Consider the following 115,343-nt stretch of genomic DNA (forward strand, 5'->3'; position numbering starts at 1 on the left):
CATGGATGGCCCCTCTCGCCGTGCCCCTGGAGCAAGGATGGAGGGAGGGTAGTTTGGCGGAGCCAAACCCGGATGCAGGGGCAAGCCCTTTGGTTCCTTTCGGCGCTTGAGAAAGGGACTCGTCCGGGGGNNNGAAACCAGAAGCATCCGCAGAACTCGGCAAGCAGCCTGGCTCAGGACGTTCTAGCAACACTTAACGCAGACATAGCCAATGAGTTCGCCCCTACATTAAAAGCGAGCCCACCCCACGACAGGTTCAAGAAAAAACGGAATGAACCCGCCGGAATTTTTCGTTTGCCCCGAAGCCCCGGTGCTGCTTGGATAAGGGCAGTTTTCCCTATGTCCGGAATGCCCCCAATGCCTGCCAACGAACGCCTGTTTGCCCTGGTCGCCAGCGTGATCGGCGAGCCCGCCGCCCGCTGGGTCGAAGCCCACGTGGAAATCCCCACGAGCCTGTCTGCCTTTCCATTCAGTGACGCCGCCGTGCACCGCGCCTGGCTGGCCGAGGCGCTGAACCTCTGCCTGTTCCACAAACTGGTGGAGGCAGTGCCCATTGGCCGTACCTATGTGGAGGAGCAACAGGCCAAGGGGCGCCAGGTGGTGTTCGACCATGGTGCCATTCGCACCGTCGACTGGCCGGACAACGGCGCCCTGCCCCGTGGCCGCCAGGCATTCGCCCGGTTGCTGGAGCCCCTGGGCTTCGCCAATGTGCGCACCTATCCGCTGACCAGCCTGAAGATGACCGGCTACGCCTACCGGCAGATGGATCTACCGGAGGAGATCGCCCAGTTCTTCGTCTCGGAACTGCATCCGGGCCGCTTCAGTGAAAGTTTCCAATTGGCGGTGAGTCGCGTGGTGGGCGACAGCCGTGACCCGCTCGACGCCGGCCACAAAACCATCCTCGATACCCTCTGGCGCCAGCGCCAGTGCAGCTTCGCCGAGGCCATGCACCTGCTGCCAGCGCTCTATCGAGCCTTCGACCGCCAGCACGGGGTCGTGCATGACCAGGACTATCACCTGCTGCGCGAGGAAAGCGTGGAAATGGCCTGGATCGCCACCGAGGGGAATATGTTCAACCACCTCACTGACCGCGTCGTCGACCTGCAGGTGGTGGTGGATGAACAGAACGCCAAGGGCCGACCGATGAAGGCCAGCATCGAAGTCTCGACCTCCGGCCGGGTGATGCAGACCGCCTACCGCGCGGTACAGGTGCAGCGGGATTTCATCGACAGCAGCGGCCGCGCCGTGCAACGTGAAGTGCCGGGCTCCTTCGTCGAGTTCATCCAGCGCAAGGTCGACCCGGAAACCACCCGCCTGGACCTGAACTTCGACAGCAGCAACGCTCAGGGCATTTTCAAGATGACCGCCGGTTCGTAGGGGCAAACTCCCTCCGCACAAATGAAAGGGCCGCTACACGGAGCGGCCTTTTCGCATTCACCTGGAGGTCAATCGACCAGGGCCAGGGTTCCCTTCATCATCGACACGTGGCCCGGGAAGGAGCAGAAAAACTCGTAGCCCTCACCGGCCGCCAACTTGGCCACGTCGAAGGTCACGCTGTCGCTCTCGCCGCCGCCGATCATCTTCGTATGGGCGATGATGCGCGCGTCGTCAGCCTTGAGGTAATCCTTGTCGAGGCCGACCGTGATGCCTTCGGAGGCGATCAACGTGGCATCGGCGGTCTTGCTCAACACCCAGTTGTGGCCCATCACGTTCCTGGGCAGCTTGCCGACGTGCTTGAGATTCACGGTAAAGGTCTTGCAGCTTTTGCTGACCTTGATTTCCTTGGTGTCGAAACTCATCTGGTCAGTGCCTTGCACATCCACGGCACATTCAGCGGCCAGCAAAGGCGCACTGGCCAGGGCCAGCACGGATGCGACGGCGAACTTGCGAATCATTGGTGTCTCCTTGACGTTCCGGGCAATATGCCCGGGCCGAAGACTGCCCCAGGGTAGCGCCTACCCCCATGACCTGAGGCAATGAACCTCCACTTCAGCCTTCAAGGGAACTGCTTCATGCTGTCCTTCTTCATTGCCGCCATGCTGCTTGGCTTCGTATTCAATGCCGCGCCCGGCGCAGTCTTCAGCGAGACCCTGCGGCGCGGCCTGCGGGACGGTTACAAGCCCGCACTGATGGTGCAGATCGGCTCCCTGGTGGGCGATGCCACTTGGGCCGCCCTGGGCCTTACCGGCCTCGCCCTGCTGCTGGACAGCGCCACGGTGCGCTACCCACTGACCATCGCCAGCGCCCTCTACCTGGGCTGGCTAGGCCTTCAATCCCTGCGTGACGCCCGTCGGCCCCCGCAGCCCTCGGCCGAGCAAGGGGGCGCCAGCGGCGGCGCCTTCGCCTCAGGCGCGGCGCTGTCGCTGACCAATCCGCAGAACATTGTTTACTGGGCCGCAATGGGCGGCGCCATGGCCGCGATCGGCGTAGCCGAGCCAACGCCGACCCACCTGGCGGTATTCTTCGCCGGCTTCATGCTGTCTTCGCTGCTCTGGTGCTTCATCTGCGCCGGTCTGGTGGACTGGTTCCGCCGGGCCGCATCCACCCTCTGGCATCGACTCACCTACCTGGCCTGCGGGCTCTGCCTGCTGGGGCTATCGGGGATGACAGCGGCGGAGTTGCTGAAGCTGGCCTGATCTATCACCTCAATCGAAGCAATCAACCGGCGGACCACTGGACGCCGCTCTAGCATGGCGCCATTCATCCAGAAGGAGAGACGCCATGATCTTCCTGCAAAGCCTGCTCGCCGCCTATGCCGCCGGGGCCTGCGGCGCTTCCGCCGATTAACCCTTCCCCCTACCGTTCGGAAGCTGACCCCTTACACAGCTTGGAGCACGAGGGCGAAGCCGGTACTCTTGCGCGCTTTTTTCGCACCAGGAGTCCCCCATGTCCTTGCGTTCCATCTGTGTGTTCTGCGGCGCCAGCCCCGGCGCCAAGCCGATCTACCGTGAAGCTGCCGCCCTCCTGGGACACACCCTGGCCGAACGCGGCATCACCCTGGTCTACGGCGGCGGCGCAGTCGGCCTGATGGGCACCGTGGCCGACGCAGCCCTGGCTGCTGGCGGCGAAGTCATCGGGGTGATTCCGCAGAGCCTGATGGACGCCGAGATCGGCCACAAAGGCCTGACCCGCCTGGAAGTGGTGGACGGCATGCACGCACGCAAGGCGCGTATGGCCGAACTCAGCGATGCGTTCATCGCCCTGCCCGGCGGCCTGGGCACCTTGGAAGAGCTGTTCGAGATCTGGACCTGGGGCCAACTGGGCTACCACAGCAAGCCCCTGGGCCTGCTGGAAGTGAACAGCTTCTACGACAAGCTCACCGACTTCCTCGACCACTTGGTGGAAGAACGCTTCGTGCGTGACCAGCATCGCGGCATGCTGCAGGTCGGCGGTCACCCTGAAACCCTGCTGGACCGCCTGGAAGCCTGGCGCCCCAGCAGCGCACCCAAGTGGGTCGACCGCAAGCCGCACTGACCGCGTGCTCGTCCCGGCCTTAGACTATCGGGACGAACCCATGAGCAGGAGCGCCCCATGGAAGACGACGAGCGGATCAAGGTCTACTACAACAGCGCCTGCCCGGTGTGCAAAGCCGGGATCGAAGGCCAGATGGGCAAGACCACCGCCTGCCAGGTGGAGTGGGCCGATATCCACCAGGACAACAGCGCGGTGGAGGAAATCGGCGAAAATCTCGAGTACGCCCGCGAACGCCTGCACCTGGTGGACGAACTGGGCGTCAAGCACATGGGGATGGACGCCTTCATCGTGCTCTGGCGCCACTCGCCGCGAGAACGCTGGAAGGCGTGGTTATTCTCCCTGCCGGTGATTCACGGCCTCGCGCAACTTGCCTACAAAGCCTTCGCCCGCCTGCTCTACCGCTGGAACAAGGCCAAGCATCACTGGTGACATGGATGACCCCTGCAATCGAAACCCTGGCGACCCTCTCTCCCACCGACCGCCAGCGCCTGGTGGAGGTCTGGGAAGGCGCAGTGCGCGCCACTCACCACTTCCTCTGCGAAGACGACATCCAATTCTTCAAGCCCCTGGTGCGGGATGCCTACCTGGATTCGGTGCGACTCGCCTGCCTGCGAGATGCCGATGGCTGCATCGCCGGTTTTGTCGGCACCAACGGGGAGAAGGTGGAGATGCTCTTCGTCGATCCGGCCCAACGCGGACAGGGAATCGGTCGCGCGCTGATGGAGCACGCAATGGCGCTTGGCGCGCGCAGCGTCGACGTGAACGAACAGAATCCCCAGGCGGTGGGTTTCTACCTGCGCCTGGGGTTCGTGCAGTACGACCGCTCGGAAGTGGATGGTTCGGGTAAGCCGTTCCCGATCCTGCATCTGCACAGGCCCTGACCTGCAGTGGCGTAAGGTGGATGTCGCTCTTTACATCCACCTGCTGGGTCAAGCCTTGCCCGGACGGTGGATCGGTGAAGCGTGATCCACCCTACCCAACTGTAGCCAAGCAGGCCGAAGGCCTGCCACAGGTCAAGCCTGCGGCTGCTGCATGATGATGGTCTGCGCCGGCATGGGCGCGGGGAAGTCGGCACCACCCAGCGAGTCCTTGATCACCCGGTTGGCATCGAAGTACACCTGCCAGTAGTGGTCGTTATGGCAATGAGGCCGCACCGCCAGCACCGGACCCACCAGGTTGAACTCGAGGATTTCCACATCCACCGGCGGATCGCCCAGCACGTTGGGGATCGCGGCAATACGCTGCTTGAGCAACGCCACGGCCGCCTGGTAGTCGGCGGCGCCGGAGAGCTGGGCCTTCAGCTCGACCCGGCGGAAGGTGTTGTGGCTGAAGTTCTGGATGTTGTCGCTGAAGATCTTGTTGTTGCCCACCAGGGTCATCACGTTGTCCGGGGTGTTGATGGTGGTGGCGAACAGGCCGATCTCCTTCACCGTGCCAACCACGCCGCCTGCGCTGATGAAGTCCCCCACCTTGAACGGCCGCAGGACGATGATGAAACCGCCCGCCGCCAGGTTGGCCAGCAGTCCCGACCAGGCCATACCGATGGCCAGGCCGACCGCCGCGATCAGTGCTGCCAGGCTGGTGGTCTGGATGCCGAAGAAGCCGAGGATACCCACCACCAGGAGGATGTTCAGGGTCACGGTGATGAACGAACCGACGTAGCGCAGCACCGTCGGGTCAACCTTTTGCCGCTCCAGAGAGCGCTGGACCAGGCCGACCGCAAAGCCGATGAGCCAGCGACCGACCACCCAGAAGGCGATCGCCGCGAGAATCTTGATGCCGAAGGTGGTGGCGTACTGCGTGACCGTGGTCATGAACGCGCTGACCTTCTCGGTACCTACATCAACGAGCGTTGTTTCATCCATGGCAAAGCACCTTGCAGGAGAGAAGTGGCCCCAAAAAAGCTAGCACGGCGCCGGCAAAGTGCTTGCCCACGCCGCAGTGGGCTTCACTCAGGATGGAGCGAGCGGCACTTCGCGGGCCTGTGAAACCCATTGATCGCGCCTGATGGGTATCGCTCCGCTCCACCCATCCTACGAAGGGCAAGGCGTCAGATCGCCAGCTCCCAGAGCGGCATGACAGTCACCCGCACTTCGGGATCATGGCTGCCGCCGCCGAGGATGACACCGCGCAGGGGCGAGACATCGGAGAAATCACGCCCCCAGGCCAGGGTGATGTGTTCCAGGTTGGGCAGGATGTTGTTGGTAGGGTCGAAGTCCACCCAGCCATTGCGTGGGCAATACACCGATACCCAGGCGTGGGAGGCATCAGCGCCGATCAGGCGCGGCTGGCCGGGGGGCGGCTGAGTCAGCAGGTAGCCGCTGACGTAGCGCGCCGCCAGCCCACGGGAACGCAGGCAGGCGAGCATCAGGTGGGCGAAATCCTGGCAGACGCCACGACGGCGCTCCAGCACTTCGGTCAGCGGCGTCGCCACCTGGGTCGCCTCGGCATCGAAGGCGAACTCGCTGAAAATCTTCTCCATCAGTGCCGCCGTGCCCTGCAGCAGCGGCCTGCCGGCGGGGAAGCAGCCCGCGGCGAACTCGGCGAACTGGCGCTTGATACGTACGTATGGCGACTCCACCCGATAACGGCAGGCGTCCAGCTCAGTGGGGGACAGCGCCCGGCCGGTGTATGCCAGGGTTGCCGGCACCTGCTCCCAGGGTGGCGAGGCGGCCAGGTCCGACGGGCCGTGGGGCAGCACCTCGACCTGCAGGCGGGTATTCACCTGCAACTCGTCGTGGGGACGCTCGAAAGCCAGGCGCGTCAGCGGGTTGCCGAACACATCCAGCAGGTCCTGGCGCAAGGTCGGCTCGGGGGTGACCAGCAACTGCTGGCCGCTGCACTGCTGCCATGGGCAGTCCCGCGGCCACAGGTGGACCAACTGCTGGGACAACGACACCGGCGCCGAATAGCGGTAGTGGGTGTCGTGGAACACCTGGTAGCGGGCACCCTGCACGGGGGCGATGGAGTGGGCTTGTGCACGCATCAGGTAGATACCGTTTGCTGGCTGACGTCGTCGACGTGGGCAAAATAGCGTAATCCGAGCCGATCGGAGACCAGTCCGACGTTCTGTGCGATTTCCCGCAGCAAGCCGGCCAGCCCGGCAAGTACCTCATCCAGGCTCTCGCTCCCGAACAACGGGTCTTCCAGAGTCGCCAGGTCGAAGGCCAGCAGGCGCCCGATCAAACCACTCAGCACCAGCTCCTGGGGCGCGCCGAATTCAAGGTGCAGGCGTCCCAGGGAGCGCTCCAGCGCCTGCAACTGAAAACGCAGGGCATGGGGGTTCTGCTCGTGCAGCAGGAGCAGGTCGAGCACCGGGATCAGTTGCGGTGAAGCCAGGTAACGCGAGCGGTAGGTGATGGTGCTGTTGCCCAGCTCCAGCAGCCACTCCAGGGCACCTTGATCCCAGGCGTCTCCACCTTCGAGGAAACCGGCGATGCTGTCGGCATAGAACTGCACCCGCTCGATGCGGCGGCCGATCATCAGGAAACGCCAGCCATCGTCACGGGTCATGTCATCCAGGGCAAAGCCGGACAGCGCGGCCAGGGACATCAGCAGGCGGTTGAGGAACTCCAGCGCCTCGCCCAGATCGGTGCGTTTCGGATCAAGCGCCTGGGCCTCGCGGTGCAGCTCCAGCACCGCGTGCCAGTTCTCCCGCGACAGCCGGCCACGGACCTGAGCCGCCGCCCAATGCAGGCGGCGCAGGTTGGCGCTGACGCTGCTCGGCCATTCGTCGTCCAGTAGCGCCGCCAGCAAGCGCTGTTCCAGGGGCGCCTCACCCGGGGGCAGCAGGCCAATGGCGCCAGCCAACTGCAAGGCCGATTGCAGCGCCCGTTCATCCCCGTCGGCATCCACATACCGCGACAGCACGACGCGCAATAGGCGCGCACCGTCATCGCAGCGTTCGCCATAGCGGCCGAACCAGTAGAGGTTCTCCACCACCCGCGACGGCAGATAGGGGTCCTGCCGGATCAGGTCGCGCACGCCGAGGGTGCGCGGACGTAACGGCTCACCTACGACCGGCAAGTCGGCCAGCACCCAGGTGTCCTTGCTGGCGCCACCGCGCTGCATGGAAACCACTTCGGCGTCCGCCGCCGAGGCCACCCGCGTCAGACCGCCGGGCATGACCCAATAGTGGCCATCGGCGCTGGCCACGGCGAACACGCGCATACCGATGGCCCGCGACTGTATTTCCCCCGTTTCCCCATTCCCCTGCCAGATCGGTGCCTGGGACAGCTGGGCCATGCGCTGGGCGACATAGGCATGGGGATGGGCCTGCAGGCGTTTGCGCAGGGCCAGCAGCGCACCGTCTTCCAGGGCGTGGCCGAACAGCGGCTCGAAGCTCTGGCTGGGGAACGCCGGTTTGATCACCAGTCCGGCCAGGCCCTCCAGCGATTTGCCCAGCACCTGCCCCTGGCCGCACCACCAGGTGCCCACGGTGGGCAACAGCAGGTTCTCGCCCAGCAAATACTGGCTGGCCTTCGGCAGGAAGCCCAGCAACCCCGGCGACTCCAGCACACCGCTGCCCAGCGCGTTGGCCACCAGCACCCGCCCCTTGCGCACCGCGTCCAGCAGGCCAGGCACGCCCAGGGCAGAGTCCGTGCGCAGCTCCAGCGGATCGCAGTAGTCGTCATCGAGGCGACGCAAAACGGCATGAACGCGCTTCAGGCCGCCAAGGGTCTTGAGGTAGAGGGTGGCGTCGCGCACCGTCAGGTCATGGCCCTCCACCAGCGGGAAGCCAAGCTGGCGCGCAAGGTAGAGGTGTTCGAAGTAGGTTTCGTTGAAGCGGCCGGGGGTCAGCAGAATCACCAGGGGCGTCTCGCCATCGCTGGGGGCCTGGCGGATCAGGGTTTCCTGCAGGGTCCGGAAGTAGCCGGCCAGGTACTGCACGCGCAGGTCGCGGTACAGCTCCGGCAACGCGCGGGAGACGATCTGCCGGTTCTCCAGGGCATAGCCAGCACCGGACGGGGCCTGGGTGCGGTCGGCCAGTACATGCCAGCGACCGTCCGCATCGCGGGCCAGGTCCACCGCATAGCTGTGCAGGAAAATGCCTCCCGGCGGCTGCACGCCCTGGCAGGGCCAGAGGAAGTTGGGATGACCGTAAACCAGTTCGCTGGGCAACAGCCCTTCGGCCAACAGGCGTTGCTCGCCATAGAAGTCGGCCAGCACCGCATTGAGCAGACGCGCGCGCTGTGCCACGCCCGCTGCGATAGGCTGCCACTCTTCAGCCGAGAGCAGGTTGGGCAGCAGGTCCAGCTCCCAGGGGCGGTCGGTGCCCTTGGGATCGGCGTAGACGTTGTAGGTGACGCCATTTTCCTGGATCTGCCGCGCCAGCAACTCCTGACGCTGCTGCATCTGCGCCGGACTGCTGCGCTCGAGCTGCTGGAACAGGCGCTGCCAGTGCGGGCGCACCTGGCCCTCGGCATCCAGCAGTTCGTGGTAGGCCGTGGCGGTCAGGGGATAGTTGGCTAGCAGATCGGACATCAAAGTGCTCGGCAGATGGGCAGCAGGGAAACTTTAGCGGACAGCGCGACGCCCGGCCGCCATGCCGGCGGCCGGGGCGCCACGCGCACCGCTTAGCGGCGACGCAGGTCCAGGGTCATGGGCAGTTCGTCGTCGGCTCGTGGTGGAGTGACCTGCAGTTTGCCCGGTGTGTGCCCATGGCGGAAGAAGCGCGCCAGTCGCCGGCTTTCCGCCTCGTAGGCGTTCACCGGGAAGCTGTCGTAGCTGCGCCCGCCTGGATGAGCGACGTGGTACTGGCAGCCACCCAGGGAGCGCTGCATCCAGGTGTCCACCAGGTCGAACACCAGGGGCGCGTGAACGCCGATAGTGGGTTGCAGACAGGAAGCCGGTTGCCAGGCGCGGTAGCGCACACCGGCGACGAACTCGCCGCCCCGCCCGGTGGGCCGCAACGGTACCGGCTCGCCATTGCAGGTGAGCACATAACGGTCCGGAGCCATGCCGGTGACCTTCACCTGCACCCGCTCCAGCGAGGAATCCACATAGCGCACGGCACCGCCGCTCGCGCCCTCTTCGCCCAGTACATGCCAGGGTTCCAGGGCCTGGCGCAGCTCCAGGTCGATGCCCTTGACCTGGAAATCGCCGTACTTGGGAAAGCGGAACTCGAAGTGCGGTGCGAACCATTCAGCGCGCAGGGGATAGCCCGCGGCGTTGAACTCGTGGACCACGTCCTCCAGGTCCTGCTGGACGAAGTGCGGCAGCAGGAAGCGATCGTGCAACTCAGTCCCCCAGCGCACCAGTTTCGGTGGCGCATAGGGTTCGTCCCAGAAGCGCGCCACCATTCCCCGCAGCAGCAGTTGCTGGGCCAGGCTCATGCGTGCATGGGGCGGCATCTCGAAGGCGCGCAGCTCCAGCAGGCCGAGACGACCGCTGCTGCTATCCGGCGAGTAAAGCTTGTCGATGCAGAACTCGGCGCGGTGCGTATTGCCGGTGACATCCACCAGCAGGTTGCGCAGCAACCGGTCCACCAGCCAGGGCGGGCAGTCGGTGCCGGGTTCGGGCATCTGCCTGAAGGCGATTTCCAGCTCGTAGAGCGCATCGTTGCGCGCCTCGTCCACCCGTGGCGCCTGGGATGTGGGGCCGATGAACAGGCCGGAGAACAGGTAGGACAGCGACGGATGGTTGTGCCAGTAGCTGATCAGGCTGCGCAGCAGGTCCGGTCGGCGCAGGAAGGGCGAATCCGCCGGGGTGGCGCCCCCCAGGACGAAGTGGTTGCCGCCGCCGGTCCCGACGTGACGGCCGTCGACCATGAACTTCTCGCTGGACAGCCGGCATTGCCGCGCCGCCTCGTAGAGGAATTCGGTGCGTTCCACCAGTTCGTCCCAATTGGCCGAGGGATGGATGTTCACTTCGATCACACCGGGGTCGGGGGTAACACGGAAGTTGGTCAGGCGCGGGTCGCCGGGCGGCTCGTAGCCCTCCAACAGCACCGGGCAGCCCAGTTCGCCGGCCGTGGCTTCAATGGCCGCCACCAGCTCCAGATAGGCCTCCAGCTCGCCCAGGGGTGGCATGAACAGGTAGAGCCGCCCTTCGCGGGGTTCGGCACAGAGGGCGGTGCGCGTGATGCCGACTGCAGACTGGTGACGGACCGGCTCGCGGAAATCACCCTGAACACCCGGCGCGCCATCACGCAGTTGCTCCCGGATCAGCGCGGAACGGCGCAGCGGCGGGAAGGCCTGGCTGGGATCGGCCGGGTTCACGTAGGGGTAATCGACCTCGTTGACCCAAGGCTGGGAATCCAGCGGCAGGCGGTAGCCCAGGGGTGAGTCGCCGGGGATCAACCGGCAATGCTCATCGCGCAGGTACCAGCGGCCGCTTTCCCAGGCGTCCCCGGCCGCGTTGCGTCCCAGCGGCAGCACCTGGCCAACCTCCTCGCCGAGGCCGCGCTCGAACACCCTCCGCAGGCGCTCGCGCTCCAGCGGGTCGGCCAGGCGGGCATCTTCCGGCGTGACGTTGCTGGGCAGCGTGCGCTCGCGCCAAAGGTAGTAGAGCCAGTCCTCGAAGGCCGGAAACTGATGCTCGCCCGATACGCCGAGGCGGTTGGCCACGCGACTGAGGAAGCGCGCCGCAAGGCGGGTGTCGGCACCGTAGCTGCGGCTTTCGTCGGCATACAGGGCCGGGTCCCGCCAGATGGGCTCCCCGTCCTTGCGCCAGAAGCAGTTCAACGACCAACGTGGTAGCTGCTCGCCGGGGTACCACTTGCCCTGACCGAAGTGCACCAGGCCCTGGGCCGCATAGTGGCCGCGCAGGCGGTGGAACAGGTCGGCGGCCAGCCGGCGTTTGTTCGGCCCCAGGGCAGCGGTGTTCCATTCCGGGTCGTCGGGGTAGTCGATGGCGATGAAGGTGGGTTCGCCGCCCATGGTCAGGCGAACGTCGCCCGCCGCGAGGTCGGCATCGATACGCGCCCCCAGTTCGCGAATGGCCTGCCACTGTTCGTCGCTGTAGGGCTTGGTCACCCGCGACGCTTCCCAGACCCGCTCGACGCGCATGTCGTGGGAGAACTCGCACTCGCTTTCATCCACCGCGCCGCTGATGGGCGCCGCCGAGGACGGCTCCGGGCTGCAGGCGAGCGGAATGTGCCCCTCCCCGGCGAACAGGCCGGAGGTCGGGTCCAGGCCAACCCAACCAGCGCCCGGCAGGTAGACCTCGCACCAGGCGTGCAGATCGGTGAAGTCCACCTCGGTGCCACTGGGGCCATCGAGGGACTTCTGGTCGGCGGTGAGCTGAATCAGGTAACCGGAGACAAAGCGCGCCGCCAGGCCAAGATGCCGCAGGATCTGCACCAGCAGCCAGGCCGAATCGCGGCAGGAACCGGACGCATTCTTCAAGCTCTCTTCCGGGCTCTGCACTCCGGGTTCCATCCGGATCAGGTAGCGGATATCCCGCGACAACTGCTGGTTGATCGCTACCAGAAAATCCACGCTGCCCTTGGGTGTGAGGTCGATGCGCGTGAGGTAGTCGGCGAACAATGGCGTGGCTGGCAGGCGGCTCAGGTAGGGCGCGAGTTCGCGCTGGTCATCGGTGGTGTAGCTGAAGGGGATCTGCTCGGCATAGGGCTCGAGGAAGAAGTCGAAGGGGTTGAACACGGCCATTTCGGCAACCAGGTCCACTTCCACCGTCAACTCGCGGGTCTTTTCCGGAAACACCAGACGCGCCAGGTAGTTGCCCTGGGGGTCTTGCTGCCAGTTGATGAAGTGCTTGCCCGGCGCCACCTTCAGCGAATAGCCAAGGATGCGCGTGCGGCTGTGGGGTGCCGGCCGCAGACGGATGATCTGCGGACCGAGGTTGACCTCACGATCGTAGCGATAGTGGGTGACGTGATGCAGTGCGACATGGATCGACACGGCGTGCCTCCTGCGAGCCTGGGCGATGCTGGGAGTCGCGCAAGACTTGTGCCAGCCCCCAAACCGTGAATTTCGGCCCCTCCGAGCACCGGAAAAGGGCCGCCTGTGCACCCGAATGCACCGGCCGCACAAAAATGGTTCGCGGCCGGAAGACGGGTGAGGTTCAAGCCTAGCGGCCGAAGATGAAGGAGAAGGGAATTCGCGAAAGGCTGGTTAGGCTGATTGGGTATAAGCAGCTACCGAGCGCGACGACATCTGTAGGGGCTCAACACCCTCCCGGCAACCCGGCGATCCACCGCGTCAACAGCTCCAGCCCTTCGCGGTGGGCGGTCGAGCGGCCGAGCTCGGGCATCATCACGCTGGGGTCAGTGCTCTCGACTCGATAGATCAGCACCGAGGCGTCTGGCTGGCCGGGGTGGATGTCCACCAGACGATTCCCGGAACCCTTTCCCGCCGCCACCGGCTGCTTGCACAGGCCGTAGGGAATGCCCAGTGGAGTGGCCGGGTCCAGGTAGAGCCCCGAAGTGCGCGCCGGCCCCTTGGGGTTGTGGCAGTGAGCGCAGTTGATGTCGAGGTAGCTGCGCGCTTGCTGCTCCAGGCTTTCCCCCGGGCGCGGCGTACTGGCCTGCGCATTGCGCGGGATGCTCTCGTGCGCCGGCAGCCCCTGCAGCAGCCCCCGGCGCTGCCAGCGTTGCAGCTGGTTTTCCAGACCCTCCGGATACGCCAGGTCACGGTTCAGGTGACGTGCCTTGGGGCCCAGGGGCTGAACGCCTTCGCCGTGGCGCTCTTCGTGGCAGCCGGCACACTGGTTGGCGTCGGGCACCTGGTAGTCCACCGCCAGCGTGCGCCCATGCTCGTCGTGCAGTTTCAGTGCTGAGCTGGCGCCTGCCCACTCCAGGGTCGCGTCCTGCTGTGCGTCGTCCCACACATAGGGCAACGCCACCCAACCCTGCCGCTGCCGCAGCAGCACGCGGGTTTCCATCAGTTTCACCTTCGCCAGCGCCAGCCCCTGGTTCGGGTCGCGCTCATCAAGTGAGGCCTTCAACAGGTGGCCCTGGCCATCCTTCGGGTAGTAGAAGGTCTTGGTGAGCACGGTGCCGACCGGGAAATCGAAGCGCTCCGCGCCATAGCGGGCAGCCCGGCCCGGCGGCAGCCAGACGGTGCGCAACTTGTGGGTGTAGTCGCTGAACAACGGCGTATTGAGGTCATAGGCCAGGGCCTCGGCGGCCAGCTGCAGATGGCCGTTGGCGCGCTGCACCATCCCCCAGCCACTGAGCTTTTCCGGGTAGGCCTCACCTTCAGGCAGGTAGAGCGGATCAGGTTGCTGGTCGCAGCCGACCAGCAGCACCAGCATCAGGCCGAGCGCGCGCCTCATGAGCCTTTGTTCTCCCCCGCGCTGGCCAGCACCACTTCAGGCAGCGGCGGCAACGTGCAGCGGTGGGCGCTCATGTCAGTGCTGATGTTCTTGAAATTATTCGGGCCGTCGACATTGACCAGGGTGGCCGCACCGTTGTCGACGCAAATGCCCAGTTCCGTTGGCAGCTTGCCGCTCACCAGTTTCACGGGGTTCACGTAGCCGTCCCAGAGAATGTCCGGCAAGCGACCATTGAGGCCGAACTTGGCGAGTTTGAGGGCTTTCAGTTCGAGGTGGTCGGGGCTGTCGCCAGCAGGGCCGAAGCGATTGCCATGGATGGCGATGCGCTCTGGGTAGGGGTCGAAGTCCTCACTGGTGGAGAGGTCGCTGTAGCCGGTGCTGAAGTAGCTGCTGACGATGACATTGGCGGTGCGGTGATGGCCGATGTCGTTGTCGAAGATTTCCACATCGTCGTTGGAGTTGATCACCACGCCGGAACCGGCCGGCACGCTGGCCACCGGAGTGCCCTTGTGGCCGAAGTTGTCGTGGTTGTTGCCCTCGACCCGGTTGCGGTAGATGCGGGTGCCGTGCCCGGGCTGCTGCAGGTTGGGCATGTTGAACACCAGGATACCGCCGGTGTTGCCGGTGGCGACGTTGCCGTAGACGTCGGCGCCGATGGTGTTCTCGATCTCAATGCCGGCGACGTTGCGCTCGGCACGGCTGTTGCGCACAACCACGTTACGCGATTGGCCGACGTAGATGCCGGCATCGGACGCGCCGATGGCCACTGCGCCTTCGATCAGGGTGTTCTCGGTCTGCACCGGGTAGATGCCATAGGCGCCGTTCTCGGTGGCCGGGCCGTTGGTCCATTCGGTGCGCACGTTGCGGATAACGATGTTCTTGCCACCCACCACCTTGAGGGCGTCGCCCTTGCTGTCTTCCAGGGCGAGGTCTTCGATGGTGAAGTCCGAGGCGTCTACCAGCAATCCTTCGGCGCCGGCCTTCTGGCCCTTGAAATTGAGGATGGTCTTGTCCATGCCGGCGCCCTTGAGGGTCACGCCGCTCACTTTGAGGCTGAGGCCGCGGTCCAGTTGCCAGGTACCGGCGGGGATCACGATGACGGTGCCGGGCTTGGCCTTGATCAGGCGGGCCTGGAGGTCTTTCTGGAAATCGGCATGGGCGACGGGGTCTTCGCCCTGCTCACCGCAACCGGCAATCAGGAGCGCAAGGGCCAGGAGGGAAATCGAACGCATGGGCAGGCACCGGACTCTTCTTATTAATATTGGCACTATAGTGCCAATCAGCCTTCTGATAAGAAGTTTCCGATCAACTGGTAAGAAAAGTCAGTGCTACGCGCACATACAGAAACGCCAGCCCGAAGGCTGGCGTTCTGATCAGCGAGGCGCTACTGGCCGCTTGGCCGGCTTTTTCTTGCCACCGCCCTTCTCGGATGCGGCAGCCTTGTTCTCCGCCTGCTTGCGGGCGAAGGCCGCGGCCTTGGCCTGCTCGCGCTTGTCCCAGGGCTTGCTGCCGTCGCTGGCGCGGGGCGGCAGGCCAGTGTGCTGGGTAAGCACCTTGCCGACCTTCTTGCTGCCGGCCGGGGTGGAGTTCTTGCGACGGGCGCTGTGGTACTCGTCGGTAGCGGGCTGGTAGGCCGGAATCAGCTGGTGCTTGCCGTTGCCGATCAGGTCACCACGGCCCATGCGTTCCAGCGCTTCGCGCAGCATCGGCCAGCCCTTCGGGTCGTGGTAGCGCAGGAAGGCCTTGTGCAGGCGGCGCTGCTCCTCGCTCTTGACGATTTTCACCCCTTCGCTCTTGTAGGTGACCTTGCGCAACGGGTTCTTGCCCGAGTGGTACATCGCGGTGGCGCTGGCCATGGGCGACGGGTAGAACGCCTGCACCTGGTCGGCGCGGAAGCCGTTGCGCTTGAGCCAGAGGGCGAGGTTCATCATGTCCTCGTCCGTGGTGCCGGGGTGTGCGGCGATGAAGTAGGGGATCAGGTACTGCTCCTTGCCCGCTTCCTTCGAGTATTTCTCGAACATCTGCTTGAAGCGGTCATAGGAGCCAATGCCGGGCTTCATCATCTTGCCCAGCGGACCTTCCTCGGTGTGTTCCGGGGCGATCTTCAGGTAGCCGCCGACGTGGTGGGTCACCAGTTCCTTGACGTACTCGGGGGACTCCACGGCCAGATCGTAGCGCAGGCCGGAGGCGATCAGGATCTTCTTCACGCCAGGCAGCGCGCGGGCCGAGCGATACAGCTGGATCAGCGCCGAGTGGTCGGTGTTGAGGTTCTCGCAGATACCCGGCCAGACGCACGACGGCTTGCGGCAGTGCTTCTCGATCTCCGGGCTCTTGCACGCGATCCGGTACATGTTGGCGGTGGGGCCGCCCAGGTCGGAAATGACGCCGGTGAAGCCGGGCACCTTGTCACGGATTTCCTCGATCTCGCGGATGATCGACTCTTCCGAGCGGTTCTGGATGATGCGGCCTTCGTGCTCGGTGATGGAGCAGAAGGTACAGCCGCCGAAGCAGCCGCGCATGATGTTCACCGAGAAGCGGATCATCTCGTAGGCCGGGATCTTCTCCTTGCCGTACGCGGGGTGCGGGACGCGCGCATAGGGCATGCCGAAGACGTAGTCCATTTCTTCGGTGCTCATCGGGATCGGCGGCGCGTTGAACCAGACGTCCACCTCACCGTGGCGCTGCACCAGGGCGCGCGCGTTGCCGGGGTTGGTCTCCAGGTGCAGCACACGGTTGGCGTGGGCGTAGAGCACCGGATCGTTGCGCACTTTCTCGAAGGACGGCAGGCGGATGACGGTCTTGTCGCGGGTCAGACGCGGGCTGGGCAGCAGCTGCACCACCTTGGCTTCCTGCGGGTCGTCTACCGGGCCTTTTTCCTGCTCGATGGCGCAGGCAGCGGTGTCCTGGGTGTTGACGTAGGGGTTGATGATCTTGTCGATCTTGCCCGGTCGGTCGATGCGGGTGGAATCGATCTCGAACCAGTCCGCGGGGGTGTCACGACGGATGAACGCAGTGCCACGCACGTCGGTGATGTCTTCGATCTTCTGGCCGCAGGACAGGCGCTGGGCAATCTCCACCACAGCACGCTCGGCGTTGCCGTAAAGCAGGATGTCAGCCGTGGCGTCCATCAGGATGGAGCGGCGCACCTTGTCCTGCCAGTAGTCGTAGTGGGCGATGCGGCGCAGGGAGGCCTCGATGCCGCCAAGGATCACCGGCACGTGGGTATAGGCTTCCTTGCAGCGCTGGCTGTACACCAGGCTGGCGCGGTCCGGGCGTTTGCCGGCGAGGCCGCCAGGGGTGTAGGCGTCGTCGGACCGAATCTTCTTGTCCGCGGTGTAGCGGTTGATCATGGAGTCCATGTTGCCCGCTGCCACGCCGAAGAACAGATTCGGCTCACCGAGCTTCATGAAGTCGTCTTTCGAGCGCCAGTCCGGCTGGGCGATGATGCCCACGCGAAAGCCCTGGGCTTCCAGCAGGCGACCAATGATGGCCATGCCGAAAGACGGGTGGTCGACGTAGGCGTCGCCGGTCACGATGATGATGTCGCAGGAGTCCCAGCCGAGCTGATCCATCTCTTCCCGGCTCATCGGCAGGAAGGGCGCGGGACCGAAACACTCGGCCCAGTACTTCGGATAGTCGAACAGCGGCTTCGCAGCTTGCATATTTTTTGACCAGCGGGCTTTTTCACGGGGCGCGGAATATAGCACAAAAATTGAGCAAATCCGACGCTGCCGCTAGGTTTCCTCAAGGCCTGAATGCAACTCTGTAGGAAATGGCGTACACAGTGATCACAAATTCTCCAGATCGCTATACTTCGGCCGACACAGATACCGCCAAGCCGCAGTGGAAAAAACTTACAAGGAGCATGTGCGGTGCCACGTCCGATCCTGACCCTCCTTCTGCTCCTTTGCTGGCTGGGCCTGACATTGCCAGCCCAGGCGGCCTTCGAACTCACGCCGCAGAGCAGCGGTGCGACGCTCAACGGGGCGATTGACCTGCTGGAAGACCCGGATGGCACGCTGGACATCCAGGACATGGCCGCCCCCGAGGTGCAGCAGCGCTTCACCCCGGCCAATGGTCGCGCGACCGTCGGCCAGAGCCGCAGTGTCTGGTGGGTAAGGGTACAACTCAGCCGCAGCAACGACGCGCCGCAGCAATGGTGGCTGGAGAATTCAGGCATCACGGTGTATCGGGTCAGCCTGTTCCTGCCGGATGGCCAAGGCGGCTGGAGTCGCAAGGAGACCAGTGAGGTCCTGCCCTTCGCTGAAACCCGCGACTATTCCTACAGGCGGATGCTGTTCAAGCTGCCGGAAATCGGCGCCCAGCCCCTGACCCTGTACTTGCGTAGCTACGACCCGGCGGGCAACTCCTTCCCGCTGAAAGTCTGGCAACTGGATGATCTGAAGGAGCTGAAGTCCACCGAAAACCTGGGTTTCGGCCTGGTTTACGGGGTGATCCTGGCGCTCCTCCTGTACAACCTATTCATCCTCGCAGCGCTGCGCGACACCGCCTACCTCTGGTACGTGCTGGCCACCGCGTCGGCGCTGATTTTCATCCTCAGCATGACCGGGCACGGCTTCCAGTATTTTTGGTCGGATGCGCCGGTACCCGTCTGGCTGGACCGCATCACCCTCCCCTCGCTCTGGGGCATCTTCGTGATGCGTTTCACCCAGGAACTGCTCTACACACGCCGGGGCCTGCGTTGGGCCGATCGCCTGTTCAACGTGGCCTGCGTGCTCTACGCCATCGCCATCGTGATCAACGTCTTCGGTTACCGGGCCGAGGGCGCGATACTGATCGCCATCACCCCCATCGTCACCGTACCCACCGCCCTGATCAGTGCCGTGATCCGTTGGCGCCAGGGCTTCATTCCGGCGCGCTTGTACCTGATCGGCTACGGCACCGTGCTGATCAGTACCGCAATACTGGTGATGCGTGCCGCCGGGTTGATCGAACCGATCAACTTCACCGCCTACATGTTCCCCGTTGCCGTCGCCGCGGAGTCGATCCTGTTCTCCTTCGCCCTGGCCTACCGTATCCAGATGCTCAAGCAGGAGCGCGCGGCCGCCCTCGAGCAGGCCGACCGTGAGAAGGCCGCCCGCCTGGCGCAGATGCAGGCCAGCGCCGACGAACTACAGACTGCAGTCACCACGCGTACCGCCGAGTTGGCCGCTGCCAACCAGCGCCTCAGCGAGCGCGAGCGGGCGCTGGAGCACGCCGCCTTCCATGACTCCCTGACCGAACTGCCGAACCGCCGCTATCTGATCGAGCGCACTGAGTCGGCCCTGGCCAACGCCAAGCGCCACGAAGAGCCGCTGGCACTGATGCTGATCGACCTCGACCACTTCAAGCCGATCAACGACCGTTTCGGCCACGACGCTGGCGACGAAATGCTGCGAACCATCGGTCGACGCCTGCGCGAACAGGTGCGCGGCGGCGATGCGGTAGCGCGTCTGGGCGGTGACGAGTTCGCCGTGCTGATCGGTGGGCCGGACGCCGAAGCCGAGGCTGTCGATGTGGCCCATCGTCTGCTGGAGGAACTGGCGGCCCCCATGTGCTACGGCGCAGAGAAGCTGTCAGTGAGCATCAGCATCGGCGTCGCCCTCTACCCGCAGCATGCCCGGCATTTCTCCGGGCTCTACCAGACCGCCGACCAGGCCCTGTACAAGGTCAAGGCCCGCGGCCGCTCGGGTTTGGCGGTGTTTGGCGAAGATGGCGAACTGTCCAGCGAAGCCAGCCTGCAACTGGATGTGCTGAAGATTCGCAGCGGGTTGCTGTAGGGACCACGTCACCACCCATTCGCTCCCACCGCTCGAACCACCCGAGCGGTAAGGCGTTCACGCAGGACGAATCAAGCCAAATAGCGGCGTGGCACGCGCGCGGTGACCTTGGTCAACAGCTCGTAACCGATGGTGCCGCAGGCCTGGGCCAGTTCATCCACCGGCAACTGAGCGCCCCAAAGCTCCACCGGATCACCGACGCGGGCCTCTGGCATGTCGCTGAGATCCACCGCCAGCATGTCCATGGATACACGCCCTGCCAGGGGTACACGACGACCATTGACCACGACCGGAGTGCCATTGGGTGCATGACGCGGATAGCCATCGGCATAACCGCAGCTGACGGTGCCAATCCGCGACGGCTGAGCCGCTTCCCAGGTAGCGCCATAACCGACCGTTTCCCCTGCTGCGATTTCGCGTACGGCGATCAGTTGAGCGCTGAGGCTCATGGCGGGTTTCAGGCCTAGGTCGGCAGCGCTGAGATCGGCAAACGGCGAGGCGCCGTAAAGCATGATGCCGGGACGCAGCCAGTCCATATGCGCGGCAGGGAGGGTCAGGATCGCCGCCGAGTTAGCCAGACTGCGCTGGTCGAAGTTCAGGCTCAGCAGGTCGAGGAAGCTGTCCAGCTGCACCTCGTTGAGGCTGTGGCCACGCAGGTCAGCGCAGGCGAAGTGGCTGATCAGGTTGAGTTCGGCCACCTGGGTAGCGCCACGCAAGTGGCCATGCCAGCGGCGCAGCTCGTCTGCGGCGAAGCCAAGGCGGTGCATGCCGGAATCAAGCTTGAGCCAGACGTTCAGCGGCCGCGCCAGCTCGGACGCGAGTAGCGCTTCAGCCTGCTCCAGCCCTTGCACGACCAGGTCCAGTCCGAGCTGGGAGGCCAGTTGGTACTCGGCCGGCTCGAAGCAGCCTTCCAGCAGGAGGATTCGTGCTTCGTCGTCCAGGGCGCGGACTTCGGCAGCCTCTTCCAGGCACGCCACGGCAAATCCATCAGCCTCACCGTAAAGACTGCTGACGACCTCGCGCACGCCATGGCCGTAGGCATTCGCCTTGACCACCGCGAAGGCCTGCCGGCCAGGTGCGCAGCGCTTGGCCAGGGCGTAGTTGTGGCGAATGGCGGAAAGGTCGACGGCGGCGATCAGCGGGCGCATGGAGACAGGCTCATGAACGAAAACGGGCGCCCATCATACCGCCTGGACGCCCGCGCTCATTGATCCACGACTTATTCGTCTTCGAAGTTGTAGGCACCAGGTGCCAGGTTCTCGAAGCGCGAGTACTTGCCGAGGAAGGCCAGCCGCGCGGTACCCAATGGGCCGTTACGCTGCTTGCCGATGATGATCTCGGCGACGCCCTTGAACTCGGTCTCGGGGTGATAAACCTCGTCGCGGTACACGAACAGGATGATGTCTGCGTCCTGCTCGATCGCACCGGATTCACGCAGGTCGGAGTTGATCGGGCGTTTATTCGGGCGCTGTTCGAGTCCCCGGTTCAACTGAGACAAGGCGATCACCGGGCAGTTGAACTCCTTGGCCAGGGCCTTGAGCGAGCGCGAGATCTCGGAGATCTCGTTCACCCGGCTGTCGCCGCTGGAACCGGGAATCTGCATGAGCTGCAGGTAGTCGACCATGATCAGGCCGATCTCGCCGTGCTCGCGCGCCAGGCGGCGGGTCCGGGCGCGCATCTCGGAGGGCGAGATGCCGGCGGTGTCGTCGATGAACAACTTGCGGTCATTGAGCAGGTTGACCGCGGAAGTCAGGCGCGGCCAATCGTCGTCGTCCAGGCGGCCAGCGCGAACCTTGGTCTGGTCGATGCGGCCAAGGGACGCGAGCATACGAATCACGATGGATTCGGAGGGCATTTCCAGGGAATACACCAGGATCGCCTTGTCGCTGCGCATCAGGGCGTTTTCCACCAAGTTCATGGCGAAGGTGGTCTTACCCATGGACGGACGGCCGGCGACGATGATCATGTCGGCCGGCTGCAGGCCGCTGGTCAGGTTGTCCAGGTCGTTGAAGCCGGTGGACAGGCCGGTGATGGCATCGCCGTTGTTGAACAACTCGTCGATGCGGTCGATGGCCTTGACCAGGATGTCGTTGATGCCCACCGGGCCGCCGGTCTTCGGGCGTGCTTCGGCGATCTGGAAGATCAGTCGCTCGGCTTCGTCGAGGATCTCTTCGCCGGTACGTCCCTGAGGGGCATAGGCGCTATCGGCGATCTCGGTGCTGATGCCGATCAATTGGCGCAGTGTGGCGCGCTCGCGAATGATCTGGGCGTAGGCCTTGATGTTGGCTACGGACGGCGTGTTCTTGGCCAGTTCGCCAAGATAGGCCAGGCCGCCGACCTGGGGGAGTTGGCCTTCCTTGTCCAGTTGCTCGGACAGGGTCACCACGTCGAACGGCATGTTGCGCTCGGCCAACTTGAAGATGGCGCGGAAGATCAGCCGATGATCGTGGCGGTAGAAGTCGCCATCGGACACCTGGTCGAGCACGCGCTCCCAGGCATTGTTGTCCAGCATCAGGCCCCCGAGGACGGCCTGCTCGGCCTCGATGGAGTGCGGCGGCACTTTCAGGGCGGAAGTTTGCAGGTCGAACTGTTCCGGGACGGAGATATCGTTCATGGGCTCGGAAAATCTTGGGGTAGAAAGACATCGGGCACGTCATCGCTTTCGCAATGACGTGCCCGATGTTAGCGGCCCTGCACCTGAGTGCAAGTCCACTTCGACGGCTTGCTTAGCCAGCGATCACGATCAGCTTGACCGCAGCTTCGACGTCGGTGTGCAGGTGCAGAGCAACGTCGTACTCGCCAACTTGGCGAATGGTGCCGTTCGGCAGGCGGACTTCGGCCTTGGCAACCGGAACGCCAGCGGCGGTCAGGGCGTCAGCGATGTCGTGAGTGCCGATGGAACCGAACAGCTTGCCTTCGTCGCCAGCGCTGGCAGTGATGGTCACTTCCAGTTCGGACAGCTGGGCAGCGCGAGCTTCGGCGGTGGCCTTCTTGTCAGCAGCCTGCTTTTCCAGCTCAGCGCGGCGAGCTTCGAACGCAGCAACGTTCGCGGCGGTAGCAGCGGTGGCTTTGCCTTGCGGCAGCAGGTAGTTACGGCCGTAGCCGGACTTTACGTTCACCTTGTCGCCCAGGTTGCCCAGGTTGGCGATTTTTTCGAGCAGGATGACTTCCATTTGAGTCTTACCTCTTAACTTTTAACCTTCACCGTTCGCGGGGCCGGCGCCATTCTTGCGCGCCTTGCGACCACGAAAATCAATCAGACTGTCGACGATGGCCAAAACCACCAGTATTGGATAGATCAGTTGCATGAACAGCAGCAGCGACACGTAAAGCCCCACCAGCCAGAAACCGGCCAGTCCACCCTGCTTCGCCAGGCCGTGCACCAGGGCAAGGCCGGCGAAAGCCAGCGGCACGCTGCAGATCGGCGTCAGCATCGCCAGCTCCAGGCCCAGGTTCGGACCCAGCAACATGGCGGCCAGCAGGCCGAAAGCCAGTGCCGCCGGCAGTTTCACGGCGCGGAACTCGCCACCGAAACCACCGGGGTTGTACAGGGCTGCCTGCCAGTAGCGACCGAGCATCAGGCTCAGCACGCTGACCAGTTGCAGCAGCGCCGCAATCAGGCCGGTCAGGACCGGCGCAACCATGGCTCCCAGGCGCGCTCGCTCGTCTTCCGCCAACTGCGAATAGACGGTGCCCATCACCTGCGGCATGAGCTTCTGCAGCTCACCCGCCATGGCGGTAATGGGCTCGCGGAACACCGCGCCCAGCACCAGGCCGTACAGCAGACCCAGCACCACGCTGATCATCAGCACCCGCGTCCAGGACACGCTGGAACGCAGTACCAGGGCCAACCCCAACGCACCGAGCAACACCATCAGGGTGCGCGGTTCGCCGAAGTACCACCAGCCGAGGGCCGGCAGCAGAGCCCAGGCAATAATGCCGAGAGCATCGTTCATACCACGCCGCAGCAGCACCAGGCTGCCGGCGGCTGCGCTCAGCCAAAACATCATGGGCAGGGCCGCAGCACCCGCCACCACCAGGGTGGCTTGCATGCGACCGCGCATGATGAACTCAGCCAGAGCGCGCATTGCGATCTATTCCTTACCTAGGTCGACCGACCGAGATCAACGGCCGTGGCTGTCGGTGTAGGGCAGCAGGGCCAGGTAGCGGGCGCGCTTGATAGCGGTAGCCAGCTGACGCTGATACTTGGCTTTGGTGCCGGTGATACGGCTCGGAACGATCTTGCCGGTTTCGGAGATGTAGGCCTTCAGGGTGTTGAGATCCTTGAAGTCGATCTCTTTCACGCCTTCAGCGGTGAAACGGCAGAACTTACGACGACGGAAGAAACGTGCCATGAACTTGGCTCCTCAATAGATCCGTGGATTACTCGTCAGCGTTGTCGCTGTCATCGCCTTCGGCGACAGCGTCAGTCTCAACGCGCTCACGGCGCTCACGGCGCTCGCTGCGGTTTTCCTCGGCCTTGAGCATCTCGGACTGGCCAGTGATGGCTTCGTCGCGGCGGATGACCAGGTTGCGGAGGACGGCGTCGTTGTAGCGGAAGTTGTCTTCCAGCTCGGCCAGGGCTTTGCCGCTGCACTCAACGTTCAGCATCACGTAGTGAGCCTTGTGAACGTTGTTGATGGCGTAGGCCAGCTGACGACGGCCCCAGTCTTCCAGGCGGTGAACCTTGCCACCGTCTTCTTCGATGAGCTTGGTGTAGCGCTCAACCATGCCGCCAACCTGCTCGCTCTGGTCCGGGTGAACCAGGAAGATGATTTCGTAATGACGCATAAATGCTCCTTACGGGTTGTAGCCTGCCAACTTAGTGGTCAGGCAAGGAGTGAATATCTCGTTTTGGCTTGCCGAGCCGAGGGCGCGCAGTAGCCTGCCCTCACGGCAAGGGGCGACATTCTAGAGAAGGGTCGAATGCCGCGCAAGGTAAATTGGCGAAACTTTGAACAGCCCGGAGCAGCAGAAAAACTGCCCCGGGCGACCCCGCACTACGTGCGGGTGCGGCGCTGGCGCACCGCTTCGAAGAGGCAGACCCCGGTGGCCACCGAGACGTTGAGACTGCTGACGCTGCCGGCCATGGGCAGCTTGACCAGGTAATCGCAGTGCTCGCGGGTCAGGCGGCGCATGCCCTTCCCTTCCGCGCCCATGACCAGCACGGTCGGCCCGGTCATGTCCTGTTCATAGACCTCCTGACTCGCTTCGCCGGCAGTGCCGACCACCCAGAGACCCTTCTTCTGCAGTTTCTCCAGGGTGCGTGACAGGTTGGTCACCGCCACCAGCGGCATGACCTCCGCTGCGCCGCAAGCGACCTTGCGCACTGTGGCGTTGAGGGTGGCGGACTTGTCCTTGGGTACGATCACCGCCAGTACGCCTGCCGCGTCGGCAGTGCGAAGACAGGCTCCGAGGTTGTGCGGGTCGGTAACGCCGTCCAGGGCCAGCAGCAGGGGCGCGCCGGAAGTGCGCTCGAGCAACTCGTCGAGCATGTTTTCGCCCCAGACCTGGCTGGGACTGACCTCGGCCACCACGCCCTGATGGACGCCTTCTGCCCATTCGTCCAGCTCGTGGCGATCCTTGTGGCCAACCGCAATGCGATGTTGGCCGGCCAGGTCGAGCAGGACCTGGACTCGCGGATCATTTCGACTTTCCGCCAGCCAGAGCTGCTTGACGCGTTTGGGGTGATGACGCAGCAGCGCCTCCACGGCATGCACGCCGTAAACCTTTTCCAACTGACTCATTTCTTGACCTTGCTACTGGGCGCCTTGGGTTTCGGCGGTCCCTTACGGTGTTTCGAGGGCTTACTGGCGGCCTTGGCCTTCGCCGCCTTGGCTTTCTTCTTTGGCGGCTTCGCGCCAGCCCCGGCAGCGCCGTTGCCCGGCTTGTCCAGCGCCTTCTGCGCAGGGCGCGTGCCCTTAGTCGCTTTGGCACCCTGACGGGCCTCGCTGAGCAAGGCCTGCTTCATGGCCCTACTCTTGCTCACATCGGTATTGCCAAGCAGTTCTTCTGCTTGGGCGAGCATTTCCGGCGACACTGCCGGCAGTGCCTGGACCTTGCCGGCGCGCTGGCGACGCGGCGCCACGGCTGCCCTCGGTTCCTGCTGGGGAGTGTCTTGCTGGGCGTGGCGAGCAGCACCCTTAGCGCCCCGACTGCGGCCCTTGCCGACCTTAGGCTCGGCAGCCTTGGCCCTGCCTTTGACCGGGACGGACTTGTCGGTGCCACGATTCTTGCGGCCGACCGGTGCGGAGAGGACGTTGTCGGAGAGTTCGAAATCGATCTTGCGCTCGTCCAGATCGACCCTCGCCACCACGACTTCCACCGTGTCGCCCAAGCGGAAGCTGCGACCGCTGCGCTCGCCGGACAGGCGATGGTGGATTGGGTCGAAGTGGTAGTAGTCGCCCGGCAAGGCCGTGACATGCACCAGGCCTTCCACATAGATGTCGATCAGCTCGACGAAGATGCCGAAGCCGGTCACTGCCGAGATTACACCGGGGAAGGTCTCACCCACGCGGTCACGCATGTACTCGCACTTCAGCCAGTTGGTGACATCGCGCGTGGCTTCGTCGGCGCGGCGCTCAGTCATCGAGCACTGCTCGCCAAGTTGCGCCAGGCGAGCTTCGTCGTAGGGGTAGATGCGCGCCTTGGGCATGGCTGCGGCACCGGCGCGACGAACATGCGCGCTTTCTCGCTTGGAGCGGATCAGTCCACGGATGGCACGGTGGACCAGCAGGTCCGGATAGCGCCGGATGGGCGAAGTAAAGTGGGTGTAGGCGTCATAGTTGAGGCCGAAGTGCCCTTCGTTATCAGGGCTGTAAACCGCCTGACTGAGGGAGCGCAGCATCACGGTCTGGATCAGGTGATAGTCAGGGCGCTCGCGGATCGTTTCCAGCAGGGCCTGGTAGTCGCTCGGGGTCGGCTCACTCTTGCCGCGATTGAGCGTCAGGCCCAGCTCGGCAAGGAACTGCCGCAGCTTGTCGAGGCGCTCGCTCGGCGGCCCCTCGTGAACGCGGTAGAGCGCCGGAATTTCGTGCTGCATGAGGAAACGTGCAGTCGCCACGTTGGCGCAGAGCATGCACTCCTCGATCAGCTTGTGAGCATCGTTGCGCTGAGTCGGCAGGATCTCTGAGATCTTGCGGTCGGCGCCAAATACGATGCGGGTTTCCTGAGTCTCGAAGTCGATTGCGCCACGGACCTGGCGAGCCGCCAACAGCACCTTATAGAGCTTGTAGAGCTGCTGCAGGGGCGTGACCAGATGCGGCAACTGTTCGGCGAACAGCTTGGCCTCAGTGGAGTCCGGGGTTTCCAGGAACTGGCTGACCTTGGTGTAGGTGAGCCGCGCATGCGAATGGATGACCGCCTCGTAGAACTCGTAGCCGGTCAATTTCCCGGCGCGGGATAGGGTCATGTCGCAGACCATGGCCAGGCGATCCACCAGCGGATTCAGCGAGCAGAGGCCATTGGACAGCACCTCTGGCAACATCGGGATGACCTTCTCCGGGAAGTACACCGAGTTGCCGCGATTGGTCGCCTCTTCATCCAGCGCCGAACCCACTTTTACGTAGTGGGAAACGTCGGCGATGGCGACGATCAGACGCCAGCCGCCGCCTTTGCGGGCTTCGGCGTAGACGGCGTCGTCGAAGTCGCGAGCGTCCTCGCCGTCGATGGTGACCAGGGCCAGGTCACGCAGGTCGATGCGTTTTTCCTTGTCCTTCTCTGCCACCTCGGGCTTGAGCTTGGCGGCTTCCTTCAACACGGCGGCCGGCCACTCATGGGGAATGTCGTAGCTGCGCAGGGCCACTTCGATTTCCATGCCCGGCGCCATGTAGTCGCCCAGCACTTCCACCACTTCGCCCTGTGCGAGACGGAAGTTGCTCGGCCACTGCTCGATCTTCACCTGGACGAACTGGCCATGCTTGGCCGCACCCTGCTTGCCGGCGGGCACCAACACTTCCTGCTGAATTTTCGGGTTGTCCGCCACGACCCGTGCAATACCGCTCTCCTCGAAGAAGCGGCCCACCAGGGTTTCATGGGCACGCCCGATGATCTCCACCAGCGCCCCCTCGCGGCGGCCGCGTCGATCAAGGCCGGAAACCCTTGCAAGCGCGCGGTCACCATCGAATACCAGGCGCATCTGTGCTGGGCTCAGGAACAGGTCGTCACTGCCATCATCGGGAATGAGGAAGCCGAAACCGTCGCGGTGGCCACTGACACGACCACAAATGAGGTCGAGCTTGTCCACCGGCGCATAGGTGCCGCGGCGCGTATAGATAAGCTGACCATCGCGCTCCATGGCGCGGAGTCGACGGCGCAGGGCTTCCAGCTGCTCGTCCGTGGTCAGGCCGAATTCTTCTACCAGCTGCTCTCGGCTGGCGGGGGCACCGCGCTCATCGAGGCGCTGCAGGATCAACTCGCGGCTGGGGATGGGGTTCTCGTATTTTTCCGCCTCACGAGCGGCCTCGGGGTCGAGGTTCTGCCAATCGGCCATCAGGGGGTGATCACCTTTTTATCCATAGAGGGATTTGCCATGTCTCTTATTGAAGCGCGAATTCCGATTGTCGGTCAGCTTAGTCCGAAGAATAATTTTTTTCGCGCTCAGGGGTTTACAACACAAAAGTCGGCTCGTATAGTTCGCGCCCACAGCGTCACTGAGACGTTGTGAAGGAAGCAGATGAGCAATCATCGCATCCAGTGCCCAGGTGGCGGAATTGGTAGACGCACTAGGTTCAGGTCCTAGCGGTGGCAACACCGTGGAAGTTCGAGTCTTCTCCTGGGCACCACTCTTCTGAAGCCGAGCCGCAAAGCTCGGTTTCTTGTTTAACGGATCGTATGGTTCCGTGTCGTTCAACGATGAACACCGTATAAGTCGATGAGCAATCATCGCAATGTGCCCAGGTGGCGGAATTGGTAGACGCACTAGGTTCAGGTCCTAGCGGTGGCAACACCGTGGAAGTTCGAGTCTTCTCCTGGGCACCACTCTTAAACAAAGCCGAGCTCTGCTCGGCTTTGTGCTGTCTGATGCTCGGAAAACCTCGATGGCTTCCAGATCAAGGGGCCGAGCCTGCGCCCGCCCCTATCCTCTGAACGCATCCTACGCCTTGAACTGCCCCAGACTGGCCTTGAGCTGATCGGCCAGACCGGCGAGCACACGCCCACTGCTGGCAGTCGCCGCCACCGCTTCAGCCGCCAGACTGGCTTCGGAATGGATCACGTCCACCCGACCACGCACCCCATCAGCGCCCGCCGCCTGGTGCTGGGCAGCGCGCGCGGCAGCCTGCACCGCTCCATGCACTTGCTCCACAGCCTGTTGCACGCTTTGCTGCAAACGCTCGCTATCGCGCAACGCCTCCAGCCCCTCCACCGCACGCTCACGCGCCTGAGAGATAGCCGACACAGCTTCGCGCGCACCGGTCTGCAATGCAGTGATGTGCTCCTGGATATCGCCGGTGGACTGCTGGGTCTTGCTCGCAAGCGCCCTTACTTCGTCAGCCACTACGGCAAATCCACGCCCACTTTCCCCCGCCCGCGCAGCCTCGATCGCCGCGTTCAGCGCCAGCAGGTTGGTCTGCTCGGCGATACCATGAATCACCGACAACACCATCTCGATCTGTTCGCTCTGCCGCGCCAGGCGCTCGATCACCTCGGACCCGCTTTGCACCCGCGCTTCCAGGTTCTCGATCAGACCACCGACCTTGCGCGCGATAGCCGCATTGTCCTGGGCAGCCTGGCGAATTTCGCCTACCTGGCGCAGGGCATCCTGCATCGCATGACTTTCGGCCTGAGCCTCAGACACCATGCCCGCCAGCACACTCAGGCTGCCTTCCACCTCACTGCGCTGGCGCTGGGCCGCGGCCTCGGCGGACTGACTACGCTCCGATAGCGCCTTGATCTCCACGCCCGTGCGCTGCGCCACATCGCCCGCCTCACGAACGATGGGCTGAAGCTTGTCGACGAAACGGTTCACCGCAGCGGCCATTTCACCCACTTCATCACGGCTGTCCAGCTGAACCCGACGCGTCAGGTCACCTTCGCCGGCCGCCAGATCGTTCAGCGCAGTGATCAACAGACGCAGGCGAACCACCACACGGCGCCCCAACACCACGGCCAGCACCAGCAGCACGCCAAGACCGACCAGCGCCAACCCCAAGCCGATGCGCCAGCGCAACTCACCCGCCGCCGACTCCACAGCTTGACGAGTGCCAGCGCTCATGTTGCCAGCGGTCTCGCGAGCCGACTGCAGGCGAGCCGTCAGGGCCGCGCTACTTTCGGTGGCAGCACCGGAGAGGCTCTCGCCCACCAACTCGCCACCACTGGCAATCAGGGTGGCGAAACGCTGGTCCAGCGCCTTCAACTGCTGTTCGACCGAGGCGGTGGACACCCCCATACGCACCTTGCCGATTTCCACACCATTTGGGCTGATGGAGGCATCCACCAGGTAGACCGAAGGGTCGCTGGCTGCAGCATTCAGCACCTTGTCCAGCGCCCGATCACCCTGCCCCTTGGCCAACAGGGCCTTGATCTGCGGATTCTCGCGATTGAGGTAACGGGTCAGATGCTGACCATTCGCGTCGTCATAGATGATGAAGAGCACATTGGGATTGCGCTGAGCACGACGAGCGAACTCGGACAGCGTCGGCACGTCGTTATCCCACATGGCACGCGGTGCTACGGCAGCGAGTAGCTGGGCGAGATCGTTGGCCGACTCCTTGAGGTTCTGCTCCAAGGTCTGGCGCAGCTGGGCCTGCTCCTGCTGAAGACGCTCACGGAGACCTGCTCCCAGACGCTCGCGCGTCTTGCCGGAAAGCGCACTCAAGCTACCGGCAACCTCCTGCCCGGCGAGCCCCAGATCATCCGCCAGGCGCTGGGTATCGCTACCCAGTCGCACGCCCAACTCATCCACCAGGGAGTTCACAGTGCTCCGCGTCAGGGCAACGGCCACCAAAACCTGCACCAGCAGGGCAATACCCAAGGCGATGAATACGGGACGCAGTAAACGGCTTTGCAACAAAGACAGGATGGCTGACACGACTTGTAGCTCCTTAACGACCGTTACCGCTATAACGGCGACAACTCGGATTTATAAAGTGCCAGCAAGGTACGTGCCGACCAGCAGCGCGACATTTGCGACCACTGAAACGACGAAGGGCCGCACGAGGCGGCCCTTCTGGGGGGGTCAGAAGACTCAGGCGTACGGGTAGCGCAGGATGATCGTCTCGTTACGGTCAGGACCAGTGGAGATGATATCGATGGGGGCCCCGACCAGCTCTTCCACACGCTTGATGTAGGCGCGGGCGTTGGCTGGCAGCTCTTCCAGGCTCTTGACGCCGACGGTGGATTCGCTCCAGCCCGGCATTTCCTCGTAGACCGGCTGCAGACCGATGTAGCTGTCGGCATCGGTAGGTGCATCCACCAGGACCTCGCCGCTCTGGTCCTTGTAGCCCGTGCAGATGCGGATGGTTTCCAGGCCGTCGAGCACGTCCAGCTTGGTCAGGCACAGGCCCGAGATGCTGTTGATCTCGATGGCGCGACGCAGGATCACGGCATCGAACCAGCCGCAGCGACGGGCACGACCGGTGGTCGAGCCGAACTCGTGGCCACGCTTGGCCAGGAAGGCACCGGTTTCATCGAACAACTCGGTCGGGAACGGGCCGGAACCCACGCGAGTGGTGTAGGCCTTGGTGATGCCGAGGATGTAATCCAGATACAGCGGACCAAAGCCGGAGCCGGTAGCGGTACCGCCAGCAGTGGTGTTCGAGCTGGTGACGTAGGGATAGGTACCGTGGTCAATGTCCAGAAGCGAGCCTTGCGCGCCCTCGAACATGATGTTGGCGCCCTGCTTGCGCAGCTGGTGCAGGCGCGCAGCCACGTCGACCATCATCGGCTTGAGCAACTCGGCATAGGCCAGGGCCTCGTCCAGGGTCTTCTGGAAGTCGACCGCCGGCTCCTTGTAATAGTGCTGGAGAACGAAGTTGTGGTAGTCCAGCAGCTCACCCAGCTTGGCGGCAAAGCGCTCGCGGTGGAACAAATCGCCAATGCGCAGGCCGCGACGAGCAACCTTGTCTTCGTAAGCCGGACCGATGCCACGGCCGGTGGTGCCGATCTTGGCATCGCCACGGGCCTTTTCGCGCGCCTGGTCCAGCGCCACGTGGTAGGGCAGGATCAGGGTGCAGGCCGGGCTGATGCGCAGGCGCTCACGCACCGGTACGCCTTTCTCTTCCAGCTTGGTGATTTCGCGCAGCAGCGCATCGGGCGCAACCACTACGCCGTTGCCGATCAGGCACTCGACGTTCTCGCGCAGGATGCCGGACGGGATCAGGTGCAGCACGGTCTTCTCGCCATCGATCACCAGGGTGTGGCCAGCGTTGTGGCCGCCCTGATAGCGCACGACGGCGGCAGCCTGGTCGGTCAGCAGATCGACGATCTTGCCCTTACCCTCATCACCCCACTGGGTGCCCAGGACTACGACATTCTTACCCATAACACTTGTCCTCTTCGCAGAAGCTCGATGCCGGCAGCCGCCGGCGGAAAACACGGAAACTCGTTTGTGGCCTACCAACTACGCCGGCCATGCAGCCACTTTCCTCAGGAAAGCGCGGCCACCTGCCAGCGCCCATCACGCAGGACCAGAAGGCGATCGCAATCAGCCTCTTGCGCACACGCCACTTCCTGACCCGGCAAGGCCTGCACCACACGATGCCCTTCGGCACGCAGACGCTTGACCTCGTACCAGAGGTAAGGATCGTGACTATCCGGCGCCCAGATGCCAGGCAGCGGTTGATCCAGCGCCATGCTCCCCAGGGTTACCAGGGTCTTCAGGTCGGTGGAGAAACCAGTCGCGGGGCGGGCACGACCGAAGTCGGCGCCGATGTCATCGTAGCGACCGCCCTGGGCAATGGACTGCCCGACGCCCGGCACGAAGGCGGCAAACACTACCCCAGTGTGATAGCGGTAACCACGCAGTTCACCCAGGTCGAAATAGAGCGGCAGCTCGGGGTAACGCAACTCCAGCGCATCAGCGATGGCGATCAGCTCATCCAGCGCGACATGCACATCATCGGGGGCGTCCATCAGTACGCCCTGAGCGAGATCCAGCACCTCGCGACCACCACAAAGCTCGGCAAGGGCGCGAAGCATGGAAGCCAGCTCGCGCGGCAGGTCCGCGGTCAGCTCTGCCACTTCGTCCACAGCCTTGCGCTGCAACGCGTCGAACAAGCTGCGCTCGACTTCGCCAGAGAGACCTGCAGCCTTGGCCAGACCACGATAGATGCCGACATGGCCGAGATCCATATGCACATCCGGCACAACAGCCAGCTCGAGCATTTCCAGCATCAGGCTGATGACTTCCACATCGCTCGCCGGGCTTGCATCACCATAAAGCTCAGCACCCAACTGGATAGGGCTACGCGAGGTGGACAGCGCGCGCGGCTTCGCATGCAGCACGCTGCCGGCGTAGCACAGCCGGTTCGGGCCTTCGCGGCGCAGGGTGTGAGCATCGATGCGCGCCACCTGCGGCGTGATATCAGCGCGGAAGCCCATCAGGTGGCCCGACTGCGGGTCGGTCACCTTGAAGGTGCGCAAATCAAGGTCCTGGCCGGCGCCGGTCAGCAGGGACTCGAGATACTCAATGTGCGGAGTGACCACGAAGTCGTAGCCCCAACGCTGGAACAGGTCCAGCACCTGGCGGCGGGCTGCCTCGATGCGCGCCGCTTCGGGCGGCAGTACTTCTTCGATACCGTCTGGCAGCAGCCAGCGATCTACCGTTGCCATTTCGCCAATCCCCTCTCAACCGGGCGGCAAGCCATCAGTGAAGCAGATAAAGGAGGCCGGTCCCCAGCAACATGCTGGACAGGCCCATCAGGCGGAGATGGCGGTCCTTGAACTCCGCCAACCCAAGCACCGCGGCGCGCCAACGGCGCGGATAGAGGAAGGGCAGGATGCCTTCCAGCACCAACATCAGACAAAAGGCAATGCCAAGTTCCTGCCACATGATTCCCGCGGACGCAAAAAAGCCGGGATTTCCCGGCTGACCCATAATAACACGTTTTCCCTGGCGGTCACCCCAGCGGACGATGAGCGTCCGCTGGGGGACCGATTCAGCGTGCGGCCTTGTCCAGATAGCGGAAGAATTCGCTATTGGGATCCAGCACCATCACATCACCCTTGTTGGAGAAGCTTTCGCGGTAAGCCTGCAAGCTGCGGTGGAAGGCGTAGAACTCCTGGTCCTGGCCATAGGCCTTGGCGTAAATGGACGCTGCCTTGGCGTCACCGTCACCGCGGGTTTCCTCAGCTTCGCGATAGGCCTCGGCCAGCAATACGCGGCGCTGACGGTCGGCGTCGGCGCGAATACCTTCCGCCAGCTCCGAACCCTTGGCGCGGTGCTCGCGGGCCTCTCGCTCACGCTCGGTGCTCATCCGCTCGAAAACGCTACGGTTGACTTCCTTGGGCAGGTCAATTGCCTTCACCCGCACGTCCACCACCTCGATACCGAGCTCCTTGTTAGCCATGCGATTCAGCGCGGCCGTGATGTCCGCCATCAGCGCATCGCGCTCGCCGGAAACCACTTCATGAAGGGTCCGCTTACCAAACTGGTCGCGCAGACCAGCCTCGAGCCGGCGAGACAGGCGCTCGTCGGCGATCTGCTTCATACCGGAGGTCGCGGTGTAGAAACGCTCGGCATCAGCCACACGCCACTTGGCATAGGCATCCACCATTACCGCTTTCTTCTCGAGGGTAAGGAAACGCTGGGTCGGGGAATCCAGAGTCAGCAGGCGAGCGTCGAACTTGCGCACCTGATTGACGTACGGAATCTTCATGTGCAGGCCGGGCTGTACGTCAGCTTCGACGATGCGGCCGAACTGCAGGAGAACCGCTTTCTCGGTCTGCGACACGATGTAGAGACTGCTCCACACGATCATGGCCAGCACTACACCGCCGATCAGGGCAAACAGCGATTTATTGCTCATCAGCGACTCTCCCTGGAACGCAGATTGCGCTGCTGCAAATCGGTGGAAACACGCGAACCGAGATCACTGCCACTTGCTGTGGCAGATGCGGCTGGCGCCACCGGGGCGGAGCTACCGCCACGATTGTCGATCATCTTGTCCAACGGCAGGTAGAGCAGGTTGCTCTGGCCTTCCTTGCCGGTCACCAACACCTTGCTGGTGCTACCGAGGACGTCTTGCATGGTCTCCAGGTACAGGCGCTGGCGAGTGACTTCCGGGGCCTTGTGGTACTCGGTGAGCAACTTGCTGAAGCGGTCGGCCTCACCCTCAGCCCGGGCGATCACTTCGTCGCGGTAGCCGTTGGCATCTTCGATGATGCGCTGGGCCTGACCTCGAGCCTCGGGCACCACTGCGTTGGCATAGGCCTCTGCCTGGTTCTTGGCGCGCTGCTCATCTTCGCGGGCACGAATCACGTCATCAAAGGCTTCCTGCACTTCGCGCGGGGCCGCCGCACTCTGCACGTTGACCTGGGTAACCGTGATACCGGTGCGATAGGTGTCGAGGAAGCGCTGCAGGCGCTCCTTGATCTCGCTGGCCATCAGCTCGCGACCCTCAGTCAGCACCTGGTCCATCTCAGTGGAGCCCACCACGTGGCGCAGGGCGCTTTCAGTGGCATGCTGCAGGCTGACCTCAGGCTGATCGACGTTCAGCACGAAATCCTGGAGGTTGCTGATCTTGTACTGGACGGTGAGCGGCACCTCGACGATGTTCTCGTCCTCGGTGAGCATCTGCCCCTGCTTGCTGTATGCGCGCTCGCGGGTGACGTTCTCCTGGAACTTGCGATCGATCGGCGGAAAATAGATGTTCAAGCCGGGGCCGACGGTCTCGTAGTACTTGCCGAAGCGCAGCACGACGGCCTGCTCCTGCTCGTCCACCACATAGACGGCACTGTACAGCCAGACCACGGCAAGCAGGGCCAGGCCAATACCGAGCAGGCCAAAACCGCCTGATCTGCCGCCGCTGCCATCGCCGCCGCCACGTTTCTTGCCGCTGCCGAACAGCCCATTCAGGCTGTCCTGCAGCTTGCGGAAGGCCTCGTCCAGGTCCGGTGGCCCTTTGCGGTCGCCACCACGGCGCCCACCCCAGGGATCCTGGTTATTCGAGTTGCCACCCGGCTCATTCCAAGCCATAGCGCTCTCCATACTGATAAAGCAAAGACGCGCCCACGGCGCGCCCGCCCATGCTACCCAAGCCCGCGGCCCGCCGCAAAACCACCTAAACGGGCTTTATTGCAAAGTGTGTTGCTCGAGAAACTCGCTTGGCTGCCAACCTTCACGACTGACCAGCCGGTTCAGCTCGACACGCGGCAGGCGCACAGCCAACAACGCATCCCCTGCTTCATTGTGCTCCTCGGTCTGCACAGCGCCGAGAGCAAAGAACTGAGCCCGCAACCGGCCGAATCGCTGCGGCAAGCGCAAGGTACCCACAAACAGGTCGTCACCCAGCAGCTCAGCCACGGCCTGCTCGAGCAACTCGAGACCACTGCCATCACGTGCCGACAACCAGACGCGCTCCGGCTTGCCTTCTTCGTCGCGCTGGATGTGCGGCTCGACGCACTCCAGCAGGTCCACCTTGTTGTAGACCTCCAGCATCGGTAGGCCTTCAGCGCCGATCTCACCCAGCACCGCTAGCACCTGCTCGATCTGCGCCATGCGCTCAGGCTCATGGGCATCGATCACATGTAGCAGAAGATCGGCGTTGGCGGATTCCTCAAGGGTAGCCCGGAAGGCCTCCACCAGCTTGTGCGGCAAGTGGCGAATGAAACCCACGGTATCCGCTAGCACGATCGGTCCCAGATCGTCCAATTCCAACCGGCGCAATGTCGGATCAAGGGTGGCGAACAACTGGTCGGCCGCATAGACCTCAGAGGAGGTCAGGGAATTGAAAAGCGTGGACTTGCCGGCGTTGGTATAACCAACCAGGGAAACTGCCGGGATATCCGCACGCTTGCGCCCGCGACGAGCCTGCTCGCGCTGGCTGCGGACCTTTTCAAGACGCTGTTTGATCTGGCGAATGCGCACTCGCAGCAGGCGACGGTCGGTTTCCAGCTGGGTTTCACCCGGGCCACGCAAGCCGATACCGCCTTTCTGGCGTTCAAGGTGAGTCCAACCGCGCACCAGGCGCGTGCTCATATGTTCAAGCTGGGCCAGTTCGACCTGCAGCTTGCCCTCATGAGTACGAGCGCGCTGGGCAAAGATATCGAGAATCAGACCGGTACGATCGAGCACCCGGCATTCGAAGGCGCGCTCAAGGTTGCGCTCCTGGCTGGGTGTAAGGGTGTGATTGAAGATGACCAATTCGGCTTGCTCAGCCCTGACCAGGTCATGCAACTCGTCGACTTTGCCGCTGCCGATCAGGTACTTCGCCGTTGGCTGGTGACGGGAAACGGAGACGAATGCCACCGTGTCCGCACCGGCCGAACGTGCAAGCTCAAGGAATTCCTGCGGGTCTTCGCGCGCCTCGGGATCTTGGCCTTCCAGATGAACCAGGATGGCCCGTTCACCACCACCAGGGCGTTCGAAAAACAAAGCAGTCTCCTATCAGGCGTTACCCGGCTCAGGCTGCTCTTGCTCGGAAGCGCTGGGCAGACGTACCGGACGACTCGGCACCACAGTGGAAATGGCGTGCTTGTAGACCATCTGGCTGACAGTGTTCTTCAGCAGAATCACGAACTGGTCGAAGGATTCGATCTGGCCCTGCAGCTTGATGCCGTTTACCAGATAGATGGAAACTGGTACGCGCTCCTTACGCAGGGTATTGAGGTAAGGGTCTTGTAGCGAATGCCCTTTTGACATATGCCGCACTCCTTTAGGGATCTAGTTTTCAAATGACAAGAAAGATGAACGGTACCCGCCCTACCCCCAAGGATAGACGGTAACCGGTGAGGTCTCAGCTCAATATGGAGACCGACCTCAGGTATTTCAAGGTGCGCGGCAGATTGTCGCAAGCCAGGCTGTCCAACCAGTGCAGGTCGGACCAACTGCGTAACCAGGTGAACTGTCGCTTGGCGAGTTGGCGGGTGGCAATGATACCGCGCTCTTCCATCTCGGCCCGAGTCAGCACGCCATCCAGATAATCCCAGGCCTGACGATAACCAACCGCTCTTATAGACGGCAGTCCTGCATGCAAGTCACTTCTGCAGCGCAGCGCTTCGACCTCTTCGATGAAGCCCTGTTCCAGCATCAATCGAAAACGTTGCGCAATTCTTTCGTGCAAAACCTGACGTTGCGCGGGAGCAATGGCCAAGTGCGCGACAGTATACGGCAAATGCGCCGTTCCCGGCGTGTTCCCGGCCATATTTTGCGCAGCCTGGCGCTGTCGGTGAGCAGTCATGGTGAGCCCACTGACCTTGTAGACTTCCAGTGCCCGGGTCAGGCGCTGGGGGTCGTTGGGATGAATTCGCGTCGCGGACTCCGGGTCCACCACCGCCAATTCGCGATGCAGAGCCTCCCAGCCGTCACGGGCTGCGCGGGCTTCCAACTCGGCGCGCACCGCGGGATCGGCGCCAGGCATGTCCGCCAACCCTTCCAACAGCGCTTTGTAATACAGCATGGTGCCGCCCACTAGCAGCGGAATCTTGCCCTTGGCGGTGATTTCCTTCATGCCGGCGAGGGCATCGGCACGGAATTCTGCAGCTGAGTAACTCTCGGCCGGGTCGCGGATATCGATCAGGCGATGAGGAAACTCGGCCAATGTGGCCTTATTCGGCTTGGCGGTGCCGATATCCATGCCACGGTAGATCAGCGCCGAGTCAACACTGATCAACTCGCACGGCAGCGTTCGCGCCAGCGCCAGGGCCAGATCGGTTTTACCGGCAGCCGTGGGGCCCATGAGAAAGATTGCCGGCGGCAGCCGTTCAGTCATGTTCAGCGGCCGCGCAGGAACAGCTTGTCCAGGTCATCCATACCCAGCTGCGTCCAGGTCGGACGCCCATGGTTGCACTGACCACTGCGCTCAGTGTGTTCCATGTCGCGCAGCAAGGCATTCATTTCCGGCTGAGTCAGGCGGCGATTGGCACGCACGGCGCCGTGACAGGCCATGGTGCCGAGTAGCTCGTTAAGGTGCGCCTGGATACGATCACTGGTGCCGTACTCCAGCAAATCGGAGAGCACGTCGCGCACGAGTTGAGAGGCTTCGGCCTGCTTCAACAGCGCCGGAATCTGGCGGATGGCCAGGGTTTCCGGACCAAGGCGCTGCAGTTCAAAACCAAGCCGGCGGAACCACTCGCCATGCTCTTCAGCACAATCAGCCTCGCGCTGGCTGACGGCGACGGACTCGGGCACCAGCAGTGGCTGCCCCTTGAGCCCCTCACTGGCCATGGCCACCTTCAAGCGCTCGTAGGTGATACGTTCGTGGGCTGCATGCATATCCACCACCACGAGCCCCTGGGCATTCTCAGCGAGTATGTAGATACCCTTGAGTTGGGCCAATGCGTAGCCCAAAGGCGGGATATCACCCTGCGACTCAGGCAGCGCAGGCGGTGCGGAAGAGGTTGTCAGCGGCGCGAAAAACTCACGATAGGCACCCTGCGCCTCGGCAACCGGCACAGCTGGCTGCGAACGCGGAGCCTGGTAGCCGCCACCTGCGGGCGGACGCCATGCAGGCTCAACCGCTTGCTGCTCCAGCACATTGGCCGCCAGACTCATCTCACCCTGGGGTCCGAATTCGCCGGCAGCGCTGCCGGTCGGGCGCATCACGATTTCGGTGGCGCCCGGAGCAGCCAACTGGTCCTCGGGACGAACCTCACCCAAGGCGCGGTGCAGGGTGCCATAGAGGAAGTCATGAACCATGCGACTGTCACGGAAGCGCACCTCGTGCTTGGTCGGGTGCACATTGACGTCAACCACCGCCGGATCAACCTCGAAGAACAGCACAAAGGTCGGGTGCCGCCCGTTGTAGAGCACGTCGCGATAAGCCTGCCGCACCGCATGGGCGACCAACTTGTCACGCACCATGCGGCCATTCACGTAGAAGTACTGCAGGTCCGCCTGGCTGCGGGAGAAGGTTGGCAGCCCGACCCAACCCCAGAGATGCAGGCCGTTGCGTTCGACTTCGATGGGCAGCGCCTGCTCAAGGAAGGCCGGACCGCAGACAGCCGCGACACGACGGGCTCGGGCAATGGCATCGCGCGCCTCGTGCAGGGCGAAGATGGTCTTGCCGTTGTGGCGCAGGTGGAACGCCACGTCGAAGCGGGCCAGGGCAAGGCGCTTGATGACTTCCTGCAGGTGGTCGAATTCGGTCTTCTCTGCACGCAGGAACTTACGTCGCGCAGGTGTATTGAAGAACAGGTCGCGCACCTCCACCGAAGTGCCCACGGGATGGGCGGCCGGCTGTACCCGGGCTTCCATGTCGCGACCTTCGGTTTCCACCTGCCAGGCCTGATCAGCGTCGGCGGTACGAGAAGTCATGGTCAGGCGCGCGACGGAACTGATCGACGCCAGGGCCTCGCCACGGAAGCCCAGGCTCATCACCCGTTCCAGGTCTTCGAGATCACGGATCTTGCTGGTAGCGTGGCGAGCCAGGGCGAGGGGCAAGTCATCTGGAGGAATACCACCACCGTCGTCACGCACCCGCAGTAGCTTGATACCGCCCTGCTCCACCTCAACATCGATACGCCTGGCACCGGCATCCAGGCTGTTCTCCAGCAGCTCCTTGATAACGGAGGCGGGGCGTTCAACCACCTCACCGGCGGCGATCTGGTTTGCCAGCCGCGGACTCAGCAGCTGGATGCGCGCCAACTCACTCATGGCTGCGCCGCCAGCGCCGCCGCCGGGATAGTCAGAGTCTGACCGACCTTGAGGTTGTCGCTCTTCAGAGAATTGGCACTACGCAGGGTGGCCATGCTCACCTCATAACGCTGAGCAATCAGGGCCAGGCTCTCACCAGAGGTCACCACGTGCTCACGTGGACCGATGGCGATCTTCCCCTGGTCACGCAGCCAAGCGATATAGGTACCCGGCGGAGGGTTCTGCTGGAAGAACTGCTTGATACCGGTCTGGATCGATCGTGCCAGCGCCTGCTGGTGGCTTCGGTTCGCCAGCTTTTGGGATTCGTTGTGGTTGGAGATGAAGCCGGTTTCCACAAGGATCGACGGAATATCCGGCGACTTCAGCACCATGAAACCAGCCTGCTCCACCCGGCGCTTGTGCAACGGGGTGACTCGGCTGACGTTACTCAGCACCTTTTGTCCGACGTTGAGGCTGGAGGACAGGGTTGCCGTCATCGACAGATCAAGCAGCACACCAGCGAGCATGCGGTCCTTGTCGTCCAGACTGACGCTGCCCACGCCACCGATCAGGTCGGAGCGGTTTTCATTGTCGGCCAGCCAGCGCGCGGTCTCGGAAGTGGCACCACGATCAGACAGGGCAAACACCGATGCACCGAAGGCACTACGACTGGGCGCAGCGTCGGCGTGGATGGAGACGAACAAGTCGGCACCTTTCTTTCGGGCGATCTCGGTACGCTTGCGCAGCGGGATGAAGTAGTCGCCAGTACGCACCAATTCGCCACGGAAACCCTTCTCCTGGTTGATCTGGCGCTGCAGCTCCTTGGCGATGGCCAGGGTCACGTTCTTCTCGTGCTGCCCCTTGGGCCCGAGGGCGCCCGGGTCTTCACCACCGTGACCAGCGTCAATGGCAACCACGATATCGCGCTTGCCACCCGGCACTGGCGGCAGCTTGCTGGGGGCCGGCTGGGTCGGCGTCACAGGAGGCTGAGGCGTGCTTGGCGCGGTAGCGACCTGAGGGGCGCTGGCCTCAGCAGCGGCGGCTTCCTGATCGAACAGGTCCACCACCAGGCGGTTGCCATACTGCTGGTTGGGCGCCAGGGAGAAGCTCTTCGGCGTCACGGCGGCTGACACGTCGATCACCACCCGCAGATCGGCGGGAGTGCGCTGGGCGGAACGGACGCTGGTGATCGGCGTATTGCTGAGGGACAGTTGCTCCAGCTTGGTGGCCAGCTGGGCGCCATTGATATCGATGACGATGCGATTGGGTGCAGTCAGGGTGAAGACGGAATGCTGCACCGGTCCGGACAAGTCGAAAACCAGGCGGGTATTGTCAGGCGCGCGCCAAAGCCGCACCCCGCGGACCTCCGCGGCAGCCAGGACATCAGCGGCGAACGCCGCAAGCAGAACCCCAATCCCGGCAAACAGTGCGCGCGAGCGCATACCCCACCCCATCTTTGTTTTCATGCTCCTAAGGCCAGGGCGGCACACCATGCTTCGCCGCGCTTAGTGTGTGGCGACAACCGCAGCGAACGGCCGCCCGCTTGCTGCGTAATGTTAATGTCCAGGTCAGCCTTTGGCAAAATGCCGGCGCCCCGCTGCGGCCACTCGATCAGGCACAGGGCATCGCCTTCGAAGTAATCGCGGATACCCAGAAATTCCAGTTCCTCCGGGTCGGCCAGGCGGTATAGATCGAAATGGAAGGCACGCTTGTCACCGATGTCATAAGGCTCCACCAGGGTGAAGGTGGGACTTTTCACCGCACCGGCGTGGCCCAGGCCGCGCAGGATGCCGCGAGATAGCGTGGTCTTGCCCGCGCCGAGGTCACCATGCAGGTAAAGAATTCCACGCCCCTCGGTCAGGAGCGCCAGGCGAGCACCGAGGGCCAGCATGGCTTCCTCGCCTTCGGCATGCAGGATCACTTCAGGCACGGCGCAAACTCCTCGAGCAACTGACGAATGGTCGGAATTAGATCACTGGCCGCCAGCCCCCTGCCCGCTCGGGCCAGGCTTTCGCCAGCATTGGCATGCAGCCAGACGGCCAAACAGGTGGCGGCGTAGCCGTCCATCCCCTGGGCCAGCAGTGCGCCGACCAGGCCGGCGAGTACATCGCCAAGCCCGGCCCCGGCCATCACCGGATGCCCACGATCACAGAGTGCGAGACGACCATCAGGGGCGGCCACCAGGCTGCCGGCCCCCTTTAGCAGGACCACGGCATCGAACTTCTGCGCCAGCGCCAAGGCCGTACGCGGTCGGTCGGCCTGCACTTCAGCGGTCGGGATCCCCAGCAGGCGCGAGGCCTCCCCCGGATGGGGCGTGATCACAGCACCAACAGGCAACCTGGCCTGTCCGACTGCGAGCAGGTTAAGCGCATCGGCATCCCAGACCTGGGGCACTCCCAGACCCGCCACAACACTGAGCAGACTGCGCCCCCAGGCGCCCTGCCCCAACCCAGGCCCCACCACCAGCACGTCGGCCTTACTCGCCAGCGCCAGCAGTTGATTGGCGGAGCTCACCCCCGCGCTCATCAGTTCCGGGCACCGCGCCAGGGCGGCCGGCACGTGTTCGGGCCGGGTCGCCAGAGACACCAACCCTGCGCCACTGCGCAGGGCGCTTTCCGCCGACAGCAGCGCTGCACCACCCAGGCCGCGATCCCCCCCTACCACCAGCAGATGGCCGAACTGACCTTTGTGGGCAGTGCGTGGGCGTGGTGCAAGGCGTTGCAGACTGCCGACCGCCATGCGCTCTGCGACTCGCGACGTGGCCGCAAGCAAAACCGGATCGGCCTGCAGATCATCGAACACCAACTCGCCCACCAGATTCGGCGCATCGGCAGTGAACAGGCCGATCTTGAGGCCGATAAAGGTCACCGTCAGGTCTGCTCGCACTGCGACGCCCTGTATGCGCCCGGTGTCGGCACAGAGGCCGGATGGGATATCCACGGCCAGCACCGGCAGGGCACTGGAATTGAGCTGGCGAATGGCCTGGCCGTAGGGTTCGCGCACCGCGCCGGAAAGCCCGGTGCCCAACAGGGCATCAACTGCCACGCCATCCAATGTCGCGCATTCACTCCAAGGCTGGATGGTGATGCCAGCGGCAATGGCCTCATCCCGCGCCAGTACGGCATCACCGGTGAGGGCATCGCTCGCCCCAACGGCTAACACCTTGACCCGCCAGCCAGCACGCTGGGCCAGTGCCGCGATCAGGTAGCCATCGCCGGCATTATTGCCGTGGCCGGCCAGGACGCTGAGGCTGCCTGCTTCGGGCCAACGCCGGCGCAGGGCCCGCCAGGTCGCATGAGCGGCACGCCGCATCAGCTCGAAGCCCGGAGTGCCGGCGGCGATCAGGCAGGCGTCGAGATCCCGCACCTGGGCGGCGGAATGAAGCGAAAGGGGCAGGTCGTCGCGGGAAGGAAGCATTGGATTCGGCTGTGGCTGCGAGGTCTGGCAGAATTATATCCACCTCGACACCGGTTTCCCGCCCCAGCATGACCCTTTCCTCGCAAGATCTCGCCTCCCTCGCCCAATCCATCAAGGACTGGGGCCGAGAACTGGGCTTCCAGCAGGTGGGCATCACCGGCGTGGAGCTCGGTGAACATGAACGACACCTGCAGCGCTGGCTGGACGCCGGGTTCCAAGGCGAGATGGACTACATGGCCGCCCACGGCAGCAAGCGCTCGCACCCGGACGAACTGGTGCCCGGCACCCGGCGGGTCATTTCCCTGCGCATGGACTACCTGCCCGGCGATACGCGCATGGCCAAGGTTCTGGGCCAGCCGGAAAAGGCCTATGTCTCGCGCTACGCCCTGGGACGCGATTACCACAAACTGATCCGCAAACGCCTGCAGCACCTGGCCGAGCGCATCGAGAAGGTCATAGGTCCGTTCAACTATCGCGCCTTCGTCGACAGCGCGCCGGTGCTGGAGAAAGCCATCGCAGAGCACGCCGGTCTGGGCTGGATTGGCAAGAACACCTTGGTCCTCAACCGCAAGGCCGGCAGCTACTTCTTCCTCGGCGAGCTCTTCGTCGACGCCCCGTTACCGGTGGATGAGCCCCACGGCAGCGAGCATTGCGGCCGTTGTTCGGCCTGCCTGGACATCTGCCCTACCGCCGCCTTCGTCGGCCCTTACCAGCTGGATGCGCGGCGCTGCATTTCCTACCTGACCATCGAGTTCAAGGGCAGTATTCCCGAAGACCTGCGCCCGCTGATCGGCAACCGGGTGTTCGGTTGCGACGACTGCCAGATGGTCTGCCCCTGGAACCGCTTTGCCCACCCCTCAGGTGAGGGCGACTTCCAGCCCCGCCACGGCCTGGACAACGCCGAGCTGGCTGAGCTGTTCCGCTGGAGCGAGGAAGAGTTCCTCAGTCGCACCGAAGGCTCTCCCCTGCGTCGCGCCGGGTACGAACGCTGGCTACGCAACCTGGCAGTGGGACTGGGCAATGCGCCGTCGAGCATCCCGGTACTCGAAGCCCTGAAGCTGCGCCGCAAATACCCATCTGAGCTGGTGCGCGAGCATGTGGAATGGGCGCTTGCCCGGCACCGGACAAGCGCGACGTGAGTCAGATCTTGATGAAATGCTCACGATAGTGCCGCAGCTCGGCGATAGAGTCGCGGATGTCGTCCATAGCCAGGTGGCTACTGCTCTTCTTCACGCCGTCACGCACTTTGGGCGCCCAGCGTGCGGCCAGCTCCTTGACCGTGGAGACGTCCAGGTTGCGGTAGTGGAAGTAGGCTTCCAGCTGCGGCATGTGGCGATAGAGGAAGCGGCGATCCTGGCAGATGCTGTTGCCGCAGATCGGTGACTTGCCCTTCGGTACCCACTGCTCGAGGAAGGCCAGGGTCTGGGCCTCGGCTTCGGCCATGCTGATACGACTCTCGCGCACACGTTGGGTCAGGCCGCTCTGGCCGTGCTGGCGGGTGTTCCATTCGTCCATGCCAGCGAGGATTTCATCGCTCTGATGGATCGCGATGGTCGGGCCTTCAGCGAGTACATTCAGCTCGCTGTCAGTAACGATTGTGGCCATCTCGATGATGACGTCCGTATCCGGATTGAGGCCGGTCATTTCCAGATCGATCCAGATCAGGTTCAAGGCATTCTGCATAGTCGGTCTCCAAGGCGAGGCGCGCATTCTAGCTTAGAGCCTGCGGTTACGGGCTGCGTGCTAAACTCGCGCGGTTTTTAACAAGCGGACCCACCATGGCAAAGCGCCAACTCACTCGCCGGCAAAGCTGGCGCATCGAGAAAATCCAGGAAGAGCGCGCAGCCCGCGCAGCCAAACGGGAGTCCCGCGCGCTCGATGAGCTCGAAGGCGGCGACCTGGGCCCAGAGCAGACCGGCCTGGTGATCGCTCACTTCGGCGTCCAGGTGGAAGTCGAGGCACTGGAAGGCGAACAGGCCGGCCAGATCATGCGCTGCCACCTGCGCGCCAATCTGCCAACCCTGGTCACCGGGGATCGCGTGGTCTGGCGCTCCGGCAATCAAGGTATCGGCGTAATCGTTGCCCAACTGCCGCGCAGCTCAGAGCTATGCCGCCCGGACATGCGTGGCCTGCTCAAGCCAGTGGCAGCCAACGTTGACCAGATTGTCATCGTCTTCGCGCCCCTGCCCCACCCCCACGCCAATCTGATCGACCGCTACCTGATCGCCGCCGAACACGCAGGCATCCACCCGCTGCTGCTACTGAACAAGGCCGACCTGGTGGATGAACAGAACAGCGCCATGCTCGACGATCTGCTCGGCGTCTACCGCCAGCTAGGCTACCCGCTGCTGGAGGTTTCGGCGCGCGAAGGTGGCGGCATGGAGGACCTGATGTCGCGGCTCGATGGCCATATCAGTGTGTTCGTCGGCCAGTCCGGCGTGGGCAAATCGTCCCTGGTGAACAGCCTGCTTCCAGGCGTGGATACCCGAGTGGGTCCTCTTTCCGAACTCACCGGCAAGGGCACCCACACCACCACCACTGCGCGATTGTTCCACTTCCCCGGTGGCGGTGAGTTGATCGACTCACCCGGCATCCGCGAATTTGGTCTGGGCCACGTCAGCCGTGGCGACGTCGATTCCGGCTTCATCGAGTTCAATGACCTGCTCGGGACCTGCCGCTTCCGTGACTGCAAGCATGACCGCGAGCCCGGCTGCGCCCTGCTCAAGGCCCTGGAAGAAGGACGCATCCATCCACAACGCATGGCCAGCTACCGGCACATCCTTGCCAGCCTGCCCGAGGACGAATACTGATCCTGCACGCTAGGTCGTATTGAGCAATATCGATCCCGCAATACGCCCCAAAAACAAAGAGGCCACGCAATGCGTGGCCTCTTTCGTATGCGGCGGGATCACTGCCCCTTGGGCTCGTCCATCCTCAGCACACCGTCTTCGAAGATGTTCAGTTTCTCTCTTAGCTCGCGCGGTTGTGTGGGCTCCACCGGGTCAGTCGCCGGCAATTGAGGCATCGCCCCGTCACTGACTGGGGGCTCGGCTTGCTGAGGCTGCTGATCGGCAGGATTGTCACCCTCTCCCTGCTCGCCCTCGATGGCTCGCTGGGCCCTCTTGGTCAGGACGATGATATCGATGCGGCGGTTGACCGGATTGAAAGGGTCCTTGCGATCGAACAATGCGGACGAGGCATACCCCACCACCCGCGCCACCTGCCCTTCCGGGTAACCACCGGCGATCAGGGTCCGACGTGCAGCGTTGGCACGACCGGCGGACAGCTCCCAATTGCCGAAATCGCCATCGCCGGTATAGGGCTTGGCGTCGGTATGGCCGCTGATGCTGATCTTGTTGGGGACCGCCTTGATGGTCTCCGCCAGGATCAACAGAATGTCTTCGAAATAGGGCTGCAGGCGGGCACTGCCAAGGTCGAACATAGGACGGTTGGCAGCATCCATGATCTGGATACGCAGGCCGTCCTGGGTGATCTCGAAAAGTATCTGGTCCTTGAACTTGCGCAGCTCGGGGTTCTCTTCGACCTTGTTCTGCAACTCCTGCAGCAACAGCTCCAGGCGCTCGCGTTCGATCTGCTCGGCCAGGGTTTCGACCTGGCTGGCGTCAACGGGCGCGGTATCGCTGGTGTCGGTTGGCACCTCTTGGGCATCAGGGGCGTCCTTCAGCTCCGGATTGAGAGTGCGATCAGGCGCTGGCGTCGGCGTACCCCCCAAGTCGATGACATAGGGGCTGGCACTTTCGGTGAAGCCAATGGGGTCCTTGAAGTAGCCGGAGATGGCTTTCTTCTGCTCGGGCGTGGCCGAGGACATCAGCCAGAGCACCAGGAAGAACGCCATCATCGCTGTCGCGAAGTCGGCGAAGGCGATCTTCCAGGCACCGCCGTGGTGACCGGCGGCGTAGCGCTTGACGCGCTTGACGATGATCGGCTGGTTGTTCTCCATGACTCAGCCTTCAGCTGCCGCGCACGGCTTGTTCCAGCTCGGTGAAGCTCGGGCGATGCGCCGGGAACAGCGTCTTGCGGCCGAACTCAACTGCCAGCGACGGTGGCATGCCGGAAGCTGAAGCCACCAGGCAGGCCTTGATAGCCTCGAACACGTTCAGCTCTTCGCGCGCATCGTGCTCCAGGGACACCGCCAGCGGGCCGAAGAAACCATAGGCCGCGAGGATACCGAGGAAGGTACCCACCAGCGCCGCCCCCACGTGCTGGCCAAGGGCGGCCTGCTCGGCTTCGCCCAGCATGGCCATCGTGACCACGATACCCAGTACCGCAGCGACGATGCCGAATCCCGGCAGGCCATCGGCGATCCGGTTGACGGCGTGGGCAGGGTGTTCCAACTCTTCCTTCAGACTGGCCAGCTCCATGTCGAACAGGCCTTCCAGCTCATGGGGCGCCATGTTGCCGGAGGACATGATGCGCAGGTAATCGCAGATGTAGGCAGTCATCCGCTCATCCTTGAGGATGCCCGGGTACTTGCTGAAGATGGGACTGGCGGCGGCGTCCTCAATATCGGCCTCGATGGCCATCATCCCTTCGCGACGGCTTTTGTTGAGGATTTCATAGAGCAAGCGCAGCACTTCGAGATAGAAGCCGTGGGTGAATCGGGTGCCGAACATCTTCAGCGACTTCTTGAACACGATCATCGTCGTGCTGCCGGGGTTGGCCTGAAGGAACGCTCCAAGCGCGGCGCCACCGATGATCAAGACCTCGAAAGGCTGGATCAAGGCGGCGATCTTGCCGTGAGACAGGATGTACCCACCGAGCACGCTGGCGAATACGACGATGATGCCGATTATTTTTGCCATAGGAAGGAAGCTTGAAGAGTCAGTAGAAAGGGTTATGAAAAGAGCCCCTTCTAATTATCGGAAGATATGCGCCAGACTATAGCCTGTTCAGGCGAAAAGCCAGATTGGCGGCCCTCTATGTCAACCGCAAAGCCCTTGCCACGCAGCCTCGACGGCTGGATCAAGCACCTCGATGGAGTGCGCCTGCCCGTCCCCGCCGCCGCCCATGAAAAAGTCCGCCGCGCCCTCGGCGACAGCCGCCGCTCCCTGCGCGATATCGCCGACCTGACTCAGGAAAGTCCCGCCCTTGCCCTCAGCCTTCTGCGCGAGGCCAACGCCGCCGGCAGCATGCTGAGCAGCCCGGCGGAGAGCCTGGAAGTCGCCCTCAGCCGTCTGGGCCTGAAGCGCGCGGAAGTGTTGCTCAACCGCTTGCCGGCCATCACCGAGGAAGAAATCCCTCACTCGCTGCGCCAATTGCAGTTGATCAGCCAGCACGCCGCCCAGCAGGCCAACGGTCTGTTCGCGGCCCGGCTGGCGCGCCTCTGGCAGGAAATCCACTGGTGCAGTCTTTTATTCCTCTCCCCCCTCTGGCCGCTGCTGGCCACGCATCCGGAGCTCTTCGCCACCTGGGAAAAGCGCGTACTGGGCGAAGGCGAGCCGGCCACCAGGGTCGAGCGCGAGCTGCTTGGTGTGCCGCTGCTGCGACTCTGCCAGGCCCTGGCGGAACACTGGAAGTTGCCCGACTGGATTGTCGAGGGCTACCGCCTGCTGAATGACGATCGTCGCCTGCTGGTGAAGGCCCTGCATATCGCCCGCGACAATGAACACCCCCTGCACCAGCAGCAACAACTGGACGCCAATCCAGCCCTGGGTCGCTGGCTGACCCAACCGGGCAACACCGTCCTGCTGGCCAACGGCCTGGCGATTTCTGCCCATGCCGGCTGGTCCGGCGGCCACAGCCTTCGCTGGCAGCGCCTCACTGGGCTGTTCATGAAGATGCCGCTCGACGAACTGCAGCAGCATGTCCACCAACAGGCGGCGCAGAGCGGGCGCCTGCATGCCCGCGGCGACCTCTGGCACCCCGCCGAAGCGCTGCTCTGGCCCTGGAACCAACATCGCCTGCATCGTGAACCAGTCACAGCACCAGCACCTACTGCGGACGCCCTGGACGACTGGCGCCGCCACTGCGGTGAGCTGATTCGCGAACCCAGCCCTTTCACCAACGTGGTGCAACTTTCCGCCTGCGCCCGAGATGCCCTGGAAAGCGGTGGCATGCGTCGGATCCTGGTACTACTGGCCGACCGCAATCACAGCCGTCTACTGTCCCAGCAACAGGCCGGACTGCCAAAGGAGGCCAACGGCCTGCAACTGGACCCCAACCAGAGCCAGGTGCTGCGACGCCTCCTCACCCAACCCGGACAATTGCGCCTGGGGCCCGACAACATGGCGCAGTTTTCTGCCCTGCTGCCCGGCCAGCTCAAGAGCCTGTTCCCGGGGCATCACTTGTTGCTGCGCTCCATCGCGGTGAACGGTCGGGTTGTCATGCTGGTGGTGGCGGACCAGGACGGCGCGCCTTTCGCCGAACTCAGCCTGCGGGCCTTCGCCAAGACAGCCCAGTGCATCGAGCGCGCCCTCGCCACCTTCGCCAGACGCGGCCGCTAGGCTTTCCTATACAATCCGCCACTTTGTTCATTCACGGAGGCTTTCATGTCTGCCTTCTCCAACCTGTCACTGGTAATCGAGCCGGCCGAACTGGCGCCCCTGCTTGGTGCCAGCGAGCTGATCCTGGTCGACCTCACCAGCGCGGCCCGCTACGCTGCTGGCCACATCCCTGGCGCACGCTTCGTCGATCCGAAGCGCACCCAGCTCGGCCAGCCGCCGGCACCCGGCTTGCTGCCGGCCAAGGCCGACCTCGATGCGCTGTTCGGCGAACTCGGCCACCGCGCCGAGGCCACCTACGTGGTCTATGACGACGAAGGCGGCGGCTGGGCCGGACGCTTCATCTGGCTGCTGGACGTGATCGGCCACCATCGTTACCACTACCTGAACGGTGGCCTGCACGCCTGGCTGGCCGAAGGCCGGGAAACCACTGAAGCCACACCCACGCCAGTGGGTGGTCCGCTCGCCCTGACCCTGCACGACGAACCCACCGCCACCCGCGAATACCTGCAGGGCCGCCTGGGCGCCGACGATCTGGCCATCTGGGACGCCCGCGGCCCCGGCGAGTACAACGGCACCAAGGTGCTGGCCGCCAAGGGCGGGCATATCCCCGGTGCGGTCAACTTCGAATGGACCGCTGGCATGGACCCCTCCCGCGCCCTGCGCATCCGTACCGACATGGCCGAAATCCTCCAGTCCCTGGGCATTACGCCGGACAAGGAAATCGTCACCCACTGCCAGACGCACCACCGCTCGGGCTTCACCTACCTGGTCGCCAAGGCCCTCGGCTATCCGCGGGTCAAGGGCTATGCCGGGTCCTGGTCCGAGTGGGGCAATCATCCGGATACCCCCGTAGAGCTCTGACGCCCTACCCGCCAAGGAACCCCAATGAAAGAACGCCTATTCATCATCAGCCAGTACCTGCTGCCGCATCACCTGCTGTCGCGCCTGGCCGGCTGCATCGCCGAGTGCCGCGTGCACTGGTTCAAGAATGCTTTCACCACCTGGTTCGCCAAGCGCTACCAGGTGAACATGAGTGAAGCCCTGGTCGAAGACCTCACCGCCTACGAGCACTTCAACGCCTTCTTCACCCGCGCCTTGAAGCCTGGCGCCCGACCATTGGACGAAACCCCCGGGGCCATCCTCTGCCCGGCCGATGGCGCCATCAGCCAGATGGGGCCGATCGAGCACGGCCGCTGCTTCCAGGCCAAAGGCCACAGCTTCAGCGTACTGGAACTGCTGGGTGGCGACGCCGAGCGCGCCGCGTCCTTCATGGGGGGCGAGTTCGCCACCGTCTACCTTTCGCCCAAGGACTATCACCGTGTGCATGCCCCCCTGGGCGGCACGCTGCGGGAGATGGTCTACGTACCGGGGCGGCTGTTCTCGGTAAACCAGAGCACCGCCGAAAACGTGCCTGAACTCTTCGCCCGCAACGAGCGCGTGGTGTGCATCTTCGACACCGAGCGCGGCCCGATGGCCGTGGTGCTGGTGGGCGCGATGATCGTCGCCTCGATCGAAACCACCTGGGCCGGCCTGGTGACGCCGCCGAAGCGCGAGCTGAAGACCTTCAGCTATGACGAAGCGGCGCGTGCGCCCATCAAGCTGGAGAAGGGCGACGAACTCGGTCGCTTCAAGCTGGGCTCCACCGCGATTGTCCTGTTCGGCCCGGACCAGGTTCGCTGGTCCGAGAACGCCTGGCCCGGCAGCCAGGTACGCATGGGCCAGTTGCTAGCCCTGCCCAAGGACGCCTGATCGAAGCGAATCCTGGCCGGACCGCCCGGTTCGGCCAGGCGCCTATCAGCCAAGCACTGCGCACGGCCAAACGGCCAACCCGTCCACAGGCCGACCCTTTGGATAGGCTGCCAGCGTGCAAGGATGCTGATAGAGTGCCGAGATCCAACCCAATACACCCCACACGAGAAATCGGAGAAACCGATCCGGATGGACCACCAGAGCCCTCACCTGCTGTTGCGCGCACCCGCGCCTAGCAAACAGAGCCTGTCCTTCTGCGATGCCACCCCTCGTGAGCTGAGACGCTGGATCTCCCACCTGCCCAAGGCCAACCTCGGCGAAACCGCTCGCCAGCTCTATCAGGCCCTGGTGGAACTCAACCAGTTGATCACCCCGACCGAGAACCGCCTGCAGCTTCTCGAGTTGATGCGTCCGGAAGTGCATTTCGTCTGCCAGCATCTGGAACGGCACTTCATCGGCCAGTCCATTGTCCTGGACGAGCGCCCGCGCAAGGTTGCCAACCTCTGCCAGGCCCTGCAGAACCACCTGGCCATCGGCTACAAACTGATCATCGTGCAGGAGTCTCCGCGCCCCAGCCGTGACCGCGAGCGCGCACAACTCCTCGCCATTGCCCTGCAACGGGCAACCCACAGCCTGAACGGCCCACTGATCCGCTCCAACCAGCTCTACTGCCCGGTTCCCGAAGGCCTCTGGCTGGAACTGCACCAGCTCTATCAGCTGGCTCAGAGCCGCCAACTCCATCGAGTCGCCGTGCGCGACCCGCTTGCCCGCCACACGCAAGGGCTCAGCGTTGAGCAGACCTACCTGGTGGCACTGCTGCTGGGTTGCGCCCGCTGCAACCAGATGCGCCAGAACGGCATCGCCCGCCTGGCGGAAATCCTCGAACCCTGGAGCACGCTGGTCAAGCTGCAGTCGGCCGAGCTGCCCTCCAGCCTCTTCGCCGTGGCCCCCCAATTGGACGGACCACCGCGCTACAAGTCGCTGTTCCAGGAGGTCGACCCACGCACGCTGCTGGGCCTCGACCCGCTGCCGCTGGTGGATGCCATCAAGGAATACCTGCTTCTGCCGGCAGAACAGCGCAACCAGGCACGCCTGCCGCTGCCTGAGGGCCTGACCCTCGATCTGCTGCAGCACCTGAGCTCGGCCTGGGGCGATATTTCCGAGCGCACCTTTCAGCGCAACCCCGGCCAGGGCGGCCTGACCCTGTGCATCGGCATGAGCGCGCTGCACTTCTTCCTGGCAGGCAGTCGCCCTTTCAGCGAAGTGCTCAAGCTGCCCGAGGATGTCGGCCAGGCGGTGTTCGACACGCTCGGCAAGCAACCTGCCAAAGACATCTGGGCCAAGGCCTTCGACGCGCAACCCACCCAGGGCTGGCAGCCGGGCATGCCGATGGAAGAAATCGAATACACCAGGCCCGTTTCCGAGAGCAGCCCCCCTCCGCCCCAGGCCAGCACGGCACCGGAAAGCTATCCGACCTTCAACGTCGCGGTGGTCAACCACAGCCCAGGCGGCTACTGCCTGAGCTGGCCCAAGGAAGTCCCCAGCCAGCTACAGGCCGGCGAACTGATCGGTGTTCAGGACGCACCCGACCAAGGCTGGAGCATCGCCATAGTGCGCTGGATCCGCCAGGTAAGAGGTGGCGGCACCCAAATGGGCATCGAACTGGTGGCACCCCAGGCCCAATCCTGCGGCGTGCTGCTGATGCGCAAAGGCGAACAGACGAGCCATTACCTGCGGGCCCTGCTGCTGCCGGCCATTGGCGCGATTTCCCGCCCAGCCACCCTGATCACCCCGCGCCTACCCTTCCAGGAAGGCAACAAGGTGCAGATCAACCTGCATGGCGACGAACACCGCGCGGTGCTCACCCGACGCCTGACCAGTACTGGCAGTTTCAACCAATTCGAGTACCGGGTTTTCGAACAACCGACACCGCCGCAGGGGAAACCGGTCACAGGCCCCGGCAGCCTGACGCAAGGCAGCGAGGAAGATTTTGACTCGCTATGGAAGTCGCTGTAGATTCCCGACACACCACCATTCGTCGCCTATTCGCGCTCGTTCGGCGCTAAGCACAGGCCATGGCCATCGAAAAGAAAACGATCCGCCTGCTGATCCTGGAAGACTCGCAGAACGAAGCCGAGCGCCTGGTCAGCCTGTTTCGCAACTCAGGCCGCGCGACTCGCGTCCATCGCATCATTTCCGCTGACGACCTCAACGAGGTCCTGCAACAAAGCTGGGACCTCCTGATCGCCGCACCCGAAAGCGAGCACCTGAGCCCGGGCGAAGCCCTCAACAGCATCCGGCGCCAGTCCAAGGACATTCCGTTCATCCAACTGGTGCAGGACAACGACTCCGACCTCATCACCGAGGCTCTGGCGCTAGGCGCCCAGGACGCACTGCCCCAGGGCGAAGACGAGCGACTGGTCCTGGTCGCCAACCGCGAGCTGGCCAACCTCGAGCAACGCCGCGCCCGCCGCGCCGCCGAAGTCAGCCTGCGGGAAGCTGAGAAGCGCTGCCAGCTGTTGCTGGACAGCTCGGTTGACGCCATCGCCTATGTCCACGACGGTATGCACATCTATGCCAACCGCGCCTACGTCGAGATGTTCGGTTACGACGATGGCGACGAACTCGAAGGCATGCCGATGATCGACCTGATCGCCGGCGTCGACCAGGCCGGTTTCAAGGACTTCCTGAAGAACTACCGCGACGGCGAAGGCAGTGGCGAACTCACTTGCAATGGCTGCAAAGTGGACGGCCAGAGCTTCCAGGCACGCATGAATTTCTCCCCTGCCACCTATGATGGGGAGCCCTGCATCCAAGTGGTCATCCGCGCCGAGACCGACAGTGCCGAGCTGGAGGAAAAACTGCGCGAGATCAGCAGCCAGGACCTGGTCACTGGCCTGTTCAACCGCTCCCACTTCAATGAAATGCTCGACACCGCGGCTGAACGCGCGGTCAAGGCCAGCCAACCTTCGAGCGTCGCGTACATCCGTGTCACCCGCTACTCCAGCCTGCTCGCCGAAATCGGCATTGCCGGTGTCGACCTGCTGCTCACCGACCTCGCCAACTTGCTGCGCGCCCATTTCGCCGGCGATGCGCAACTGGCCCGTTACGGCGACGACGTATTCGGTGTCCTGCAACAGGGCATTACCCCGGAACAAGCCGAGGAAAGCCTGCAGAACCTGCTGAAGAAGATCGACGTCCACCTCTTCGACGTCAGCAGCCGCACCGTGCAGGTCAGCCTGTGCATCGGCGTTGCCGGCCTCAGCGAGACTACCCCCAAGGCCCAAGACGTGGTGGACCGCGCTCATCGCTGCGCCGACGAACTGGGCGACGAGAACGGCCTCAAACTGTACAACCCAGCCGATGAGCTGGCCGCTGCGGCCAACCGTGGAAGCCTGGTGGCGATGGTCCAGCAGGCCCTGGAGAACAACAGCTTCCGCCTGCTGTTCCAACCGATCATCAGCCTACGCGGGGACAGCTTCGAGCACTACGAAGTACTACTGCGTCTGCTCAGCCCCCAAGGCGAAGAAGTGCCGCCCGCCGATTTCCTCGACGCTGCCAAGGAAGCAGGCCTGGCAGAGAAGATCGACCGCTGGGTGATCCTCAACTCCATCAAGCTGCTCGCCGAACATCGCACCAAGGGACACAACACCCGACTCTTCGTCCACCTGTCCGGCGCCAGCCTGCAGGACCCGACGCTGCTGCCGTGGCTCAGCGTGGCGCTGAAGGCGGCACGCCTACCGTCCGATGCCCTGATCTTCCAGTTCAGCGAGCCCGACGCCATCGCCTATCTGAAGCAAGCCAAGGCACTTACCCAAGGCCTAGCCGAACTGCACTGCCAAGTCGCCCTGAGCCAGTTCGGCTGCGCGCTGAACCCGTTCAATACCCTCAAGCATCTCTCCATCGACTTCGTGAAGGTGGATGGCTCCTTTACTCAGGACCTCAACCGTGCAGAGAACCAGGAGGCCCTCAAGACCCAACTGGCGAGCCTGCACGCCCAAGCCAAGATGACCATCGTGCCCTTCGTCGAGACGGCCAGCGTCCTGGCCACCCTCTGGCAGGCCGGCGTTAACTACATCCAGGGTTATTACCTGCAAGGCCCCAGCCAGGCGATGGACTACGACTTCTCCTCCGGAGACGAGTAGCCCATTCATTCGACTGCCGGACCAAGGCCAGCCACTACCTTGAAGCCCATGAAAAAGCCGCCCGAAGGCGGCTTTTTCATTCCCGGCGCGACATTCAGTCCCTGCCGTCGCGGTCGCGGAAACCCAGCAGGTAGAGGATGCCATCCAGGCCCAGCGTGGAAATGGCCTGCTTGGCCGATTGCTTGACCAGCGGCTTCGCGCGGAAGGCCACGCCCAGCCCAGCCAGACCGAGCATCGGCAGGTCATTCGCACCATCGCCGACAGCAATGGTCTGCTCCAGGCGCAGGCCCTCTTTCTCCGCCAGTTCGCGCAGCAGGTCGGCCTTGCGCTGGGCGTCGACGATGGGCTCGATAGCGACACCGGTCAGCTTGCCGTCGACGATCTGCAGCTCGTTGGCGAATACATAGTCGATGCCCAACTTGGCCTGCAGTTGCTTGGCAAAGTAGCTGAAGCCACCAGAGAGGATGGCGGTCTTGTAACCCAGGCGCTTGAGCTCGGCGAACAGGGTTTCCGCCCCCTCAGTGAGTCGCAGGGAGGCGCCGATCTCTTCCAGCACGTCCTCGGACAATCCCTTGAGTAGCCCCAGACGCTCCTTGAAGCTGGCACGGAAGTCCAGCTCGCCGCGCATCGCACGCTCGGTGATCTCGGCAACCTGGTCGCCCACACCGGCAGCTTTGGCCAGTTCGTCGATCACTTCGGCCTCGATCAGCGTCGAGTCCATGTCGAACACCGCCAGGCGACGGTTGCGACGGAACAGCGAATCACGCTGGAAGGCAATGTCGACATTCAACTCCTGAGCCACGCTGAGGAACTCGGCACGCAGGGCCACCGGATCCGCCGGCTCGCCGCGCACGGAAAACTCGATGCAGCCCTTGCTTTGGTCGGCGGGAGTATCCAGGCGCATGCGGCCCGACAGACGGTCAATGTGGTCGATATTGAGGCCGTACTTGGCAGTGATGGAGCTCACCCGCTGCAACTGCTCGGCGGTCACCTTGCGGGTCAGCAGGGTGACGATGTAACGGCTCTTGCCCTGGCCGTCCACCCACTGCTGGTAGTCCGCCTCGGGCACCGGGGTAAAGCGCACCTGCTGATCCAGCTTGTAGGCTGTGAACAGCACGTCCTTGAGCACAGCCGAGGCTTCGGCGTTATCCGGAATTTCCACCAGGATGCCGAACGACAGCGTGTCGTGAATCACCGCCTGGCCGATATCCAGGATGTTCACACCGCCCTGGGCCAGCGCTCCGGTAATAGCCGCCGTCAGACCGGGACGATCCTCGCCCGTGATGTTGATCAGGACAATCTCGCGCAAGGCGCACCTCACTCAACGCATGAAAAGGCGCACATTCTACCCACTTTCACAGCCCCCGCAGCATGCCCGGCGCTTTGCCCTGCAAGGGGCGCTCGCTATACTGCGCCACAATTTCGTCCGAGAAGAGCCGCGCTCTGTGAACCGGCCCACGCCTGTCAAACCCGACAATTTCTTCCTGCTGATCTTCCACGCCCTGCGCCAGCGGCGCGTGCCAATTGCCTTGCGCATTGCCAGCCACAGCCTGTTGCTGGTGGCCCTGGCCCTGGTGATCTACGCCTGGGTCATGGGCATGCAATTCAAGCAGGCCATGCAACAGCAAGCCGATGCCCTGGGCCAGAGCCTGACCGCGCAGACCGCGGCCTCGGCCACCGAGCTGCTGGTGTCCAACGACATCCTCAGCCTCAACGTGCTGCTCAACAATCTGGTGAAGAACCCGCTGGTGGCCCACGCGGCGATCTACAGCGTGGACAACCGCATCCTTGCCGAAGCTGGCTCGCGGCCCAAACAGGGCCTGCTGGGTGAGACCGAGGGCCTGTACTCCACCCCCATTACTTTCCAGGAAGTCATTGCCGGCCATCTGCGCCTGAGCCTGGATATGGAGCAATTCCAGCAGCCAATGACCATCAGCCTGCAGAGCATGGGGCTGCTCAGCCTGATCCTGCTGGCCCTGACCCTGTCGCTGAGCCTGCGTCTCGGCCGGCACATCTCGACGCCCCTGTTGCAACTGCGCGTCTGGCTGCGCGACCCGGATGACCCTGCCCCAGGCGCCGGTCGCCAGGACGAGATCGGCGACCTGGCTCGCCAACTGCAGGCTCGCCTGGTGCCGGAGAAGCCGGAACCCATCCCGGAGGAAGACTACGCCGAGGTCGACGAGGACTACCTGGAGGACGAGCAGGACGACCAGGAGCACTTCGAGATCCGCGACCTACGCGATGACAGCTTCGACGGCGAAGACGAATCCCCAAGCGAGCTGTTCACCCCGGACGAGGAGGACCCTTTCGCCGATCTGCGCGAGGAAATGGCCGAGCCCGCCCCTGCACCCGAGCCGGCTGCCCCGGATGAACGGCATAACAGTGCCGTCCTGGCCATTCAGTTGGGCGCCCAGGACCAACTGCGTCGCCTGCCACGCGCGCGCCTGATGGATTTGTTGCAACGCTATCGCGACTGCCTCGACCAGGCCTCCCGCCTATACCACGGCCAGTTGCTGACCCTGAATGACGGCAGCAGCCTGATGCTCTTCCACAGCCAGGACGGCGGCGAGGATTACCTGACCCACGCGCTGTGCTGCGGCGAGCTGCTGCGGGCCCTGGGACATGCCCTGCAGATTGAAGTTGCCGACAGTGGCATCACCCTGCAACTGCAACTGGGCCTGACTCTGGGTGACGATTTGTCCGGCCTCGGCCAGGGCGATCTGCTGCTCAACGACACCACCCAGAGCGCGCTGGCGCTGAGCCAGCACAGCCGCAACTTGCTGCTGGTGGAACGCGCCGTCGCCGAGGACGACCTGGTCCGCCAGCGTGCCCGCATCCGCTCCATCACCAGCCCGGAAGGTGCCTGCTGCGTCGAGCGTCTGTTGGAACCCTATCCTTCGCTGCTGGAGCGCCAATTGGCACGCATGCACGAAGCCCGGGCGCACTGAACACCCGAACGACCAGAAAGCCCGCGAATGCGGGCTTTTTTGTGTCCGTTCGAATCGTACCGCCTGACGATTGAGCCCCCTCAAAGGGCAATTACCAGGGCGGCTGGGACTGACGCGGCTGGGCAACGCGGCGCCCGATGTATCGATTCCAGACTGCACGCCTTGCTGGGGCGCGCTGCACGTGCCGCCACGATACGGGACCGCATATCTGCTGCCAGAGTTGGGCGGCCGCGGAGAGCCTCGACGCGCAGGCAAAAAGAAGCCCGCATGTTGCGGGCTTCTTTCAACATCCGGCGATCAGAAGCGGAAGACTTCCACGTCGGTGCGCACGGGCGCCGCCATGGGGATCTTTGGCGGCTGGGCCTCTTTGGCTTTTGCCCGAGCAGCGGGAGCAGCCGGTTTGCGCGGGGCCTCAACGGCGACCGGCTGACCTTCCAGCGGCTTGACCGCAGCGGCCAATTGCGCAGCCAGTTGCTGCAGCAGTTGGCTCTGGGCCCGTACCTGATCGGCTGCGGTACCGACATGCGGCTCCTCCAGGCGCACCAGGCGGCTGTCACGCAGCTGACCGGCGCGGTCCAGCAGGCGCCATTGCGCCTCCAGCACAGCAGGGCGCTGGGGGCCAGAATCCAGGCGACTGATGGTCAGCAGCACCTGAACTTCGGGCGTAAAGCCGGGATTGCCGGGAGCCAGCACCAAGCGCTGGCTGTCCAGGCGCCAGGACAACTGACGCAGCAGCACCTGATCGATGTCCGCAGCCAGGCTGCCGGCCCAGCGGCCGTCCGGGGCGGCGGTCAGGCTGCCGTCGGTCTGGCGCTGCAGGAGGGTTTCACGCTGAAGGTAGTCAGCCACGGTCACCGGACCGAGCAGCACCTGCATCCCAGCCTTTTTTGACGGCACCTCCGGGGTGCCTGCATCGAGTTGGAACATTGGAATCGGGGGGCTATGCACACAGCCGGCGAGGCCCAGGAGGCCCACCAGCATCACAGCCAAGGGAAAACGCACGGTCATCAATCTCACCCACGGCCGCCTTTTGGGCAGCCTGCAGTCGAATTCATTCGTCCTCACCACCATCTGGGAATGGCGAGGGGACATATCATCCGTCAATGTGACGCAGGACTCCAGAGCCCCACGTCAATTCGCCGCCTCCTGCGTCAGGCCAACGGCTCCACCTGCAGCGCATCGACCCGCTGGAAGCCGCGCGGCAGCTTGTTGCCACGGCGGCCGCGCTCACCCTTGTAGTGCTCCAGATCATCGGCCTTGAGTGACAAGGTGCGCTTGCCAGCCTGCAAAACCAGGGTTGCACCAGCCGGCAGCACCGCCAGATCGGTGAGGTACTCCTCACGGCTGGCCACGCGATCGCCGGGGATGCCGATGATTTTGTTGCCCTTGCCCTTGGCCAGCTGCGGAAGATCGGCAACCTTGAACAGCAGCAGGCGACCTTCGGTGGTCACCGCCGCCAGCCAGTCTTCTTCGACGCTCTGCACCGGCCGCGGCGGCACCACCTTGGCACCGTTGGGCAGGCTGAGCAGCGTCTTGCCTGCCTTGTTCTTGGCCTGGAGGTCCGCACCCTTGACCACGAAACCGTAGCCAGCGTCCGAAGCGATGACGTACGTGGCGTCGTCCTCAGGCAGCAACACACACTCGAAACTGGCCCCCGGCGGTGGCGTCAATCGGCCGGTGAGCGGCTCGCCCTGGCCACGGGCCGAAGGCAACGAGTGAGCCGCCAGCGAGTAACTGCGCCCCGTGGAATCGATGAACACCGCGTACTGGTTCGAACGACCCGGCGCAGCGGCCTTGAAGCCATCTCCGGCCTTGTAGGACAGCCCGGTGGCATCGATATCGTGCCCCTTGGCGCAGCGTACCCAGCCCTTCTCGGACAACACCACGGTCACCGGCTCGGTAGGCATCAGCTCGGTTTCCGACAGGGCGCGCGCCTCAGCGCGAGCGACAATGGGTGAACGACGATCGTCGCCGTAGGTCTCGGCGTCCTCGATCAGTTCGTCACGCACCAGCTTCTTCAGCTTGGCGTCGCTGCCCAGCAGGGCCAGCAGGCGCTTCTGCTCCTTCAGCAACTCGTCCTGCTCGCCGCGAATCTTCATCTCTTCCAGTCGCGCCAGCTGACGCAGACGGGTGTCGAGGATGTAGTCGGCCTGGATCTCGGTGAGGCTGAAGCGCTCCATCAATACCGGCTTGGGCTGGTCCTCGGTACGGATGATGTGAATCACTTCATCCAGGTTGAGGAAAGCGATCAGCAAGCCGTCCAACAGGTGCAGGCGCTTTTCCACCTTGTCCAGGCGGAACTGCAGGCGCCGCCGCACGGTTCCGATGCGGTAGGTCAGCCACTCACTGAGCAAGGTGCGCAGGTCCTTGACCTGGGGCTTGCCGTCCAGACCGATGACGTTTGTGTTGACCCGGTAGCTGGACTCCAGATCGGTGGTGGCGAACAGGTGCTGCATCAGCTCGTCGGCGTCCACGCGGTTGGAGCGCGGGATGATGACAATGCGGGTAGGGTTCTCGTGATCCGATTCGTCACGCAGGTCGGCCACCATGGGCAGCTTCTTGGCCTGCATCTGGCCGGCGATCTGCTCCAGCACCTTGGATCCGGAGACCTGGTGCGGCAGCGCGGTGACCACGATGTCACCGTCTTCCACTCGGTATACGGCACGCATGCGCACCGAACCGCGACCGGTTTCGTAGATCTTCAGCAGTTCGGCACGGGGCGTGATCACCTCGGCTTCAGTAGGGAAGTCAGGCCCGAGAATATGTTCGCAGAGCTGCTCCACCGTAGCGTTTGGCTCATCCAGCAGGCGTACGCAGGCGGCGGCCACTTCCCGCAAGTTGTGCGGCGGCACGTCGGTAGCCATGCCCACGGCGATGCCGGTGGTGCCATTGAGCAGCAGGTTCGGCAAGCGCGCCGGCAGGGTGGCGGGTTCGTTCAGGGTGCCGTCGAAGTTTGGCACCCAGTCCACGGTTCCCTGCCCGAGTTCGGACAGCAGCACTTCCGAGTAGCGTGACAAGCGCGCCTCGGTGTAACGCATGGCAGCGAATGACTTGGGATCGTCCGGGGCACCCCAGTTCCCCTGGCCATCCACCAGCGTGTAGCGATAGCTGAAAGGCTGGGCCATCAGCACCATGGCTTCGTAGCAGGCCGAATCGCCGTGGGGGTGGAACTTGCCGAGCACGTCGCCGACGGTACGCGCCGACTTCTTGTGCTTGGAGTCGGCGTCCAGGCCCAGCTCGCTCATGGCGTAGATGATACGGCGCTGTACGGGCTTCAGACCGTCGCCAATATGCGGCAGGGCGCGATCCATGATCACGTACATGGAGTAGTTGAGGTAGGCCTGTTCGGTGAAATCGGCCAGAGAGCGGCGCTCAACGCCTTCCAGGCTCAGATCGAGGGATTCGCTCATGCGTGCCTCACGGAGAAGTGACTTGGCGCAGCACCAGGGTGCCGTCGCGCTGGGTGAATTCGAGTTGTTTGAGGGCGCTCATGCCGAGCAGCACCTCATCGCCGTCCATGCCCGGCACAATGATCGCCGGCACCTGGGTCAGGCGGATGTCACCCAGGCGCAGTTCCTGCAACTGGGTGCGCTGGCCGGTGACGCGGCCATTGGCGGTACTCAAGGTGACAGACGCACCGGGCGCCAGGCCGAGGCGCTCGGCCAGCCGGGCGGGCACGGCCACCTGGGTAGCACCAGTGTCGAGCAGGAAGGTCACGCCCTGGCCGTCGATGCGGCCATTCAGCAGATAGTGGCCCTGGCGACTGCTCGCCAGCCGCACTTCGACGTAGCCGTCGCCGCGCACCGACGCAGGCTCGCGATTGGGGTTGTGCTGACGCTCCTCCCAGATGCCGAAGAAACGCGCGGCCAGGATAAGACCGATGCCCCAGGCGAGCACCAGCATGACCCTTCCCGCACGTCTGCCCGGCGTCTGCGTGGTCATTTCGCGCTCCAACCGCCGTTGGGCGCAGTGAAGCGCCAGACGATGGGACGACGTTCACCATCGGCGCGGATCTTGCCGCCGTTATCGAGGCCGACCCAGGCGCCTTCGACATCTATCCACAGGCCTTCGGACACACCGAAGGGCACACCGTAGCGGCGGGTGTCGGCCAGGGCTTCCTCGGCGAAGGACCAGCAGCGCTCGACCTCGCCATTGCTCGGCTTGCGCCGGCAAATCTGGTGCGCCAGACGCTCTAGGGTAAAGAGTTTCTCTTCATGGAAGGCCACGTCGGAAAAGTCGCGCGGCATCTGCTGTTCGCTGCCAATAGGTGCTGGCGGACGTTCAGTACCGGCTTCGCTGAAGATCACGCAGCCGCCGGTGCAGCGCCAAGTGGATTGTTGTTTGTGCAGGACCATCAAACCACGGCGCTCGCGCTCGGCGGCGAGCCAGAGCCGCTCGCCCTTGGGATCGACAGCGATCCCCTCCAGCAGGGCGTTGAAGTGCAGTAGCATGCCACTGGCGCGGGCCTGGCGGACCAGGTTGTCCGGCAGCAGCAGCCAGTTGGGTTCTCCGGCCACGGGCACTTGTAGTACCGCCGCATGGGTCTCGCTCACCAGGTAGCGGTTACCGGCGGCATCGCAACTGATGCCTTCAAAATCCAGCTCGTTGCCCCTCACCATGCTGATGGCCCAGGAGCGCGCACGCACGCCCCAGGGCAGGCTGCTCGGCGGTGCCGGCGGTGCATGGAAAATTTCGGCCTCGGCCTGGAGCACGCCGCCAATGGGCTTGAGCCGGTACAGCTGGTGGTCGACACGGTCGGACACAGCCAGCAGCTCATTGCCACAGCGCGCCAGCCCGGAGAGGTTGCCCTGGGGCATGCCCTCCACCGGGTACTCGGCAGCCAGACGCAATTGTTCCGGGTCGTCAGCGGCCCAGAGTGGTGCGCAGGACAGCAGGCCAAGGAGAATCAGGGCTCCCCTCACACCATGACCTCGGCCAGGTTGCCCTTGGATTCCAGCCAGGACTTGCGGTCACTGGCGCGCTTCTTCGCCAGTAGCATGTCCATGATTTCCACCGTGCCTTCGGTGTCTTCCAGGGTCAGCTGGACCAGGCGGCGGGTGTTCGGGTCCATGGTGGTCTCGCGCAGCTGCGGCGGGTTCATCTCGCCCAGGCCCTTGAATCGGGTGACCTGAGGCTTGCCACGCTTCTTCTCGGCCACCAGGCGGTCGAGGATGCCGTCACGCTCAGCTTCGTCCAGGGCGTAGTAGATCTCCTTGCCCAGGTCGATGCGGTAAAGGGGTGGCATGGCCACGTAGACGTGCCCGGCCTCGACCAGTGGGCGGAAGTGACGGACGAACAAGGCGCACAGCAGGGTGGCGATGTGCAGACCATCGGAGTCGGCGTCGGCGAGGATGCAGACCTTGCCATAACGCAGCTGGCTCAGGTCCGCAGCACCGGGATCGACGCCGATGGCGACGGCGATATCATGGACCTCCTGGGAGGCCAGCACTTCACCGCCGTCCACTTCCCAGGTGTTCAGGATCTTGCCGCGCAACGGCATGATCGCCTGGAATTCTTTGTCCCGCGCCTGCTTGGCCGATCCGCCGGCGGAGTCACCCTCCACCAGGAAAAGCTCGGAGCGCATCGGGTCCTGACCGGCGCAATCCGCCAGCTTGCCCGGAAGCGCCGGGCCTTGGGTGATGCGCTTGCGTTCGACCTTCTTGCTCGCTTTCAGACGACGGCCGGCATTGCTGATGGCCAGTTCGGCCAATTGCATGCCCAGCTCCGGGTGAGCATTGAGCCAGAGGCTGAAGGCATCCTTGACCACGCCGGAAACGAAAGCGGCCGCCTCGCGGGAAGACAGGCGCTCCTTGGTCTGGCCGGAGAACTGCGGTTCTTGCATCTTCATCGAGAGGACGAAAGCGATGCGCTCCCAGACGTCCTCCGGCGCCAGCTTGACCCCACGCGGCAACAGATTGCGGAACTCGCAGAACTCGCGCATGGCATCCAGCAGGCCCTGGCGCAATCCGTTGACATGGGTACCGCCCTGGGCAGTCGGGATCAGGTTGACGTAGCTTTCCTGAACGCTATCGCCGCCCTCGGGTAGCCATAGCAGCGCCCAGTCCACTGCCTCCTTGTTTCCGGCCAGGCTGCCGCAGAACGGCTCGCTCGGCAGCCGTTCGAACTCGCTGACGGCATCCTCCAGGTAGGAACGCAGGCCATCTTCGTAGTGCCACTCGACACGCTCACCGCTGGCTTTGTCTTCGAAGGTGACCGACAACCCCGGGCAGAGCACTGCCTTGGCCTTGAGCACATGCTTGAGGCGGCTGACGGAGAACTTGTGGGAGTCGAAATACTTGGCATCCGGCCAGAAGTGCACGCTGGTGCCGGTGTTGCGTTTGCCGACACTGCCCACGACCTCCAGCTCGCTGGCCTTGAAGCCATCGGCGAAGGTCATCATGTACTCGTTGCCCTCGCGCTTGACGCGCACTTCGACGCGGGTCGAAAGGGCGTTCACCACCGAGATACCGACACCGTGGAGACCACCGGAGAACTGGTAGTTCTTGTTGGAGAACTTGCCGCCGGCATGCAGCTTGGTGAGGATCAGCTCGACGCCGGGCACCCCTTCTTCGGGGTGGATATCCACCGGCATGCCGCGACCGTCGTCGATCACCTGCAGGGAATTGTCCTCGTGGAGGATTACCTGCACGCTCTTGGCGTGGCCGGCCAGGGCCTCGTCCACGCTGTTGTCGATGACTTCCTGGGCCAGATGGTTGGGGCGAGTGGTGTCGGTGTACATGCCCGGTCGCTTGCGCACCGGGTCGAGGCCGGAGAGGACTTCGATGGCATCCGCGTTGTAAGTAGCCATGGATTCCCTTTCAGTCAGAGGTCGGAAAAGTCGATGTCACGCCACAGCTGCGCGGGAAAGCCGGCAAAGGCCAGCAAGGCGGGCAGATGGGCAGGGAAGTTCTGGAAACCGTGGTCGCCGCCAGCCTCGATGCGCAAGGCGCAGGCTCGGTAGTAGCGCTCCGCCTGGCGGTAGTCGAGGGTTTCGTCGGCCGTCTGCAACCACACCTGGTAGCGGGCCGGATCCTGTGGTGGCGGCACTTCCAGTTCGGCCAGTGCCATCACGTGCTCCAGCGTCAGCTCCCAGGTTTCGTCGCTGTAATAGTTCTTCTGTGGACCAAGCCGGTCTTCGAACAACCGATGCGGGGCTACCGCCGGGTTGATCAGCACGGCCTTCAGGCCGTGGCGCTCGGCCAAGTGGGTCGCATAGTAGCCGCCCAAGGAGCTGCCGACCAGCACCGGGCGCCCCAGCTCGGCAATGGCGGCCTCGAGCTGGCCAATGGCCTGGCGCGGGTGGTGGTGCAGGCTGGGTACCTGCAGTTGCCCGGCCAGCCCGAGGCGTTGCATGAGCATGCAGAGCTGGCGCGCCTTGAACGAAGACGGCGAACTGTTGAATCCGTGGATATAGAGAAGGCTGGGTTGCGAGCTGGACACGCGGCTTCCTGGCAGGTCGGGGGAAAGTTGTACTTCTTGCCGTGCCACGGCGCGAAGGTCAATAACCCTTGACGCTGTAATCCACTTCGAAGGTGATTCCGGTGACCCGCGAAACCCCGGTTTCGACACTGCCGTCGCGCATCAGGCGCAACCAGCGATACCCCGGTGCCTCGTTGCCGACGCAGAAGTCCTCGCTGCCCGGCGCGAACTGCACGCAGGTGGACGGTGACGCCAGCAGGCGCACGCCATTGCGCAGTTGGTCGAACTCCTGGTGGACGTGGCCCCAGAGCAGCGCCCGCACCTGTGGATAACGATCCAGCACGGCGAACAGGCTCTCGGCGTTGCGCACGCCGATAGGGTCCATCCAGGCGCAACCGATAGGTACCGGATGATGGTGAAAACTGACCAGCACATGACGCTCGCCGGCACCTTCGAGGGCGCTTTCCAGCAGTTCCAGCTGCTCGGCGGGGAAATGTCCGGGCACGGCGCCGGCGATGGTGGAATCCATCAGCACGAGGCGCCAGTGGGGGAAGTCGACGATGGGTTCCAGCGCCGAGGTTCCATCACAAACCTGCTGCATCACCGGGACTTCGTCATGGTTGCCGGGGAACCAGCGGGCCGGCGCAGGGATGTTCGCTACCAGCTCGTGGAACGCTTGGTAGGACGCCGCCGAACCGTCCTGGGACAGGTCGCCCGTGGCCAGCACCAGATCGATACTCGGCTGCTCCTGCAGGACCTGTTCAATCACCCGCTGCAAACTGTCGCGGGTCTCCATGCCCAGCAGCTTGCCGTTCGCTTCAGCGAACAGGTGGCTGTCGGAGAGCTGCACCAGCAGCACCGACTCGTCAGCGGCAAGAGGGAATGGATTGGGCAAGGCCTTCTCCTTGGGCGAGGTGTTCGGATTATGGTTGCTGCGCGCACAACGGGTAAACCCGCGAAGCGGGAATGGTTCACAGTTAGCGGCTGTGGATCGCAGTGGCCGACAAGTCGCCAGCCAAATTCGAATCGAACCTAGAGGACTACCGGTTCCAGCTCGTGGCCACAAGCCAGGCAATGACTCAGCCATTCTCCGAGGAACAGGTTGAGTTGGCTCTTCTCGTCGGGCTGGTGCATATCGGCATTGGGATAGGCATACACGCTACGAAAACGCCGTGCATTCTCGGCACCGACCACTTCCGCCATGCGCGCGTCATGGTAGACCCGCACCTCCAGTTGCGGCGACGGCAACCAGGGCAGGCTGTGCTCCTGACGCACTTGCAGCGTGGTGGTGTAAGGACAGGCTTCGACCACTTCCAGGGCCAGCACACCGAGCAGGCGCTCACCCTGGCTCAACGCGACGCGACGGGAACCGCGCACCTCACGCATCTGCGGGAGCAGACGCATCAGACGCGCGTAGTTCGCCTCGCAGGCTGCTTGCAGCCCGACGAGATCGACCCGGTAGCGATCGCGCAACAGATTCACGTCCACAACCCCCTGACTTCAGTACGGTTCAGCGCCAGCCACTGCAGGGCCAGCATGCTTGCGGCGTTGTCCAGCCGCCCTTCGCGCATCAAGGCGAGGGCGTCTTCCAGCGGCAGCACGTGCACGCGGATGTCTTCGCCCTCCTCCGCCAGCCCGTGCACCCCCCCTGCGCCGCTGCTTTCGCATCGCCCGAGGAACAAATGCACACGCTCATTGGAGCCCCCTGGTGAAGGATAGTAGGTGGTGATCGGCCATAGCGAAGTCAATTGCAGATCAGCTTCTTCGATGGCTTCCCGACGGGCGACATCCTCCGGCTCTTCGTCCTTGTCGATCAGCCCGGCCACCAGTTCCAGCAGCCAGGGGCTCTCGCTCTTGCCATAGGCGCCGACACGGAACTGTTCGATCAGCACGACCTCATCCCGCTGCGGATCATAGGGCAGCACGCAGACAGCATCATGGCGGACGAAGAGTTCCCGATGGATGACCGGGCCCATGGCGCCGGAGAACAACCGATGACGCAGACTCAGACGGTCCAGGCGGTAGAAACCCTGGAAACAGGTTTCTCGTTCGACCACCTCGACGGCGTCGGGGCCCGGTTTGAAAGTTTCGGCCATGGGAAGCTCTCATTGATTGCGGAAGGCTTTGATCCGCGCATCCTACCCCTTGGCCGCATGGGCTGCAGCCTCTTTGCAGATGGGGCGCAGGCTGGGAAGATGCGCGGCGAAAGGCTGCCCCGCAAGCACGAACTCATGGCCGGCGTGGCAGTCGAAGCCTGCACTTTCCCGGAACAAGCCCCGACGATGAAACCGATGCCCCTTGCCAGATTCCTCGCCGCCGCCAGCCTTGGCGTCCTGCTCAGCGCCTGCCAGATGCTGCCCGGTGGCAGCGACAAGCTGGAGCCGCAGCGCCACGCCTGGGAACACCTGAAACCCGGCTGCCAGGGCGAGACTTGCCCGCTGGTGAACATCGACACCATCACTTTCGAAGGCGAACCGCAGCTCAACGCGCTAATCAACCAGCGCCTGCTGCAGATGACCCAAGACAGCCCGGGGGCTCCATTACCGGCTTCGCTCGAATCCTACGAGAAGGATTTCCTCGCCAGCGCCGACCCGGGCTGGAGCAGCTACCTGCAGGCCAAGGTGCTGGAGCAGCACGACAAACTGGTGCTGGTGGAGCTATCCAGCTACCTCTTTACCGGCGGTGCCCACGGCATGCCGGGGCGCGGATTCATCAATTACGACCGCAAGCTGGAGAAGCCGCTGAGCCTGGGCGACATGCTGCTCCCCGGCCAGGAGGACGCCTTCTGGAAGGTCGCGGAGCAGGCCCACCGCCGCTGGCTCGCAGCCAACAAGCTCGACCAGGATCCCGATTTCATCAAGACCTGGCCGTTCGAACGCACTGCCAACGTGGGCCTGGGCTTTGGCGCCGTGCTACTCAAGTACGACGTCTACAGCATCGCGCCCTACTCCAGCGGTCATCCGGAGATCCGTATCCCCTATCCGCAACTCAACGGAATACTGAAGCCCCAGTATTTCCCCGGACGCGGTTGAAGCGCCCCAGTACCCACTGCAACCCGCCGGCCGCCAGCAACGCTGGCAGGGTTGCACCCAGTTCCGGCCAGCGATAGGCCAACAGGTGATAGATCGCGACGCCACAGCCCCAGGCCAGCAGCGTGTCCCAACGGAGCGCCACACGCGGTGCAAGCTCGGCACGACGACGACGCAGGATGAAGTGATCCACCAGCACCACACCGAACAACGGCGCGAACACCGAGCCGATCAGCAGTAGGAAGTTCTGGTACTCGGCCAGCGGTGCGAACCAGGCGATCAGCGTGCAAAGAACGCCGATGGCCAGGGCTAGTTGCTCCACCTTGAGCGGTAGCAGAATGCCGCTGGATACCGCCGCCGAGTGGATGTCGGCGAAGGCCTTTTCCGACTCGTCCAACAGGATCAGCAGCAGTGGGATTCCCATGCCGGCGCCAGCCAGGGCCAGGAGCAAGGCGTTGGCATCACTGCCCTCGGCGAAGGCCAGGGTGTAGGCCACGCCCAGGCCCATCAGCCACAGGCAGCCGATGAAGAAGCCCAGCGCGGAACCCACGAATACGCCACCGCCGCGACGGCCGAAGCGCGAGTAGTCAGCGATCAGCGGCAACCAGGACAACGGCATGGCGATGGCAATGTCGAAACCCAGGGCGAAGCTCATTGAACCGTCGCCGGCGCGCGCCATCAGGGCCGTGAAATCGGCACGATTCAGCAGGTCCCAGGTCAGCCAGACGCAGGCGCCCAGCAGCAGCCAGATGCCCCAGCGCCGCAGGATGCGCCGCACGAAGGCCAGCGGGCCGGCTACCGCCAGCAAGGTGGCCAAGGCACCGAACACCAGGGTCCAGAGTATCGGCGAGGCCCACAGGCTGTCTTCGCCCAGGCCGCGAGCCACCAGCAGCCCGGCGGCGTCACGCATGACGATGATTTCGAAGGCTCCCCAACCGACCAGTTGCAGCAGGTTGAGCAAGGCCGGCAGGGTTGCACCCGTCGAACCCAAGCTGAGCTTCATCGATGCCATGGCAGCCAGGCCCGTGTCGCTACCGATCATCGCCGCCGAACCCAGTAGCAGCACCCCGACACCCGTACCGAGGAGGATCGCCAGCAGCGCGTCGCTGGTACCCAGACCCGGCGCCAGCAGCGCACCGGTCTGCAGCACCATCAGGCCGAGGCCGAGGGAGAACCAGAGAGAAAACAGATCACGCGTGCCGAGAACGCGCTGGTCGAAGGCGACCGGAATGGACGGCGAGTAGCTGGAGGGGGTGTTCACGTTGGCAGGTGCCCCGCTTGGACTGTAGTTATCGAGTTATCCACAAACCGGAAAGCCGGGCACGAGGCCCGGCTTCCAGCTTGGGTGTGACAGGTCAGCGCCTGCCCAGGGTCACATGGCAGGCCGTTACACCTGCTTGTAGATCACCGAACCCTCTTCCTTGAAGCGTCCGGACTGCTCGGCGAAACCGGCCTCGATGGCCTTCTGCTCGTCGGTCAGGCCGTTTTCCTTGGCGTAGTCGCGGACTTCCTGGGTGATCTTCATGGAGCAGAACTTCGGCCCGCACATGGAGCAGAAGTGCGCCACCTTGGCCGAGTCCTTCGGCAGGGTCTCGTCGTGGAAGGCACGCGCGGTATCCGGGTCAAGGCCAAGGTTGAACTGGTCTTCCCAGCGGAACTCGAAGCGTGCCTTGGACAGCGCGTTGTCGCGGATCTGCGCACCCGGATGGCCCTTGGCAAGGTCGGCGGCATGGGCTGCGATCTTGTAGGTGATGATGCCGGTCTTCACGTCATCCTTGTTCGGCAGGCCCAGGTGTTCCTTGGGGGTCACGTAGCAAAGCATGGCGCAACCGAACCAGCCGATCATCGCGGCACCGATGCCGGAAGTGATGTGGTCGTAGCCGGGCGCAATGTCAGTGGTCAGCGGGCCGAGGGTGTAGAACGGCGCCTCGTCGCAGCACTCCAGCTGCTTGTCCATGTTCTCCTTGATCAGGTGCATCGGCACGTGACCGGGACCTTCGATCATGGTTTGCACATCGTGCTTCCAGGCGATCTTGGTCAGCTCGCCGAGGGTTTCCAGCTCGCCAAATTGCGCGGCATCGTTAGCGTCGGCGATGGAACCCGGACGCAGGCCATCGCCCAGCGAGAAGCTGACGTCGTAGGCCTTCATGATTTCGCAGATTTCCTCGAAGTGGGTGTAGAGGAAATTCTCCTTGTGGTGGGCCAGGCACCACTTGGCCATGATCGAGCCGCCACGGGAGACGATGCCGGTGACGCGTTTGGCGGTCAGCGGCACGTAGCGCAGCAACACGCCGGCGTGGATGGTGAAGTAGTCCACGCCTTGCTCGGCCTGCTCGATCAGGGTGTCGCGGAACAGCTCCCAGGTCAGGTCCTCGGCGATACCGCCGACTTTTTCCAGCGCCTGGTAGACCGGCACGGTGCCGATGGGTACCGGCGAGTTGCGGATGATCCACTCGCGGGTTTCATGGATGTGCTTGCCGGTGGACAGGTCCATCACGGTGTCCGAGCCCCAACGAATACCCCAGGTCAGCTTGGCCACTTCCTCCTCGATGGAGGAACCCAGGGCCGAGTTGCCGATGTTGCCGTTGATCTTCACCAGGAAGTTGCGGCCGATGATCATCGGCTCCAGCTCCACATGGTTGATGTTGGCCGGGATGATGGCGCGACCGCGAGCGATCTCCTCGCGGACGAACTCGGGGGTGATTTCGTTCGGGATGCTGGCACCGAAGCTTTGCCCCGGATGCTGATCCTTCAGCAAGCCAGCGGCACGCGCCTCGGCCAGCTTCATATTCTCGCGGATGGCGACGTATTCCATTTCGGGCGTGATGATGCCCTGCTTCGCGTAGTGCATCTGAGTGACGTTGCGACCTGCCTTGGCCCGGCGCGGGTTGCGCACGTGGGCGAAGCGCATCGCCGACAGCTCGGCATCCGCCAGGCGACGCTGGCCAAATTCGGAGGTCAGGCCGGGCAGGCGCTCGGTGTCGCCGCGATCGTCGATCCACGACGAACGCACATCGGCCAAACCCTCGCGCACATCGATGGTGACGCTCGGGTCGGTGTAAGGGCCCGAGGTGTCATAAACGGTAACCGGGGCATTGATCTCGCCGCCAAAGGCAGTCGGCGTCACGTCCAGGCTGATCTCGCGCATGGGCACGCGGATATCCGGGCGGGAGCCCTGCACATAGACTTTCTGCGAACGGGGGAAAGGCTGGATGGATTGCTCGTCGACCTGGGCGCTTTCGCTCAGGTTCTTTTGTTGTTTTGCGGTCATCGGCTGGCTCCTGGGAAAGATGTCGGAGCGAACCTGAAGGCAGAGTGCACCAGGACTGGTGCCGAGAGGAGCCTCCCGGAGTACGGGATGGGGAGGCACATCTTGTTCCCTACGCAGGCCTTAACCTGATCAGGTTCAACGGGATCCGGAACTCTCCGATCTCAGCCTCCGATTCGAGGCACCCCGACAAGAACTCGCGCAGTCTAAACAAGCCTGACGGATAAAACCAACCCGGCGGTCAGAATAATATGACCAGCACGTCGTGAAGTGACGCAACGCGTTCAATCGCAATCGATTGTTGCAAGCAGGCAACATAGCTTGCCGCAAACTACACTTCGGCCGCCGGTGGGGCGTCTTGACCCGCCTCCAGCGGCCCCGTAGCCTTGCCCGACACATCAGAATCCAGGATTGATCATGCTGCGCAGACTCTCGCTGGCCATCGCCGTGGCATCCGCATTTGCCGGAACCGCCTCAGCCGTAGATGCCCCCCTGTCAGCCAAGACGGACCTCGTGACCGTCTACAAGGACGCCGTCGACAACAATGCCGACCTCGCCGCCGCTCGTGCCAACTACGAAGCGCAACGCGAAGCCGTACCCCAGGCTCGTTCCGGCCTGCTGCCGCAGATAAACGGCGGCGCCACAGCCGACGACACCCGGACCAAGCTGGACGACCCTTCCAGCACCTCCTCGCGCAGCGGCCTCGCCTACCAGGCGACCCTGAGCCAACCGATCTTCCGTGCAGACCGCTGGTTCCAGCTGAAGGCCGCCGAGTCCAGCACCGAACAGGCCTCCCTGGACTTCTCCGCTACCCAGCAGAACCTGATCCTGCAGACCGCCGAAACCTACTTCGCCGTGCTGCGCGCCCAGGACAACCTGGCCTCGACCAAGGCCGAGGAAGCGGCGTTCAAGCGCCAGCTCGACCAGGCCAACGAACGTTTCGACGTCGGCCTCTCGGACAAGACCGACGTACTGGAAGCCCAGGCCGGTTATGACACGTCCCGCGCCAACCGGATAATCGCCGAACGCAACGTGGAAGACGCCTTCCAGGCCGTGGTGACCCTGACCAACCGCGAGTACGCCTCGCTCGAGGGCATCCTCCACACCCTTCCGGTCGTGGTGCCTGCGCCCAACGACGCCAAGGCCTGGGTCGACACCGCAGCCCAGCAGAACCTCAACCTCCAGGCCGCCAACTACGCCGTCGATGCCGCCGAAGAAACCCTGCGTCAGCGCAAGGCCGGCCATGCACCGACCCTGGACGCGGTAGCCAGCTACCAGAAAGGTGACAATGACAGCCTGGGCTTCAGCAACTCGCCCGGCAGCACCCAGCAATTCAGTGGCGACGTCGAACAGCGCAGCATTGGCCTGCAGCTGAACATTCCGATCTACAGCGGTGGCCTGACCAGTTCTCAGGTGCGCGAGTCCTACCAGCGCCTGAATCAGACCGAGCAGCAACGCGAAAGCCTGCGCCGCACCGTGGTGCAGAACACTCGCAACTTCCACCGCGCGGTGAACACCGACGTCGAACAGGTGAAGGCACGCAAGCAGTCGATCATCTCCAACCAGAGCGCCCTGGAAGCCACCGAAATCGGCTACCAGGTGGGTACCCGCAACATCGTCGACGTGCTCGACGCCCAGCGTCAGCTGTACAGCTCCGTGCGCGACTACAACAACGCCCGCTACGACTACATTCTCGACAACCTGCGCCTGAAGCAGGCCGCCGGCACTCTCAGTCCGGGCGACCTGGAAGCCCTGGCCAGTTTCCTCAAGCCGGACTACGACCCGGACAAGGACTTCCTCCCGCCCGATCTGGCCAAAGCGGCAGAAGCGAGCCTGCGCGGCGACCCGGAGTACTGAGTCCTGCTGCAATACCAAGAAGCCCGGCATCACAGCCGGGCTTTTTCATTCCGTGCGCTGACGCGAAGCCCCCCCTTGTGAGTACCACCGCCTGCCGTCAGGCAACCCTGCTATCTCGGATTGAGCCCAACGCGACAAGTAAATAAACGAGTTGATTTTTTACTGATAGTAAATTTTCATGGCGCAACGAGAACGAGTCGGGCCATCAGGTCCTCAGGAGCCTCCATGTCCAGCGCCACCTTCCCGCACCTCTTCGAGCCCCTGGAAATCCGCGGCAAACGCCTGAAGAACCGCATCATGTCCAGCGGACACGACACTTCGATGCCTGCCGACAACCTGGTCAACGACCAACTCGTCGCCTACCACCGCGCCCGAGCCAAGGGCGGCGTTGGCCTGATCGTGCTGCAGGTGGCCGGGGTGCACGACAGCGCGCGTTACACCTCCCACGTACTGATGGCCACCGACGATGCCTGCATCGAGGGCTACCGCCGCCTGGCCGAGGCCTGCCATGCCGAAGGCACCGTGGTGTTGTCCCAGGTCTTCCACCCGGGCCGGGAGATTATGGAGTCCGGCGACGGCCTGCTGGCAGTGGCCTGGTCCGCCTCGGCCTCGCCCAACGAGCGCTTCCGGGTAATGCCACGAGCCCTGGACCAGCCGATGATCGACGAGATAGTCGCCGGCTACGGTGCCGCCGCCCGCCGTCTGTACGAGGCCGGACTCGACGGCGTGGAAATAGTCGCCAGCCATGGCTATCTGCCAGCGCAATTCCTGAACCCCCGGGTAAATCGCCGCGAGGACGGCTACAACGGGGATCTGGACGCCCGCCTGCGATTCCTCCGCGAAACGATCCAGGCCGTGCGCGCCAACTGCAGCGAAGACTTCATCGTCGGCCTGCGCATCTCCGCCGACGAACGTGACCCGGAAGGCCTGACCGAAGATGAATCCCTGGCCGCCGTGCTTGCGCTGCAGGGGCAGCTCGATTATGTGCACCTGGTCGCCGGTACTTCGGCTTCTTTCGGCGGCGCCATCCACATCGTGCCGCCCATGGCGATCGAAGCCGCTTACCTGGCGCCCACGGCGGGAAGCTTCAAGGCACGCCTGGACATCCCGCTATTCGTCACGGGGCGAATCAACCAGCCCCAGGAAGCGGAAGCCATACTTGCTCGCGAGCAGGCCGACGTCTGCGGCATGACCCGCGCGCTGATCTGCGACCCGCAGATGCCAAACAAGGCCGCCGCCGGCCGCAGCGATGACGTTCGCGCCTGCATTGCCTGCAACCAGGCCTGCATCGGCCACTTCCACCGCGGCTACCCCATCTCCTGCATCCAGCACCCGGAAACCGGCCGTGAACTCACCTACGACGCGCCCAAGCCGGCCAGCGTGCGCAAGCGTGTGATGGTGGTGGGCGGCGGCCCCGCCGGAATGAAGGCGGCCGCAGTGGCCGCCCAACGCGGCCACGAGGTAACGCTGTATGAAGCCGGGAGCCAACTCGGCGGCCAGGTCCTGCTGGCCCAGCTGCTGCCCCGGCGGGCGGAGTTCGGCGGAGCAGCCACCAACCTGCAACGGGAGATGGCACTGGCCGACGTTCAGGTGCAACGCAACGTCCGCGTCGACCGCGCCCTGGTGGAGCGCGAACGTCCCGACCTGGTGATCCTCGCCACCGGCGCCAGACCCTATTGGCCAGCATTCGAGCGCGGCGGCGAGCTGCAGGTGGTGGACGCCTGGCAGGTCCTGCGCGACGAAGTGCAGCTGGGTCGTTCGGTGCTGGTGACCGACTGGCGCGGGGACTGGATTGCCCCCGGCATCGCCGAGCGCCTGGCGCGCAATGGCCATCAGGTGCGCCTGGCGGTGAACGGCCCTCACTGTGGCGAGAGCCTGCCGCTCTATGTGCGCGACCAGATGGCCGGCGAGCTGCACAAGCTGGGCATACCGATCACGCCCTATTCTCGCCTCTACGGTTGCGACGACAGCACGGTGTACATGATGCACGCCACCTGCGGCGAGCCGATGCTGTTCGAGGAAGTGGACACCCTGGTGCTCTGCCAGGGGCATGAACCGGTGGATGATCTGGGCAGCGAACTGGAAGGCCTGGTGGAGTTCCGCCGAATCGGCGACTGCCTGGCCCCACGCACCGTCGAAGAAGCCATTTACGAGGGATTGAAGCTGGCCTGGGATATCTGAGTGTCGCCGGCGATCACCGCTGCCATACAATGCCGCGATCCCGTGCCCCATGGAGGGAACCATGAGCCCCAGCCTGCCATCGCCGAACGCCAACGCCGAGAGCCAATTCCTCGGCACGCGCATCCGCGCGCTGCGCAAACGCCGGGGCATGACTCTCAGTGAGCTGGCCGAGCAGAGCAAGCTCACTGCCGGCTATATCAGCCAGTTGGAACGCAACCTGGCGTATCCCTCGATCCCGGCACTGTTCAATATCGCCCGTAGCCTGGGCGTAACCATCCAGTGGTTCTTCGCCAGCGAAGCCCCCACCAGCGAAGCCGACCGTGGCTACGTGGTGCGCCGCAACGCCCGCACCAGCCTGCACTACGAAGACGGCATTACTGACGAGTTGCTCAGCCCGCAGCCACTGCGCCAGTTGGAGATGCTCCACTCACGCTTTCCCCCCGGTACCTACAGTGAAGAGAGCTACAGCCACGAGGGCGAGGAAGCCGGCTACGTGTTGAGCGGCGAGTTCGAGCTATGGGTCGGCGAGCGCCACTTCCGCCTGCAGGAAGGCGACAGTTTCAGCTTCTCCAGCCAGGAGCCGCACCGCTACGGCAATCCTGGCGAGAAGGATGCGCTGATTCTCTGGGTAATCACGCCGCCGACGTTCTGAGGCGCTGATTCTGTAGGGGCGAACTCAATCGTCAAGCACGCCGAAGGTCTGCCCTTCAAGCCCTACGGTGTCACAGCAACCGCGCAATCCCGCCCAACAACCGCTCCAGCGCGCCCTGGTTGGTCTTGAGCACAGCCAGCCCCGCTTCACGCATGGCCTCGGCACGGCCGGTATCGATCCAGAGCGTCCCCACCTGCACCGCCAGTTGATCGGCATCAGCCACCTCGACCAGTGCCCCGGCGTCACGCAGCTGCGCGGCGATTTCGAGGAAATTGAACAGGTGCGGGCCGCTGAGAACCGGCTTGCTCAGCGCCGCCGGCTCCAGCAGGTTGTGGCCACCATTGGGCACCAGGCTGCCACCGACGAAGGCGATGTCCGCCAGCGCGTAGAGGAACAGCAGTTCGCCCATGGTGTCGCCAACCAGCACTGAATCGGTTTGCGCCACCAAAGCGCCGCTGGAGCGGCGAACGGTCGCCAGACCTTCGCGACGGCATAGTTCGAACACCGGACCGAAACGCTCCGGATGACGTGGCACCAGGATCAACAGGGCATCAGGACGCTGCGTCAACAGTGTCTTGTGGGCGGCGAGAACGACCTCATCCTCCCCCGCGTGGGTACTGGCGGCGATCCACACTGGCCGGGCTTCGGCGCCCCACTGGCTGCGAAGCGCGCCGGCACGTTGCAACAGCGCCGGGTCAATGCGCAGGTCGTATTTGATCGAACCTGTGACGCCCACGCACTCAGCGCGCGCGCCCAGGGCACGGAAGCGCGCGGCTTCAGCCTCAGTCTGCACTGCGATCCAGCTCAGCTCAGCCAGCATGGGCGCGGTCAATTTGCCAAAGCGTGCATAGCCGCGCGCCGAACGCTCGGAAAGCCGCGCGTTGGCCAGCACCACCGGAACGCCACGGCAGGCGCACTGGTGAATGTGGTTGGGCCAGAGTTCGGTTTCCATGATCACCGCCAGCTTCGGCCGCACCCGATCAAGGAAGCGCGCCGCTGCCCAAGGCAGGTCATAAGGCAGATAGCAATGTTGCACCCGGTCACCGAACAGGGCACGGATGCGCTCGGAACCGGTGGGGGTCATGCAAGTGATTGTGATGGGCAGGTCCGGGTGGCGCTCCAGCAGGGCACGGACCATGGGCGCAGCGGCGATGCTTTCGCCCACCGACACCGCATGGACCCAGATACCCCCCGGCTTGATCGCCGGCAGGCCGAAGGCGAAGCGCTCGCCGATGCGCCGTGCGTAAGCGGGCGCACGCCAGGCACGCCAGGCCAGGCGCAGGGCCACCAGCGGCAGACCGAGATGAAACAACAGGGTATAGAGGGTGCGATTCATGGGCGCGGAGCTTAGCGTGACTCGCCGCTGATCGCACTAGCCCATAGCCTGCAGATGCTCTGCCAGGCTATCGGCCAGCCAGAGCGCCGCCGGCCCCAGGGCCGTATCACGACGACAGACCAGTTCCACCACCAGCGAGGGAGGCGTCCAGTCACTGCGCAGCTCCACCAATTGCCCCTGATAGGCCGGGTACTGCGCCACATGACGCGGTAACCACGCCCACCCCAACCCCCGCATTACCAACTCCGCCATGACATAGAAGCTATCGGCGCGCCAGACCTGCGGGCCGAGTTGCTCCCCGCCCGTATAGTGGCTGTCCTGAGGTGCCATCAGGATCTGCCGGTGTCGCACCAGCTCGCGCCGCTCCGCATGGCCTTGCGCTGCCAGGATGTGGCCGGCGCCGCAAACCGTAACCATTTCAATGGTGCCCAGCCGCTGGCGTTCCAGTGCGTCGGGCATCTGCTCATGGTGGAACAGCAGGCCGAGGTCGGCACGGCGCTCCAGCAGCTTGCGCGCCACGTCACCTTGGGCGCTGCTGGCCAGCTGCACTTCCAGCATGGGAAAGGCCGTCCCCAGAGCCTCAAGGCTGGCCAGGACCGGCTGATAGGGCATGGCCTCATCCTGGGCCAACCTCAGTCGGGCTTCTTCCCCCCCGGACAGCCCCAGGGCCCGTGCATCCAGGCGCTGGCACTGGCGCAGCACTTCCCGAGCCTCCTCCAGCAGCGCACGGCCAGCCGCTGTCAAACGTGGCTGGCGGCCACTGCTGCGCTCGAACAGCAACACGCCCAGGTCTTCCTCCAGCAGCGCGATACCGCTGCTCACGGCTGACTGTGCACGCCGAAGCTGGCGCGCGGCGGCGGAAAAGGACTGGCCTTCGGCGACGCCGACGAACAGGCGAATCTGCTCCAGACTCCATTGCATGGCGAAAAACCTATCTCCAATACAGATAGGTAATCACTTTATCCCATCAGAGGAAGTCTTAGAATTCGCGCCATTACACAGGAGGCCCGACCATGACCGGCTACATCTACCTTGCTATCGCCATTGCCGCCGAAGTGATCGCCACCACCTCGATGAAAGCCATCGACGGCTTCAACAAACCCCTGCCGCTGATTCTGGTGATCGGTGGCTACGCCATCGCCTTCTGGATGCTGACCCTGGTGGTGCGCAGCATCCCCGTGGGTATCGCGTACGCCATCTGGGCCGGACTTGGCATCGTGCTGGTCAGTGTCGCCGCCCTGGTGCTCTACCAGCAGAAGCTGGACGTCCCCGCCGTGCTCGGCATGGGGCTGATCGTCTCCGGCGTCGTGGTGATCCAGCTCTTCTCGAACAGCACCGGCCACTGAAACCAGTTGCTCATCGGCGGAACGACAGGGGCGCTATACTGCGCCCCTGTTTTTTTCGAGGCGCCTGCGACCCATGGCCGAATCCCTTTCCACCGATGTGCTCATCCTGGGCGGCGGCATCGCCGGCCTCTGGCTCAACGCCCGTCTGCGCAAGCAAGGCTTCGCCACCCTGTTGGTGGAAAACGCCAGCCTCGGCGGCGGACAGAGCGTGAAGTCCCAGGGGATCATCCACGGTGGCGCCAAGTACGCCCTGCACGGTGCCCTGACCGGTGCCTCCGAAGCCATCGCCGACATGCCGCGGCGCTGGCGCGAAGCCCTGGCTGGTAACGGCGAACTGGACCTCAGCGGCGTACGCCTGCTCTCCGATGCCCACTACCTCTGGTCGCCCGGCACCCTCGCCGGCAACCTCACCAGCTTCTTCGCCAGCAAGGCGGTGCGCGGTCGCGTCGACCAGGTCAAGGGCAGCGACCTGCCACCGGCACTGCAGCACCCAAAGTTCAAGGGCAAGGTCTACCGCCTCGCCGAACTGGTACTGGATGTCCCCAGCCTAATCACGCGCCTGGCCGACCTTGCTGGCGACAGCCTGCTGGCCGCCCACGAGTTCGAGCCCTTGAACGACGACGGGCAGCTGGTCGGATTGCGCATCGACGGCCGTGAAGTCCGCGCACAACGCATCGTCCTCAGTGCCGGCGCCGGCAACCAGGCACTGCTCGAGGCCCTGGGCCTGAGCCAACCGACCATGCAGCGCCGCCCGCTGCATATGGTGATGGTCAAGGCGCCCAGCCTGAAACCGCTCTACGCCCACTGCCTGGGCGGCGGGCCCAAGCCACGCATTACCGTCACCAGTCACCCGGCCGCCGACGGCCAGTGGGTCTGGTACCTGGGCGGCGACCTGGCCGAGGCCGAGGGCGTCGCCCGCAACGAAGCGGAGCAGATTGCCGTCGCCGAACAGGAGCTGCGCCAGTTACTGCCCTGGGTCGACCTGTCGGCTGCGCAGTGGGCCACCTTGCGAGTGGATCGCGCCGAGCCGGCCCAAAGCGGCCTGGTGCGCCCAGACAACGCCTTCCTCAGCGAACACCGCCACTTGCTGGTGGGCTGGCCGACCAAACTGGCCCTGGCGCCGGACTTCGCCGACCGCGTGCTGGCTGCCTTCGAGCGCGACGGCCTGCGCCCGGCCGCACACCACGCGCTGCCCCCCCTGCCTCGCCCGCCCGTGGCGCAACCGGCCTGGGAGGAGCTGCTGGGATGAACGGTCTGCACACTTTCCACCGCCCGCTGGGCAACACTGGCCTGGTGGTCTCCCCACTCGGCCTGGGCACCGTCAAGCTGGGGCGGGACCAGGGCGTGAAGTACCCCAACGGTTTCACCATCCCCGACGATACCGAAGCCCTTCGACTGCTGGCCCTGGCCCGCGACCTCGGCATCAACCTGATCGACACCGCGCCGGCCTACGGTCGAAGCGAGGAGCGCCTGGGTCCGTTGCTGCGCGGTCAGCGCCAGCAATGGGTGATCGTCAGCAAGGTGGGCGAGGAGTTCGAGGGCGGCGTCTCGCGATTCGACTTCAGCCCCGAACACACGCGTTTCTCCGTCGAACGCAGCCTGAAGCGCCTGGAAACCGATTTCATCGACCTGCTTCTGGTGCACTCTGACGGTAACGACCTGGCCATCCTGCGTGACAGCGGCGTCTACGAGACCCTCGCCGAACTCAAGCAAGCCGGAAAGATTCGTGCCTTTGGACTGTCCGGCAAGACCGTTGAGGGTGGCCTGCTGGCCCTGGAACAGGGTGATTGCGCCATGGTCACCTACAACCTCAACGAGCGGGGCGAGAAGCCGGTGATCGACTTCGCGGTGCAACAGAACAAGGGCATCCTGATCAAGAAGGGCCTGGCCAGCGGCCACGCCTGCCTCGGCGCAGGCATTGACCCGGTGCGCGCCAGCTTCGAACTGATCTTCGGTCATCCCGGGGTGACCAGCGCGATAATCGGGACCATCAACCCGCTGCATCTGTCCCATAATGTCGCGACGGCCGCCAACGTCATTGGGGGTCGTTGCTAGCCGACCCCTACCCTGAAGGAGCCGACATGCCGCGAATCCTCGCCCGCAAGGACCCCAGCGCGTTCAAGACCCTCCCGTTGCATGTCGAAGCCAGTGCCGACGCCCTGAACTACCAAAGCCTGGGTCGCCCGCTGAACTTCACCCAGATGCTGGAGCGCCGCCGCCCGGTGCAGGTCAACGACAGCCGGCGCTTCGCGGTGGAACTGGCGAACCTCGGCGTTTCGGTGCGGCTGACCCTGAACCTGCAAGGTCGCGATTACTGGCTGCTGGTGCGCCAGCGCCGACAGGACCGCGGCGACACCGTTCTCAAGCTGATTTCCGGCTACGTCCCGGCCCACGAGTTGAACCTGCCGCTGCTCACCGCCATTCAGGAAGTCGCCGAGGAATGCCTGATCGAGACGCCGGAAGGCTGGCTCGCCGGTCGCTTCGCCGATACCTGGCTGCCCACGCCCTATCAGCGGCACCTGCGATACCGCGAGGCCAACCACTTTCGCCTCAGCCCCCTGTCCGGGGCTGCACGCCCCGTGCGCAACGGCAAGCTGACCCTGCTGGAACGTCCCGAAGCCTATGTCCACCTGCCTACCGCATCCCTGCAACTGGTCTACGACCTGCGCCTGGACCTGCCGCGGGAAAGCCACCAGATCAGCCTCTTCCATGTCGACGAGGTGCTGCAGGGCGGCCAACTGGTGGCCAGCCTGGAGCGACGTCGACCCGATATCTACCTGCTGCCGCTGCGCCAGGGCCTGCCCACGGGCGAGCTGCTGACCCTGCGCAACGGCGAGTTCAAGGCCGCCAGCACCCGTGGAGTCTGGCTCTCGGAGAGCTTCGCGGAGCAGGATGGCTGGCTGGTGCACGAAGAACGTGTGCGCTGGCGGGACTGGCTGGCGCGGGTGGGGACGGCCCAACCGTTGGGAAAGAGGGTCGCCTGCTGAACGATGGGGCGCCCAAGCCGCCCCATCGTCGCTGAAGCCATATCCCGTCGGGGCCGTTGTTACTTCAGCTCGCTCGAACTCTTGCCCAGCAATCGTCTCGCCACGATCAGCAGTTGGATCTGCTGGGTACCTTCGAAGATGTCGAGGATCTTCGAATCCCGCGCCCACTTCTCCAGCAGTTCGTCTTCGCCGTAGCCCAGGGCACCGGCCAGCTCCACGCACTTGAGGGTGATGTCGTTGGCCACGCGCCCGGCTTTCGCCTTGGCGATCGAGGCTTCCTTGGTGTTAGGTAGCCGGTTGTCGGCCATCCAGGCGGCCTTCAAGGTCAGCAGACGTGTGGCCTCCCACTCGGCCTCCAGGCGGTAGAGCGTCGCTTCAGCGTGGCTGGCGGCAAGCAATGGCGTGCGGTAGTCGAACCGGCAGCCGGCTCCGGTCAGCAGCTCGCGCGCCCGGTCCAGGGCAGCCTTGGCGACCCCCACGGCCATCCCTGCCACCAGCGGGCGGGTGTTGTCGAAGGTTTCCATCACCCCGGCAAAGCCCTTCTGCACATCGATCTCGGCATTGCCCAACAGGTTCGCTGCCGGCACCCGGCAATCGTTGAAACTGATCGAAGCGGTGTCCGAGGCCTTGATACCGAGCTTTTTCTCCAGGCGCGTAACGCTCATGCCGGGAGTCCCCTTCTCCACCACGAAGGACTTGATCGCCGCACGCCCCAGGTTGCGGTCCAGGGTCGCCCAGACGACGACCGCGTCGGCACGCTCGCCCGAGGTGACGAAGATCTTCTCGCCATTGAGCACGTAATGGTCGCCATCCTTCACCGCCGTGGTGCGGATCGCCGCCGAGTCCGAGCCGCAACCAGGTTCGGTGATCGCCATGGCCGCCCAGGTGTCGCGGAAACGCTCGAGCTGCTCCGCGTTGGCCACGGCGGCTATTGCAGCATTGCCCAGGCCTTGGCGTGGCATGGCCAGGAGCAGGCCGACATCGCCCCAACAGAGCTCCATCACGCCGACCAGCGCGGAAAGGTTGCCGCCATTGCGCACACCCTCTTCCGCACCGACGCCACGCTTGCTCGCAGAACCCGCGCCCACGGACTCCGGAGAACCGGCGTTCATGCCGTCCAGCAGCGCTGACAGCAGGTCCAGCTCGCGGGGATAGGCATGTTCAGCCTTGTCATACTTGCGCGATAGAGGCCGAAAGTACTCGGCTGCAACCTGATGGGCCTGGTTGCTCAGTGCACGGAATTTCTTCGGGAGTTCCAGATTCATGCTGCCATCCTCACAGGTGCAGGCCGCCACTCATCAAGGCAACGGCGCGCAGGTCGCGGTACCAGCGCTCGGCCGGGTGCTCCTGGGTGAAACCATGGCCACCGAGCAATTGCACGACGTCGGTGCCGATCTTCATGGCCTTTTCGGCGCAGAGCAGCCGTGCCAGATAGGCCTCGCGCTGGAACGCCTCCCCCCGGTCGGCCAGGGCGCAGGCACGCCAGACCATCAGGCGCATGGCCTCCAGTTCGATGGCGATGTCCGCGACCATGAACGCCACGCCCTGGCGGTGGCTGATGGGCTCGCCAAAGGCCGTCCGCTCATTGCAGTAGTCAATCACATAGTCCAGGGCGGCCTGGGCGGTCCCCAGGGCCAGGGCGCACCAGGCCAGGTGGCCGAGATCGAGAAATCGCCGGTAGTCGAAATCGATTGCAGCCAGCCTATTCCCGGCCGGAACCTTCACTCCCTTCAGGCGGACTCTCGCCGTACCACAGGCCTTGAGGCCCATGGCCGGTTCCGGGCGCAGCTCCAGCCCCTTGCTGCCGGTCTCGACTAAAAAAAGCGCCACGCCGCGGCCCGTTTCAGCGGCAACGATCAGGCGACTGGCATCCAGCCCGTCGAGCACCAGGCACTTCTCTCCACTGAGCACATAGTGTTTCCCCCTGTTCCGCGCGCGGGTGGCCAGCTTGTGAGGATCGAACAGCACCGCGGGCTCACTTACCGCGATGGCCACGCGTGGCGCTGACTGTTCTCCGATGAAGGCCGGCAGCCAGGCGGCTTGCTGTTCAGGCGATGCCCAGCGACGGATACAGTTGGCCGCCGAAAGCGGCGCCAGGATCGCGGCGGCCAGACTCAGATCGCCCCTGCTCAAGGCTTCGGCCATCAACGCGTTGGTAAGGACAGTGCGCTCTCCGGCCAGGCCGCCCAGGCTCTCGCCCACTCCGTAGTGGGCCAGTCCGAGCGCGCGGGCCTGGTTGAGCAGGTCGGCCGGCACCGTGCCGCGCGAGTCTGCGCCGTGAGCGGCTGGGCGCAAGGTTTCCAGGGCAAAGGCTTCCAGCATCTCTACCAGCATCCGCTGCTCGTCGGACAAGGAGAGGTCGAACAATTCACCCGAACTGGCCAGGCGTGGGGCCTTGCGTGCATGCCGCGCGGCGAGCATGAAGCCGGCGCGGGTACCGCCGTAGAGAAGCTTCTCGAATGCCTTGCGCAGCTTGAGACGATCAGGCCAATGGGCCTGGGCCACACGATTGAGCAAGGCCAGGGCACGGCCCTGTGCGTTGGGGGACATCGGCATCGCACTCCATGCAGGATGAGGATGCCGGGATGATGGGTGGCATCGACCCGGACGCCTATGACCGGGCCGACACCAACGACTGGCAATGCTGCCAGTGGGGAAGGACTACTTGCTGCGGATTTTTTCGACGATCGCCGTAGTGGAGCTGTTCTCCACCAGGCCAAGCACCCTTACTTCACCGCCGTAAGCGCGGACGATATCGGCGCCGACCACTTGGTCAATGCCATAGTCGCCGCCCTTGACCAGCACATCGGGCTTGACCTGGCTCAGTAGCCGCTCGGGGGTATCTTCGGGGAAGCTCACGACCCAATCCACCGCACCGAGACCGGCCAGAACGGCCATGCGGCGCTCGACGCTGTTGATCGGACGGCCCGGCCCTTTGAGGCGACTGACCGAAGCGTCATCGTTGACCGCCAGTACCAGGCGATCGCCTTGGGCGCGGGCCTGTTCCAGGTAGGTCACATGGCCGGCGTGAAGAATGTCGAAGCAGCCGTTGGTGAAGACGATCGTCTCACCATGGGCGCGGGCATCCTCGATGGCCAGCAGCAGTTGATCCAGACTCAGCACACCGCGCTCGGAACCCTGCTCGCGCTGCACGGCGCGACGCAGTTCCGGCGCGCTGATAGCTGCCGTACCCAGCTTGCCGACAACAATACCGGCGGCAAGGTTGGCCAGGGCTACGGCCTGAGGCAGCTCTTCACCAGCGGACAGCGCAGCAGCCAGGGTGGAAATCACCGTGTCGCCGGCGCCCGTGACATCGAACACTTCGCGGGCGCGGGCCGGCAGGTGCAGCGGAGAGTGGTCGGGGCGCAGCAAAGTCATGCCATGCTCGCCACGCGTGACCAGCAGGGCGCCCAGGTCCAACTCATGCATCAGCGCTGCCCCTTTGGCAACCAGTTCGGCCTCATCGGCGCAGCGACCGACGATGGCTTCGAACTCGTTGAGGTTCGGGGTGATCAGGCTGGCGCCGCGATAGATGCTGAAGTCCTTGCCTTTGGGGTCGGCCAGCACCGGCACACCGCGACGACGAGCAGCCTGTATCAGCACCTGGTGATTCTTCAGCGCGCCCTTGCCGTAGTCCGACAGCACCAGCACCTTGGCTTCGGGCAGCAGGCGCTCGACTTCCGCGGCCAGGGCCTCGGCGTCGGTCTGGAAGGCTTCTTCGAAGTCCATGCGCAGCAACTGCTGGTGACGGCTCATGACCCGCAGCTTGACGATGGTCGGCTGCTGGTTGAGACGCTGGAAGTGCACATCGACGCCAGCGGCGTTGAGGCTGTCGGTAAGGCTGTCGGCTGCTTCGTCGACGCCAGTAATACCCACCAGCATGGCCGGAGCACCCAGGGCGGCGATGTTCAGCGCAACGTTGGCGGCGCCGCCGGGACGGTCCTCGATCTGATCCACCTTGACCACGGGCACCGGTGCCTCGGGCGAAATGCGCGAAGTGCCGCCATGCCAGTAACGGTCAAGCATGACGTCGCCCACCACCAGAACGGGGGCCTGATCGAATCGGGGCATGGACAGCTTCATGGGGTCTCCGGACGTCAAAAACGGCGCGGATCATACCATAGCAGCTCAGTTGCCCCGAGGCTCTCGATCGGACGTCGGGCGCACCCAGAATAGCTCGTGGCGGCGCACTGCCTTGCGGAAGAAATCGTCTTGGCCGACCTCGGGCCAGCGTCGGCCCGCCAGCAGCCACTGGATGACACGACGCAAGCGCTTTTTGAACGGCAGGGGCGCCTGCAAATCGTGCTGCATGGCCAGCGCCTGGGCCTTGTCCATTCGCGTAGAAGCCCCGAGCCGGGGACTCCATAACCCATCGGCCGGCAACGGCTCCTGCCGTGGCGGCAGGCTGACGCCGCTGCCCGCGGGCCCCATGGGCCAGCGGTCGTTGTCGTAGAGATGGTTGGCGTACAAGAGCTGAACACTGGGTTGCCAGCCGCTGCACTCGACCGCCTCGGCCAGGGCACGGCTGGCCTGAATGTGGTCGGGGTGCGGGTCCAACTCTGGATGCGGCAGGACCACTACCTCGGGACGGAATCGCTTGAGCAGGGCGGCCAGATCGCCTACCAGGTTGTTCCAGGTCGGCACACCGTCCAGATCGCCTGGCAGTCCCAGGGGATTGAAGCGTCGCACGCTGCGGATATCCGCTTCGCCGGACTCCCGAGACGCGAAAGGCTTGTTCGGCTCGGCTGCCATGGCCGCCAGCTGCATGCAGTAGTACCCCAATTGCACACAGCGACTGGCCGGTACGCCACCCCAGAGCGGCACCGCCAGGCTACTCCAGCTGCGCAGACGCCCTTTCAAACGCGCCGCTGCAGCCTTGTCGAGCCCCAGCCTGCGGTAGTTCTGCGCCTCGATTTCACCCTGGGTAAGGGTCACGATACTGACCTCGGCGCAGCGACTGTAAAGGCCGAAGGCCGCCAATTCGGCATCGTCGGCGTGGGGCGCGATGATCATCACGCGCCGCGAGGCGTAGTCCGGATTGTCGAAGGCATGCAACCTGACCTCAGGACCCAGGCGACAGAATCGCCCCTGCAGGCGCAAACGTCCCTCGCGCAGGGCTGGCAACAGGCCGGACAGATTGAGATAGCGAAGGCCCCGCGCACCACGTTCGAAGTCCTGACGATCCACGGACTGGCCGTCCTGAATCAGGACGTGGGGATCCAGCCAGCGCCCCAGCCAGGTGCTGCGAAGTTCGACAGCAAGGATCAGCGTGTCGGCGCTGGCTGGCAGTCGGCCAGGGTCCAGCTGCAGTTCGCGCTTGTGGATAACGCCTTCGACGCCAGCTGAAAAGCCCGGAAAATCGTAGCGATAGTCTTCCCGCGGTGAATAGAAGAGATGGTCGGCGAACCAGGCCTCATGGGCGATCCAGGCCAGGACCAACAGCACCGGGAGGCTGTTCCAGTTGCCGAACCAATCGAGCGCCGCCAGGACCAGCAGGGCTGCGACCATGAAGAGACGCTTGCCGCGGCGATGCCGACGCAGCAGTTGCTGTTTGCGTGTTTCCATTCACTTACACCCGAAATGCGGCAACCCTGTCGCACCAACGATCCTTGTATTCGCGGTCGGCTCGACCGAACGAGTAGCGGAGCATCTTGCCCCTGGCCCGGGCATCCTCCCAGGCGGCCTGGGTATTGATGAAGCTGAGAACGCTACCTGGACTGAGATGGTGCGCACGAGGATCAACGCCGCCGTTGATGTACTCGTAACTGATCCAGTCTGGCGACTCGGCCCTGTACAGCACCTGAACGGCAACCGGTGCGCCATCGAGCAGCAGCAACGAGCCACTGAGGTACTCATGCAACAGCCTGAAGACCTCAGCGAGATTACCTTTGCCCGGGACTTCGAAACCCCAGCGTCGTTCGAACAGCTCGGTATAGATCGCGGCCAGCTCTGCAGGCGCGAAGCCCGCCACTGGCCTCACTTCGCCACCCGCCTCCTCGAAAAGGCGCAGCTCGCGGCGCTGGTTGTAGCGGAACTTCTTCGACCAGGCTTCGGGGGCGCGAGCCATGGCCAACTGCGTTTTCTGCGGACGCAGGCTGCGGAAACCGGACAGATTGAGTTCGGAGAGATAGGCGCCTTCGTGACGAAGCGCGATTCCCGCACCTGGTGCGACCGGCAGTATGACCTCGGCGTTACCCAAGTCGAACAGGTTGCGCATTCCCTTGCGCTTCAGCACCTGCCGGGAAAGCGCCAGACTCCGCCCCCAGGTAGGAATGGCAGCCTGGAGCTCGCCACCTTCACGGTACCCGAGGTAACGCACGGGAATGACCGCCAGCGCGGACAAGCGCTCAACGACCTGCGGGTGAGTGATGACGCTGCCGCCGAAACGCTCCCAGACGCTACGGTAGGAACCGGCATCGACCGACTCCCATCCATGCTCCCGGTACAGTCTGAATCTATTGAGCAAAACCTTGCCTTGCCGAGTGAAGACCCGGCCCTTCCTTGATTAGCGATGGAGTCGATGCCGCTCAGCCCGCCTCCGACTGAGCCTCGTCTGCGAACTGGTTGGCATGCAGCCGGGCGTAGTAACCGTTCATCGCCAGCAACTCAGCATGGGTGCCGCGCTCGACGATTCGCCCCTGATCCATGACCAGAATCAGGTCCGCCTTCTCGATGGTCGAAAGACGATGGGCGATGACCAGGGTGGTGCGGCCATCCATCACACGATCCAACGCCGCCTGGATATGCCGTTCTGACTCGGTATCGAGGGCCGACGTGGCTTCGTCGAGCACCAGCACTGGGGCATTCTTCAACAACGCCCGGGCAATGGCCAGCCGCTGGCGCTGCCCGCCGGACAACAGCACACCGTTCTCGCCCACCTCGGTATCGAAGCCCTGCGGCAGCCTGTCGACGAACTCCTTGGCATAGGCCGCTTCGGCCGCACGCTCGACATCCTCGCGCGGCGCGCCGGCGAGATCGCCGTAAGCGATGTTGTTGGCTACCGAGTCGTTGAACAGCGTCACCTGCTGGGTCACCAGGGCGATGTGGCGACGCAGGTTGCGCAGGCGATAGTCCTCGATGTCGACGCCATCCAGCAGGATTTGTCCGTGTTCATGGTGGTAGAAACGCGGGATCAGGTTGGCCAGGGTGGACTTGCCACTACCGGAGCGCCCCACCAAGGCGACCATCTGGCCCGGTTCGGCCTCGAAGCTGATGTCCTGCAGCACGGGCTTTTCGGTTCCGGGGTACTGGAAGCTGAGATTGCGCACTTCCAGGCGGCCACCGACATGATCACGCTCGACGGTGCCATGATCCACCTCGGACTCCTCGTCCAGTTGCTCGAAGATGCTTTCCGCACCGGCGACGCCACGCTGCACAGTGGAGCTGACTTCGGAGAGCTGGCGGATAGGCTTCGGCAACAGACCAGCAGCCGTGATGTAGGCCACCAGATCACCCGCGCTGGCATCGCCGCGCAGAAAAAGCACGAGGAACATCAGGGCGGCCATGGCGGTGTAGATCACCAGTTGCAGCATCGGGGTATAGACGGCCGAGGTCTTGGTCATCCGCAGTTGCTTGCGGGTGTTGTCCTCGCTGGCAGCCCTGAAGCGGCCGGACTCGTAAGGCTCACCGCCAAAGCTGCGCACCACCCGATAGCCCTGGATGGTTTCGGAGGCCACATGGGTGACATCGCCCATGGCCACCTGGATCTTCTTGCTCTGCTTGCGGAATTTCTTGCTGGCGCTGCTCACCATCAGGGCGATCAGGGGCAGGATGGCGACCATCACCAAGGTCAGTTTCCAGTTCATCCACAACAGATAGCCAAACAGGAAAACCACGGTCAGGCCTTCACGGATGACAACCTTGATCGCATCGGTGGCAGCACCGGTGACCATGGTCACGTTGAAGGTGATGCGCGAGATCAGGTGCCCGGAGTTGTGGTTGTCGAAATAGCGATTCGGCAGGGCCAGCAAACTATTGAACAGCGCCAGACGCAGATCATGAACGAGACCCAGGGAGACCTTGGCCAGGAAGTAGTTGCCCAGGTACGACCCCAATCCCTGCCAGGCGGCGATCAGGATGATCAGCAGCGGTACCGCTTGAAGCAGCTTAAGGTCCTGCAGGTAGGGAACATTGGGGAACAGGACGGCATCGGGATTACTCAAGCCATCCACGAAGTACTTGAGGATGCCGGCCAGCATCGGCTGGGTGGAGGCGAAGATGATGTAGCCGATGATGCTGACCAGGAACATCCCGATGTAAGGGCGGACGTAACCCAGCAGGCGGAGATAGATCTTGAGGCTGGAGGGTCGGGCGGATTCGGGGTGCTGATCGGACATGCGTTCACGCGTCGACGTTGTCGAAAGGTTGCAAAGCTTATCACAGAGGAGCCGGCCCCTCCCCGTGGGTGCTAAAATGCCGGCCTTTTGCAACGTCCTACCGGTTCGTACAGTGCATCCCATCCCCCTCCTGTCCTGGTTAGTAGCACCTTCCATTTCCCACTTCGTCGTGCGCCGCTGGCTGGTCCTGGGATACCTGGCACTGCTGACTGGGCTGTTCTGGCTATCCAATGGCAGCCTCTACACCAAGGTTTTCTATGCCTTGGTTGCGTTCCCTGCACTGCTGGCGTTGATACAAAATCCGCGCAGGCTCGGTGTGTTGGTTCGCGAGCCACTGTTGCTAGCCTTCCTCGCCTTTTCCGCCTGGCTTCTGATCAGCCTGACCTGGTCCGGAACGGACAACGATCCCGAAGGGCTGGCCAAACGTCCGCTTTACGTATTCATGCTCTTTGCCAGCAGTGCATTGATTATCCTCGAGGACCGGGAACTCTTCCTGAGGGTGTTTAGAGCAGGCGCGGTGCTCGCTACGGTGGCAGCGCTCGTCAATCTGCTCCTCTATTTCATGGAGCCGCCGCCGGACTGGCGCCTGGTAGGTGCAGGAGCGCTTCGCAATCCCCTGCTGACCTCGCACGTGTTCGGCATGTTCTGCGCCTACTGGATCGCGGTGTGGCTGGCCCGGGATGTGCGCCAGGACTGGCTCCCGATCCTCTTCTGCCTGCCAATACTTGCCGCCCTGATGGCAACCGGTTCCCGCACGCCACTAATGGCACTGGGCCTGATGAGTATCTGGATGCTGATCATGGTGCCGCGCCGGGCGGCTTATCTGGTTGCCGCCGGCATCGTTATCGTCGGCGCCAGTTTCCTCGCGTTTCCAGAATTGCTGCTGCAGCGCGGTGTTTCGTTCCGACCACAACTCTGGACTGACGCACTTCACCAAGTGGGGCAGCACCTTTGGATTGGCACCGGCTATGACAGCAGCTTTACCTTCCAGGCGGAGGGGCTCGGCACCACCATGCGCGACCCGCACAATGTCGAACTCGCGGTGATGCTGGAGCTGGGCCTGGTAGGGTTGCTGCTCTGGTTGCTGATGTACGGCTTCGGCCTCTGGCGCTGTTTCAGCCAACGCAAACAACCTGGCTTCCAGATTGCTTCAGCCATGCTCATTTACGGGATCGGCGCTGGCCTGACCGAAGGCAGCAGTTTCCTCTCACGCCCCAATGAAAGCTGGTTCCTGATCTGGATCCCACTTTCGTTGGTGGCCGCCCTATCCATCAGCCAACGCGCACTGGATAAACGATGAAGATCCTGAGCGAGGCCCAACTCGATTCCCTGCTGATTGGAGCCCAGACCATCGAAGAGGACGGTCTGGGCTTGAAAGTGGCGCGCCTCTCGAATGGCGATTTCCTGAAGCTCTACAGGCGCAAACGCCTGCTTTCGTCCGCCCTCTGGTCCCCGCCTGCGCGTCGTTTCGCCCGCAATGCAGAGCGCTTGCGGCAACTCGGCATCGCCGCACCGGTGATCGAAGAGTTGATGCTGATTCCCAGCCGAAAACTCAACGCTGTGCAGTATTGCCCCTTGCCGGGGGACACCCTGAGAAACCGCTGGAGAAGGCTCGACGATTCGACAAGGGAAAGCGACGTGGAGCAGTTCGGCACCTTTCTCGGCCAGCTCCACCAACTGGGTATCTACTTCCGCTCGCTGCACCTGGGCAATGTGCTGAAGCTTCCGGACGGTGGGCTTGGCCTGATCGACCTGTCGGATATGAAAATCGAGAACCGTCCGCTGGCGCCCTGGAAGCGCCGCCGCAACCTTCAACACATCCTGCGCTACCAGGAAGACAGCAACTGGCTGCTGCAACTGCACCGCACAGCCTGGATCAGGGGCTATTCCAGCAGCTGCGGGAAGACTGCGGCCGCACGCTTCAGCCGCGACCTTTCCCGCATCCAGCCCTAGCCAAGCATCAACCGCGCCAGGGCTCTGAAGGTTTTGCCGTTCCAGTAGCGCAACGGGAGCTGGCGGAGCAGGTCGCGAGCCAGCGCCTTGTCGTCGCGCGCACACTTGAGCAGCATCGAGTTGATGAAACGCGCGCAGACTTCCGGGTAGGCAGGATGATCTGCGAACCTGGCGTAGGTCTGCATGACCGTCTCGATCATGAATCGCCGGTTCTTGTACGTGTTGGCACCATGCATACGGTACTTGGCCAGCACGTCCGGCAGTACATCGATGAAGTAGCCCGCGCGCGTGATGTTCAATTCCACGAGCAGATCCTCCAGACGAATGCTTGGGTCGAACCCACCCACGGCCTCAAGCGCCTCACGCCGGAACAGCAAGGTGGGCGCCGGCGCCCCCTCCTTGGACGACGTGAAGACATCGTCGAAATCCAGGCGACGGAACGGCCGCGCGCGGTCGCGCTTGGCGAGCGCGTGTCCCTGCCCGTCGATGTGTTCGATGTTGCCCGCGCAGATCCCAACCTCAGGCTTGCCGTCCATGTACGCGACCTGAATGGCAAGGCGCTCGGGAAGCATGATGTCGTCGGAACCGAAAGGCGCAATCAGGCTACCCCTTGAACGGGCGATGGTTTCGTTCAGCGTGCGCGACAGCCCCTTGTTCTCCTGCGCGACGAAATCGAAGCCATGGACTTCTTGCAGTCGAAGGATACGCGCGACGCTGTCGTCACGAGAGCCATCATCCACCACCAGCAACTCCACACGCGGATAGGTTTGGGCGAGAACGCTCTCGATGCTGGCCTCGATGTAATCAGCGTGGTTGTAGGAGGAAATGATCACGCTGACCAGTGGCAGATCCTTCGAATCACTCATTGCGTGTTCCTTCCAGCAGTTCCACCAACAACTCGCGGTACTGGCGGCGGAAATCCTCGATCGAATGGGCGCGGCAGAGGTACTCGTAGGCACGCGCGCCTTCCGCTGCGCGTGCTTCAGCGGACAGCCCCAGCACTTCGCGCAAGTGTCCGGCCAGGACGACGTGCTGGCCAACGGGAAAAATACGGCCGCCACAATCCTCGAGGATTGGCTTGAGACTGGGAATATCCGAGCCAATCACCGGTAGATGGCCGCTCATTCCTTCCAGCAGAGCCAGGGGCAACCCTTCACTCAGGGAAGGCATGACAAAGGCGTCGAAGGCACGCACGTACTGCAGTGCGTCGTCCCTGGCGCCCAACAACAGTGCCCGGTCCTGCAGGCCAAACTCGACAATCGCAGCTTCAAGTTCAGGGCGAGCCCGACCGTCGCCGATGATCGCCAGCAAGGTATTGGGATACTCACTCTTGATCTCGGCAAAAGCCCGCAGCAGGTGGATATGCCCCTTTACCGGCACCAGGCGGCCAATAGCGCCGAATACGAAGTCATCCGGCGGCAGCCCCAGCATCTCGCGCGCCTTGTCGCGGGAATGTTGCAAACCTTCTGCACGAGCGATATCGATAGCGTTGTTGATCTGCCGGGTATTGACCGTGGTGAACCCCGCACCAGCACCGATCAGATAATCGCGCACCGCGCGGGACACGCCCACCAGACGCCAGGCAGGTGTCAGTAGTTGGCGAGCTACCCAGCAACGGAAGGGGCGGTCGTACTCGCCGAAACCATGAGCAACGCCGATGCAAGCGCGAATCCGTAGCCAGCGGTTGAGCAGCATCAGCATGTTCACCGGTTTGAAACGGTGGGTGATCACCGCGTCATAACCCTCTGCACGGCAGTGCCGATACAAAGCCCAGAGCGCACGCAGACGTAGACCGCTGACCGCCGACTTGCTGTAGCCAAAATAGATCGAACGCTCAGCCTTGCTCACCGGCTCGCCGGGACCGGGACGACCACGAAGGAAGGCGGTGGTGACTTCGTAACGGTCGGTCGGCAGAGCCTGAATGATCTGCTCGGCAAGGTCCGATGCATTGACGTTGTAATAGTTCTGCAATTGCAGAACCTTGATGCGGCGTTGGCTCATACCGGGTTCTTCTTGGGCTTCAGCCAAAGACGCAGGGCCTTGCGGCTGTACGACAACTTGAAAATCACCCGCCAGTCCGTTCGCACTGCCTCGCGATAGTACTCGCGGGCGCTTTCCTGATCGCCCGCAAGCAGGCAGGTGCGGAACAGCGACAGGCAGCGTTGAGCACGATAGGCGGGCTTGATCGAATGCAGGCTGGCCGGCAGCTTCGCAAAGACTTCATCCACCAGCGCAAGACCCACTTTGCGAGCTGCTTCGGCATTGTGGCGCAGGCTGCCGGGGTGCTTGTGGATACGCGCGAGCATCAGGTCGAGGACTTCTACCTGACGCTGGGTCAGGCAGTAGGCGAACACCGGGATGTCCTCGCTGTGTCGCAAGTGTTCAGGATAAGGCCGCTCCAGCAGCAGCTCGCGAAGGAACACACAGGCGCCATGGCTGAGGGCGATCTTCTTATCCAGCAGGTAATCCTTCAGGCGCTGCAAAGCGTCGCCGGGAACGCTACTGGCAGGATGTCCGCGTTCGCGGCCATCGGGCTGGACTGCGACATGGCCGGCCAGCCAGAGGCCGACGTCGGGCTGCTGGCGTAGCCGCTCGCAGAGGTCAGGCAGCACATCGGGCGCCAGCTCGTCATCGGCGTCCAGCAACAGGACGTAGTTGCCCTGGGCCAGCTGCACGCCGTTGTTGCGTGCGGCTGAGGGACCGGCATTGGTCTGGCGAACGCCCTGGAAGGCCGCACCGTAGCGCTGGCTCAGGGCGGTGAAGACTGCCGGGGTGTCATCGGTGGAGCCGTCGTCCACTACCCAGAGTTCGACCTCCGGGGTGGCTTGGGACAGCACCGATTCCACGGCACGCGGGAGCACGCCCGCGTAGTTGTAGGTAGGGATGATGACGCTAAGCAGCGGCTTAGCCGACATTGTCATACCAGTCCTTGCCTTCCTTGACGACGAGGATGTCTTCCATGATCAGGTACTGCAGGTCCGAGCCGTAGAACATGTTCAGCGCATCGGTGGGCGAGCAGATCATCGGCTCGCCGCGACGGTTGAGCGAGGTATTCAGGGACACGCCGTTTCCGGTAAGGACTTCCAGTTCCTTCATCAGGTCATACCAGCGGGGATTGTGGCGACGCTCCAGGACCTGGGCACGGGACGTGCCGTCCTCATGCACCACTTCGGCCACGCGGGTCTTCCACTCTTCATTGACTTCGAAGGTGAAGGTCATGAAGGGCGATGGGTGATCGACCTTGAGCATCTGCGGCGCAACGGTGTCCAGCATCGACGGGCAGAAGGGGCGCCAGCGTTCGCGGAACTTGATCTGCTCGTTGATGCGGTCGGCCACGCCGACCGCACTCGGGCAACCGATGATGGAACGGCCGCCGAGGGCGCGCGGGCCGAACTCCATGCGGCCCTGGAACCAGGCTACCGGGTTGCCGTCGACCATGATCTTCGCGATGCGCTGCGGCGTGTTCTCGATGCGCTTGAACACCGGTTTTTGCGGATGCCTGGCACAGGCGGCAATGACGTCTTCGTTGCTGAACGCCGGGCCGAGGTAAACGTGTTCCATCTTCTCGACCGGTACGCCGCGCTTGACCGAGACGTAGGCAGCGGCGCCCACCGAGGTACCGGCATCGCCGGACGCGGGCTGGACGAACAACTCCTTCACTTCCGGACGGGCGATGATCTTCTGGTTCAGTTTGACGTTCAGCGCGCAACCGCCGGCGAATGCGATCTTGCCGGTCTGGCGGATGATGTCGCCAAGGTAGTAATCCATCATCTCCAGCGCCAGCTTCTCGAACAGTGCCTGCATGCTGGCGGCGTAGTGGATATAGGGGTCGTCAGCAATGTCGCCCTGGCGTTTCGGGCCCAGCCACTCGATCAGTTTGGGCGAGAAGTAGAAACCCTTGCCGTTTTCCTTGTAGCGGCGGAAGCCGATGACGTTGGCGTAGTCGGTGTTGATGATCAGTTCGCCGTTCTCGAACTTGGCCAGACGCGAGAAGTCGTACTTGGCGGCGTCACCGTAGGGCGCCATGCCCATGACCTTGAACTCGCCATCAAGCATCTCGAAACCGAGGTACTCGGTGATTGCGCCGTAGAGGCCACCGAGGGAGTCCGGATCGTAGAACTCCTTGATCTTGTGGATCTTGCCGTTCTCGCCCCAACCGAAGAAGGTCGTGGCGTACTCGCCCTTGCCGTCGATGCCGAGGATCGCGGTCTTTTCCTTGAAACCTGAGCAGTGGTAGGCGCTGGACGCGTGGGCCAGGTGGTGCTCCACCGGCTCGATCTTCACCTTCTTGGCATCGAAACCCAGTTGCTCCAGGCACCAGACGATCTTCTTGCGATAGCGCTTGTAGCGACGGTTGCCCATGAGGATGGCGTCCAGCGCACGATCCGGGGCATACCAGTAGCGCTTGGCGTAGTGCCAGCGGGCCTTGCCGAACAGGCTGATGGGCGCGAAGGGAATGGCCACGACGTCGACGTCGGAAGGCTTGATACCGGCCTGTTCCAGGCAGAACTTGGCCGACTCGTAGGGCATGCGATTCTTCGCGTGCTTGTCGCGCACGAAGCGCTCTTCTTCGGCGGCCGCGATCAGCTTGCCGTCGATATAGAGCGCGGCGGAGGGATCATGGCTGAGGGCGCCGGAAAGGCCGAGAATCGTCAATGCCACGGGGTTAGCCTCTTTCAGGGCAGGTGCCTGGCACCTGCGGTAATCGTTTATCCAGTAGCTGGTGCAATGCCGACTCGGCCGGCCAGTTCCGCAGGAAGCGCGCGCGGTCGCGAGCATAGGCCCGGGCAAAGCTGCGCTCGCTGCGATGCTGGTACACGGCATCGAGATCGATCAGGGTCCAGCGGCCGTCCTGCCAGAACAGGTTGTAGCCCTTGAAATCGCCGTGACTGATGCGTTCGCGGATAAGCGCAGCGAACAGTCGATCGAGAGCTTGCAGCTCGGCTTCCGGTGGAGCACCAGCCCCATCAGGATTGTCCAGATAGGGTCGAAAACGGGCGATTATATCTTGCCCGGAGAGATATTCGGTAATCAGGTAGGCCCGTCCGCGCAGCCAGAGAAAACGCCGCTCGAGCACAGCCAGCGGACGTGGCGTGGCGATGCCAAGGAACTCCAGACGGTTGCCCTCGCGCCAGCTGTGCCAGGCGCGACTCGGGCGCCAGAAGCGCGTCAACCAGTGCAGCAGGCCCTTGATGTTGTAACGCTTGACCAGCAGTTTGCGTCCGTCGATCTGGACTTCCGCCACCGTGGCGGTCGCCCCTTGCTTCAGCGAGCGACCCTGCTCAAGCGCGGCATCCGGCGCCTGCAGCAGCCTTTCGAGCCCTGCTTCCGCCTCGCGACGGACCGCGCGTAGGCCGAATGCGCCGCGAACGACGCTGAACAGGCTGCAATCGCGGGCGATTTTTTTCATGTAGTCACCCAGGCGCCAGCGCCGCACCCGGGCTATTTCCTTCTCCAGGGCCTCCAGCGGCAAGGCATGCTCGCCGTTGACCAGCAGATAGTGCACCAGCAGCTCTTCCAGGAAGGGGTCCAGCTCCGCCGGCAATTGGGCAAAGAAGATGCCCAGGTTGGCCAGGACCTTGTCCCTCGGCAGTGGATTGCCGGGGTTTTCAGCGCGAATGCCGCCGCCGTCGATCACATGCAGCTTATTGTCCTGACGCAGCAGGTTGTCCAGGTGCAGGTCTTCCTGGGCGAGCCCGACCAGGTGCAGTCGGGCAATGACCCCTAGCGCTTCGCCCAACACGGCTTGCTGACCGTCGGACAACGGCGGATCGCGCTCCACCTGGCGCCAGGCATCCCAGAGGCTTTCCGCTGAGTCCAGATATTCGAACAGCAACCAGCCACCCTGCCCTGGCTGCTGCCCTTCATTCAGAAGCGCTGGGGAATCGATGCCCTGTTCATGCAAGGCGCGCGCGCCCGCCAGCTCGCGCTGGAAATGCCGCTCGGCCTTGGCGCCGACCAGCAGCTTGGCCAGCACCTTGCGGCCCCGCCACATCGCCACGCCCACGTAACGCTGCCCGGGCAGAACCCGCAGCAGGCTCTGCAGCTCCAGGCCGCCAGCCACATCAAGGTGAATGGGAAGCTGCGGGGTTCGCCCCGCGCGGGCTAGGTCAGCCAAAGTCATTGAGCGCGTTCCTTGTCACGCCGGCGACTGGCGAGGCGTGCCAGCCAGTCATTCACGTCCGCCGAATCCTGCCCGTGCTCCAGGTAGCCGGACAGCAGTTCGCGTACCTCGGCTTCACCCCAGGCATCAGCCCGCCGCACCAGGGCCTCCAGGTCCTTGACCCGGTCGCGGCGCCCCAGCAGCAAGGGCCGGGTCTTTTCCAGGTCGATCAGACAAGCCTCGAATCCGGCCTGGGTCTCCCGCAGGAATACGTGCTTGGGATAGAAGCACCCGTGCACCTGGCCAGCGCCATGGAGACGCCGCGCCAGATCCGCCACCGCAACGATGATCGCCGAGCGCTTCCCCGCGGCCATTGCGGGCCACACATCCAGCCAACCGGCGAGCTCGCGCCAACCATCCAGGGCACGGGTCAGCAGGATGGCGCGACGCTCTCCTTCAACCAGGCGGTAGCCGAAGAAGGCCGCCTGCAGGGCCGGAACGCCCAGTTTCTGGTAGCGGCAAATGTTGCGGAACTCGCGAGCGAAGGTGGGCTCGCCGAAAGGTCGCAGCAGGTTGCGGCTAAGGAAGTTGCTCTGTCGCTTGAGGTAGTAGGTGGCCTCACCCAGGTCCAGGCGGAACACACTGCTCCAGCCGCCACGGCCGGTATTGGGCTCATCGACCGCCTCCAGGCGCAAGGCCCAGAGCGATTCGAAACTGTCCAGGCCGTGGCGGGCAAGAATCTCGCGATCCGCCGCGGCGATGAAGTCGCTCATTCGCGTCCCTCGAAGAACTTGAGGATCTGCCGCACCTGGCGCTTGTCGCGGCTGCGCAGGCGCGATTGATCCCGGTATTGCAGGTAGAAGCGCAGTCGCTGGCTGCGACTGAGGTGGTACTTGGCCACCTTGTCCAGGCAGGCCAGGTCCTTGATCACCCGATAGTGCAGGAAGGGTCCCCACCAGAAAGTACCGGTTGGGCAGTCGATCAGGAACAGTTCGCCAGCTTCGTCCACCAGCAGGTTGCGCCACTTCAGGTCGTTATGGGCGAAGCCATGCTGATGCAGGCTTCGGGTGGCCTTTGCCAACTGCTGGCTGACGCGGTCGACCCAACGCGGATCGCTCAGGCGAGGATCGCCCTGCTTGGCCATTTCCGCCATGTCGACCGTGCCTTCGAGTTCCCGAGTGATCAGCGCACCACGGTGGAAGGCGCCGGCACGACGTTCCTGCCCCCACCCCACCACAGGCGCAGTGGGAATGCCCCATTTGGTGAAGCGTTTGAGGTTCTGCCATTCGGCCTTGACTCGCGGCCGACCGAACCAGCGCCGCAAGCCCTTGCCCGCTGCCCAGTAGCGCTTGACGTAGTAGCGCACGCCACGGTGTTCCACCCGCAGCACCTCGGACAGCGGGTCGCCGGTGATCCAATCACCTTCCACGGCAAATACCTTGTCGAGGTCACCGAACAGCTCTGCGACCTCTGTCTCCAGCCCCTCGGCCAGTTTCCATTGGCTCACGCCTCTCCTCCCCCGGCGTACTTGCGCTCATAGCGCGAGAGCAGACGCTCGGCCTTCTGCTCGAGCCAGGCCAGCAGACCGATTTCATCCCTCAGGACCTGGCGCAGTGGCTGGCGGAAATAGGCCTTGAGGAAGCGCAGCTTGTCACGCCGGGTCAGGCCGATGTTCAGCGCCGAGAAGTAGAGTCCGGCCAGATCCTTGTCGCGCCAGCGCTTGGGAGTTGCAGCACGGGTTTGCGCACGATGCAGGTCAATCAGCGACAGTTTGAAGTCGTCGGCGGTCACCGGCCGTGCCGTGTGCAGAAGGAAGTGGCAGATATAGCAGTCGCGATGATTGACCCCGGCCCGGTGCATCGTGCCGGTCATGCGTGCCACCTCCTCGATCAGCGCCCACTTCAGCCGTACCGGCGGCGGATTGCTTGGCCAATCGACACAGAAGTCTTCAAGGCTGACCGTGGGTGCCAACTCTTCCGTGACAATGAAGGAGTGCTGGCTTGCCGGATTGCTGCCGCGCTCGCCAAAGGCAACGGCGGTCATGGTCGGTACACCGGCCTCGTGCAGGCGCTGGATGGCCGTCCATTCCTGGCCAGCGCCCAGCACGGGCGCCTTCGCAGTGATCAGGTTCTTGACGATCTCACCCCAACCGATACCGCGATGGATCTTGACGAAGTAGCCGCTGCCGGCCACTTCGGTGCGCAGGGTGCGACGGCCTTCCAGCTCTCGGTAGACCTGGCCCTGGAGCGCTTCCACCTCGACGAAGGCATCACGCCCGGCCCAGAGGTGCTCGAAAGGGGGCTTCAGGACAAGCTTCATGGGCGCTCCGCGAGAATCACATCCGCTGCGTGCTGCGGCATGCTGTAAAGGTCGGCGCTGTCGGCAAAGGCCAGGCCGTTGGCGCTCCAGCGCGCGCGGGCCGCCGAGTCGGCGAGCATCTCGACAAGCGCGCGATTGAGGCCGTCCTGCTCGAATGGGCTGGGCAGCACGCGGCCGCTGTCCGCCTCGGCGATGTAGTGGGCGTAGCCGCAGACGTCGGTGACCAGCACGGGCAGCCCTGCAACCAGCGCCTCCAGCAATACAGTGCCGGTGTTCTCGTTGTAGGCCGGGTGGATCAGCAGGTCGGCACCCAGCAGGAAGCGCGGGATATCGCTGCGCCCCTTGAGAATGTCCACCTGGTCGGAAATGCCCAGGGCCTTCATCTGCAGCAGGAAAGGCTTGGGGTCGTCCTGGCCGATAACGATCAGGCGAGTGCGCTTGCGCAGTTCACGCGGCAGCGCGGCCACGGCCTTGAGGCTGCGATCCAGGCCCTTGGTCTTGAAGCCGGAACCGATCTGCACCAGCAACAGCTCGTCATCGCTCAGCTTGAACTCACGACGGAATTCGGCGCGGATGTCAGAGGCATTGGCCGGCGCGCGGCGATCGGCGGCGATACCCGGCGGCAGCAGGTGAAAGCGCTTGGCCGGCGTGGCGTAGTGCTTGACGAAGAGCGGCTGCTGCACCTCGGAGATCATCAGCACTTCGGTCTTCGATTCAGGGGCGAACACCGCGCGCTCATAATCGGAGAAGTGCCTGTAGCGACCCCAGCGGCGGTAGAGGCCATTGCGCAAGGTCTGCGCCTTGTCCTCGAAGCAAGGGTCAGCGGCGTAGTAGACATCGAGGCCCGGCATCTTGTTGAAGCCGACCACGCGATCCACCGGACGGCGCGCCAGGTCGGCCTCGACCCAGGCGGTGAATTTCTCGTTGCGCTTGTGGTTGAACAGCGCCTTGACGGGCGCAATCAGCACTTCGAATCCTTCCGGGACGTCGCCCTCCCAGATCATGGTGTAGACGCGAATGGCATGACCACGACGCTGGCACTCCAGGGCGATGCGCATGAAATCACGCTGCAGGCCACCAAAAGGGAAGTACTTGTAGAGCACGAATGCCAGTTGCATCAGTGGATATCCTCGGTCAGCAGCAGGGCTTCCAGCTGGGTCGCCACGCGCTGCGGATTCAGCCGGGTGAAACATAGCGGCTGTTCACCTTCCAGATCGAACAGCCGGCGATCTTCCACCGTCGGCTTGTAGGCACAGACCTTCTTCAAGCAGGGCGCACAGGGGAAGTCGCTGCCCAAATGGATCTGCGACCGCCCATAAGCGCCGGTGAAGCCCGGGTTGGTCGGGCCGTAAAGTGACAGGGTCGGCACATCCAGGGCGGCAGCCAGGTGGCCGAGGCCGGTATCCACCGCCACGCAGGCGCGGGCGCCGGCCACGACCTTGGCCATCCCTGCCAGGGATAACTTGGGGAGCACTGCAGCCTTTTCCAAGCCTTCGGCGATGCGTTCGGCACGTGCTTTTTCCGTCGGATTGCCCCAGGGCAGCCGCACGTGCCAGCCATGGTCGCAGGCGCGCTCGGTAAGTTCGCGCCAATACTTCTCCGGCCAGTGCTTGGTCTCCCAAGTGGTGCCATGGAGGAACAGCAGGTAGGGCGCACCGCTGTGGACGTCGGCCAGTTGTGCGCGATTCAGACCGTAGTTGCCCACCCCTTCAGGCACCCGATAGTCCAGTGCCTGGGCGAACAACTGGCGCACGCGCTCCACAGCGTGCTGCCCCCAGGCCACCGGATAGCGGCGATCATAGAAGTGGCTGGCCACCGGCTCGCGGGCCGAGTCACTATCCAGCCCCACCACCGGTGCCTTGGTGTAACGGGTCAGCAGAGCGCTCTTCAGCAAGCCTTGTGCATCAATCACCAGGTCATAGCGGGTTTCCCGCAGACGGCGCTTGAAGCGGCGCCATTCGCCACTTCTCAGGGTCTGCCAGAGGTTCTTGCGCCAGCGGCGGATAGCCACTGGAATGACTTGCGCCACCGCCGGATGCCAGGCCGGAATCTCGGCAAACCCCTCTTCCACCACCCAGTCGAACTCGATGCCGGGAATCGCCCGCGCAGCATCGGTGAGCGCCGGCAAGGTATGAATGACATCGCCCAGGGAAGACGTCTTAATCAGCAGTACCCGCACTCAGCGACTCTCCACCAGCTCGAGCGGGTCCGGCACCAGGCGGTCCAGAGCTTCGATCACCGGGCGCGGTTTGAGCTCGCGCAGGCAGTTGTAATGGCCGAAGCGGCAAGTGCGCTCGAAGCAGGGGCTGCACTCCAGGCCGAGGCGGACAATCTCTACCTGCTCGGCCAGGGGCGGAGTGAACTGCGGCGAAGTCGAACCGTAGACCGCCACCAGCGGTCGCGCCAAGGCCGCCGCCACGTGCATCAGCCCGGAGTCGTTGGACACCACTGCGCTGGCGCAGGACATCAGATCAATGGCCTCGGCCAGGCTGGTTTCGCCGGCGAGGTTGACCGCTTCTTCCCGCAGCCCCGGGATCAGGCGCATGCGGATATCTTCGCCCCCCGGGTGGTCGTTCTTCGAGCCGAACAACCAGACCTGCCAGCCGGCACGGATCTTCAGTTCGGCCACCTTGGCGTAGTGCTCGGCGGGCCAACGCTTGGCCTCGCCGAACTCGGCACCCGGACAGAGCGCCAGCACGGGGCGGTCCATATCCAGGCCGAACTTGGCCAGGGCGGCGTCGCGGCTGGCCGTATCGATCCGCAGCGAAGGGCGCGGATAGGGTTTGGGCAGCTCGGCTTCCGGCTCGAAGGCCAGGGCCATGAAGCGCTCGATCATCAGCGGGTAGCGCTGCTTGTCGAGAACGCGAATGTCATTCAGCAGGCCGTAGCGCATCTCTCCCTTCCAACCGGTGCGCTTGGGTATGCCGGCGAACCAGGGCACCAGCGCCGACTTCAGCGAGTTGGGCAGGAGAATGGCCTGATCGTACTGCCCCAGCAGGGACTTGCCGATCTTGCGGCGAGTGGCGATATCCAGCACGCCGTGGCCGACGGGGAAACTCAGCGCCTGACGCACTTCCGGCATGCGTTCAAGGATGGGCCGGCTCCACTCGGGGGCCAGCACGTCGATCTCGCAGTCGGGATGGCGGGCCTTCAGGCACTGGAAGAGTGTCTGCGCCATCACCATGTCGCCGACCCAGGAGGGTCCTACGATCAGTATTTTCATAAGGGCAGCTTCAAGCCTCAAGCGACAAGCCGCAAGCTCCAAGCGGTGCGGACCACTTGCAGCTTGCGGCTTGCCGCGTGCAGCTTAGTCGGATTACTTGACCAGGGTGCGCCACTCGCCGTGGGCGGAAGTCTTGCCGGTCACCAGGTCGAAGTAGGCTTTCTGCAGCTTCTCGGTCACCGGACCGCGGCGACCGATGCCGATCTTGCGGCCATCCACTTCGCGGATCGGGGTGACTTCGGCGGCGGTACCGGTGAAGAAGGCCTCATCGGCGATGTACACCTCGTCACGGGTGATGCGCTTCTCCACGACCTTGATACCCAGCTCGCCAGCCAGGGTCAGGATGGTGCTGCGGGTAATGCCATTGAGGCAGGAGGTCACTTCCGGGGTGTACACCACGCCGTCCTTGACCAGGAAGATGTTCTCGCCCGAGCCCTCGGCCACGTAGCCTTCCGGGTCCAGCAGCATGGCTTCGTCGGCGCCACCGGAGATGGCTTCCTGCAGGGCCAGCATCGAGTTGATGTAGTTGCCGTTGGCCTTGGCGCGCGTCATGGAGATGTTGACGTGGTGGCGGGTATAGGAGCTGGTACGCACCTTGATGCCGTTGACCAGTGCTTCCTCGCCCATGTAGGCGCCCCAGTGCCACGCGGCGACGATCACATGCACCTTCAGACCGGACGCGCGCAGACCCATGCCCTCGCTGCCGAAGAACACCATCGGCCGCAAGTAGGCGCTTTCCAGGCCGTTCTCACGAACCGCGGCGCGCTGGGCTTCGTTGATCTCTTCCTTGGAGAAGGGAATCTGCATGTTGAAGATATGAGCAGAGTCGAACAGGCGGTCAGTGTGAGCCTGCAGGCGGAAGATGGCAGTGCCGTCTGGAGTGTTGTAGGCGCGTACGCCTTCGAACACGCCCATGCCGTAATGCAGGGTGTGGGTCAGGACGTGAGTGGTTGCTTCGCGCCACGGCACCAGTTCGCCGTCATACCAGATCACGCCATCACGATCGGCCATCGACATATTGCCAGCTCCTCAAGAATTCGATTGGTTCAGCCAGCCAGGTCAGTTCAGACCCAGCTCACGCCAGATCCGCATCACGCCAAGGCGCTCCGCGTGGAACTGGTCCCCGCTCACTATCCCAGGCTGCTTCTGCAAGGCCTGGCGGTGGGCCGCTGAACGGTAGGCTTTGTAGGCTTCCTGCAGCAGGCGCACCTCGTCGCCAGCCAGCAGGTTTGCCTGCTCCAGGCCATCCAGAATGCGGATGTTATCGGTGTAACGCACCAGTTCAGGGTACTGTCGCGACCAGGCCAGGGCCGCATATTGCACCATAAATTCGATATCGACGATACCGCCGGCATCCTGCTTCAGATCGAAGGAGGCCGCGGCCTCGAAGGCATTCGACCCTGTTCCGGCAGCGGTTTCGCGGGTGCCAAGGTTGCCACGCATCTTGGCGCGCATCTCACTCACCTCTACGCGCAACCCGGGCAAATCGCGCTCGCGGCCGAGCACCGCCAGGCGCACCTGCTCGAAGGCGGTGGCGACCCGAGGCGAGCCCACCAGCACCCGCGCGCGCACCAGCGCCTGGTGCTCCCAGGTCCAGGCTTCGCTCTCCTGGTAGCGCTGGAAGGCGCCCAGGGAACTGACCAGCAGACCCGCCGCACCGGATGGACGCAGGCGCATGTCCACCTCGTACAGGGCCCCGGAGGTGGTCTGAGTGGTCAGCAAATGGATGATGCGCTGCCCCAGGCGGGTGAAGAACTGCGCGCCGTCGATGGGTTTGTCGCCATCGGTTTCGGCCTGGGGATCGCCATCGTGGATGAACACCAGGTCCAGGTCCGAGCCATGGCCGAACTCGAGGCCGCCCACCTTGCCGTAGCCGACGATGACGAAGTCCGGATCGCAGAGACTCCCGTCAGCGCGCTTCGGCGTACCGTACTTGGCCACGGTCTGGCGCCAAGAAAGGGCCAGCACCTGATCGAGAATGGCCTCGGCCAGCCAGGTCAGGTAGTCGCTGACCTTCATCAGCGGCAAGGTGCCGGCTATTTCCGAAGCCGCCACCCGTAGACTGTGGGCCAGCTTGAAGTGGCGCAAGGCCTCCATCTGCTGCTCCAGATCGTCTTCGGGAATCCGCGTCAGGCGCTCGCGCAGTTCGGCGGCCAGCTCGGGGGCCAGCGGCGGGCGATAGAGGCGGCCCTCATTGAGCAGTTCATCCAACAACAGTGGAAAGCGGGTGATCTGCTCAGCGATCCAGGGGCTGGCCGCACAGAGCTCGATCAAACGCTGCAGGGCGCCAGGGTTCTCGGTCAGCAGCACCAGGTAGGCGGAACGGCGCGCCACCTTTTCCACCATGGGCAGCACCCGCTCCAGCACCAGGTCAGGCGTGCGATGCTCCACGGTCAGGCTCAGCAGGCGCGGTATGAACGCATCCAGACGCTCGCGTCCGAGGCGCTGCATGGCACGCACCTGCGGGCCATTGCGCAGGTCGGTAAGGCGGCGCCAGGCTGCGACGGGCTCGGCGAAGCCGGCTTCGCCCAGCTGACGGCAAGCACTCTCTTCGTCCAGCGCCTCTTCCCAGAGCGGAAGCCATTCGCCACCTATGCAGCTTTCACCGTCGCCACCCTCTTCGTCATCTGGATCGGCGATCACCTGCTGGAAGTGCCACTCGACACGCCCGCGCCAGTGCATCAGGCGCTCGTGGAAGCTCGTCCAGTCATCAAAGCCCATGATGAAGGCAACACGCGCTCGATCCAGCTCACTGTCCGGCAGCATCTGTGTCTGGCGGTCGGCGATGGCCTGCAAGGCGTGCTCGGTGTAGCGGAGAAACTCGTAGCCTTCCTTCAATTCGGCAACCACCGGTGGCGGCAGGTAGCCCTGGCCCTCCAAGGTCTCCAGTACCGTCAGCAGCGGTCGCTGCTGCAGGCTGAGGTCGCGGCCGCCGTGAATCAGCTGGAAGGCCTGGGCGATGAACTCAACTTCGCGAATGCCTCCGGAGCCGAGCTTGACGTTCTCGGTCATGCCCTTGCGCCGCACCTCCTGCTGGATCAATTGCTTCATCGAGCGCAGCGCTTCGATGGCAGAAAAGTCCAGGTAGCGGCGATAGACGAAGGGACGCAACATCTGCAGCAACTGGGCGCCAGCCGCCTGGTCGCCGCCCACCACCCGCGCCTTGATCATGGCATAGCGTTCCCAGTCACGCCCCTGGTCCTGGTAGTACTGCTCCAATGCATTGAAGCTGAACACCAACGACCCGGATGAGCCGTAAGGACGCAGGCGCATATCCACGCGGAAGACGAATCCGTCCACGGTGATGGCGTCCAGCGCCTTGATCAGCCGCTGGCCGAGGCGCGTGAAGAACTCCTGATTGTCCAGGGCGCGCTTGGCACCTTCAGTCTCACCACCCTCGGGGTAGCCGAAGATCAGGTCGATGTCCGAGGACAGGTTCAGTTCATGGGCCCCAAGCTTGCCCATGCCCAGCACGACCAGATGCTGTGGAAGAGCAGAGCGACGGCCGATGGGCGTGCCGAACTGGGCGCAGTGGCGACTGTAAAGCCAGTGGTAAGCGAGGTCGATGCAGGCATCCGCGAGATCGGAGAGGTCGCGACAGGTTTCCGCAAGATCCGCCTGACGGGTCAGGTCGCGCCAGATAATGCGCAACTGCTGGCGGTGGCGGTAGCGGCGCAGCCGTCGCCCAAGATCGTCTTCTTCCATGCAGCCTTCCAGCAGCTCCGCGACCTGGGCGCGCAACTCGCCGGGTGCCAGCGGCCGCTCCAACTCACCAGAGGCAGCCAGCGCCAGGAGCATGAGCGGATCGCGCTGCGCCTGTTCGGCGACGAAATCACTGGCGGCACTGACTCGCCCGAAGGCTTGTCGCCGTTCGTCGGGCCAGCTGTCGAAGTCCTGGGACTGATCAGCGAGGGCAGTGCGGAAGGCAGACAGCGCCCGATCGGCGCTGGGCTGGAGGGTGGCCGACAAGGCGGCCAGCGACGGCAAGCTCATGGTCTATCCTTTCTGGGCTGCGGGCCGAGGCTGGACCCGCAGCTGGCGCAGCGGTGGCGGAACAGCTCTAACTCGGGTCTTTCAGCCGACTGCGCCGCGCAGTCTGTAGTTTTACTACGAAAGATTGTATCCAGAGTGCTGAAACCTTCGTCGATTTGTAGTAAAACTACACGAGCCCGGCCCTACCCCCGGTAACAAGAATTTCGCCGCGACCGCCCCACAAGGCCGGCCGTGACCACTGGCATCCGATTCTGGAAGCCTTTCCGCCCTGGAGCAAGCCATGCAAGACCTCGATCCCGTCGAAACCCAGGAATGGCTGGATTCCCTGGAGTCCGTACTCGACAAAGAAGGCGAAGACCGCGCGCATTACCTGCTGACCCGCATGGGTGAGCTGGCCACCCGCAGCGGCACCCAACTGCCCTACGCCATTACCACGCCGTATCGCAACAGCATCCCGGTAACCCACGAAGCACGCATGCCTGGCGACCTGTTCATGGAACGCCGCATTCGCTCGATGGTGCGCTGGAACGCCCTTGCGATGGTGATGCGCACCAACCTGCACGACCCGGATCTGGGCGGTCACATTTCCAGCTTCGCTTCCTCGGCGACCCTCTATGACATCGGTTTCAACTACTTCTTCCAGGCTCCTACCGAGGAGCACGGTGGCGACCTGATCTTCTATCAGGGCCACGCATCCCCCGGCATCTATGCTCGCGCCTTCCTCGAAGGCCGCATCAGCGAAGAGCAAATGACCAACTTCCGCCAGGAAGTGGACGGCAAGGGCCTGTCCTCTTACCCGCACCCCTGGCTGATGCCGGACTTCTGGCAGTTCCCCACAGTTTCCATGGGCCTCGGCCCGATTCAGGCCATCTACCAGGCCCGCTTCATGAAGTACCTGGAAAGCCGCGGCTTCATCCCCGCCGGCAAACAGAAAGTCTGGTGCTTCATGGGTGACGGCGAGTGCGACGAGCCGGAATCCCTTGGCGCTATCTCCCTGGCCGGCCGCGAGAAGCTGGACAATCTGATCTTCGTCATCAACTGCAACCTGCAGCGCCTTGACGGCCCGGTTCGCGGCAACGGCAAGATCATCCAGGAGCTGGAAGGTGTCTTCCGCGGCGCCCAGTGGAACGTGAACAAAGTGGTCTGGGGCCGGTTCTGGGACCCGCTGTTCGCCAAGGACACCAACGGCTCCCTGCAGCGCCGCATGGACGAAGTCGTCGACGGCGAGTACCAGAACTACAAGGCGAAGGACGGCGCGTACGTCCGCGAAAACTTCTTCAACTCGCCAGAACTCAAGGACATGGTCAAAGACCTCTCCGACGACGAGATCTGGAAACTCAACCGTGGCGGCCACGACCCCTACAAGGTCTATGCGGCCTACCACCAGGCGGTCAACCACAAGGGCCAGCCCACGGTCATTCTGGCCAAGACCATCAAGGGCTACGGTACCGGCGCGGGCGAAGCGCAGAACACCGCGCACAACACCAAGAAAGTGGACGTCGAGAGCCTGAAGCAGTTCCGCGATCGCTTTGACATTCCGGTCAACGACAACGACCTGGAAAAACTGCCGTTCTACCGCCCACAGGAAGGCAGCGCCGAGCACAAGTACCTGCACGAGCGTCGCGCCGCCCTGGGTGGCTACATGCCGCAGCGTCGCGCCAACAGCTTCAGCATCCCGACCCCGCCGCTGGAAACCCTCAAGGCCATCCTCGACGGTTCGGGCGATCGTGAAATCTCCACCACCATGTCCTTCGTGCGCATCCTGGCGCAACTGGTCAAGGACAAGGAACTTGGCCAGCGCATCGTTCCGATCATCCCGGACGAAGCCCGTACCTTCGGTATGGAAGGCATGTTCCGCCAGCTCGGCATCTACTCCTCGGTCGGCCAGCTCTACGAGCCGGTGGATAAGGACCAGGTGATGTTCTACAAGGAGGACAAGAAGGGCCAGATCCTGGAAGAAGGTATCAACGAAGCAGGCGCCATGTCCTCCTTCATTGCGGCCGGTACCTCCTACAGCAACCACAACCAGCCGATGCTGCCCTTCTACATCTTCTATTCGATGTTCGGCTTCCAGCGTATTGGCGACCTGGCCTGGGCCGCCGGCGACAGCCGTGCTCGCGGCTTCCTGATCGGCGGCACCTCCGGTCGGACCACTTTGAATGGCGAAGGTCTGCAGCACGAAGACGGCCATAGCCACCTGATGGCGGCGACCATCCCGAACTGCCGCACCTACGACCCCACCTACGGCTACGAGCTGGCGGTGATCGTGCGTGAAGGCATCCGCCAGATGACCGAAGAGCAGCAGAACATCTTCTACTACATCACCGTGATGAACGAGGCCTACCAGCAGCCCGCGCTGCCGGTCGGGGCCGAAGAAGGCATCATCAAGGGCATGTACCTGCTGGAAGAAGACAAGAAGGACGCCGCCCACCACGTGCAGCTTCTGGGCTCGGGCACCATCCTGCGCGAAGTCCGCGAAGCGGCGAAGATCCTCCGCGACGAGTTCAATGTCGGCGCTGACGTCTGGAGCGTCACCAGCTTCAACGAACTGCGCCGCGAAGGCCTGGCGGTCGAGCGCCACAACCGCCTGCATCCGGAACAGAAGCCCCGCCAGACCTACATCGAGCAGTGCCTGGCCGGCCGCAAGGGCCCGGTCGTGGCCTCCACCGACTATATGAAGCTGTTCGCCGACCAGATTCGTCAATGGGTACCGAGCAAGGAATACAAGGTTCTCGGCACAGACGGTTTCGGCCGCAGCGACACCCGCAAGAAACTGCGTCACTTCTTCGAGGTTGACCGTTACTGGGTGGTCCTTGCGACCCTGGAAGCCCTCGCAGATCGCGGTGAGATCGAACCCAAGGTCGTGGCCGAGGCCATCGCCAAGTTCGGTATCGATCCTGAAAAACGCAACCCGCTGGACTGCTGAGGAGACGCATTGTGAGTGAACTGATTCGCGTACCCGACATCGGCAGCGGCGAAGGTGAAGTGATCGAGCTGTTCGTCAAGGTTGGCGACCGCATCGAAGCCGATCAGAGCCTGCTGACCCTGGAGTCTGATAAGGCCAGCATGGAGATTCCCGCGCCCAAGGCCGGTGTGATCAAGAGCCTGAAGGTGAAGCTGGGCGATCGCCTGAAAGAAGGCGACGAACTGCTGGAGCTGGAAGTCGAGGGTGCTGCAGCTGCAGCGCCCGCTCCGGCGGCAGCTCCTGCACCCAAGGCCGAAGAAAAGCCCGCTGCCCCGGCGCCGGCTGCTGCCTCTGTGGCAGCCAGCTCCAGCGTGCAGGAAATCTTCGTCCCGGATATCGGCTCGGCCGGCACTGCCAAGGTCATCGAGGTTCTCGTCAAGGCCGGCGACACGGTCGCAGCCGAGCAGTCCCTGATTACGCTGGAGTCCGACAAGGCCAGCATGGAGATTCCTTCCCCTGCCGCCGGCGTGGTGGAGAGCGTCGAGGTCAAGCTGGATGCCGACGTCGGCACTGGCGACCTGATCCTCAAGCTGCGCGTAGCCGGAGCAGCACCGTCCGCAGCCCCGGCCCAGGCCGCTGCACCTGCCGCGGCACCGGCACCGGCTGCCGCACCCGCGCCTGCCCAGGCGGCAGCCGCATCGGTGCAGGACATCAAGGTTCCGGACATCGGCTCGGCTGGCAAGGCCAAGGTCATCGAAGTACTGGTCAAGGCCGGCGATACCGTCGAAGCCGAGCAGTCGCTGATCACCCTGGAGTCCGACAAGGCCAGCATGGAAATCCCCTCGCCGTCTGCCGGCGTGGTGGAAAGCGTCGAAGTGAAGCTGGACGCCGAAGTTGGTACCGGTGACCTGATCCTCAAGCTCAAGGTCGCAGGAGCTGCTCCGGCAGCGACCGCAGAGCAACCGGTCCATCGCGTACCCGAGGGCGCCCACCCGGTCGCAGCCGCCGAGGTCACCGCTATTGCCTCGCTGGCCGCAGCGGCTGCAAGCACCACCGGCATCCCGGCCCGCTCCAGCGGTGCCAAGGTCCACGCAGGCCCGGCGGTTCGCCAACTGGCCCGCGAGTTCGGCGTCGAGTTGAGTGCAGTCCCGGCCACTGGCCCGCACGGTCGCGTCCTCAAGGAAGACGTGCAAGCCTACGTCAAGGCGATGATGCAGAAGGCCAAGGAAGCTCCGGCTGCAGCCGCCGCTGCAACCGGTGGTGCCGGCATCCCGCCGATCCCGGTGGTGGACTTCAGCAAGTTCGGTGAAATCGAAGAAGTGGCCATGACCCGCCTGATGCAGGTCGGTGCCGCCAACCTGCATCGCAGCTGGCTCAACGTCCCGCACGTGACCCAGTTCGATTCGGCCGACATCACCGAGCTGGAAGCCTTCCGGGTTGCCCAGAAAGCCGTGGCGGAAAAGGCCGGCGTCAAGCTGACCGTCCTGCCGCTGCTGCTCAAGGCCTGCGCCTACCTGCTCAAGGAACTGCCGGATTTCAACAGCTCCCTGGCCCCCAGCGGCAAGGCGCTGATCCGCAAGAAGTACGTGCACATCGGCTTTGCCGTGGACACCCCGGACGGCCTGCTGGTACCGGTCATTCGCGACGTCGACCAGAAGAGCCTGCTGCAACTGGCCGCCGAAGCCGCCGAACTGGCGGAGAAAGCGCGCACTAAAAAGCTATCCGCCGATGCCATGCAAGGCGCCTGCTTCACCATCTCCAGCCTCGGCCACATTGGCGGCACCGGTTTCACGCCGATCGTCAATGCGCCTGAAGTGGCGATCCTCGGCGTGTCCAAGGCCGCAATGCAGCCGGTATGGGACGGCAAGGCCTTCCAGCCGCGCCTGATGCTGCCGCTGTCGCTTTCCTACGACCACCGCGTGATCAACGGCGCCGCTGCCGCGCGCTTCACCAAGCGCCTCGGCGACGTGCTAGCGGATATCCGCACCATGCTGCTGTAACCGTTTGCAATTCGCGAGCACGCCACGCTCGTACCTCAACCCCGCCCCCCTGAGGCGGGGTTTTTTTTGACTGCAGAATGGCCTCCACCCTCAAGCTGACTGCGCAGTCCCGCACAATTCCAACCGTCTTTTCTCCACTCGCGAAAAGCTCGGCGCGGCGCGCTTGCCAGTGCCATCATCATGATGCACCCTTGCCCGATGCTTTGAAGAAGTAGGCCGGACCCTCTTTCGGTCAGAGAAGTGGAAGCCTAGCGCCCAATGAAGAGCCATCCCGATGCCACCAGCCGTACGGTGGCCGAGATAGTGACGCAACTGCCCGTCCCCTCGCGGCTGGGCCTGATGCGTTTCGAGCGGCTCAATGAGGCCAGCTGGGCGATGCTCTTTCTCGACCCAGCCTGCGAACGCACATTCGGCCTGCCGGCCAGCGAACTTTGCGCCCTTATCGACGCCCCTTACGCCAGCCTGATGGAACCGGAGATCCGCTACCGGTTGCACGACGAGGTGCAACTTCAACTGGCCGCTCACCCGCATTACTCCATCCAGTACACCCTGCACACGCCCAAGGGCCCGCTGCTCCTGCAGGAAGTCGGCGAGCCGTTCCAGCAGCACGGGCGGCAGCTACTGCGTGGCTACCTGCTGGTGGCCGGCGAGTCATCGGAGCACCAGGAACGGCTGAAAAACCTCGAGCTTGAGGCCCAGAACAGCCGGCTGCGCACATCCCTGGAACTCTACCAGCGTTCCCAGGACGACCATCTGCAACACCTGGTTCGCTCCCGCGCCCAACAGAGTTTGATCGTCCGCCTGGCGCGACATCGTTACATGTCCAGCAACCCAGCCGAGGAAGCCGCTCAGCTCATCACCCAGGCTGCCTGCGAAGCCTACGACGTGGCACGTGCCGGCATCTGGATGCTCGAAGGCACCCAACTGGTAGCGGTCAGCCTGTTCCGCCGCGACCAGGACCACCATGTACACCCGCGCGCCATGGAGATGAGCCAGTTCCCGCATTACCTCGATGCCCTGCACAGCGGACGTGCCATTGACGCCCACAATGCCCAGAGCGACCCGCGCACCAGCGAACTGGCCAAGGGTTACCTCAAGCCTCAGGGCATCAGCGCCATGCTCGACGCCAGCATCCGCATCGGTGGCGAAGTGGTGGGCGTGCTTTGCCTGGAACATACGGGCGCGCCACGCGTCTGGCAGACCGACGAGATCGCCTTCGCCGGCGAGCTGGCCGACCAGTTTGCCCAGGTGCTGGTGAACCAGCAGCGGCGCCACGCTACCAGTGCCCTGCACTTGTTCCAGCGCGCCGTTGAGCAAAGCGCCAGCGCCTTCCTGCTGGTCGACCGCGACGGCCTGGTGGAATACGTCAATCCCAGTTTCACCGCCATCACCCAGTACAGTGCCGACGAAGTGCACGGTCGCCGCCTGTCGGACCTGCCAGCCCTGGAAAACCTCAGTGAACTGCTGTTCGACACCGGCTCCGGCCTGG

General features: G+C 63.8%; 92 protein-coding genes, 2 tRNA genes and 1 riboswitch (1 of these 95 running past the window's edge). Of the genes, 29 read left to right on the forward strand and 65 right to left on the reverse strand.

Translation table 11 applies throughout. The features are described 5' to 3' along the window. The first annotated feature begins 357 nt into the window (after positions 1-357). Positions 358-1,377, forward strand: coding sequence for a DUF1338 domain-containing protein (locus E8F20_RS17555; protein WP_280284865.1), 1,020 nt, complete (start codon positions 358-360; stop codon positions 1,375-1,377). A 68-nt stretch (positions 1,378-1,445) separates the two neighbouring features. Here E8F20_RS17555 and azu read toward each other — a convergent pair whose 3' ends face one another. Then, positions 1,446-1,895 carry an azurin gene (gene azu, locus E8F20_RS17560; RefSeq protein WP_280284866.1) on the reverse strand — a complete coding sequence of 150 codons (450 nt, stop codon included), beginning with the start codon at positions 1,893-1,895 and terminating at the stop codon, positions 1,446-1,448. A gap of 117 nt (positions 1,896-2,012) precedes the next feature. Here azu and E8F20_RS17565 point away from each other — a divergent pair, with 117 nt between their 5' ends. The 4 genes from E8F20_RS17565 (at position 2,013) to E8F20_RS17580 (ending at position 4,355) form a co-directional block, all read left to right on the forward strand. Beyond that, positions 2,013-2,636, forward strand: coding sequence for a LysE family transporter (locus tag E8F20_RS17565; RefSeq protein ID WP_280284867.1), 624 nt, complete (start codon positions 2,013-2,015; stop codon positions 2,634-2,636). A 250-nt stretch (positions 2,637-2,886) separates the two neighbouring features. Then, a complete protein-coding gene (locus tag E8F20_RS17570; protein WP_028630675.1) occupies positions 2,887-3,474 on the forward strand; it encodes a TIGR00730 family Rossman fold protein in 588 nt (195 codons plus the stop codon). Positions 3,475-3,531: 57 nt separating this feature from the next. Further along, positions 3,532-3,903, forward strand: a complete 372-nt coding sequence (locus tag E8F20_RS17575) for a DUF393 domain-containing protein (RefSeq protein WP_280284869.1) — start codon at positions 3,532-3,534, stop codon at positions 3,901-3,903. A gap of 5 nt (positions 3,904-3,908) precedes the next feature. Continuing rightward, positions 3,909-4,355, forward strand: a complete 447-nt coding sequence (locus E8F20_RS17580; RefSeq protein ID WP_280284870.1) for a GNAT family N-acetyltransferase — start codon at positions 3,909-3,911, stop codon at positions 4,353-4,355. Positions 4,356-4,487: 132 nt separating this feature from the next. On the opposite strand, the gene E8F20_RS17585 is transcribed toward E8F20_RS17580, so the two are convergent. The 7 genes from E8F20_RS17585 to E8F20_RS17615 form a co-directional block, all read right to left on the reverse strand. Continuing rightward, complete coding sequence (locus E8F20_RS17585; RefSeq protein WP_280284871.1) at positions 4,488-5,339, reverse strand: mechanosensitive ion channel family protein; 852 nt, start codon at positions 5,337-5,339, stop codon at positions 4,488-4,490. A 185-nt stretch (positions 5,340-5,524) separates the two neighbouring features. Beyond that, positions 5,525-6,460, reverse strand: a complete 936-nt coding sequence (locus E8F20_RS17590) for a transglutaminase family protein (protein WP_280284872.1) — start codon at positions 6,458-6,460, stop codon at positions 5,525-5,527. Beyond that, positions 6,460-8,958, reverse strand: coding sequence for a circularly permuted type 2 ATP-grasp protein (locus E8F20_RS17595; protein ID WP_280284873.1), 2,499 nt, complete (start codon positions 8,956-8,958; stop codon positions 6,460-6,462). The genes E8F20_RS17590 and E8F20_RS17595 overlap by 1 nt, the downstream gene beginning before the upstream one ends. Before the next feature lie 92 nt (positions 8,959-9,050). Further along, a complete protein-coding gene (locus E8F20_RS17600) occupies positions 9,051-12,338 on the reverse strand; it encodes a transglutaminase family protein (RefSeq protein WP_280284874.1) in 3,288 nt (1,095 codons plus the stop codon). A 265-nt stretch (positions 12,339-12,603) separates the two neighbouring features. After that, positions 12,604-13,713 carry an SO2930 family diheme c-type cytochrome gene (locus E8F20_RS17605; protein ID WP_280284875.1) on the reverse strand — a complete coding sequence of 370 codons (1,110 nt, stop codon included), beginning with the start codon at positions 13,711-13,713 and terminating at the stop codon, positions 12,604-12,606. Continuing rightward, entirely contained in the window at positions 13,710-14,945 is a 1,236-nt protein-coding gene (locus E8F20_RS17610) for a parallel beta-helix domain-containing protein (RefSeq protein ID WP_280284876.1), read from the reverse strand. The genes E8F20_RS17605 and E8F20_RS17610 overlap by 4 nt, the downstream gene beginning before the upstream one ends. A gap of 141 nt (positions 14,946-15,086) precedes the next feature. Continuing rightward, a complete protein-coding gene (locus E8F20_RS17615; RefSeq protein ID WP_280284877.1) occupies positions 15,087-17,375 on the reverse strand; it encodes a YgiQ family radical SAM protein in 2,289 nt (762 codons plus the stop codon). Between the two features lie 210 nt (positions 17,376-17,585). Here E8F20_RS17615 and E8F20_RS17620 point away from each other — a divergent pair, with 210 nt between their 5' ends. Then, positions 17,586-19,493 carry a diguanylate cyclase gene (locus E8F20_RS17620; RefSeq protein ID WP_280284878.1) on the forward strand — a complete coding sequence of 636 codons (1,908 nt, stop codon included), beginning with the start codon at positions 17,586-17,588 and terminating at the stop codon, positions 19,491-19,493. Between the two features lie 71 nt (positions 19,494-19,564). On the opposite strand, the gene alr is transcribed toward E8F20_RS17620, so the two are convergent. The 8 genes from alr to rnr form a co-directional block, all read right to left on the reverse strand. Next, positions 19,565-20,641: an alanine racemase gene (gene alr / locus E8F20_RS17625; protein ID WP_280284879.1), complete on the reverse strand. Its 1,077-nt coding sequence runs from the start codon at positions 20,639-20,641 to the stop codon at positions 19,565-19,567. A gap of 71 nt (positions 20,642-20,712) precedes the next feature. After that, the gene (dnaB, locus tag E8F20_RS17630; protein WP_028630663.1) at positions 20,713-22,107 is read right to left on the reverse strand and encodes a replicative DNA helicase; all 1,395 of its coding nucleotides are present in this window, start codon (positions 22,105-22,107) and stop codon (positions 20,713-20,715) included. 112 nt (positions 22,108-22,219) lie between these two features. Next, entirely contained in the window at positions 22,220-22,666 is a 447-nt protein-coding gene (gene rplI / locus E8F20_RS17635) for a 50S ribosomal protein L9 (protein WP_028630662.1), read from the reverse strand. A gap of 21 nt (positions 22,667-22,687) precedes the next feature. Then, the gene (locus E8F20_RS17640; RefSeq protein WP_280284880.1) at positions 22,688-23,581 is read right to left on the reverse strand and encodes a hypothetical protein; all 894 of its coding nucleotides are present in this window, start codon (positions 23,579-23,581) and stop codon (positions 22,688-22,690) included. 36 nt (positions 23,582-23,617) lie between these two features. Continuing rightward, positions 23,618-23,848, reverse strand: a complete 231-nt coding sequence (rpsR, locus tag E8F20_RS17645) for a 30S ribosomal protein S18 (RefSeq protein ID WP_003452992.1) — start codon at positions 23,846-23,848, stop codon at positions 23,618-23,620. Between the two features lie 28 nt (positions 23,849-23,876). Continuing rightward, positions 23,877-24,284, reverse strand: a complete 408-nt coding sequence (gene rpsF / locus E8F20_RS17650; RefSeq protein ID WP_028630660.1) for a 30S ribosomal protein S6 — start codon at positions 24,282-24,284, stop codon at positions 23,877-23,879. A gap of 209 nt (positions 24,285-24,493) precedes the next feature. Then, positions 24,494-25,240: a 23S rRNA (guanosine(2251)-2'-O)-methyltransferase RlmB gene (gene rlmB, locus E8F20_RS17655; RefSeq protein WP_280284881.1), complete on the reverse strand. Its 747-nt coding sequence runs from the start codon at positions 25,238-25,240 to the stop codon at positions 24,494-24,496. Beyond that, positions 25,237-27,984, reverse strand: a complete 2,748-nt coding sequence (gene rnr / locus E8F20_RS17660) for a ribonuclease R (protein ID WP_280284882.1) — start codon at positions 27,982-27,984, stop codon at positions 25,237-25,239. Before rnr ends, rlmB begins: the two co-directional genes overlap by 4 nt. A gap of 205 nt (positions 27,985-28,189) precedes the next feature. Between rnr and E8F20_RS17665 the strand changes: the two genes are divergently transcribed. Then, positions 28,190-28,276: transfer RNA gene (locus tag E8F20_RS17665), tRNA-Leu, on the forward strand. Between the two features lie 109 nt (positions 28,277-28,385). Beyond that, positions 28,386-28,472 (forward strand) — tRNA-Leu (locus E8F20_RS17670). Between the two features lie 115 nt (positions 28,473-28,587). Here E8F20_RS17670 and E8F20_RS17675 read toward each other — a convergent pair. The 13 genes from E8F20_RS17675 to E8F20_RS17735 all read right to left on the reverse strand — a co-directional run bounded on the left by E8F20_RS17675 (position 28,588) and on the right by E8F20_RS17735 (position 43,641). Next, positions 28,588-30,522, reverse strand: coding sequence for a methyl-accepting chemotaxis protein (locus tag E8F20_RS17675; RefSeq protein ID WP_280284883.1), 1,935 nt, complete (start codon positions 30,520-30,522; stop codon positions 28,588-28,590). Positions 30,523-30,678: 156 nt separating this feature from the next. Next, the gene (locus E8F20_RS17680; RefSeq protein WP_280284884.1) at positions 30,679-31,974 is read right to left on the reverse strand and encodes an adenylosuccinate synthase; all 1,296 of its coding nucleotides are present in this window, start codon (positions 31,972-31,974) and stop codon (positions 30,679-30,681) included. Positions 31,975-32,078: 104 nt separating this feature from the next. Further along, positions 32,079-33,263: an ATP phosphoribosyltransferase regulatory subunit gene (locus E8F20_RS17685; RefSeq protein WP_280284885.1), complete on the reverse strand. Its 1,185-nt coding sequence runs from the start codon at positions 33,261-33,263 to the stop codon at positions 32,079-32,081. A 34-nt stretch (positions 33,264-33,297) separates the two neighbouring features. Beyond that, positions 33,298-33,483, reverse strand: a complete 186-nt coding sequence (locus E8F20_RS17690) for a DUF2065 family protein (protein WP_003453007.1) — start codon at positions 33,481-33,483, stop codon at positions 33,298-33,300. A gap of 106 nt (positions 33,484-33,589) precedes the next feature. Then, entirely contained in the window at positions 33,590-34,459 is an 870-nt protein-coding gene (gene hflC / locus E8F20_RS17695; RefSeq protein WP_280284886.1) for a protease modulator HflC, read from the reverse strand. Continuing rightward, positions 34,459-35,628 carry an FtsH protease activity modulator HflK gene (gene hflK / locus E8F20_RS17700; protein ID WP_280284887.1) on the reverse strand — a complete coding sequence of 390 codons (1,170 nt, stop codon included), beginning with the start codon at positions 35,626-35,628 and terminating at the stop codon, positions 34,459-34,461. Before hflK ends, hflC begins: the two co-directional genes overlap by 1 nt. Before the next feature lie 96 nt (positions 35,629-35,724). Then, the gene (hflX, locus tag E8F20_RS17705) at positions 35,725-37,026 is read right to left on the reverse strand and encodes a ribosome rescue GTPase HflX (protein ID WP_280284888.1); all 1,302 of its coding nucleotides are present in this window, start codon (positions 37,024-37,026) and stop codon (positions 35,725-35,727) included. Between the two features lie 12 nt (positions 37,027-37,038). Beyond that, positions 37,039-37,293: an RNA chaperone Hfq gene (gene hfq, locus E8F20_RS17710; protein WP_003453015.1), complete on the reverse strand. Its 255-nt coding sequence runs from the start codon at positions 37,291-37,293 to the stop codon at positions 37,039-37,041. 94 nt (positions 37,294-37,387) lie between these two features. Beyond that, complete coding sequence (gene miaA, locus E8F20_RS17715; RefSeq protein ID WP_280284889.1) at positions 37,388-38,362, reverse strand: tRNA (adenosine(37)-N6)-dimethylallyltransferase MiaA; 975 nt, start codon at positions 38,360-38,362, stop codon at positions 37,388-37,390. 2 nt (positions 38,363-38,364) lie between these two features. Further along, positions 38,365-40,245: a DNA mismatch repair endonuclease MutL gene (gene mutL, locus E8F20_RS17720; protein WP_280284890.1), complete on the reverse strand. Its 1,881-nt coding sequence runs from the start codon at positions 40,243-40,245 to the stop codon at positions 38,365-38,367. Continuing rightward, positions 40,242-41,678, reverse strand: coding sequence for an N-acetylmuramoyl-L-alanine amidase (locus tag E8F20_RS17725; protein ID WP_280285011.1), 1,437 nt, complete (start codon positions 41,676-41,678; stop codon positions 40,242-40,244). The genes mutL and E8F20_RS17725 overlap by 4 nt, the downstream gene beginning before the upstream one ends. A gap of 8 nt (positions 41,679-41,686) precedes the next feature. Further along, positions 41,687-42,154, reverse strand: coding sequence for a tRNA (adenosine(37)-N6)-threonylcarbamoyltransferase complex ATPase subunit type 1 TsaE (gene tsaE / locus E8F20_RS17730; protein ID WP_280284891.1), 468 nt, complete (start codon positions 42,152-42,154; stop codon positions 41,687-41,689). Then, positions 42,142-43,641: an NAD(P)H-hydrate dehydratase gene (locus E8F20_RS17735; protein WP_280284892.1), complete on the reverse strand. Its 1,500-nt coding sequence runs from the start codon at positions 43,639-43,641 to the stop codon at positions 42,142-42,144. The genes tsaE and E8F20_RS17735 overlap by 13 nt, the downstream gene beginning before the upstream one ends. 68 nt (positions 43,642-43,709) lie before the next feature. Between E8F20_RS17735 and queG the strand changes: the two genes are divergently transcribed. Next, positions 43,710-44,780: a tRNA epoxyqueuosine(34) reductase QueG gene (gene queG, locus E8F20_RS17740; RefSeq protein WP_280284893.1), complete on the forward strand. Its 1,071-nt coding sequence runs from the start codon at positions 43,710-43,712 to the stop codon at positions 44,778-44,780. A gap of 1 nt (position 44,781) precedes the next feature. Here the strand turns inward: queG and orn are convergent, their stop codons facing one another. Continuing rightward, positions 44,782-45,324, reverse strand: coding sequence for an oligoribonuclease (gene orn / locus E8F20_RS17745; RefSeq protein WP_028630645.1), 543 nt, complete (start codon positions 45,322-45,324; stop codon positions 44,782-44,784). A 95-nt stretch (positions 45,325-45,419) separates the two neighbouring features. On the opposite strand from orn, the gene rsgA reads away from it, so the two are divergent. After that, positions 45,420-46,451, forward strand: a complete 1,032-nt coding sequence (rsgA, locus tag E8F20_RS17750; RefSeq protein WP_280284895.1) for a small ribosomal subunit biogenesis GTPase RsgA — start codon at positions 45,420-45,422, stop codon at positions 46,449-46,451. 98 nt (positions 46,452-46,549) lie between these two features. Here the strand turns inward: rsgA and motB are convergent, their stop codons facing one another. Both motB and motA read right to left on the reverse strand, forming a co-directional pair. Further along, complete coding sequence (gene motB, locus E8F20_RS17755; protein WP_280284896.1) at positions 46,550-47,602, reverse strand: flagellar motor protein MotB; 1,053 nt, start codon at positions 47,600-47,602, stop codon at positions 46,550-46,552. Positions 47,603-47,612: 10 nt separating this feature from the next. Then, positions 47,613-48,464: a flagellar motor stator protein MotA gene (motA, locus tag E8F20_RS17760; protein WP_280284897.1), complete on the reverse strand. Its 852-nt coding sequence runs from the start codon at positions 48,462-48,464 to the stop codon at positions 47,613-47,615. 117 nt (positions 48,465-48,581) lie between these two features. Here motA and E8F20_RS17765 point away from each other — a divergent pair, with 117 nt between their 5' ends. The 5 genes from E8F20_RS17765 to E8F20_RS17785 all read left to right on the forward strand — a co-directional run bounded on the left by E8F20_RS17765 (position 48,582) and on the right by E8F20_RS17785 (position 55,999). Then, positions 48,582-50,105, forward strand: coding sequence for an HDOD domain-containing protein (locus E8F20_RS17765; RefSeq protein WP_280284898.1), 1,524 nt, complete (start codon positions 48,582-48,584; stop codon positions 50,103-50,105). Positions 50,106-50,150: 45 nt separating this feature from the next. Continuing rightward, a complete protein-coding gene (gene rhdA / locus E8F20_RS17770; protein WP_280284899.1) occupies positions 50,151-50,966 on the forward strand; it encodes a thiosulfate sulfurtransferase in 816 nt (271 codons plus the stop codon). A gap of 24 nt (positions 50,967-50,990) precedes the next feature. Beyond that, positions 50,991-51,854, forward strand: a complete 864-nt coding sequence (asd, locus tag E8F20_RS17775; RefSeq protein WP_280284900.1) for an archaetidylserine decarboxylase — start codon at positions 50,991-50,993, stop codon at positions 51,852-51,854. Between the two features lie 189 nt (positions 51,855-52,043). Next, entirely contained in the window at positions 52,044-53,870 is a 1,827-nt protein-coding gene (locus E8F20_RS17780; protein ID WP_280284901.1) for a molecular chaperone, read from the forward strand. A gap of 59 nt (positions 53,871-53,929) precedes the next feature. Then, the gene (locus tag E8F20_RS17785) at positions 53,930-55,999 is read left to right on the forward strand and encodes an EAL domain-containing protein (protein ID WP_280284902.1); all 2,070 of its coding nucleotides are present in this window, start codon (positions 53,930-53,932) and stop codon (positions 55,997-55,999) included. A 94-nt stretch (positions 56,000-56,093) separates the two neighbouring features. On the opposite strand, the gene serB is transcribed toward E8F20_RS17785, so the two are convergent. Beyond that, positions 56,094-57,308 (reverse strand): phosphoserine phosphatase SerB, encoded by a 1,215-nt coding sequence (gene serB, locus E8F20_RS17790; protein WP_280284903.1) that lies wholly within the window; start codon positions 57,306-57,308, stop codon positions 56,094-56,096. 136 nt (positions 57,309-57,444) lie between these two features. On the opposite strand from serB, the gene E8F20_RS17795 reads away from it, so the two are divergent. After that, on the forward strand, positions 57,445-58,947 hold the full coding sequence (locus E8F20_RS17795) for an AhpA/YtjB family protein (RefSeq protein WP_280284904.1): 1,503 nt from the start codon (positions 57,445-57,447) through the stop codon (positions 58,945-58,947). A gap of 297 nt (positions 58,948-59,244) precedes the next feature. Here E8F20_RS17795 and E8F20_RS17800 read toward each other — a convergent pair whose 3' ends face one another. The 9 genes from E8F20_RS17800 to E8F20_RS17840 form a co-directional block, all read right to left on the reverse strand. Next, a complete protein-coding gene (locus tag E8F20_RS17800) occupies positions 59,245-59,958 on the reverse strand; it encodes a PqiC family protein (protein WP_280285012.1) in 714 nt (237 codons plus the stop codon). A 140-nt stretch (positions 59,959-60,098) separates the two neighbouring features. After that, positions 60,099-62,357 carry a DNA topoisomerase IV subunit A gene (gene parC, locus E8F20_RS17805; RefSeq protein WP_280284906.1) on the reverse strand — a complete coding sequence of 753 codons (2,259 nt, stop codon included), beginning with the start codon at positions 62,355-62,357 and terminating at the stop codon, positions 60,099-60,101. A 7-nt stretch (positions 62,358-62,364) separates the two neighbouring features. After that, positions 62,365-62,889 carry a TIGR02281 family clan AA aspartic protease gene (locus tag E8F20_RS17810; RefSeq protein ID WP_280284907.1) on the reverse strand — a complete coding sequence of 175 codons (525 nt, stop codon included), beginning with the start codon at positions 62,887-62,889 and terminating at the stop codon, positions 62,365-62,367. Further along, positions 62,886-63,869: an esterase-like activity of phytase family protein gene (locus E8F20_RS17815; protein ID WP_280284908.1), complete on the reverse strand. Its 984-nt coding sequence runs from the start codon at positions 63,867-63,869 to the stop codon at positions 62,886-62,888. The genes E8F20_RS17810 and E8F20_RS17815 overlap by 4 nt, the downstream gene beginning before the upstream one ends. Further along, complete coding sequence (parE, locus tag E8F20_RS17820) at positions 63,866-65,755, reverse strand: DNA topoisomerase IV subunit B (protein WP_280284909.1); 1,890 nt, start codon at positions 65,753-65,755, stop codon at positions 63,866-63,868. The genes E8F20_RS17815 and parE overlap by 4 nt, the downstream gene beginning before the upstream one ends. Before the next feature lie 14 nt (positions 65,756-65,769). Beyond that, positions 65,770-66,387, reverse strand: a complete 618-nt coding sequence (locus E8F20_RS17825; RefSeq protein WP_280284910.1) for a YqiA/YcfP family alpha/beta fold hydrolase — start codon at positions 66,385-66,387, stop codon at positions 65,770-65,772. Between the two features lie 58 nt (positions 66,388-66,445). Next, positions 66,446-67,261 carry a 3',5'-cyclic-AMP phosphodiesterase gene (gene cpdA / locus E8F20_RS17830; protein ID WP_280284911.1) on the reverse strand — a complete coding sequence of 272 codons (816 nt, stop codon included), beginning with the start codon at positions 67,259-67,261 and terminating at the stop codon, positions 66,446-66,448. Positions 67,262-67,398: 137 nt separating this feature from the next. After that, positions 67,399-67,854, reverse strand: coding sequence for a DUF1249 domain-containing protein (locus tag E8F20_RS17835; RefSeq protein WP_028630627.1), 456 nt, complete (start codon positions 67,852-67,854; stop codon positions 67,399-67,401). Continuing rightward, on the reverse strand, positions 67,845-68,462 hold the full coding sequence (locus E8F20_RS17840; protein WP_028630626.1) for an NUDIX domain-containing protein: 618 nt from the start codon (positions 68,460-68,462) through the stop codon (positions 67,845-67,847). Before E8F20_RS17840 ends, E8F20_RS17835 begins: the two co-directional genes overlap by 10 nt. Positions 68,463-68,657: 195 nt before the next feature. On the opposite strand from E8F20_RS17840, the gene E8F20_RS17845 reads away from it, so the two are divergent. Further along, the gene (locus E8F20_RS17845; RefSeq protein WP_280284912.1) at positions 68,658-69,398 is read left to right on the forward strand and encodes a DUF3298 domain-containing protein; all 741 of its coding nucleotides are present in this window, start codon (positions 68,658-68,660) and stop codon (positions 69,396-69,398) included. Here the strand turns inward: E8F20_RS17845 and cytX are convergent. Next, positions 69,355-70,656 (reverse strand): putative hydroxymethylpyrimidine transporter CytX, encoded by a 1,302-nt coding sequence (cytX, locus tag E8F20_RS17850; protein ID WP_280284913.1) that lies wholly within the window; start codon positions 70,654-70,656, stop codon positions 69,355-69,357. The two genes, E8F20_RS17845 and cytX, sit on opposite strands and share 44 nt — an antisense overlap. A gap of 126 nt (positions 70,657-70,782) precedes the next feature. Beyond that, positions 70,783-72,666: a phosphomethylpyrimidine synthase ThiC gene (gene thiC / locus E8F20_RS17855; protein ID WP_280284914.1), complete on the reverse strand. Its 1,884-nt coding sequence runs from the start codon at positions 72,664-72,666 to the stop codon at positions 70,783-70,785. 89 nt (positions 72,667-72,755) lie between these two features. Next, a riboswitch (TPP riboswitch) is annotated at positions 72,756-72,862 on the reverse strand. A gap of 218 nt (positions 72,863-73,080) precedes the next feature. Here thiC and E8F20_RS17860 point away from each other — a divergent pair. The 3 genes from E8F20_RS17860 to E8F20_RS17870 all read left to right on the forward strand — a co-directional run bounded on the left by E8F20_RS17860 (position 73,081) and on the right by E8F20_RS17870 (position 77,353). After that, on the forward strand, positions 73,081-74,520 hold the full coding sequence (locus E8F20_RS17860; protein WP_280284915.1) for a TolC family outer membrane protein: 1,440 nt from the start codon (positions 73,081-73,083) through the stop codon (positions 74,518-74,520). A 225-nt stretch (positions 74,521-74,745) separates the two neighbouring features. Further along, positions 74,746-76,701, forward strand: a complete 1,956-nt coding sequence (locus E8F20_RS17865; protein WP_280284916.1) for an FAD-dependent oxidoreductase — start codon at positions 74,746-74,748, stop codon at positions 76,699-76,701. Between the two features lie 61 nt (positions 76,702-76,762). Beyond that, complete coding sequence (locus tag E8F20_RS17870) at positions 76,763-77,353, forward strand: cupin domain-containing protein (protein WP_280284917.1); 591 nt, start codon at positions 76,763-76,765, stop codon at positions 77,351-77,353. Between the two features lie 70 nt (positions 77,354-77,423). Here E8F20_RS17870 and waaA read toward each other — a convergent pair whose 3' ends face one another. Beyond that, positions 77,424-78,689, reverse strand: coding sequence for a lipid IV(A) 3-deoxy-D-manno-octulosonic acid transferase (waaA, locus tag E8F20_RS17875; protein ID WP_280284918.1), 1,266 nt, complete (start codon positions 78,687-78,689; stop codon positions 77,424-77,426). A 36-nt stretch (positions 78,690-78,725) separates the two neighbouring features. Continuing rightward, on the reverse strand, positions 78,726-79,610 hold the full coding sequence (locus E8F20_RS17880) for a LysR family transcriptional regulator (RefSeq protein ID WP_280284919.1): 885 nt from the start codon (positions 79,608-79,610) through the stop codon (positions 78,726-78,728). A 92-nt stretch (positions 79,611-79,702) separates the two neighbouring features. On the opposite strand from E8F20_RS17880, the gene E8F20_RS17885 reads away from it, so the two are divergent. The 4 genes from E8F20_RS17885 (at position 79,703) to E8F20_RS17900 (ending at position 83,022) form a co-directional block, all read left to right on the forward strand. Further along, on the forward strand, positions 79,703-80,035 hold the full coding sequence (locus E8F20_RS17885; RefSeq protein WP_028630617.1) for an SMR family transporter: 333 nt from the start codon (positions 79,703-79,705) through the stop codon (positions 80,033-80,035). A gap of 73 nt (positions 80,036-80,108) precedes the next feature. After that, entirely contained in the window at positions 80,109-81,284 is a 1,176-nt protein-coding gene (locus tag E8F20_RS17890; protein WP_280284920.1) for an FAD-dependent oxidoreductase, read from the forward strand. After that, positions 81,281-82,090: an aldo/keto reductase gene (locus E8F20_RS17895; RefSeq protein ID WP_280284921.1), complete on the forward strand. Its 810-nt coding sequence runs from the start codon at positions 81,281-81,283 to the stop codon at positions 82,088-82,090. Before E8F20_RS17890 ends, E8F20_RS17895 begins: the two co-directional genes overlap by 4 nt. Positions 82,091-82,116: 26 nt before the next feature. Continuing rightward, positions 82,117-83,022 (forward strand): metal ABC transporter ATPase, encoded by a 906-nt coding sequence (locus E8F20_RS17900; RefSeq protein WP_280284922.1) that lies wholly within the window; start codon positions 82,117-82,119, stop codon positions 83,020-83,022. A gap of 59 nt (positions 83,023-83,081) precedes the next feature. On the opposite strand, the gene E8F20_RS17905 is transcribed toward E8F20_RS17900, so the two are convergent. The 6 genes from E8F20_RS17905 to msbA all read right to left on the reverse strand — a co-directional run bounded on the left by E8F20_RS17905 (position 83,082) and on the right by msbA (position 91,358). Further along, the gene (locus E8F20_RS17905; RefSeq protein WP_280284923.1) at positions 83,082-84,287 is read right to left on the reverse strand and encodes an acyl-CoA dehydrogenase family protein; all 1,206 of its coding nucleotides are present in this window, start codon (positions 84,285-84,287) and stop codon (positions 83,082-83,084) included. Positions 84,288-84,297: 10 nt separating this feature from the next. Continuing rightward, positions 84,298-85,578: an acyl-CoA dehydrogenase family protein gene (locus tag E8F20_RS17910; RefSeq protein WP_280284924.1), complete on the reverse strand. Its 1,281-nt coding sequence runs from the start codon at positions 85,576-85,578 to the stop codon at positions 84,298-84,300. Positions 85,579-85,683: 105 nt separating this feature from the next. Beyond that, the gene (hldE, locus tag E8F20_RS17915; RefSeq protein WP_280284925.1) at positions 85,684-87,105 is read right to left on the reverse strand and encodes a bifunctional D-glycero-beta-D-manno-heptose-7-phosphate kinase/D-glycero-beta-D-manno-heptose 1-phosphate adenylyltransferase HldE; all 1,422 of its coding nucleotides are present in this window, start codon (positions 87,103-87,105) and stop codon (positions 85,684-85,686) included. A gap of 45 nt (positions 87,106-87,150) precedes the next feature. Further along, positions 87,151-88,587: a PIG-L family deacetylase gene (locus tag E8F20_RS17920; protein ID WP_280284926.1), complete on the reverse strand. Its 1,437-nt coding sequence runs from the start codon at positions 88,585-88,587 to the stop codon at positions 87,151-87,153. Positions 88,588-88,591: 4 nt separating this feature from the next. Then, on the reverse strand, positions 88,592-89,488 hold the full coding sequence (locus E8F20_RS17925; RefSeq protein ID WP_280284927.1) for a GNAT family N-acetyltransferase: 897 nt from the start codon (positions 89,486-89,488) through the stop codon (positions 88,592-88,594). A 61-nt stretch (positions 89,489-89,549) separates the two neighbouring features. After that, positions 89,550-91,358, reverse strand: coding sequence for a lipid A export permease/ATP-binding protein MsbA (msbA, locus tag E8F20_RS17930; RefSeq protein WP_280284928.1), 1,809 nt, complete (start codon positions 91,356-91,358; stop codon positions 89,550-89,552). 112 nt (positions 91,359-91,470) lie between these two features. Between msbA and E8F20_RS17935 the strand changes: the two genes are divergently transcribed. Together E8F20_RS17935 and E8F20_RS17940 are read left to right on the forward strand one after the other, a co-directional pair. Then, entirely contained in the window at positions 91,471-92,658 is a 1,188-nt protein-coding gene (locus E8F20_RS17935) for an O-antigen ligase family protein (protein WP_280284929.1), read from the forward strand. Further along, a complete protein-coding gene (locus E8F20_RS17940) occupies positions 92,655-93,311 on the forward strand; it encodes a polymerase (protein WP_280284930.1) in 657 nt (218 codons plus the stop codon). The genes E8F20_RS17935 and E8F20_RS17940 overlap by 4 nt, the downstream gene beginning before the upstream one ends. On the opposite strand, the gene E8F20_RS17945 is transcribed toward E8F20_RS17940, so the two are convergent. From E8F20_RS17945 to glnE, 13 genes are all read right to left on the reverse strand, one after another. Then, the gene (locus E8F20_RS17945) at positions 93,308-94,177 is read right to left on the reverse strand and encodes a glycosyltransferase (RefSeq protein ID WP_280284931.1); all 870 of its coding nucleotides are present in this window, start codon (positions 94,175-94,177) and stop codon (positions 93,308-93,310) included. The two genes, E8F20_RS17940 and E8F20_RS17945, sit on opposite strands and share 4 nt — an antisense overlap. Continuing rightward, positions 94,170-95,312: a glycosyltransferase gene (locus E8F20_RS17950; RefSeq protein ID WP_280284932.1), complete on the reverse strand. Its 1,143-nt coding sequence runs from the start codon at positions 95,310-95,312 to the stop codon at positions 94,170-94,172. The genes E8F20_RS17945 and E8F20_RS17950 overlap by 8 nt, the downstream gene beginning before the upstream one ends. Further along, positions 95,309-96,232: a glycosyltransferase family 2 protein gene (locus E8F20_RS17955; RefSeq protein WP_280284933.1), complete on the reverse strand. Its 924-nt coding sequence runs from the start codon at positions 96,230-96,232 to the stop codon at positions 95,309-95,311. The genes E8F20_RS17950 and E8F20_RS17955 overlap by 4 nt, the downstream gene beginning before the upstream one ends. Continuing rightward, positions 96,216-97,973, reverse strand: coding sequence for a carbamoyltransferase (locus E8F20_RS17960; RefSeq protein WP_280284934.1), 1,758 nt, complete (start codon positions 97,971-97,973; stop codon positions 96,216-96,218). The genes E8F20_RS17955 and E8F20_RS17960 overlap by 17 nt, the downstream gene beginning before the upstream one ends. A 4-nt stretch (positions 97,974-97,977) precedes the next feature. Beyond that, on the reverse strand, positions 97,978-99,435 hold the full coding sequence (locus E8F20_RS17965) for a lipopolysaccharide kinase InaA family protein (protein WP_280284935.1): 1,458 nt from the start codon (positions 99,433-99,435) through the stop codon (positions 97,978-97,980). Then, complete coding sequence (locus tag E8F20_RS17970) at positions 99,432-100,187, reverse strand: lipopolysaccharide kinase InaA family protein (protein WP_280284936.1); 756 nt, start codon at positions 100,185-100,187, stop codon at positions 99,432-99,434. The genes E8F20_RS17965 and E8F20_RS17970 overlap by 4 nt, the downstream gene beginning before the upstream one ends. Next, positions 100,184-100,921, reverse strand: a complete 738-nt coding sequence (locus E8F20_RS17975) for a lipopolysaccharide kinase InaA family protein (RefSeq protein ID WP_280284937.1) — start codon at positions 100,919-100,921, stop codon at positions 100,184-100,186. The genes E8F20_RS17970 and E8F20_RS17975 overlap by 4 nt, the downstream gene beginning before the upstream one ends. After that, positions 100,918-101,733, reverse strand: coding sequence for a lipopolysaccharide core heptose(I) kinase RfaP (gene rfaP, locus E8F20_RS17980; protein ID WP_280284938.1), 816 nt, complete (start codon positions 101,731-101,733; stop codon positions 100,918-100,920). Before rfaP ends, E8F20_RS17975 begins: the two co-directional genes overlap by 4 nt. Next, entirely contained in the window at positions 101,730-102,851 is a 1,122-nt protein-coding gene (locus E8F20_RS17985) for a glycosyltransferase family 4 protein (RefSeq protein WP_280284939.1), read from the reverse strand. Before E8F20_RS17985 ends, rfaP begins: the two co-directional genes overlap by 4 nt. Beyond that, positions 102,851-103,912, reverse strand: a complete 1,062-nt coding sequence (gene waaC / locus E8F20_RS17990) for a lipopolysaccharide heptosyltransferase I (protein WP_280284940.1) — start codon at positions 103,910-103,912, stop codon at positions 102,851-102,853. Before waaC ends, E8F20_RS17985 begins: the two co-directional genes overlap by 1 nt. Continuing rightward, entirely contained in the window at positions 103,913-104,956 is a 1,044-nt protein-coding gene (gene waaF, locus E8F20_RS17995) for a lipopolysaccharide heptosyltransferase II (RefSeq protein ID WP_280284941.1), read from the reverse strand. A 93-nt stretch (positions 104,957-105,049) separates the two neighbouring features. After that, positions 105,050-105,973, reverse strand: coding sequence for a branched-chain amino acid transaminase (locus E8F20_RS18000; protein WP_280284942.1), 924 nt, complete (start codon positions 105,971-105,973; stop codon positions 105,050-105,052). A 42-nt stretch (positions 105,974-106,015) separates the two neighbouring features. Next, entirely contained in the window at positions 106,016-108,949 is a 2,934-nt protein-coding gene (glnE, locus tag E8F20_RS18005) for a bifunctional [glutamate--ammonia ligase]-adenylyl-L-tyrosine phosphorylase/[glutamate--ammonia-ligase] adenylyltransferase (RefSeq protein WP_280284943.1), read from the reverse strand. 280 nt (positions 108,950-109,229) lie between these two features. Here glnE and aceE point away from each other — a divergent pair, with 280 nt between their 5' ends. The 3 genes from aceE to E8F20_RS18020 form a co-directional block, all read left to right on the forward strand. Then, the gene (gene aceE, locus E8F20_RS18010; protein ID WP_280284944.1) at positions 109,230-111,875 is read left to right on the forward strand and encodes a pyruvate dehydrogenase (acetyl-transferring), homodimeric type; all 2,646 of its coding nucleotides are present in this window, start codon (positions 109,230-109,232) and stop codon (positions 111,873-111,875) included. An 11-nt stretch (positions 111,876-111,886) separates the two neighbouring features. Then, entirely contained in the window at positions 111,887-113,854 is a 1,968-nt protein-coding gene (gene aceF / locus E8F20_RS18015) for a dihydrolipoyllysine-residue acetyltransferase (protein WP_280284945.1), read from the forward strand. Positions 113,855-114,112: 258 nt separating this feature from the next. Then, positions 114,113-115,343, forward strand: the 5' portion of a protein-coding gene (locus E8F20_RS18020; protein ID WP_280284946.1) for a GGDEF and EAL domain-containing protein. 1,466 nt of this gene lie beyond the right edge of the window; 1,231 of the gene's 2,697 nt are visible here — the first part of the coding sequence; it begins with the start codon at positions 114,113-114,115; its stop codon lies beyond the right edge, outside the window.

This window comes from Pseudomonas sp. BN415, assembly GCF_029871195.1.
GTDB lineage: Bacteria > Pseudomonadota > Gammaproteobacteria > Pseudomonadales > Pseudomonadaceae > Metapseudomonas > Metapseudomonas resinovorans.

What these genes read in the sequence shown, in the direction of transcription:
- E8F20_RS17570 (WP_028630675.1), top strand. Translation starts at nt 2,887, where the DNA reads ATGTCCTTGCGTTCCATCTGTGTGTTCTGCGGCGCCAGCCCCGGCGCC.
- E8F20_RS17985 (WP_280284939.1), bottom strand. Translation starts at nt 102,851, where the DNA reads ATGCAACTGGCATTCGTGCTCTACAAGTACTTCCCTTTTGGTGGCCTG.
- hldE (WP_280284925.1), bottom strand. Translation starts at nt 87,105, where the DNA reads ATGAAGCTGTCCATGCCCCGATTCGATCAGGCCCCCGTTCTGGTGGTG.
- thiC (WP_280284914.1), bottom strand. Translation starts at nt 72,666, where the DNA reads ATGACCGCAAAACAACAAAAGAACCTGAGCGAAAGCGCCCAGGTCGAC.
- aceE (WP_280284944.1), top strand. Translation starts at nt 109,230, where the DNA reads ATGCAAGACCTCGATCCCGTCGAAACCCAGGAATGGCTGGATTCCCTG.
- parE (WP_280284909.1), bottom strand. Translation starts at nt 65,755, where the DNA reads ATGGCTACTTACAACGCGGATGCCATCGAAGTCCTCTCCGGCCTCGAC.
- E8F20_RS17605 (WP_280284875.1), bottom strand. Translation starts at nt 13,713, where the DNA reads ATGAGGCGCGCGCTCGGCCTGATGCTGGTGCTGCTGGTCGGCTGCGAC.
- orn (WP_028630645.1), bottom strand. Translation starts at nt 45,324, where the DNA reads ATGCAGAATGCCTTGAACCTGATCTGGATCGATCTGGAAATGACCGGC.
- hflC (WP_280284886.1), bottom strand. Translation starts at nt 34,459, where the DNA reads ATGAGCAATAAATCGCTGTTTGCCCTGATCGGCGGTGTAGTGCTGGCC.
- waaA (WP_280284918.1), bottom strand. Translation starts at nt 78,689, where the DNA reads ATGAATCGCACCCTCTATACCCTGTTGTTTCATCTCGGTCTGCCGCTG.
- rfaP (WP_280284938.1), bottom strand. Translation starts at nt 101,733, where the DNA reads ATGAAGCTTGTCCTGAAGCCCCCTTTCGAGCACCTCTGGGCCGGGCGT.
- rpsF (WP_028630660.1), bottom strand. Translation starts at nt 24,284, where the DNA reads ATGCGTCATTACGAAATCATCTTCCTGGTTCACCCGGACCAGAGCGAG.
- E8F20_RS17905 (WP_280284923.1), bottom strand. Translation starts at nt 84,287, where the DNA reads ATGAATCTGGAACTCCCGAAGAAATTCCGTGCACTGAGCAACCAGGCC.
- queG (WP_280284893.1), top strand. Translation starts at nt 43,710, where the DNA reads ATGACCCTTTCCTCGCAAGATCTCGCCTCCCTCGCCCAATCCATCAAG.
- glnE (WP_280284943.1), bottom strand. Translation starts at nt 108,949, where the DNA reads ATGAGCTTGCCGTCGCTGGCCGCCTTGTCGGCCACCCTCCAGCCCAGC.
- E8F20_RS17965 (WP_280284935.1), bottom strand. Translation starts at nt 99,435, where the DNA reads ATGACTTTGGCTGACCTAGCCCGCGCGGGGCGAACCCCGCAGCTTCCC.
- E8F20_RS17845 (WP_280284912.1), top strand. Translation starts at nt 68,658, where the DNA reads ATGCCCCTTGCCAGATTCCTCGCCGCCGCCAGCCTTGGCGTCCTGCTC.
- E8F20_RS17840 (WP_028630626.1), bottom strand. Translation starts at nt 68,462, where the DNA reads ATGGCCGAAACTTTCAAACCGGGCCCCGACGCCGTCGAGGTGGTCGAA.
- E8F20_RS17955 (WP_280284933.1), bottom strand. Translation starts at nt 96,232, where the DNA reads ATGACAATGTCGGCTAAGCCGCTGCTTAGCGTCATCATCCCTACCTAC.
- motB (WP_280284896.1), bottom strand. Translation starts at nt 47,602, where the DNA reads ATGGAGAACAACCAGCCGATCATCGTCAAGCGCGTCAAGCGCTACGCC.
- E8F20_RS17885 (WP_028630617.1), top strand. Translation starts at nt 79,703, where the DNA reads ATGACCGGCTACATCTACCTTGCTATCGCCATTGCCGCCGAAGTGATC.
- E8F20_RS17575 (WP_280284869.1), top strand. Translation starts at nt 3,532, where the DNA reads ATGGAAGACGACGAGCGGATCAAGGTCTACTACAACAGCGCCTGCCCG.
- rlmB (WP_280284881.1), bottom strand. Translation starts at nt 25,240, where the DNA reads ATGAGTCAGTTGGAAAAGGTTTACGGCGTGCATGCCGTGGAGGCGCTG.
- rpsR (WP_003452992.1), bottom strand. Translation starts at nt 23,848, where the DNA reads ATGGCACGTTTCTTCCGTCGTCGTAAGTTCTGCCGTTTCACCGCTGAA.
- E8F20_RS17580 (WP_280284870.1), top strand. Translation starts at nt 3,909, where the DNA reads ATGACCCCTGCAATCGAAACCCTGGCGACCCTCTCTCCCACCGACCGC.
- E8F20_RS17610 (WP_280284876.1), bottom strand. Translation starts at nt 14,945, where the DNA reads ATGCGTTCGATTTCCCTCCTGGCCCTTGCGCTCCTGATTGCCGGTTGC.
- E8F20_RS17615 (WP_280284877.1), bottom strand. Translation starts at nt 17,375, where the DNA reads ATGCAAGCTGCGAAGCCGCTGTTCGACTATCCGAAGTACTGGGCCGAG.
- E8F20_RS17780 (WP_280284901.1), top strand. Translation starts at nt 52,044, where the DNA reads ATGGACCACCAGAGCCCTCACCTGCTGTTGCGCGCACCCGCGCCTAGC.
- miaA (WP_280284889.1), bottom strand. Translation starts at nt 38,362, where the DNA reads ATGACTGAACGGCTGCCGCCGGCAATCTTTCTCATGGGCCCCACGGCT.
- rnr (WP_280284882.1), bottom strand. Translation starts at nt 27,984, where the DNA reads ATGGCCGATTGGCAGAACCTCGACCCCGAGGCCGCTCGTGAGGCGGAA.
- E8F20_RS17595 (WP_280284873.1), bottom strand. Translation starts at nt 8,958, where the DNA reads ATGTCCGATCTGCTAGCCAACTATCCCCTGACCGCCACGGCCTACCAC.
- E8F20_RS17970 (WP_280284936.1), bottom strand. Translation starts at nt 100,187, where the DNA reads ATGAGCGACTTCATCGCCGCGGCGGATCGCGAGATTCTTGCCCGCCAC.
- E8F20_RS17890 (WP_280284920.1), top strand. Translation starts at nt 80,109, where the DNA reads ATGGCCGAATCCCTTTCCACCGATGTGCTCATCCTGGGCGGCGGCATC.
- E8F20_RS17945 (WP_280284931.1), bottom strand. Translation starts at nt 94,177, where the DNA reads ATGAGTGATTCGAAGGATCTGCCACTGGTCAGCGTGATCATTTCCTCC.
- E8F20_RS17860 (WP_280284915.1), top strand. Translation starts at nt 73,081, where the DNA reads ATGCTGCGCAGACTCTCGCTGGCCATCGCCGTGGCATCCGCATTTGCC.
- waaF (WP_280284941.1), bottom strand. Translation starts at nt 104,956, where the DNA reads ATGAAAATACTGATCGTAGGACCCTCCTGGGTCGGCGACATGGTGATG.
- E8F20_RS17640 (WP_280284880.1), bottom strand. Translation starts at nt 23,581, where the DNA reads ATGCGCGCTCTGGCTGAGTTCATCATGCGCGGTCGCATGCAAGCCACC.
- E8F20_RS17810 (WP_280284907.1), bottom strand. Translation starts at nt 62,889, where the DNA reads ATGACCACGCAGACGCCGGGCAGACGTGCGGGAAGGGTCATGCTGGTG.
- mutL (WP_280284890.1), bottom strand. Translation starts at nt 40,245, where the DNA reads ATGAGTGAGTTGGCGCGCATCCAGCTGCTGAGTCCGCGGCTGGCAAAC.
- E8F20_RS17785 (WP_280284902.1), top strand. Translation starts at nt 53,930, where the DNA reads ATGGCCATCGAAAAGAAAACGATCCGCCTGCTGATCCTGGAAGACTCG.
- azu (WP_280284866.1), bottom strand. Translation starts at nt 1,895, where the DNA reads ATGATTCGCAAGTTCGCCGTCGCATCCGTGCTGGCCCTGGCCAGTGCG.
- E8F20_RS17735 (WP_280284892.1), bottom strand. Translation starts at nt 43,641, where the DNA reads ATGCTTCCTTCCCGCGACGACCTGCCCCTTTCGCTTCATTCCGCCGCC.
- hflK (WP_280284887.1), bottom strand. Translation starts at nt 35,628, where the DNA reads ATGGCTTGGAATGAGCCGGGTGGCAACTCGAATAACCAGGATCCCTGG.
- E8F20_RS17920 (WP_280284926.1), bottom strand. Translation starts at nt 88,587, where the DNA reads ATGGAAACACGCAAACAGCAACTGCTGCGTCGGCATCGCCGCGGCAAG.
- parC (WP_280284906.1), bottom strand. Translation starts at nt 62,357, where the DNA reads ATGAGCGAATCCCTCGATCTGAGCCTGGAAGGCGTTGAGCGCCGCTCT.
- E8F20_RS18000 (WP_280284942.1), bottom strand. Translation starts at nt 105,973, where the DNA reads ATGTCGATGGCCGATCGTGATGGCGTGATCTGGTATGACGGCGAACTG.
- E8F20_RS17865 (WP_280284916.1), top strand. Translation starts at nt 74,746, where the DNA reads ATGTCCAGCGCCACCTTCCCGCACCTCTTCGAGCCCCTGGAAATCCGC.
- E8F20_RS17765 (WP_280284898.1), top strand. Translation starts at nt 48,582, where the DNA reads ATGTCAACCGCAAAGCCCTTGCCACGCAGCCTCGACGGCTGGATCAAG.
- E8F20_RS17590 (WP_280284872.1), bottom strand. Translation starts at nt 6,460, where the DNA reads ATGCGTGCACAAGCCCACTCCATCGCCCCCGTGCAGGGTGCCCGCTAC.
- E8F20_RS17880 (WP_280284919.1), bottom strand. Translation starts at nt 79,610, where the DNA reads ATGCAATGGAGTCTGGAGCAGATTCGCCTGTTCGTCGGCGTCGCCGAA.
- E8F20_RS17685 (WP_280284885.1), bottom strand. Translation starts at nt 33,263, where the DNA reads ATGGCAACGGTAGATCGCTGGCTGCTGCCAGACGGTATCGAAGAAGTA.
- E8F20_RS17895 (WP_280284921.1), top strand. Translation starts at nt 81,281, where the DNA reads ATGAACGGTCTGCACACTTTCCACCGCCCGCTGGGCAACACTGGCCTG.
- E8F20_RS17690 (WP_003453007.1), bottom strand. Translation starts at nt 33,483, where the DNA reads ATGTGGCAGGAACTTGGCATTGCCTTTTGTCTGATGTTGGTGCTGGAA.
- msbA (WP_280284928.1), bottom strand. Translation starts at nt 91,358, where the DNA reads ATGTCCGATCAGCACCCCGAATCCGCCCGACCCTCCAGCCTCAAGATC.
- E8F20_RS17950 (WP_280284932.1), bottom strand. Translation starts at nt 95,312, where the DNA reads ATGAGCCAACGCCGCATCAAGGTTCTGCAATTGCAGAACTATTACAAC.
- asd (WP_280284900.1), top strand. Translation starts at nt 50,991, where the DNA reads ATGAAAGAACGCCTATTCATCATCAGCCAGTACCTGCTGCCGCATCAC.
- dnaB (WP_028630663.1), bottom strand. Translation starts at nt 22,107, where the DNA reads ATGAACGATATCTCCGTCCCGGAACAGTTCGACCTGCAAACTTCCGCC.
- E8F20_RS17680 (WP_280284884.1), bottom strand. Translation starts at nt 31,974, where the DNA reads ATGGGTAAGAATGTCGTAGTCCTGGGCACCCAGTGGGGTGATGAGGGT.
- hfq (WP_003453015.1), bottom strand. Translation starts at nt 37,293, where the DNA reads ATGTCAAAAGGGCATTCGCTACAAGACCCTTACCTCAATACCCTGCGT.
- E8F20_RS17555 (WP_280284865.1), top strand. Translation starts at nt 358, where the DNA reads ATGCCTGCCAACGAACGCCTGTTTGCCCTGGTCGCCAGCGTGATCGGC.
- E8F20_RS17900 (WP_280284922.1), top strand. Translation starts at nt 82,117, where the DNA reads ATGCCGCGAATCCTCGCCCGCAAGGACCCCAGCGCGTTCAAGACCCTC.
- rhdA (WP_280284899.1), top strand. Translation starts at nt 50,151, where the DNA reads ATGTCTGCCTTCTCCAACCTGTCACTGGTAATCGAGCCGGCCGAACTG.
- motA (WP_280284897.1), bottom strand. Translation starts at nt 48,464, where the DNA reads ATGGCAAAAATAATCGGCATCATCGTCGTATTCGCCAGCGTGCTCGGT.
- E8F20_RS17870 (WP_280284917.1), top strand. Translation starts at nt 76,763, where the DNA reads ATGAGCCCCAGCCTGCCATCGCCGAACGCCAACGCCGAGAGCCAATTC.
- E8F20_RS17725 (WP_280285011.1), bottom strand. Translation starts at nt 41,678, where the DNA reads ATGGGGTGGGGTATGCGCTCGCGCGCACTGTTTGCCGGGATTGGGGTT.
- E8F20_RS17565 (WP_280284867.1), top strand. Translation starts at nt 2,013, where the DNA reads ATGCTGTCCTTCTTCATTGCCGCCATGCTGCTTGGCTTCGTATTCAAT.
- E8F20_RS17940 (WP_280284930.1), top strand. Translation starts at nt 92,655, where the DNA reads ATGAAGATCCTGAGCGAGGCCCAACTCGATTCCCTGCTGATTGGAGCC.
- E8F20_RS17585 (WP_280284871.1), bottom strand. Translation starts at nt 5,339, where the DNA reads ATGGATGAAACAACGCTCGTTGATGTAGGTACCGAGAAGGTCAGCGCG.
- alr (WP_280284879.1), bottom strand. Translation starts at nt 20,641, where the DNA reads ATGCGCCCGCTGATCGCCGCCGTCGACCTTTCCGCCATTCGCCACAAC.
- rsgA (WP_280284895.1), top strand. Translation starts at nt 45,420, where the DNA reads ATGGCAAAGCGCCAACTCACTCGCCGGCAAAGCTGGCGCATCGAGAAA.
- E8F20_RS17910 (WP_280284924.1), bottom strand. Translation starts at nt 85,578, where the DNA reads ATGCCGATGTCCCCCAACGCACAGGGCCGTGCCCTGGCCTTGCTCAAT.
- rplI (WP_028630662.1), bottom strand. Translation starts at nt 22,666, where the DNA reads ATGGAAGTCATCCTGCTCGAAAAAATCGCCAACCTGGGCAACCTGGGC.